This is a genomic window from Arthrobacter sp. Soil764 (assembly GCF_001428075.1).
GTDB lineage: Bacteria > Actinomycetota > Actinomycetes > Actinomycetales > Micrococcaceae > Arthrobacter.
Genome location: NZ_LMSI01000005.1, coordinates 56,522 through 141,805 on the forward strand (window position 1 = coordinate 56,522; position 85,284 = coordinate 141,805).

The window sequence follows — 85,284 nt, forward strand, 5'->3', positions numbered from 1 at the left end:
GGCAACCAAGAACCAAGCCTCCGGCGGCGTGAGCAGGCAGGTCCTCGCCGACCACGTTTACGAAGCGCTTCTTGTTGCCCTGATGGACGGCCGGCTCGAAGCAGGAACGCCCGTCAGCATCGACGGGATGGCCAGGGAACTGGACGTCTCCCCGACGCCGGTACGCGAGGCGCTCGCCCGGCTGGAAGCGACCGGGATGGTACGCAGAGCGGCCCTGCGCGGCTACCGCGTGGCCCCGCTGTTCTCCCCGGAGGAACTTGCCGATCTCATGGACGCCCGCCTGGTCATCGAACCGGCCAATGCATTCATGGCCTGCAAGCATGCTGACCCGCAGCTGCCGGGGCAGCTGGAGCAGGCCATCGAGGACCTGAAGGCGGCGCCGCGGGGGCCGTCCTTCGCGGAGTTCCGCGCCTACTGGGAAGCCGACGAACGCTTCCACCGGCTCATCGCCGAGTCCGCGGACAACCAGTTCCTGCTGTCCGCCTACAACGCGCTGGGCGGCCAAGTGCAACGCTTCCGCTTCTTCGGCGGCCTGGGCGTGACGGATGCCGACTATGCCATCTCCGAGCACACCGAAATCCTCAAGGCCTTCGTAGCCGGCAACGCCGAGCTGGCCCGGCAAAAAATGATCGACCACATTGAAGGCGCCAAGCAGCGCTCGCAGCACGACAGCGAAGTGCGCAGCTAGCGCGTCCCCTCAGGGCCACCGTAACGGCCCTTCCTTCACCAGCTTCCGAGAGGGAGCACCAAACAAGCCCTTGACAGGACCCAAGCTAAGCGTAGATCCTATAGGAAATGCGATTCTGAATCTGGAGTGACAATGCCGTACACCGCTGAAAACTGGCCCATCGCCGCTGCCCTGCTGCAGTTCCCCGGAACCAAACCGGACGGAACCTCCGTCCAGGACGCCCCCGCCAGCGACTGGCAGCAGGTCTTCGAAGAAGTGGCGGACGCCGGCTTCACCAACGCCGACCTCACCGACAGCTGGGTGCGCCCCGGCGATCTCTCAAGCGCCCGGCTGGACGAACTGAAGGACGCCGCCACCGCCGCCGGCCTGGGGCTTCCCTCCATCTCGGCCATCCGCCGCAGCGTGATCGAAGAAGGCAAGTGGGAGGAAAACCTGGCCTACACGCACCGGACCCTCGAAGCCGCCGCCCAGCTCGGCTGCGAAGTGGTCTCCATCGGCCTGCACCAGGCCATTACCCCGGAGCAGAAGAAGCAGCTCTGGTTCTGGACCGTTGAAGGCCACAAGGACCCGGCAGGGGATAAGGAAACCTGGAACAACGCGGTCACCCGCATCCGCGAAGTGGGCAAGCACGCCGCGGAACTGGGGCTCCTGGTCTCCCTGGAAATGTACGAGGACACGTACCTCGGCACCGCAGACTCCTCGGTCCAGCTGGTCCAGGACATCGACCTGCCCAACGTTGGCCTGAACCCGGACCTGGGGAACCTGATCCGCCTGCACCGCCCCATCGAGGACTGGCGTGAGCTGGTCCACAAGACGCTGCCCTACTCCAACTACTGGCACGTCAAGAACTACATCCGGGACGAGGACCAGGCCCGGGACCACTACGTTGCCATGCCGGCGCCCATGGAATCCGGCCTCATCAGCTACCGCGAAGCCTTCCAGTTCGCCATCTCGGTGGGCTTCCAGGGCATCATCTGCACCGAGCACTACGGCGGCGACGGCCTCAGCGTCACGGCCGCGAACCAGGACTACCTGCGCCGGCAGGTCCTCCCGAAGCGGGACAGCTACGCCCTGGGCACCAGCCTGGTGGCCCAGGGCCGGCAGGCACCTGCCGCGGTCCCTGCACGCTAGTCCCGCAGGCATCCCAACCGACCCAACCGGTTCAACGAGGAATCATGACAAAGATATTTGACGATCCCGCGCAGTTCGCCGACGACGCCCTCGACGGCTTCGTTGCAGCCAACCGCCAGTACGTGGCCCGCGTGGACGGCGGCGTTGTCCGCTCCACAGAATCACCTGAGGGCCAGGTGGCAGTGGTTATTGGCGGCGGTTCCGGCCACTATCCGGCCTTCGCCGGCCTGGTGGGTGCCGGGCTTGCCGCCGGAAGCGCCTGCGGCAACATGTTTGCTTCCCCCTCCGCCGGTCAGGTGTACCGCGTGGCCAAAGCCTCCCAGACCGGCGGCGGTGTCCTGCTCAGCTACGGCAACTATGCCGGCGACGTGCTCCACTTCGGCCAGGCACAGGAGAAGCTGAACACCGAGGGCATCGAAACCCGCACGGTGCTGGTGACCGATGACATCGCCAGCGCGCCCCTCGAAGAGATCGGCAAGCGCCGCGGCATCGCCGGTGACCTTACCGTCTTCAAGGTGGCCGGCGCGGCCGCAGAGGCCGGGCTGGACCTGGACGAGGTGGAGCGGCTCGCCATCAAGGCCAACCACCACACCCGCTCGCTGGGCGTTGCCTTTGCCGGCTGCACCCTCCCCGGCGCACCCGAGCCCCTCTTCACCGTGCCCGAAGGCATGATGTCGGTGGGACTGGGCATCCACGGCGAACCCGGGATCTCCGAACAGCCCCTGCCCAGCGCCAGCGAACTGGCCAGGCTGCTGGTGGACGGGCTGCTGAAGGACAAGCCGGACGCTGCAGGCCAACGCGTGGTACCCATCCTCAACGGACTGGGAACGGTCAAGTACGACGAACTCTTCCTGCTGTTCGGAAAAGTCGAGGCCTTGCTCACCGATGCCGGACTCGAGATCGTTGAGCCGGAGTGCGGTGAACTGGTGACCAGCCTGGACATGTCCGGCCTGTCCCTGACGCTGTTCTGGCTGGATGAGGAACTGGAGAAGTTCTGGGCCGCGCCGGCTGACACCCCTGCCTTCCGCAAGGGCAACCTGGCCCCGCGCCGGGCACGGTCCGTCGACGCCCTGGCTGAGGCTGCCACAGCGCCCGCGCTGTCAGCCACGGCAGCCTCCACTGCCCTGGCCGCCACGGCGGTGGGTGCGCTGAAGGAGGCGCGCGCCGTCGTCGTCGAACACGAGGAGGCACTCGGAAAGCTGGACGCCATCGCCGGGGACGGCGACCACGGCATCGGCATGCGGCGCGGCGTGGACGCGGCCGTTGCTGCTGCGGAGAAGTCCCATGCCGGCGGAGCCGGCCTGGAGGAAGTCCTCGCGGCGGCGGGGGAGCAGTGGGCCGAGCGCGCCGGCGGTACCTCCGGGGCCCTGTGGGGCGCGGCAGTCACGGCCGTCGGCAGGACCCTTGGCAGCAAGGACGCCTATACCGCGGCTGACGCAACGGCGGCCGTCAATGCCCTTCGCGACGCCATCATCACCCTGGGCAAGGCGGAAGCCGGAGACAAGACCATGGTGGACGCGCTGCTTCCGTTCGCTGACACCTTCGCCAAGGCAATTGACGACGGCGGCAGCCTGGCGGGCAGCCTTCGTGCGGCGGCGGAGGCGGCGGCAGAGGCCGCTGACGCAACTGCAGAGCTCAGCCCGAAGAAAGGCCGCGCCCGGCCTTTGGCGGAAAAGAGCCTGGGCCACCCTGATCCCGGGGCAGTGTCCTTCGGCCTCATCGCCCGCCGGGTGGCCGACTACGCCGCTTCGATTGAAAGCAACTAAGGAGACCCCATGACCGAGAACACCCAGCCAGGCTGGCGCATCGTCGTCGGCAACGACGAAGCCGGCGTGGAATACAAGAATGCCCTGCGCGAACTGCTGGAGGCGGACCCGCGCGTTGCGTCGGTGGAGGACGTAGGAGTCGGCGCCGACGACTCCACGGCCTACCCGCACCTGGCCGTCGCCGCAGCCCGCAAGGTGGCCGCCGGCGAAGCGGACCGCGCGCTGCTGATCTGCGGCACCGGCCTGGGCGTGGCCATTTCGGCCAACAAGGTACCGGGCATCCGGGCCGTCACCGCACACGACAGCTATTCCGTGGAACGCTCCGTGCTGTCCAACAACGCGCAGGTTCTGACCATGGGCCAGCGCGTCATCGGCCTGGAACTTGCCAAGAAGCTGGTGGGCGAGTGGCTCAACTACCGCTTCGATGAAAACTCCGCATCCGCGGCAAAAGTAGACGCCATCTGCTCCTATGAGGGCGCGTCGGAAGGACTTGAAACCAAATGAGCACCCGTAACATTGCCGTCGTCGGCTCCGGCTACATGGGCGGCGGCATCGCCCAGGTCCTGGCGCTCGCCGGAGCCCGCGTGGCACTGGCGGACGTCTCCGCCGAAATCGCCCAGGGCAACTACGAACGCCTGCTGAAGGAATCCAACGAATTCGTCGCGGCAGGCCTCTTCCCGGCCAATGCCACGGACCTCCTCAAGGAAAACCTCTGGGCCGCCAAGGACATCGAAGAAGCAGTAGCTGACGCCGAGTACATCGAGGAAGCAGTGCCCGAGGTCCTCGAGATCAAGCACGCCACCCTGGGACGGATCAGCGCCGCAGCCCGCCCCGATGCCATCATCGGCTCCAACACCTCCACCATCTCCATCGCCAAGCTGGCCGAGGTGGTGGACAACCCGGAGCGCTTCCTGGGCGTCCACTTCTCCAACCCGGCCCCGTTCATCCCCGGCGTGGAAGTCATCCCGCACGAAGGAACTTCCGAGGCAACGGTCCAGGCCGCCCGCACCATCGTCGGGGAGACCGGCAAGGAAACAGCCACCGTCAAGGACGTCACCGGCTTCGTGCTGAACCGGCTCCAGTACGCCCTCTTCCATGAGGCGGCACAGGTTGTGGAGGAAGGCATCGCCACCGCTGAGGACGTGGACACGCTGGTGCGCACCACCTTCGGTTTCCGGCTTCCTTTCTTCGGGCCGTTCGCGATCGCGGACATGGCGGGCCTGGACGTTTACGCCTTCTGCTACAAGTCGCTGCAGACCGGCTTCCCGGAGCGGTTCGCCACCCCGAAAATCCTGCAGGACAAGGTCGACGCCGGCCAGCTGGGCACCAAGACCGGCTCCGGGTTCCTCGACGTCCCCGCTGACCGCACCGCAGCCCTGGTTGCCTACCGGAACAAGGCGTACGTCGCCATGCAGAAGCTCATCGAGGAACTGGGCCCGGCCCCGCTGTCCTGAGCGCGCCGGCCCTCCACACAAAGGAACACTTCATGACAGCATTCCCCGCAGACCGCACCGTTATCGTTACCGGTGCGGTCTCCGAACGCGGCATCGGCCGCGCAACAGCCGACTACCTCGCCGAGCGCGGCTGGAACATCGGTGTGGTCGACCTCGATGATGCCGCCTGCAAGGCGGTGGCCAAGGAGCTGGCGGAAAAGCACGGCGTCAAAGCCCACGGTGCCGGCGCCAACATCGCCGACGAAGCATCGGTCCGGGCTGCCATCGACGAAATCGAGGCCGAACTTCCGCAGCTGGTGGCCCTGGCCAACATTGCGGGCGTCAGTTCCCCGGTGCCGTACCTGGACCTGGACGCCGCCGAATGGGACCGCGTCCTCAGCATCAACATGAACGGGGTCCACTACGCCACCCGCCGGGCCGCCGAATCGATGGCCAGGAACCGGCTGGGGCGGATCGTGAACATCTCCTCCGTCTCCGCCCAGCGCGGCGGCGGGACCTTCAGCAAGACGCCGTACTCCGTGGCCAAGGCGGGCGTCATCGGCCTGACCCGCGCCACCGCCCGCGAACTGGGGGAGTACGACATCACCGTCAACGCCATCTCTCCTGGCCCCATCGACACCGACATCATGGGCGGCACGCTGAGCGAGGAACGCAAGGATGAGCTGGTCAAGGACCTGGTGGTGAACCGCGTGGGCAGCCCCCGCGATGTGGCGGCCGCCATCCATTTCCTGATTGGCGAAGACGCCGGCTACATCTCGGGCCAGACGCTCAACGTCGACGGCGGACTGTACATGCACTGACTGGCACCCCGCCGGGGAGCCACCACTCAAAGCCTGCGGGCCGCCGGCCCGCAGGGAAATCATCAATGTCACCACTCGAAGGAGAGTGTTGTGTCCGAAACCACCGCAACATCCAAGGAACTTCTGGCCCGTCCGGTCCTGAAGTCCGCAATCTTCAAGGCGGCCCGCCGGCTCATGCCGATGCTGGTTATCCTGTACGTCGTTTCATTCCTGGACCGCACCAACGTCGGCTTTGCCGAGGCGGCACTGGGCGCGGACAAGGGGGTGTCCGCAGCGGCCTTCGCCCTCGGCGCAGGTATCTTCTTCATTGGCTACGCGATCTTCGAGATTCCCAGCAACCTGCTGCTCAAGAAGGTCGGCGCCAAGATCTGGCTGGCACGCATCGCCATCACCTGGGGCATCGTCTCCGCGTGCTTCGCCTTCGTCCAGGGCGAGACCTCGTTCGTGATCCTGCGGTTCCTCCTCGGCGTGACTGAGGCCGGCCTCTTCCCGGGCGTGATCATGTACCTGGCCGAATGGTTCCCGAACAAGGTGCGCGTCCAGATGTTCGCCATCTTCTACCTGGCCCAGCCGTTCTCGCAGATGATCGGCAACCCGCTGTCGGGCTGGCTGATCAACATCGGCGACCAGGTGCCGGGCCTGCGCGGCTGGCAGGTGATGTTCTTCGTTGAAGGCATGCTGGCCGTCCTGGCAGGCATCGCCGCGTTCTTCTTCCTCATCAACGGTCCTGAAAAGGCGAAGTTCCTCAACCGGGAGGAGAAGTACGCGCTGAAGGAAGTCATGGCACTTGAGGACAACATCAAGGACGAACACGGTCCCCGGGGCATCCTCGCCGCCATGCGCAACGGCCGCGTCTGGTATTTCACCGCCATCTACTTCTGCCTGCAGATCGCAGTCTACGGCGTGACGTTCTTCCTGCCGCAGCAGGTCTCCTCGCTGACAGGGCAGAAGGTGGGACTCGCCGTCGGCCTGCTGATCGCCGTGCCGTGGTTCTTCGGCATCTTCTCCTGCTACTTCATCGGCAAGGCCGCGGACACCGTGGCCAAGCGGCGGAAGTTCGGCACCATCCTGTTCCTCTCCACCGGCCTGTGCATCTTCGGCTCAGCCTGGGCGGGGACCAACCACCAGCCGGTCCTGGGCATGATCTTCATTACCCTGGCCGTGTGCAGCTTCCTGGCAGTGGGCCCTGTTGTCTGGTCCTATCCCACCGCTTTCCTGGCCGGCTCCGCGGCCGCGGCAGGTATCGGTTTGATCAACTCGCTGGGTAACCTGGGCGGATTTGTCGCACCCATCCTCCGGACGGCCGTCAACGAAGCCACACACTCACCCACCGGCTCCATGGGTGTTTACGCCCTGGGCGTCCTGCCCTTCGTGGCCGCAGCGATGATGTACGCCACCAAGCGGTTCAAGAACAAGGCCGACGACCTGCTCGACTGAGCACCAAAAGTAAGAGGAAACCCAATGCGCACCTCCGGCAGCAGCACAGGCAACGGCACCGTCTACGTCGGTGTCAGCACCAAAATGTACCTGGGATACCAGGCAAGCCTGCGCTGGCTGTCGGAGGTGCGCTCCGTTGTGGACGAAAGGCCCGGACTGGGCAAGGACTCCGCGGTCCGGGTCTTCGTCATCCCTTCCTTCCCGGTCCTGGAACCGGCCGGACGGATCCTGGCCGGCTCGCCCGTCCTGCTGGGCGCACAAAACTGCGCCTGGGGAGACGGGCCCCTGACCGGCGAAGTGAGCCCCGGCATGCTGGCCGAGCTCGGCGTCACGCTGGTCGAAATCGGCCACGCGGAACGCAGGCGGCTGTTCGCCGAAGATGACGCCGTGGTGGCGCGCAAGGTGCGCGCCGCCGCCGGCCATTCCCTCACCCCGCTGCTGTGCATCGGTGAGCCGGACATGCTCGACGCCGGTGCTGCCGCGGATTTCTGCGCCGGACAGGTCCATGCAGCCACCGGCGGGGACCCCGCGCTGCTGGACCGCCTGGTGCTGGCCTACGAACCCGTGTGGGCCATCGGCGCAGAGGCGCCCGCCCCGCCGCACCACGTCAACTCCGTGCTGGACCTGCTCCGTGCTGAGCTGGGTCCGGACTGCCCCCTGATCTACGGCGGCAGCGCCGGGCCCGGGCTGCTGCCGCAGCTCCCCGCCGCGGACGGGCTCTTCCTGGGCCGCTTTGCCCACGACGCCGGAAACCTGGGCCGCGTACTGGACGAGGCCCTTGCCTTAACTCAGACCCGCGCCCCGGCCAGCAATTCCTCAAGCCGCTCGTAACCTTCGCTTATGCCGCCCTCCATGCCGGACTGCGCCATGCCGTCGCGCGCCTCCTGGCTGGGGTAGACGGAGTGGCCCCGCAGCCGGGTCCGCCCGTTGCCCAGGTCCTCAAACGTCATGAAATCCAGGCTGACCACATCCGGGTACCCGCCGAACTCGAACGTCTGGATGGCGAATTCGTTGTCCCGGACCGTGTGGAAGATGCCCTTGAACTCGTAGGCCACCCCGTCCGGTCCCGTGTGCAGGTAGCTGTAGCTGCCGCCCGTGCGGAAGTCGTAGTGGCCGATTTCCATCTTCATGCCCCGCGGGCCCAGCCACTGGACAATGAGGTCCGGCTCTTTGTGCGCGCGGAACACGTCCGCGACCGGAAAATCGAACTCGCGCTCAAAATCGATGAAGGGGACGCCCTCGGGAACGCTGAGTTTCAGGGAATTGCTCATCATGACTCCTTGGAGGATTGATCGCCGCTGTCCGCGGTGTTTGATCTAAGCACGGCATCCAGGCTGCGGAACTGCCCTTCACGCACCAACCGGTAGCGGTCGATCCATGCGGTCAGCGCCTCAAGCCGCGCCGGGTTCAGGTGGACGGGCCTGCGCTGGGCGTCCCTGCTTCGGGTCACCAGTTCCGCCTGCTCGAGCACCTGGATATGTTTCGAAACCGCCTGCTTGGAGATTTCGAATGGTTCTGCCAATTCGTTCACTGTTGCCGGGCCCCGGCTGAGCCGGGCAATGATGCTCCTTCGCACGGGATCTGCCAAGGCCATGAAGGCCGAGTCCAAGGCCGCACTTTCTGAGTTCATTGTTATCCGTTTCTCTACAACCTTCTGGTTTATCAACCAGTTGGTTGTCTAAGCGTAGCCCCCTCCTCGTGCCGCTTCAAGGCCTGAAGCCCTTGCCTGCTGGATTCGCAGTTTGTTAGTATGTCAGTACAAACTATGTGAAGGAGAAGTTCCATGCCATTGGTCCGCATTGACGTAAATGAAGGGCGCACCGCCGAGGACCTGCAGCAGCTCAGCCGCGGAATCCACGATGCAATCCTTGCCGAGTACGGCATTCCGGAGCGGGACTACTTCCATATCCTGACCGAGCACCCGCAGGGCCAGATCTTCGCGCAGGATGCCGGACTGGGGTTCGAGCGCACCGGAGGTGTGGTCATGATCCAGATCTTCACCCAGGGCGGGCGTTCGCAGGAGGCCAAGCAGCGGCTCTTCGCTGCGGTGGCCGAAAAGCTTGCGGCAGTTGGCGTGGCGGGGGAGGACGTCTTCATTGGCTATGTCGAAAACACGGCCGGCGACTGGTCCTTTGGCTTTGGCCGCGCGCAGTACGTAACGGGCGAATTGGCTGTACCGAAGAAGTAGGAGAAGCGCCCATTCATTGGGGGATGGGCGGATCGCAAAACCTCGTTGTAAGTATGTCAGTACAAACCTTTGACAGGACATTCGATCTAGGGCAAAGTAGTGCCTGTGGCCCACACCACGGCCTGCCAGTCCCGGAACCCCTGCCCCTCAAAGGATTCGAGTTCCACACCAGAAAGGTCCACGATTCACGTGACCCACGAGCTTCTTACGATCGGGCGCATCAGCGTTGATATCTACCCGAACGACATCGGGGTTGGCCTGGAGGACGTTAATTCCTTCGGCAAATACCTTGGCGGTTCGCCATCCAACGTCGCCGTTGCAGCAGCCCGCCACGGACGCCGCACCGGCGTCATCACCCGCACCGGGGATGATCCGTTCGGCACCTACCTGCACCGCGAACTGCACAAGTTCAACGTCGATGACACTTACGTCACGCCGGTCAAGGACTGGCCCACCGCGGTGACCTTCTGCGCCATCAAGCCAGCCACGGACGAGTTTCCGCTGTACTTCTACGGCCGGTTCCCCACCGCGCCGGACCTGCAGATCGAGGCCGGGGAACTGGACCTCGACGCCATCCGCGGAGCCGGGATTTTCTGGTCCACCGTCACGGGCCTGTGCCAGGAACCCTCCCGCAGCGCCCACATCGCCGCCCACCAGGCCCGTCCCCGCACCGGCCTGGCCGAGGGGCAGTACACCATCCTGGACCTGGACTACCGGCCCATGTTCTGGGCATCGGAAGAGGAGGCCCGTGCCGAGGTCGCCAAGATCCTGCCGCATGTCACTGTCGCCATCGGCAACGACAAGGAATGCGCCGTGGCCGTGGGTAAAGGCACCCCGGATGAGCAGGCAGACCGGCTCCTGGCCGCCGGCGTGGAAATCGCCGTCGTCAAGCTTGGCGCGGAAGGCGTGATGGCCAAGACCCGCACCGAACGCGTGGTCTCCGCTCCCGTCCCGGTGGAAACCCTCAACGGCCTGGGTGCCGGCGACTCCTTCGGCGGCGCGTTCTGCCACGGGCTGCTGTCGGGCTGGCCCCTGGGGCAGGTCCTGGACTACGCCAACGCCGCCGGCGCCATTGTTGCTTCCCGCCTTTCCTGCGCCGATGCCATGCCGACGCCGGACGAGGTCACCTCGCTGCTGGCCGAACGCGGCCGCGCGGTTCCGGGCGCCTCAATTCCCGAAGGAGCAGCACTGTGACCCTCACGCCGTTAGCCTCGAACAACGCACTGGACGACGATCCGCGCCGCTATGAGCACCTGAGCACTATCCGGCTGGAAGACCCGGATGCCGTGGCGCGCGCCGCCAAGTCCCGCCGGCGCCATCCGGGCCTGAAGTCGGGCCGGCAGAACTTCATTGTTGCCGCAGACCACCCCGCCCGCGGCGCCCTGGCCGTCGGCAGCGATCCCGTGGCCATGGCTGACCGCCGCCAGCTGCTGGACCGGCTGCAGATCGCCCTGGCCAATCCCGCCGTCGACGGTGTCCTGGCGTCACCGGACATCATGGACGACCTGCTGCTGCTGGGTGCCCTGGACGGCAAGCTGGTGTTCGGTTCCATGAACCGCGGCGGCCTGTCCGGGCTGGTCAATGAGTTCGACGACCGCTTCACCGGCCACACGGCCGCTGCCCTGGAGGCCCTGGGAGCCGACGGCGGCAAGATGCTCACCCGCATCTGCCTGGGAGATCCGGACACCGTCGCAACCCTGGAAGCCACCGCCAAGGCCATCGATTCGCTGGCGGAGCGGAAGCTGATCGCCATGGTGGAACCGTTCCTGTCTGTCCGCGAGAACGGCAAAGTCCGCAACGACCTGTCCACCAACGCCGTGATCAAGTCCATCGCCATCGCCGAAGGCCTGGGCTCCACCAGCGCCTACACCTGGATGAAGCTTCCCGTGGTGGCCGAAATGGAACGCGTCATGGCCGCCACCACCATGCCCACCGTCCTGCTGGGCGGGGACCCGGACGGCACCCAGGACGAGGTCTTCGCGTCCTGGCAGGCCGCACTGGCGCTTCCCGGCGTCCAGGGCCTCACCGTTGGCCGGACCCTGCTCTACCCGGCAGACGGGGATGTCGCCGGCGCCGTCGCCAGCGCCGCCTCGCTGCTGCACCACACCACTGAAATCCCGGAGAACTAGCCATGGGCACAACAACAGGAACGCGCAGGATGACGGTGGCGCAGGCCGTCGTCGAATACCTTTCCAAGCAATACACAGTCGATTCCATCGGTGGTGTTGAGTACCGTGATCGCCTGATCCCGGGGACTTTCGGGATCTTCGGGCACGGCAACGTGGCCGGCGTGGGCCAGGCGCTGAAGCAGTACCAGCAGCTGGACCCGGCCATCATGCCGTATTACCAGGGCCGGAACGAACAAGCCCAGGTCCACCAGGCCGTGGGATACGCCCGGCACACCCGCCGGCGTCAGACGTACGCGGTCAGCACCTCGATCGGTCCGGGTTCTTCGAACCTGCTGACCGGTGCCGCGCTGGCCACCACCAACCGGCTGCCGGTCCTGTTGCTGCCCAGTGACACGTTTGCCACCCGCGCCGCGGATCCGGTCCTGCAGCAGCTTGAGCAGCCCTACGCCTACGACATCACGGTCAATGACGCGTTCCGGCCGCTGTCCAAGTTCTTTGACCGGGTCACCCGGCCCGAGCAGCTGTTCTCCGCGTTCCACCACGGCCTGCGCGTCCTGACGGACCCGGCCGAGACCGGCGCGGTGACCATCTCGCTGCCGCAGGACGTCCAGGCCGAGGCCTTCGACGTCCCGGCGGAGTTTCTGGCCGAGCGTGAGTGGCGAATCCGCCGCCCTGAGGCCGACGACGACGACATCGCCCGCGCCGCCGCTGCCATCCAGGCCGCGAAGCGCCCGCTGATCATCGCCGGCGGCGGCGTCCTCTACGCCTACGCCAACGATGAACTCGCGAAGTTCGCCGAGCTGACGGGCATCCCCGTGGGCAACACCCAGGCCGGCGTCGGCGTCCTGCCCTGGGACCACCAGCACTCCCTGGGCGCCATCGGCTCCACCGGCACGACGGCGGCCAACACCATCGCTGCCGAGGCGGACCTGATCATCGGCATCGGCACGCGCTACGAGGATTTCACCACCGCGTCCCGGACCGCGTTCCAGAACCCGGACGTGCGCTTCATCAACATCAACGTGGCCCCGATCGATGCCTATAAGCACGGGACCACGCTCCCGATCGTGGCCGATGCCCGCAAGGCGCTGGTGAAGCTCAACGCGGCACTGGGCGGCTACCGGGTCGGCGCCGACCTGGAGCGACGCGTCGCGGCCGAGAAGAAGCGCTGGAATGCCACCGTGGACGAGGCCTTCGACACCCGCTACACCCCGCTGCCCGCCCAGAATGAGATCATCGGCGCCACCAACCGGGCCATGGATCCCCGAGACGTGGTCATCTGCGCGGCAGGGTCCCTGCCCGGGGACCTGCACAAGATGTGGCGCGTCCGGGACCCGTTCGGCTACCACGTCGAATATGCCTACTCCTGCATGGGCTACGAGATCCCGGGCGGCCTCGGCGTCAAGCGTGCAGCGCTTGCAGAAGCGGCGGAAAGTACGACGGCGGGCGGCGAGGGCCGCGCGGACGTCCGGGACGTCGTCGTCATGGTGGGGGACGGCTCTTACCTGATGATGCACACCGAACTGGTCACCGCCGTCGCCGAACGCATCAAACTGATCGTGGTCCTGATCCAGAACCACGGCTACGCCTCCATCGGCTCCCTCTCCGAATCCCTCGGCTCCCAGCGGTTCGGCACCCAGTACCGGGCACTGAACGAGGAACAGCACAGCTTCGACGAAGGCGAGACCCTGCCGGTGGACCTGGCCCTGAACGCCGAGTCCCTGGGCGTGAAGGTCATCCGGATCGAACCGGGGGAGAAGGTCATCGCCGAACTCGAGCAGGCCATCCGCGATGCCAAGGCCGCTCCGGAGCGCAGCGGACCCATCCTGATCCACGTCGAATCCGATCCTCTCCTGGACGCACCGTCCTCCGAGTCCTGGTGGGACGTCCCCGTCTCCCAGGTCTCCGAACTCGACTCCACCAAGCAGGCCTTCCAGACCTACGTCGACCACAAGTCACGCCAGCGCAAACTGCTCGGCTGACGCCTGCTCCCTCCAAGACCCACCACTCAAGGAAGAGTCCCATGACTGCCACCACCACTGAAACCGTCATTAACCACTTCATCAACGGCGCGGAGACCGCCGGCGAGGGTGACCGCACCACTCCGGTATACAACCCCGCCACCGGTGCCGTGTCCGCCACGCTGCGCCTGGCCAACCGCGCCGACCTGGAGGCCACTGTCGCGGCCGCCCGCAAGGCCGCCGATACTTGGGGGGACATCTCCCTGGCCAAGCGCACCGCGGTGCTGTTCAAATTCCGCGAGCTGGTCGCCTCCCACATCGAGGAGCTGGCTCAGCTGGTCACGGCCGAGCATGGCAAGGTCATCTCCGACGCCAAGGGCGAAATCGGCCGCGGCCTGGAAGTCATCGAGTACGCCTGCGGCATCCCAACGCTGCTCAAGGGCGACTACTCAGACCAGGTCTCCACCGGCATCGATGTGTTCAACTTCCGCGAACCCCTCGGCGTAGTCGCCGGCATCACCCCGTTCAACTTCCCGGTGATGGTGCCGCTGTGGATGGCGCCGATGGCCATCGCCACCGGGAACGCGTTCATCCTCAAGCCCTCCGAACGCGACCCCTCCGCCTCGCTGCTGCTGGCCAAGCTCTGGAAGGAAGCCGGCCTGCCCGACGGCGTGTTCCAGGTCCTGCACGGCGACAAGGAAACCGTGGACGGACTCCTGACCCACCCGGACGTGGATGGCATCTCCTTCGTCGGTTCCACCCCGATCGCCCAGTACGTCCACGAGACCGCCACCAAGCACGGCAAGCGGGTCCAGGCACTGGGCGGGGCGAAGAACCACGCCATCGTGATGCCCGACGCCGACCTGGACAACGCCGCCGACCACCTCGCCGCCGCCGCCTTCGGTTCCGCCGGTGAACGCTGCATGGCCATCTCCGTCGCCGTGGCCGTCGGGGACGCAGCCGACCTCATCGTTAAGAAGGTCGAAGAACGCGCCTTGGCCGTCAAGGTCAAGAACGGTACCGAACCCGACGCCGAAATGGGCCCGGTCATCACCCCGGCTTCCAAGGAACGCATCGTCCGGATCGTCACCGAAGCCGAGGCTGCCGGCGCCGCCATGGTGGTGGACGGCCGCGACCTGGTGGTCCCCGGCCACGAAGACGGCTTCTGGGTAGGCCCCACCGTGATCGACCACGTCAAGACCGAAATGACCGCCTACCAGGAGGAAATCTTCGGACCTGTCCTCGTGGTGGTCCGCGTGGACACCCTCGAAGACGGCATCGCACTGATCAACGCCAACCCGTACGGCAACGGCACCGCCATCTTCACCTCCTCCGGCGCCGCCGCCCGCAAGTTCCAGCGCTCCGTCACCGTCGGCATGATCGGCATCAACGTGCCCCTGCCTGTCCCGGTGGCCTACCACTCCTTTGGCGGCTGGAAGGCATCCCTCTTCGGCGACAAGCACATCTACGGCCCCGAAGGCGTATCCTTCTACACCCGCGGGAAGGTGGTCACCTCCCGCTGGCCCGAAACCCACCACGCCTCCGGCGCCTCCTACAACTTCCCCTCCAACTAGAACCCACAACCCCCATCGATTGCTCCGTACATGTCGTTATGAGCGTCCAAAACGACACCTGGGCCCACGCCGGCAGGGTTCCCTGGCCGAGCTTGCGAGGCGAGGGAGCCGGTGGGGAGCAATCGATGCAAAGGAACAGACCATGACTGAGAACAAGCTGATCATCGGCACGGCACCGGACTCCTGGGGCGTCTGGTTCGCGGACGATCCCAAGCAGACCCCCTGGGAACGCTTCCTCGACGAAGTGGCCGAGTCCGGCTACAAGTGGATCGAGCTGGGCCCGTACGGCTACCTTCCCACCGACCCCGCCCGCCTGGCGGAAGAGCTCAAGCAGCGCGACCTCAAGGTCACGGCGGGCACCGTGTTCACCGCCTTCCACCGGGGCCTGGACCAGTGGGAAACCGCGTGGGAGCCGGCCCGCAAGGTGGCCGAACTCACCGCGGCCATGGGCGGCGAGCACATCGTAGTCATCCCGGCCATGTGGCGCGACGACGTCACCGGCGAAGCCGTGGAAAGCGGCACCCTGGGCGAGAAAGCCTGGAGCGACTTGTTTACCGGGCACAACCGCCTGGGCAGGACCCTGCTGGAGGACTTCGGCCTGAAGCAGCAGTTCCACTCGCACGCAGATTCCCACGTGGGTGCGCAGCAGGACATTGAGACGCTCCTGGGCGCCACGGACCCGCAGTACCTGAACCTCTGCCTGGACACGGGGCACGCCGAATACTGCGGCGCCTCCAGCCTGGACCTGATCAAGAACTACCCGGACCGGATCGGCTACCTGCACCTGAAGCAGATCAACCCGGACATCCTCAAGAAGGTTAACGAGGAGAACATGACGTGGGCCGCCGCCAACCTGGCCGGCGTCATGACCGAACCGCCCAACGGCCTGCCGGACCTGCGCGCGGTCATTGAAGCCGTGGAAGCCCTGAACCGGCCCATCTTCGGCATCGTGGAGCAGGACATGTACCCGGTGGCCTTCGACGTGCCTATGCCCATCGCCAAGCGCACCCGCAACTACCTGCTGTCCTGCGGCTCCCGCACCGCCGTCAGCTAACCTCCGCCACACACCAAAGGACGAAAACAATGACTGAAAACCTCCGCGTCGCCGTCATCGGCGCAGGCCGCATGGGCGCCGACCACATCCAGCGCCTCAACAAGCGCATCCACGGAGCTGAAGTTGCCGCCGTCGTCGACGTCGACCTCGCCCGCGCCCAGGCCGCCATCGAAGGCATCCCCGGCGCCGTGGCCCTGGCCGACGCCGAGGAAGCCCTCAACAATGGCGACGTCAACGCGGTCCTGATCGCTACCCCCGGCTTCCTACACGAGGACATCCTGCTCAAGGCGATCGCCAAGGACATCCCGATCCTTTGCGAAAAGCCGCTCACCCCGGACGCCGAGTCCTCCTGGAAGATCGTCCAGGCCGAGGTGGCGCTGGGCCACAAGCGGATCCAGGTCGGTTTCATGCGCCGCTTCGACGCCGAATACGCCTCGCTGGGCAAGATCATCCGCGACCACGAACTGGGCGAACTGCTGATGCTGCACCACCAGCACCGCAACCCGAGCACTCCTGAGGGCTTCACGAACGAGATGCTCATCAACGACTCCGTGGTCCACGAGTTCGACGCCATCCGGTTCTTCACCGGCGAGGAAATCACCAGCATCCAGGTCCGCCTGGGCAAGGCCACCCGGAACGCTCCGAATGGCCAGCACGACCCCCAGCACGTCCTGCTGGAGACCGAATCCGGCGTCCTGGCCGACGTCGAAATCTATGTCAATGCCAAGTTCGGCTACGAAGTTGCCACCCAGGCTTCCTTCGAAGACGGCATCGTCAGCATCGGCGGCGACAAGGGACCCTACACCCGCAGCTCCGGCCGTTGGGGCGGCAATGTCACCCCCGGCTTCGAAGAGCGTTTCGGCGCAGCGTACGACGTCGAAATCCAGTCGTGGGTGGACGCGGCACTCAAGGGCGAAATCGGCGGCCCCTCCGCCTGGGACGGGTACGCCACCGCTGCGTGCTGCGAGGCCGGCGTCGAAGCACAGAAGAACGGCGAAAAGGTCGCCGTGAAGCTGGCTGCGAAGCCCGACCTCTACAAGTAGGACAGGCGAAGGGGACGGAGCCATTTCCGTCCCCTTTCCGTTCCTTTGACTGATCCACAATGGAGTGTTTTTCGTGAAAATCGCACTTGACCCCACCCCGTTCCATCACTCGCACAGCCTGCTGGAGTTCCCCAAAGTGGTGGCGGACCTCGGCTACAAGTACATGCAGATGACCCCGCACGCGGACTTCATCCCCTTCTTCAACCACCCCAAAGCGGACGATGAACTGGTGGGCCAGCTGAAGAAGGCCTGCCGCGACGCCGGAATCGAGATCGCCTCGGTCCTTCCGGTCCTCCGCTGGTCCGGCCCCGACGAGGATGCCCGCGAGGCAGCCGTCCGCTACTGGAAGCGCGCCATCCAGATCACCGTGGACCTGGGCGTCAGCACCATGAACACCGAGTTCAGCGGCCGGCCCGAAAAGGCTGAAGAATCCGAGCGGGCGTTCTACCGTTCCATGGAGGAACTGCTGCCCATCATCGAACGCGAGGGCATCGACCTGCTGATCGACCCCCACCCCGACGACTTCGTGGAGGAAGGCCTTGCCGCCATCCGCGTGATCCGCGGCGTGAACTCGAAGAACGTGGGCATGGTCTACGTGGCCTCACACAGCTTCCACATGAAGAACTCCCCGCTGGACATCATGAGGGCCGCCGGGGACAAACTGCGCCTGGTCCACGTGGCCGACACCATGGACCACCACGCTTCCCACGGCCTGCGGTACATCACTAACCCGCCAGGCAACCCGGTCCGCGTGCACCAGCACCTGAAGATCGGCGACGGCGACGTGAACTGGGATGAGTTCTTCGGCGGGCTGAAGGAGATCGGCTTCCTGGACCGGGAGAATACTGTGATGGTCTCCAGCGTCTTTGCCGAAAATGAACATGCCGAGGAGGTCTCCCGCTACCAGCTGGAGACCATGAAGCAGCACGTCCAAAAGGTCAGCGTATGAGTTCGCCTGTTTCCGGCAAAGCAACCGTGAAGCAGCCCGGCAACCACCAGCGGGCGCTGCGGACCGTCACCATCATCTCCACGTTCGGCGGGCTCCTGTTCGGCTACGACACCGGCGTAATCAACGGCGCCCTGCCCTACATGCAGGAAGACCTGGGCCTCACCCCGCTGACCGAGGGCCTGGTCACCTCGTCCCTGCTGTTCGGAGCCGCCTTTGGCGCCCTGTTCGGCGGACGCCTGGCGGACCGCAACGGCCGGCGCAAGATGATCATGGTGCTGGCCATCATCTTCCTGCTGGGCACGCTGGGCTGCACGTTTGCGCCCAGTACCGAAGTGATGATCGCGGCCCGGTTCATCCTGGGGCTCGCGGTGGGCGGTGCGTCCGTCACGGTTCCCGTGTACCTGGCCGAGGTATCGCCGAGCAACCGGCGCGGCCGGATCGTCACCCAGAACGAGCTTATGATCGTCACCGGCCAGCTGCTCGCCTTCATCTTCAACGCCTACCTGGGCAATTCGTTCGGCGAGTCCCACGGCATCTGGCGCTGGATGCTGGTCATCGCCACCCTGCCGGCCATCGCCCTGTGGATCGGGATGAACTTCATGCCGGAGAGCCCCCGCTGGCTGGCCTCCATTGGCAGCTTCGGCGAGACGCTCAGCGTGCTGCAGCGGATCCGTTCACAGGAGCAAGCGCGCAGGGAGTTCGAAGAAGTCAAGGCCATGGCAGTGGAGGACTACAAGTCCAAGATGGGCTCCTGGAAGGACCTGGGCATCCCGTGGCTGCGCAGGATCTTCTTTGTGGGGCTGGGCCTTGCAGTGATCCAGCAAATCACCGGCGTGAACTCGATCATGTACTACGGAACGCAGATCCTGTCGCAGTCCGGCTTCGGCCGCGAAGCTGCGCTGACGGCCAACATCGCCAACGGCGCCATCTCGGTGCTCGCCACCTTCGTCGGGATTTGGCTGCTGGGCAAGGTGGGCCGGCGCAGGATGCTGATCACCGGCCAGGTGGGAACCACGACGGCGCTGCTGCTCATCGGCCTCTTCTCCCTGATCCTGCCCGAAGGCTCAGCCCGCGGTTTCGTCATCCTGTCCCTCACCGTGACGTTCCTGGCGTTCCAGCAGGGTGCCATCTCCCCGGTGACGTGGCTGATGCTCTCGGAAATCTTCCCGTTGAAGATCCGGGGCCTGGGCATGGGCGCGTCGGCCTTCCTGCTATGGATCGTGAACTTCCTGATCGGATTCGGCTTCCCGCAGCTGCTGGCCGCCATCGGGATCTCCAATACGTTCTTCGTCTTCGCAGCCCTTGGCGTAGGCGCCATCGCCTTTGCCGCAAGGTACGTGCCCGAGACCAAGGACAAGAGCCTGGAGGACCTGGAGCACTACTTCAAGAACGTTGCCGGCAGCAAAGCCGGTGCCACCGAAGCGAAGGTTCCCTGACCGGTCCAGCCACAGCCGTCCCAAGCAACGCCCCTTTGAGGATCCTCAAAGGGGCGTTGCCGTCCTGGACGTTTTTGTCGCGGGCGCTGCTGCCGCGGGCGCTGCTGCCGCGGGCGCTGCTGTCCCTATGCGTGCGCGTGCAGCCGCGGCAGGGCCTCCACCAGCGGCGCGAGTTCGGGGATTCCCATCGCCTCGTCCAGCGCGCGCTCCAGCGTTGCGTCGTGGACAGGCCGTGCGTCCGCCAGCAGCGTGCTTCCGCTGGGCGTGAGCTCGGTGTAGATGCCCCGGCGGTCGTCGTCGCACAGGATCCTGGTCAGGAGGCCGCGGTCCTCGAGCCGATTCACCAGCCGCGTTGTGGCGCTGGGGCTTAGCGCCGTGGCGCGGGCCAGCTGCTGCATCCGCATGTGCCACCCGTCCTGGCGGCTGAGGGCATCCAGCACCGTGTACTCCACCACGGAAAGCTTCGACTTTGCCTGGAGGGAGCGTTCCAGTTCGTTTTCGATCAGCCCGTGCAGGGCCGCCAGGGTGCGCCAGCCCTGGGCGCGGACCTCGACGGCGTCGTCCTTGATGCCCATGGTTTGCTCCTTACGGAATGGCCCGGCAGGAGGGCCATCAGTAGCTGTGGTCAGAGATAGTTGCTTGCGCGGCATATTTGCATGTGCAACAATAAATAACGCGCCTGCAACTATCTTAGGCGCCTTCCCCGAGGGGGAACAACCACACGTACAGCTCAAAGGAGCATTCGCATGCCTGTTGGCCTGATTGCACTCGCCCTTGGCGGGTTTGGCATAGGACTCACCGAATTCGTCATCGCGGGCCTCCTGCCGCAGGTGGCCGCCGACTTTGGCGTCACCGAAGCGGAGGCAGGCTGGTTCATTTCCGGCTACGCGCTCTCAGTGGTGGTGGGCGCGTTGGGCCTCACCGCCGCCGTGACGCGCTTCCAGCGCAAGCCCGTCCTGGCCGCCCTGCTGGTCCTCTTCATTGCCGGAAACCTGCTTTCCGCCACGGCGGACGGCTACTGGCCCATGATGCTGGGCCGCGTTGTTGCCGCCCTCTCGCACGGCGCCTTCTTCGGAATCGGAGCCGTGGTGGCTGCCGGCATGGTCCCGCCGAGCAAGAAGGCAGGAGCCATCGCACTCATGTTCACCGGGCTGACCGCAGCCAACGTCCTGGGCGTGCCGTTCGGGACGCTGCTGGGCCAGGCCGCCGGCTGGCGTGCCACCTTCTGGGCCATCACGGTCATTGGGGTGGCCGCGCTCGCCGGGATCCTGGCGCTGGTCCCCAGGTCAGCCGGTGCAACGGAAGAAAAGGCCAGCCTCCGCTCCGAGCTTCGCGCCTTCCGCTCCAGCCAGGTGTGGTTTTCCATCGTGGTGACCATCCTGGGCTTCGGCGGCATGTTCGGCGCGTTCACCTACATCGCGTACACCCTCACCGAAGTCTCCGGGTTCGCGGCGTCCACCGTGCCGTGGCTGCTCATCGTCTTCGGTGCGGGCCTCTTCGCCGGCAACGCCCTGGGAGGTAAGGCTGCAGACCGCAACGTGGACCGGACGCTCCTGGTGGTGCTCGCCGCGCTTGCCGTGGTCCTGGTGGCGTTCGCCCTGACAGCCGCCAACCCCGTCCTGACAGTCATGTCCCTGGTCCTGATGGGAGGCTTCGGCTTCGCCACCGTGCCGGGCCTGCAGATGCGGGTGATGAAGTACGCCTCCGGGGCTCCCACCCTGGCCTCCGGCGCCAACATCGGTGCCTTCAACGTGGGCAACGCCCTGGGCGCCTGGCTGGGCGGGGTCACCATTACCGCCGGGCTCGGCTACACCTCACCCATCTGGGCCGGCGCGGTCACCACCCTTGCAGGCCTGGCGGTTATGGCGTTTGCCGCCGCAGGCGCCAGGCGGAAGGAGCAGCGCCGGGAGGGCCAGGCGCCAGTGGCCGTGGAGGAGTTGGCCAGCCGCTAAGCCGCGGGGTCGGAGGAGCGGCGCACCATCAGTGCGGGTTCGAGTTTCCGGGTGGTGGCCGGTCCTGCCGTACCCGCAATCCGGTCCAGCATGGCCTGGGCCCCCAGCCGGCCCAGCTGGCCGGCGTGCTGGTCAATGGACGTCAGGCCGATGAGGGGAGAGGCCCCCACTTCGATGTTGTCGCAACCGACGATCGCCACGTCGCCCGGGACGGACAGTCCGCGCGACGCCAGGGCCTCCATGATGCCGATGGCAGTGAGGTCGTTGTGCGCAAAGACTGCCGTGGGGAGGGTGCCGCCGGAGTCCAGGAACTGCTCCATCACGGCCCGGCCGCCGCGTTCGGTCATGTCGCTGTGGACCAGCTGGGGCTCCAGGCCGAACTGCCGCATGGCGTGCAGGTAGCCTTCCCGCCTGGCGGTGTAGGGGAGCCAGTCGGAGATGTCCACGTGTGCGATTCGCCAGTGCCCCAGTCCATACAGGTGCTCCACGGCAAGTGCCCCGGAACGGAAGTCGTCCGTCAAAACGGAATCCACGCCGTCGACCTCCATCTCCCGGGTGATGACGACGGCGGGTGTCCCGCGCAGCGCGCCGGCCAGCTCCGCCGAGGTGCCGGTATAGCCGGCCAGCAGGACCCCGTCCACGCGCAGGTCCACGAAGGACCGGACAGCCTCCAGCTCGGTCGCCGGGTCAGCGGAGCCGACGGCGACCATCACCTGGTTGCCGCTTCCCGCCAGGCCCTCGGTGATGCCGTCATAGATATCGGCGAAGACAGAGTTGTGCAGGTCGAGGAAGAGGACTCCGATGGTGTTGGTGCGGTGGCTGGCCAACCGGCTGGCCAGCCTGTTGGGGGAGTAGCCCAACGCGGCGGCAGCTTCCAGGACGGCCGCCCGCTTGGCGGGGGATACGTTGGGGGAATCGCGCATCACCAGTGACACCAGGGCGCGGCTTACTCCGGCGTCCCGTGCCACGTCCTCCATGGTCACGGACCGCGCGGCGGATGGCTGTTTCACAAGACCCCACTATGCCAGTCGGCCGTCAACTGCCCAGGGTTCCTTATGAGGCGAACGGCAGCCGCGGGTCGATGTCCTGGCTGTCCCACGTTTGCCGCACCCAGCCGTGGTGCGGGTCGTCGCTGATCAGCCACTCCCGCACGGGGCCGGGGCCGGCCATGACGTTCAGGTAGTACATGTCATAGCCCGGGGCGGCCATGGCGGGACCGTGCCAGCCGTAAGGAACGAGGACGACGTCCCCGGTGCGGACTTCCGCCGAAACATCGATGGGGCGCTCGTCCGAGGCGTAGACGCGCTGGTAGCCGATGGCATCGGCGTCGGAGGGCGCCCCTGATCCTGCGGTCACCTGTGTCTCGAAGTAGTAGATCTCCTCCAGGGAGGTCTCGCCGTCCTTCTCCTCATCATGCTTGTGCGGAGGGTATGAGGACCAGTTCCCGGCAGGAGTGAGGACCTCGCAGACGATGAACCGGTCCGCCTCGAGTGCTGCCGGCGTGCCGAAGTTGTGGACCTGGCGTGAGCAGTTGCCGGCTCCGCGCAGCTCCACGGGGGTTTCGGCAGCAGATACCAGCCGGGTGGGATAGGACGCCTTCGCCGGTGCCGTGGCAACGGCAACGCGGCCGCCGTCGGCCGAGCTGATGCTGACGGCACGGCCGGTGCCGGAGTAGAGCACGTCGGTGGGTCCGGAGAAGACGGAGGGGCGGCCGTTCAGCGGGTACTCCGTGCCGTCAACGGTGACGGTGAAGGACCCGCTGAGGGGCACCACGATCCGTTCCTCGTCCGCGGCGGGGACTTCGACGGCGGCGCCGGCCGGCACTGTGGCCACCTTCAGTCCGGTGTGCGCCCACCCGTCCACGGTGAGGGAGGAGTCGGAGGTTCCGATCGAGACGTCCCATTTGCCGTCGGCGGCAGTGCCCAGGGGATAGACCCAGTTGGTCATGGAGTTGGCTCCTTGGATTATCGCTGTACGAGTGTCATTTCAACGCTGTAGGAATCGGCGCGGTACACATGGTGGCCCGTTTCAACGCGCCGACCGGTATCGTCCACTGCGGTGCGTTCCATGGTGACCAGCGCCGATCCCGCCGGGGTGTCCAGCATGGAGGCCTGGTAGTCATTGGCGGTCATGGCGCCGATGCGCTGCGTGGCCAGCCGGAAGTTCACCCCGCCGCGGCGGAGGATCGAGTACAGGCCCTCGGCACCCAGCATTGCCTCGTCCATTTCGGCGATGTCGTCGCGCACCCAGTTCTCCATGAGGGCCAGCGGTTTGCCGCCCACTTTCCGCAGCCGGGTGAAGTGGTACACCTTGGAGCCCGCGGGAAGCTGCAGCGTGGCCAGCGTAGGGTCGTCCGCCTCCAGGTGCGAGAAGCTCAGCACTTCGGTGGTGGGCTTCTTTCCGTTGTTGGTGAGGTCGTCGTAGAGGCTGGACAACTCGAGTGGCCGGCGAACCTGGCTGGAGACCACCTGCGTTCCCACTCCCCGTTTGCGCACCAGCAGGCCGGAGCGGACCAGCTCATCCATGGCCTTGCGCATGGTGGGCCGTGAAAGGTTCAGCTGGGCGGCAAGATCGATTTCATTGTCCAGCCGGCTGCCGGGTTCCAGTACGCCGCTGTAGATCGCAGCCTCGATGCCCTGGACCACCTGGTGGTACAAGGGCACGGGGGAGGAGCGGTCGATGCTGAGTCCCAGGTTGTTCGCCACGGTGCGTTCCCTCGTCTTCGGTGTCTGCGCCTCCATCCGATCCGGACAGCCGCGCCTTCGGCAGTATGCCGCTATATGTTCGCTTGATAGGACATAGTTTCTTCCTCGATCGTAGCAGGCGGCCACCGGGGGTCAAGAGTGCGGCCGTGCTGCGAGGGGCGAAGCGTGCGGCAAAACAATTGTGCTGACATTAAGACTTTCTATTGACGCTGAGGATTAGAGCGCTCTAAAGTCAGTGGCACGCATCACATTCCTGACCGGCCTTCCGGTCCCCGAGAGAATCTGAGAGGCAACAATGCTGTTGCAGAAACAAACCATGGGCGCACCCGGCACCCAGCGCCGCGGCTACTTGGCCCGGCTCACCGTCATCTCCACCCTGGGCGGCCTGCTCTTCGGGTACGACACCGGCGTCATCTCCGGCGCCCTGCTGTACATGAACGACTCCCTCAACATGAGCGCCGTGGAGGAAGCCACTGTGGTGAGCGCACTGCTGTTCCCGGGTGCCGCCGTCGGCGCCCTCACCGGCGGCCGCATGGCAGACAAACTGGGCCGCCGCGGCTCCCTGTTGGTCTGCGCACTGCTGTTCCTGCTCGGCGCCATCGGTTGCGCCATCGCTCCCAACGTGACCTTCATGATCGCCGCCCGCATCGTACTGGGGCTGGGCGTCGGTGCCGCCGCCGTGACCTGCCCGCTGTACCTGGCCGAAATGGCGCCGGCCCACCTGCGTGGCCGCATGGTGACCATCAATGAACTCATGATCGTGACCGGCCAGATGCTCGCCTTCGCCATCAACGCCCTCCTGGACGCCCTGATCCACGACAACGAGGTCTGGCGCACCATGCTGGGCATCGCCTCGATCCCCGCCCTTGCACTGCTGGCCGGCATGCTGATGCTGCCCGAATCGCCGCGCTGGTACGCCATCCGCGGCCGCCTGGAGGACAGCCGCCGGGTCCTGAACCTCAGCCGCAGCCCGCAGGAAGCTGCCGCGGAATTCGAGGAGATTGCCCGGGCTGCGCGCACCGCCAAGGAAGAACGCGGCCACGCGCTAAGGGACTTGAAGAACAACCCCTGGATGCGCCGGCTGCTGTGGATCGGCATTGGCCTGGCCACCGTCCAGCAGGCCACCGGCATCAACACCGTGAACTACTACGCCCCCACCATCCTGGAAAAGAGCGGGCTGGGCGTCAGCGCCTCGCTCGTGGCCACCATCGGTGTCGGCGTCACCTCCGTGCTGATGACCATCCTGGGCATCTGGCTGCTGGGCTTCGTGGGCCGCCGCAGGATGCTGGTGATCGGCTTCTCCGGCGTGGTTGCTTCCCAGGCCCTGCTGGCCATCGTCTTCCTCCTGCCGCAGTCGGACCTGGCCAGCTACACCATCCTGGCCGCCATGATGCTCTTCGTCGCCTTCGTCCAGTGCTTCATCGGCACGTGCGTCTGGCTCCTGCTCTCGGAAATGTTCCCGCTGGCCATCCGCGGCTTTGCGATGGGAATCGCGGTCTTCGCCCTGTGGACCGTGAACGCCGCCATCTCGTTCCTCTTCCCCATCGTGGTCAACGCCCTGGGCTCCACCGGCACCTTCGGCCTGTTTGTCCTGGTCAACGTCGCATCCCTGGCGTTCGTCATCAAGTTCGTTCCGGAAACCAAGGGCCACTCACTCGAGGACCTGGAAGCGCACTTCCGGGACGGCGCCGTGCCTGCCAGGCTCCCTGCCTAGGCGGGCAGCGCTTCCCAGCAGCCGTTGACCACCGCGGGGCCGGACCCGGCACTTTTCCGTCATTGACGAAAAGGGCAGGGGTCGGTCCCGCGTTTGCGTCCGGTGGCCTAGGCTGGCTCCATGATGTGGACTGTGGGGCAGCAGCGGTGAATTACGCCGGAAGCCTTGGTCCCCGTCCCCGCACCCTCGAAGTCCAGGACCTGGCCAGCTTTGACCGCCTGGTGGCCGGCGGTGCGGTCAACCTGCATGGCTGGCATGCGCAGTCCCTGGACTTGCGGGGCCGGTCTGCAGCGCTGAAAAGCGTCAGCGTCGAAGGCGCCATGTTCCTGGGCTGCCTCTTTGACGACGGCATGGAAGCCAACCTGCGCAGCCGCGGTGCCCTGATCTTTCCACGGCTTGATGGCGTCCCCTTCGACCCTTACCGGGCCTCGCTGTATTCACCGGCCGAGCTGTATTCCGGACTTGCAAAGTCACCGTACGAGGAACTGCCGGATGCCCGCATCTACCACTGGAGCATCCAGCCGGGGCAGCGGCACCGCGTGGACGCCACCCTGGCCTCTGCCCTGCACGACCATGCGATCGGCGACGCGCTGGAGGAATTGACGCGGTCAGCGGCGTGGACCCGCCGGTCCATCGTCGGCGTGATGGGCGGCCATGCGGCGCCGCGGGGAAGCCGGGAGTTTGCGGACGCGGCGCGGCTCGGGAAGCTGCTGGCCCTTGAGGGCTATTCGGTGGCCACCGGCGGCGGACCCGGCGCCATGGAGGCGGCAAACCTGGGTGCCTACCTGTGCCAGGCGTCCGACGCCGACCTGCAGGCAGCGCTTGCCACCCTCGCCGCGGTCCCGGGGTTCCGGCCGTCCGTGTCGGCATGGGCACGCGCGGCGGCTGCCGTCGTCGAACGCCATCCGGACGGGACGCCGTCGCTGGGGATCCCCACCTGGTTCTACGGGCACGAGCCGCCCAACTACTTCGCCACGCACATCGCCAAATACTTCGCCAACGCCATCCGCGAAGCCATCCTGCTGGAACTGTGCCACGGCGGAATCGTCTTCCTCCCGGGAGCCGCCGGCACCGTCCAGGAGATCTTCCAGGACGCCTGCGAGAACTACTACGGCGCCCGCGAAAAGGTGGCCCCCATGGTGTTGGTGGGTCGGCGCCACTGGGAGCAGGAGTACCCGGCGTGGCCCATGCTGCGCAGCCTTGCCGCGGGCCGGCCCATGGCGGACTACATCTTCCTGGTGGACACGGTGGACCAGGCCGTGGAAGTCCTCCGGGGCTGAGCGTTATCCGACTGCAGTGCCGAAGAGCAGGCCCAGCAGGTACGTGATGGCGGCGGCGCCCAGGCCGATGGCGAGCTGCCGCAGGCCGCGGGTCAGCGGGGAGGTGCCGGAGAGCAGGCCGACTGCGGCGCCGGTGGCCAGGAGGGCAACACCGACCAGGACCCCTGCCACCACCAGCGCGGCGACCCCGGTCAGGCCGAACAGGAACGGCAGGATGGGCACGATGGCGCCGGAGGCGAAGAAGCAGAAGCTGGACAGCGCCGCGCCCCAGGCCGTGCCCACGGCCTCGTGCTGGTCCTCTTCCTCCGGCAGGTCCGGCTGGAGCGACAGGCTGGGGTCGCAGTCGCAGGACAGCAGCCCCATGCGCTCGGCCACCCGGTGTTCCGCCGCTTCACGGGACATGCCGCGGGCCAGGTACACCAGGAGGAGTTCGTTGTGCTCAAGGTCCAGCTTGGGTGCTGCCGCCAGGGTGATCTGCGTGGGGCGGGTGGCGGCCAGCAGTTCGCGCTGGGAACGGACGGAGATGAATTCGCCGGCGCCCATGGACATGGCACCGGCCAGGAGCCCGGCGATGCCGCTCAGCAGCACCACAGTGCTGGCCACACCGGATGCCGCCATGCCCATCACCAGGGAGAGGTTGCTGACCAGGCCGTCGTTCGCGCCGAAGACCGCTGCGCGGAACGTGCCGGCCAAACGGTTGCGGCCGCGGGTGGCCAGGCCCCGGACCACTTCCTCATGGATCTGCTCATCGGCAGCCATGGCTGGTGTCGCGTTGGGGTCCTTGGCGTACGGGGAGCGGCCCTCGGCGCGCTGGGCGAGGGCCAGTACAAACACGGAGCCGAAGTGCCGCGCCAGGAAACCCAGGAAACGGCTTCGCGCGGAGGCCCTCTTTGGCTTGCCCGCGTGATCGCCCAGCAGGCCCAGCCAGTGGGCCTCGTGCCGGCCTTCAGCCTCCGCCAGGGCCAGGAGGATGGCCCGCTCTTCACCCTCGCGGTTCTGGGCGAGGTCCCGGTAGACCGCGGCTTCCGCGCGCTCATCGGCCAGGTACTGGCGCCACCTCTTGATGTTCGACGGCGAGGGCTGGCTTTGCGGCGTGTGCGCGGCCTCCGGCGGCGTGGCATGGGAATTGGAACGGGCGTGCTGCGACACTGGTAACTCCTGGGCTGGAAAGGGCATGTTTTCGCGCCTTTGCCCTGCCAGCGTACTGCGAAATTCCGCGGTTTTTTGGCTGGCAAACCTCGCTGGGAAGTTTCGGTTCGCCGTAAAACTTCGGCTTTTGCCGCCGCCGTTCACTGTCCTTGCAGGTGCCGCCGCGTCTATTGACCCGTCCGCCCGGCTGGTGCTGTGATGAAGGTGTGGCGCAGCCTGCGCCCTACCTGAAAGAGCACGTCAGGCGAACAACGGAGGTTGAATCATGAGCACCACCGGACAGCACCCGGACATGCCGCACCTGGACGCCGTAGAAGCGGACCCCGCCTACGATTACGCCGAGGATGCACCGGTAGACGATGCCGATTGGGACGCGGAGGACGAGTTCCTTGACGAGGAGGAGCCGGTGGTCCAGCCGCCGCCGGTGATCATCGACGCCGAGGACCGCGAGGTCCCGCTGGACGACGACGAGCCCCGCGACAGTGAAGGCTAGAAACACAGGGGAGTAGGACTTACGACGGCGGCGCCTCCTTTCGCTTCACGGTGAAAGGAGGCGCCGCCGTCGTACCTAATGCTTATTCCGCCTTAGTGCTTGTGCAGGGTCAGCGGCCGGCGAGGACGTCCTCGGGTGCTTCCTCTGCCTCCTGCCCTGCGACGCGGAGCTGCCAGGCGCGCATCACCGCGGGGTCGGTGGGGCGGGTGAGCAGCGACGCCGCGATATAGACAACCGCGGAGGCGATGAGGCCGTAGTAGATGGGCTCGTTGGCGTAGATGCCGTCCAGCGGGGCCTTGGCGTTCACTTCCAGGATGATCATGGTTCCCAGGGTCACCACGGAGCCGACGGCCATGGAGGCCGCGGCCGCCACGCCGGTGCCGCGCTTCCACACCAGGCCGCCGAGGATGGCCACCAGGAGGCCGCCCACCAGGATGTCGTAGGCGATGGTCAGGGCCGCCACCACGTCCTTGGTGATGATGGCGATGACGATGGCCACGATGCCCAGAGCCAGGACCCAGATGCGGTTGGCCTTGACGTCATGCTCCGGGTTCTCCGTGTCACCGGTGTTGATGTCCTTGCCGAACCAGCCGGCCACGAACGGCAGCACGTCGGCGCGGGCAACGGTGGCGGCGGCGATGAGGGCGCCGGATGCCGTGGACATCATGGCGGCCACCGCCGCGGCCAGGACCAGCCCGCCGATGCCGACGGGGAGCAGGTTCTGGGCCACTTCGGCGTAGACGTCGTCCTTGGCGGCAATCTTGACGTTGGACAGGGCCACGTTGGCCGCCATCCCGATCAGCGCGCCGGCCACACCGTAGAGGATGCAGTAGATGCCGGCGGTGGCGCCGCCCCAGCGGGCCACCTTGGGCGTCTTGGCCGTGAACACACGCTGCCAGATGTCCTGGCCGATCAGCAGGCCCAGGGTGTAGACCACGAAGTAGGTGATGATCGTCTGGACGCCGATGCCGTCCATCTGGAAGAAGCTGGCATCCACGCGGCTCCGGATGCCGTCCAGGCCGCCTGCGGCGTTCAGAGTGAACGGGAGCATGAGGAAGAAGATGCCCACCGTCTTGATGACGAACTGGACCTGGTCCGCAAGGGTGATGGACCACATGCCGCCAATGGTCGAGTACACCAGGACGATTGCGCCGCCGATGGCAATGGCCAGTGCCCGGTCCAGGCCGAACAGCACGACGAAGATGGTGGCGTAGGCACCCGTTGAGGTGGCACACAGCATCAGCGTGTAGGCGAGCATGACGATGCCGGAAGCTTCGGTGGCCTTGCTCCCGTAGCGGAGGGTGAGCATCTGGGACACCGTGTAGATCTTCAGCTTCTGGATGGTCCCGGCAAAGAGCAGGCTGAGCAGCAGTACGCCGGAGCCAATTGCCACCACCAGCCACATGCCGGAGATGCCGAACTTATAGCCAAGCCCTACGCCGCCCACTGTGGATGCCCCGCCCAGGACGACGGCGGCCATGGTTCCCGTGTAAAGGAACGGTCCCAGCCGGCGGCCGGCAACGAGGAAGTCGCTGTTGTTCCTGGTGCGGGACTTGCCCCACCAGCCGAAGGCCAGCATTGCGAGCAGATACACCACCACGATGGCGATGTTGATGGAACTTGCATCCATAGTTGGCTCCTTGGAGCTGTTTCGGGTGTGGTGCCGGGGCAAAGGGTGCCCGGCAACGCGGCGGACGAACGAAGAGGGGATCCTGCTTTTGACCTATAGGCAACAGGAGTTTCACAGATTAGAGTGTGACGGCGGCAACAGTCAAGGACGCGGACGCGGGTTGCCGTTCCCGTGTGGCAAGCGCGTGTCACAAAAGCGCTGCCGATTAGTATGGCTCGAGAGTGGAGCCGGACTGCCGGCCGTGAAAGGTTCGTACATGAAGGCACTGCCAGTTGAGCCCAGCAATGTCCCTGTTGCCATCGGCTCCAGGATTCGGGCCGCCCGGCAGTCCCAGCGGCTCACCATCGAGCAGGTTGCCGATGCCACGGGCCTGACCAAAGGCTTCCTCAGCCGGGTGGAGCGGGACCTGACGTCGCCGTCGGTCGCCTCCCTGGTGACGCTCTGCCAGGTGCTGTCGATTTCCATTGGTGATCTTTTCGCGGCGCCGGAAACCCACCTGACCAAGCGGAACGATGGCCCGCGGATTTCGCTCGGCGGCCAAGGCATCGTTGAGCGGCTCCTGACGGCACGCTCGGAACGCCGGGTCCAGATCATCCAGGCCGTGATCGAGCCGCATGGCCGCGGCGAGTCCGAACTCTATGCGGTGGACTGCGACGTGGATGTACTGCACGTGATCAAGGGGTCCATCAAGCTGATCCTCACCAACGAGGAATACGACCTCAATACCGGCGACACCGTGACCTTCCCCGGCCGCGAACCGCATACCTGGATCAACCCCACGGACAAGCCGGTCGAGGTGCTCTGGGTCCTGGTCCCTGCCGCCAGCCGGTAGTCCGGCCGCCAGCGGCAACCCTCTTCGCCCGGCTCTTGCGTCACGCGGAGCAGCTTTTGGATGGCTGCCAGCCGGCGCACCCTTGAAAACACGCGGTTCCTGTCGCTTCCCGCTGCCCAAAGCGTGCTGTGCGTGACGCGTTGCTGCCAAAGCGGAGAACCGCTGGTAAACAACTGATGCCCTGAGGAAAACAGGGGTGTATGATTGCAGTCACACCAGTCCCTCAACTCCTCGAAGGAGAGGCCTCCATTGGAAGAGCTGCGCATTGAAGCCAACGGCAACCTTGGCCCCATCGATTCATCCCGGATTCCCCGCTATGCCGGAGCTGCCACCTATGCCCGCCTGCCCCGCCTGGACCAGGTGGAAAAAGCCGATGTGACCGTGGTGGGCGTGCCCTTCGATTCAGGTGTTTCCTACCGCCCAGGAGCCCGCTTCGGCGCTAACCACGTCCGCGAGGCCAGCAGGCTGCTGCGCCCCTACAACCCGGCCTGGGACGTTAGCCCGTTCGAGAACATCCAGGTGGCCGACGCCGGGGACATGGCCGTCAACCCGTTCCACATCAACGAAGCCATCGAGACCATCCAGCAGAACGCGCTGGACCTCACCGCCGCCGGGAGCAAGCTGCTGACCCTGGGCGGGGACCACACCATCGCGCTGCCGCTGCTCCGGGCCGCCGCAGAGCGCGCCGGCGGACCCATCGCCATGCTCCACTTTGATGCCCACCTGGACACCTGGGACACCTACTTCGGCGCTGAATACACCCACGGCACGCCCTTCCGCCGCGCGGTGGAGGAAGGCATCCTGGACACCGAGGCCATCAGCCACATCGGCACCCGCGGCCCGCTCTATGGGAAGAAGGACCTCGACGACGACCACCGTTTTGGGTTCGGTATCGTCACCTCCGCGGACGTCTACTACCAGGGCGTGCTGGAAACCGTGGCCAAGGTCCGCGACCGGATCGGCAACCGCCCGCTGTACATCTCCGTGGACATCGACGTCCTGGACCCGGCCCATGCGCCCGGCACCGGCACCCCCGAAGCCGGCGGCATCACCAGCCGCGAACTTCTCGAGATCATCCGGGGCTTCCGCGGCATGAACCTGGTCGGCGCCGACGTCGTTGAGGTGGCTCCCGCCTACGACCATGCCGAAATCACCGGCGTTGCCGCCAGCCATGTCGCCTACGAACTGGTGACCCTCATGGCGGACAATGCCGTGCCGGGAAGCCGCTTCGGAGCCGAGACCGGCTACCAGGCGCAGGCCCTGGGCCAGGAAGCACGCCGCCCCGCAGGTTTCGCCGCCGCCGGCAAGGAGTAGGGGTCGTGACCGAGATGGGCGCACCTGTCCCGGGGCAGGGGAGCGGTGCCCGCAACGGCGGGGACCTCGTCGTCGAGACCCTTGAAGCACTGGGCGCGAAGACCGTGTTCGGCATCCCGGGCCAGCATGCCCTGGGACTGTTCGACGCGATGGGACGCGGCAACCTGCACTTCGTCTCCTCCAGGATCGAGAACAACAGCGCCTTTGCCGCTGACGGTTACTCCCGCGCCACCGGGGAAGTGGGCGTGCTGTTCCTGTCCACCGGCCCGGGCGCGCTGACGTCTCTTGCAGGCTTGCAGGAGGCCTACGCCACGGGTGTGCCCATGGTGGTGGTGGCAAGCCAGATTCCATTGGAGGGGCTGGGTGCCCGGCGCAAGGGCATGCTGCACCAGCTTGATGACCAGAAGGCGTCCGCGGCCAACGTGACCAAGAGCCAGCGCTTGATCCAGCATGCCTCGGGCATCCCGTCCGCCATCCAGGATGCCTGGACCGAGGCCATCTCCTCGCCCCAGGGCCCGGTCTGGCTGGAAATCCCGCAAAACGTGCTGCTGGACCCCATCATGGTGCCTCCGGTGGAGGATGCCCTGGCGGAGGCGGCGGACAACCCGCCGCGCATCGAACTGGTGCGGGAGGCCGTGAAGTGGCTGGAAGCCGCCAAGCGCCCAGCCATCATCGCCGGCGGCGGAACCCGCCGCGGCAAGGCCGAGAAGTCCCTGCTGTCGATCGCGGAGAAGCTGCGCGCCCCGGTGATCTGCACTCCGGGCGGCAATGGTGCATTCCCCTGGAACCACGAGCTGTCGCTGCAGGCCTGGATCGAGGACCGCTACATGACCGACGTCCTGGAGGACGCCGATGTACTGGTGGTGGTCGGCTCCTCCCTGGGCGAGGTGACCTCCAACTACTTCACCTTTGAACCGCGCGGGCGGATCATCCAGATCGACGCCGAGCCCCGGGTCCTCGAGTCCAACCGGCCCGGACTGGGCATCCGCGCCGACGCCGCCCAGGCGCTCGCCGCCCTGGATGAGGCACTGAAGTCCGAAAGGACCACCACTCCCGATTGGCACGGTGCCGCTCCCGAGGCGCTGGTGAAGGAGTCGCTCGCCAAAGTCCGTGCCCGGCTGGAGTCCCAGGACCTGGCCAAGGAGCTGAAGTTCATGGCCGATATCCGCGAGGCTGTGCCGGCGGACATGCAGACCTTCTGGGACATGACCATCGCCGCCTACTGGGGCTGGTCCTGCTGGGACGCGCGGCAGGGGCAGTTCCACTCCGCTCAGGGGGCCGGCGGCCTGGGCTTCGCGTTTCCCGGTGCCATCGGTGCGGCCGTGGGGCTGGAGACTACAGGCAGGCCCGGACGCGTCCTGGCCGTCTCCGGCGACGGCTCCTCGATGTATTCCATCGCCGAACTTGCCACCGCGAAACAGCACAACGTGCCGGTCACCTGGCTGATTGTGGACGACGGCGGCTACGGCATCCTGCGCGAATACATGGTGGGTGCATTCGGCAAGGCCACCGCCACCGAACTCGCGCGCCCGGACTTCGTCAGGCTTGCCGAGTCCTTCGGCGTCCCCGCCACCAGGGTTGCACCGGAGGATGTGGGGGACGCGCTCAAGGCGGGCTTCGCCGCGGACGGTCCCAACGTCGTCGTGGTTGAAACCCTCCTGAAGATGTTCAGCCCCACCCATTTGGACCGCTGAGCGGCTCCTGCTGCCGCTGGCGCTCCCTCACTTCCCGGGCTGCCCGGAGGAAGTGGGGGAGCGCATGCGTTTAAGGCCCCGGACAAGCAATTCGTTTCCCTAAGCAACCTTTTTCTGATACAGTTGCTTGCAGCAACTAATTCTTTAGGGAGCATCATGTCTGTCGCACCGGCCACTGCAGCCGACCTCGTCAGCACCATCTATGACCTCCAGCGTGCACTGCGCTGCGTCACCATGATCAACGTCAAAGGACAGGACACCGGCATCGCCCTTCAGGGCGTGCTCAGGTTCATCGGCGAAGGGGAGACCCGGGCCGCGCACCTGGCCGAGCGCCTGGGGGTCAGTCCTCCAGTGCTCAGCCGGCATGTGGCCGAGCTGGCGGATGCGGGCCTGGTGGTCCGTACTCCGGATCCGCACGACGGCAGGGCGCAGCTGCTGGCACTGTCCCCGCGCGGAGAGGAAAAGCTCGCAGAGGTGGTGCGGCACCGGACGGAGACGCTGCAGGCGTACCTCGCCGACTGGAACGAGGGCGACGCCGTGGCAACGGCCGCGATGCTGAGCAAGCTCACCGCATCCCTGAAGAATTCCATCCGGGCAAGGGCGGCCGGAACCACCACCGAACACGAAACGCAGGAGTCCATTAATGGCTAACGTCACCGCCGCCGCGGACCAGGAACAGGAGCGCCAGCGCCAACGCAGCGCCAAACAGGAGTCGCGGCAATCCAAGCGCCACGAACCCGGCGCTGTCATGAACCACCGGCAGATCATGGAGGCTCTGACAGGCCTCCTCGCCGCCTTCTTCACCGCAATCCTCAGCAGCACCATTGTGGCCAACGCGCTGCCCACCATCATGTCCGAGCTCAAGGGCACCCAGACGGACTTCGCGTGGGTCATCACCGCCGCGCTGCTGGCCAACGCCGCCACCACCCCCATCTGGGGCAAACTCGCCGACCTCTTCGACAAGAAGGTCCTGGTCCAGCTCAGCATCGTGATCTTCGTGGCCGGCTCGGTCATGGCCGGTTTCTCGGAGAACATCCCGTTCCTGCTCACCGCCCGCGTCATCCAGGGCATCGCCATGGGCGGGCTCACCGCGCTGGCGCAGGCGATCATCGGCTCCATCATCCCGCCGCGCGAACGCGGCAAGTACTCCGGCTACATGGGTGCCGTCATGGCTGTGGGCACTGCCGGCGGTCCGCTGCTCGGCGGCTTCATCGTGGACAGCTCGCTCGGGTGGCGCTGGACGTTCTTCGTCTGCGTGCCGCTCGCCGTCGTCGCCCTCATCCTGCTCCAGGTCACGCTCAAGGTTCCGCACGTCAAGCGCCCGGCCAGGATCGACTGGCTCGGTGCCATCCTGCTCACCTCCGGCGTCAGCTTGCTCCTGGTCTGGGTCTCCTTCGCCGGCAAGGCCGACTACTACGACTGGTGGTCCTGGCAGACCGCGCTGATGGTGGGCGGCGGCGTCCTGCTGCTGGCGCTGCTGGTGCTGGTTGAATCCAAGGTGTCGCAGCCGATCATCCCCCTGAAGATCATCTCCGAGCGCACCACCGCCCTGGCCATCGTGGCTTCCGTGGCCGTCGGCGTGGCCATGTTCGGCTCCTCCACCTTCCTGGGCCAGTACTACCAGGTGGCCCGCGGCGCCACGCCCACTGAGGCCGGCCTGCTGACCCTGCCCATGATCGCCGGAAACCTCGTTGGCTCGGTAGTGTCCGGCCAGCTGATCAGCCGCTACGGAAAGTGGAAGCGCTTCCTGATCGGCGGCACCATCCTGCTGATCGGCGGCCTGGCGCTCGCAGGGACCATGGACCACACCACCGAACTCTGGCTGACCGGCCTCTACACCGGCATCTTCGGCATCGGCCTGGGCATGCTGATGCAGAACCTGGTCCTGGCCGTCCAGAACACGGTCCGCGCCCAGGATATTGGCTCCGCGAGTGCCTCCGTTGCCTTCTTCCGCTCGGTGGGCGGCGCCATCGGCGTGTCCGTCCTGGGAGCCGTCATGGCCAACCACGTCAAGGACCTGGCTACCGACGGGCTGGCAAAGCTGGGCATCCAGGCCTCCGGGAACAGCGGTGCCACGCTGGACCTCAAGGACCTGCCCGCGCCGGTGGCGGACGTCATGCGCGCCGCCTACGGGGACGCCACCGCAGGGATCTTCATGATCTCCGCCATCGTGAGCGCCGTTGCCCTTCTCGCCGTGATCTTCATCAAGGAAGTGCCGCTGCGCAAGACCGTGGACATCACCCCCGAGGCCACGCTGCAGGCCAACGCCGCCGGTGAAGCGGGAATGACGGCCATGACCGGCCAGCTGCCCATGGTCTCTCCCGCCGCGAACGGGGATGCCCCCGCCGGGACCGGGATGCCTGCCAGGAGTGCCGCACGTGCAGGCACGGCCGGGGCACCGGCAAAAATGTACGACGGCGGTGCTGCCGCTGCCGCCGCGGCGTCCGGCCGGGTGGCCACGGACGACTTCGAGGAAGCCTTTGCCCGGAGCTTCCGATCCGAAGGGCTGGACCTGGGCTCCGTTGACGCGGCCTCCGTTGACACCGTCCCTGTTGACGCCCTCTCAGCCGGGACTGTGGGCAAGGCTGCCGACGCCGTGGCAAGCGCCGCCGCCACCCTGCAGAAACTGCAGGACACCCAGCACCTGCTGGCCCGCCAGCAGGCGGAACTGGGCGGCCTGGTGCTGGACATCCAGGAGCAGCTGCGCTCCCAGCAGGAAGTGGCGGCCCAACAGGCAGCCACCGCCGCGGAGCTGGGCAGGCTGCAGCGCAAGCTGCTGAAGGAGCGCAAGGTCCAGGCGGCCGCCGCGCTGTACCTTGCCGGGCGCGGCAAGCACAGTGCTGCAGCACCGTCCGCCGCCGCTCCGTCGGCCAATGCCCCGTCTGCCAATGCACCGTCCGCAGGCGCCGGTTCGGAGCAGGGCGCCGCGCAGTAGGCCCCACTTAATAGGGCCTCGTCCAGTATGGCTCCGCGCAACAGCCTGTCGCTGCCGGAGCCGCCAGGCCCCAGCGAAGGCATTACAAAAGCCGCAGCCCGCACCGGAAAACACTTCCCGGTGCGGGCTGCGGCTTTTACTGTCCGTTGCCGGTTTGCGGGCCCCGGCCCCCTTCCGCGCAGGAGTTCCGGTCGGAAAAGTGGCATCCACAGGGACCCAATGTCGGTGGGCGTCACTAGAGTTGAGTCCATGCTCCTCACGCTCATACGGCGCTACTCCAAACCGTATTTTCCCTACATCCTTGCTGTGGTTATTTTCCAGCTCGCATCCACCATCGCGGCCCTCTACCTGCCCAGCCTGAACGCGCAGATCATCGATGAAGGGGTGGCCCGTGGGGACACCGGTTTCATCTGGCGCACCGGCGCTGTGATGCTCCTGGTGGCGTTCGCCCAGGTGGCGGCGGCCATCGCCGGCGTCTACTTCGGCTCCAGGACGGCAATGGCGGTGGGCCGCGACCTGCGCCGCGCAGTATTCCGGAAAGTTACCAGTTTCTCCGCCAAGGACGTCAACACCTTCGGAGCCCCCACGCTGATAACCCGCGGCACCAATGATGTCCAGCAGGTGCAGATGCTCCTGCTGATGGGGCTGAACTTCATGGTTGCCACCCCCATCATGTGCATCGGCGGCATCATCATGGCGCTGCGGGAGGACATCAACCTGTCCTGGCTGGTGTGGGTGTCCGTCCCGCTGCTGGCCGTGGTGGTGGGATACCTGGTGGTCCGGCTCATGCCGCTGTTCCGCTCGATGCAGCGGAAGATCGATCGGATCAACGCCGTCCTGCGTGAACAGATCATCGGTATCCGGGTGGTCCGGGCCTTCGTCCGCGAACCCTATGAGACGGACCGGTTCGGCGGGGCCAACAAGGAACTCACGGACGTCTCGCTGCGCATCGGCGCCCTGTTCGTCCTGATGTTCCCGGCCATCAGCATGATCCTGCACCTGTCCACTGCCGCAGTGCTCTGGTTTGGCGGGCAGCGGGTGGACGCCGGTGCCATGCAGGTAGGGTCGCTGACCGCGTTCCTGCAGTACCTGCTGCAGATCCTGATGGCCGTCATGATGGGCACGTTCATGGCCATGATGATCCCGCGCGCCTCAGTCTGCGCGGACCGCATCGGTGAGGTGCTCGGCGTCGAACCTTCCATCCACGACCCCCTGCACCCGGTGGCGCCGGCCGCCCTGGAAGGCGTGGTCGAATACCGCAACGTCACTTTCGCGTACCCTGGCGCCGAATCACCGGTGCTCAGCAACATCAGCTTCACTGCACGTCCGGGGCAAACCATCGCGATCATCGGGTCAACGGGCGCCGGCAAGACGTCCCTGCTGTCCCTCCTGCCGCGGCTGTACGACCCCGCAGAAGGCCAGGTGCTGCTGGACGGCGTCCCGGTGGACAGGCTGGACCGGGCGGAGATCACCAAACGCGTCGCCCTGGTGCCGCAGCGTCCCTACCTGTTCTCCGGCACCATCGAGCACAACCTCCGGTTCGGCAAGACCGAGGCAACCGAGCAGGAACTGTGGGATGCGCTCAGGGTAGCCCAGGGTGAATCATTTGTCCGGGAAAAGAAGAACGGACTCGATTCCCGGATCTCCCAGGGCGGCACCAACGTCTCCGGTGGCCAGCGCCAGCGTCTGTGCATCGCCCGTGCGCTGGTGACCAAACCGCGTGTCTACCTGTTCGATGACTCCTTCTCCGCCCTGGATGTCGCCACTGACGCCCGGCTGCGTGCCGCCTTGAAGCGCATTACCTCGGACGCCACCGTGATCATCGTGGCCCAGCGGATCTCCACCATTACCGAGGCCGACCAAATCCTGGTCCTGGACAACGGACGGATCGTGGACCGCGGCACGCACGAGGAACTCCTGGAAACCTCGCCCACCTACCAGGAAATCGTCGAGTCCCAGCTGAGTGTGGAGGAAGTGGCATGAGCCCCCGGAAGAAAGGCTCCACCCCCGAGGAAGAAATGCCACTGTCAGCCCAGGCACCGGCAGGGGAGGCGCAGCCGGGCGCAGGGGCAGCGGAGGATGACGACTTCTTCGAGGAGGAGTTCACGCCCTCTGAAGCGGACGGGGATATGTTCGGCGGCATGCCTGCCAAGAAAGCCGAGCATTTCTGGCCTTCTGCAAAACGGCTCATGGGTCTGCTCAAGCCGGAAGCGTTGGGCATCTACGCCGTAGTGGGCCTGGTGGTCATATCCGTGGTGCTTAACGTCATCGCCCCCAAGATCCTGGGCCAGGCCATGGACGTCATCTTCGCAGGAGTAGTGGGCCGGCAGCTGCCCGCGGGAGCAAGCAAGGAACAGTTCGTATCCGGCCTGCGCCAGCAGGGGCAGGACAATTTCGCGGACATGGTGTCCCGCATGGAACTGGTGCCAGGTACCGGCATCAACTTCGACAAGCTCAGCATGCTCATCGCCATCGTCCTGCTCATGTACTTCGTGTCGAACATCTTCATGTGGCTGCAGGGGTACGTGCTGAACCGGATCGTCATGAAGGTCATCCGGCGGCTGCGTGACGATACCGAGAGCAAGCTGAACCGGCTGCCGCTGAACTACTTCGACACGCGGCAGCGCGGCGACGTGCTGTCCCGGGTGACCAACGACGTCGACAACATCCAGCAGGCGCTCCAACAGGCCTTTGCCCAGCTGGTCAACTCTGTGCTGACCGTAGTGGGCATTGTGATCATGATGTTCATCGTGTCCTGGCAGCTGGCGCTGATTGCGCTGGTCGCCCTTCCGCTGTCCGGCGTGGCCGCGGGCACGATCGGGGTCCGGAGCCAGAAGCTCTTCGCAGCCCAGTGGAAGAACACCGGCTCACTGAACGGCCAAATCGAGGAGTCCTTCTCCGGGCACGATCTTGTCCGCGTCTTTGGCCGTGATGCGGACATGCTGGCCCGTTTCGAGGAACGCAACGAGGCCCTGTACGAAGCAAGCTTTGGAGCACAGTTCGTGTCCGGGATCATCTTCCCGGTCATGCAGTTCGTGTCCTACCTCAGCTACGTGGGCATCGCCGTGGTGGGTGGCCTGCGCGTGGCATCCGGTGCCATGTCCCTGGGCGATGCCACCGCGTTCATCCAGTACTCGCGGGAGTTCACCCAGCCGTTGGGCCAGATGGCGGGCATGGCCAACATGCTCCAGTCCGGCGTTGCGTCCTCCGAGCGCGTGTTCGAGTTCCTGGACGCCGACGAACAGGATGCCGAAACAGCCACCGAACACTTGCCCGCAAAGACCGACGGGCACGTGGACTTCAAGAACGTCACGTTCAGCTACACGGAGGACAGGAAGCTCATCGAGAACCTGTCCTTCACGGCCGAACCGGGAAACACCGTGGCGATCGTGGGCCCCACCGGCGCCGGCAAGACCACGCTGGTGAACCTCGTCATGCGGTTCTACGAGCTCAACTCCGGCTCCATCAAGCTCGATGGGGTGGACATCACCCACCTCAGCCGCTCCGAGCTGCGTTCCAAGGTGGGTATGGTCCTGCAGGACGCGTGGCTGTTTGGCGGCTCCATTTACGACAACATCCGCTACGGCAACCTCGACGCCACCCACGAACAGGTGATGGCCGCCGCGAAGGCCACCTTCGTGGACCGCTTCGTCCGGGCGCTGCCCGAGGGCTACAACACCGTGATCGATGAAGAAGGCAACAACGTCAGTGCCGGGGAGAAGCAGCTGATCACCATTGCCCGGGCGTTCGTGGCAAATCCCTCGCTGCTGATCCTGGATGAGGCCACCAGCTCCGTGGATACCCGCACTGAACTCCTGGTGCAGAAGGCCATGGCGGCGCTGCGCTCGGACCGGACAAGCTTTGTGATCGCGCACCGGCTGTCAACCATCCGTGATGCCGATACCATCCTGGTCATGGAGAACGGAAGAATCGTGGAACAGGGTAACCATCAGGTGCTCCTTGAAGCCGGAGGCGCTTACCACCGCCTCTACATGTCGCAGTTCGCGGGGGCGGACGCCGGGGAAGTACCGGTGGATGATTCGACGGCGGTGCACAGCTGAGCGCGCAGCAGGCCCAGGCAGCCCAGCGGCTGCAGCGGCAGGACCACGCACACGAAACCGCGGACGGCTCGGGGGAGCATGGCGGCGGCCGGATCGAGGTCCTGGTGCCCATGCGCTGGGGCGACATGGACGCCTACGGCCATATCAACAATGTCCAGATCGTGAGGATGCTGGAGGAGGCGCGGATCGCCGCCTTCGGGCCGCCCCGGGGCGCGGGTCTTCCGGGAATTGAGCCTCCCGTATCACTGTTCAACGACGTCCCGGAGGGCACCCTGGCGCTGGTGGTTGACCACAAGATCCGCTACGTCAGGACGCTGGAGTACCGCAACATTCCGGCCGTGGTGCAGGTCTGGATTGGTGCCGTCAAGGGGGCCAGTTTCGACATCCACTACCTGCTCCAGGACCCGGTCACCCGTGAGGACTGTGTGAAGGCCAGCAGCCACCTGGCGTTCGTGGACGAAGCCACCGGCCGGGTGCAACGGCTCACCCAGGAACAGAAAGATCGGATGGCCCCCTTTAGGCAGTAAGCCTCTGGACAGGGCTGCACTGGACACACTGGACTGGAACAACCACCAACTGGAACAACCACCCACTCGAAAGGAAGCCCCGATGGCCAGGAACAAGATCAGTGCCGGCAGGAAGAAGAAGACTTGGAAGGAAATGTCCCCGTCCGGTAAGGCGGGAATCATCATCACGGCGGTCGTCCAGATGTCCCTGTTGGTTGCTGCCCAGCGGGACATCTCGCGCAGGCCCGCTGAGCTGATCAATGGGCCCAAGGCTGCGTGGCGGGCGGCGTCCTTCATCAATTTCATCGGCCCCATGGGGTACTTCGTCTTCGGCAGGAAGCGGCCTGGCACAGGCATGTAGCCCCTGCCTGGCAGAAGGGCGGCCGCGCCCTTTGGAGCGGCCGCCCAGCTAAACCCTGTAAATTTGAGGGCATGACCCCCACTGCCACTGTTGCCATGACCCGCGCCCTCGGCATCTCCAAGGAGATAGAGGATGCGGCATGGTTCGTGCTGGGGCCGGGTCTGCAGGGGAAGGCTTCACCCCTGGACGGCCGCACCAGGACGTGGTCGGTTCCGGCGGCGGCGGAGTTGCTCGACCGGCTGGACCGGGGCATCGCCGACTCCAAGGCCCCGATGATGACCAACCTCCGCGAAAACCTGGAGGGCGCCACCCGCGGGGCCAAGCAGCTGGCCGTGGAGCTGCTGTTCCTGCAGTCACTGCCGCTGGCCCACGAGGTGAAGTCCCTGAAGGTCAAGCGTGCCCGCGTGGCCGAGGCCGCCGGGTGGCTGGAGCCGCCGCTGGAGCTTCCGGATGAGCTGTATGCGGGCATGACGGACCACGGCGTGATCCGCGACCGGACCGCCGAATTCAACTGGACCATCTGGGACCACCTCAAGTGGCTGTGCCGGTTTGTGCAGAACGTGGCGCAGCGGCCTGCAAGCGTGGTGCAGGCCGCCATCAAGGACCCGCTCCAGTTCCACCTGCTCGCCGCCTCCACTCCGGACGATCAGCCGGCCATCCGCCGCAGCATCGAGTTCCTCGCCTGGCCCAGCTACTTCGAGCCGGTGGTGGCGGACGTGGAGCGGCAGGAGATCCGGGACGCGTTCGCCTCGCTGGTGGGCGGCGCCAAGGGCGACAGCGAAGAGGACATCACTGCGGACATCCACCGCATCCGGCTGCACCTGGACGAGCAGGCCGGCCAGCGCATCGACTGGTACTCCCGCCAGCTGGTCAGCCAGTGGCGCAAAGTGGGTGACCCCGGCCGGCGGGCCTGGCTGCTCCGTACGCACAGCGACCACGCCGAGCTCCTCACAGCCTGGCACGGAGAGGAGAAAGTGACCCTCGACGTCGAACATCTCCGCCACCTGGACCCCGGCGTCACCGCCGGCCTGGTCCAGCACGCCGTGGACGAGGACTACAAGCACCTTGGCTATGTGGAGCGCGAGGACACCAAGACCGCGGTTTTTGCCTTCCTGACCGTCATGAAGCCCGGCGACCTGGTGCTCTACCAGCATGCCGGGAGCGTCCGGCTGGGCGGCGTGCTGGGGGAGCCCGAGTACAACGATGACAACCGCCGGCTGCGGCGCAAGGTGCGCTGGTTCGACGACGGGCACACCACCACCAGCCTTCCCAGGCACGTCCAGCGCCAACTCGCCACCCCCGGCATCGTGGTGGACGTGACCCGGGTGGTGCAGGCGCTGCAGGCGCTGCTGCCTGCCGAGGCAGAAACCGAGCCCGACGGCGACACTGACGGTGCCGCCGTCGTCATTCCTGTACAGGAGGGCTTCCGCCCGCTGACGCAGGAATTCGCGGCGTCGCTGCATATGGAGCTGGAACCGCTCCAGGAGATCGCGGACCTGCTGGAGGAGAACCGCCAGTTGGTCCTGTACGGGCCTCCGGGCACCGGCAAGACCTACCTGGCCAAGCACCTGGCAGCGGAACTGGCGGACGACAGCACTGACGAGCGCGTCAAGCTGGTGCAGTTCCATCCGTCCTATGCCTATGAGGACTTTTTCGAGGGCTACCGGCCGGACAAGACGGACGAGGGCCAGGTGTCCTTCAAACTGGTGGCCGGCCCGCTGCGCCGGCTGGCAGAGGAGGCCGCCAAGCCGGGCAACGAGAAGAAGCCGTACTTCCTGATCATCGACGAGATGAACCGCGCCAACCTGGCCAAGGTGTTCGGCGAGCTGTACTTCCTGCTGGAGTACCGGGATGACCGGATCTATCTGCAGTACAGCCCCAACGAACCGTTCACGTTGCCGGACAACCTCTACATCATCGGCACCATGAACACCGCGGACCGCTCCATCGCCATGATGGATGCGGCCATCCGCCGGCGTTTCTCCTTCATCGAGCTGCACCCGCAGACTGAGCCGGTCAAGGGTTCCCTGCTCCGGTTCCTGCAGGCCAGGCAGCTGGACACCACCCCGGCGCTGCTGCTGGACGCGCTGAACGAGGCCATTGACGAGTGGGACCGCGACCTGATGATCGGCCCGTCCTACTTCATGAAGCCTGCGGCCCAGACCCCGGCCGGGCTGCGCCGGATCTGGAAGTACGAGCTGATGCCGCTGCTGGAGGAGCACTACCACGGCCAACTGACCCGGGCGCAGCTGGAGGAGCGCTTCGGGCTGGACCAGCTGCTGGGACGCGTTGCAGCGCGCTGACCCCCGGGCGTCCGTACGGCACCTGGTCCTGGATGAGCTCTCCGGCGGCCTGGTGGAACGGCTGGACGCGCCCAGCGCTTCCTTCCTAAACTCCAGCGGCCTGGCCAAGGCGTCCCCCATGGGCCTGGGGCTGTACCGGATTGAGCCGGTGGGCAAGGTGGGCTCCGTGCGGACACCCACAATCCAGCTGGACGTCCGGCCCAAGGACCGGCTGGGGCTCAGCCGGCTCCTGTTCCTGCTCAGCTATGCGGGGGAGCAGGGCTTCCGGCCAGACCTGGTGGCCGCTGACGAGGACCGGGACCTGTGGAGCGCCCTGGCCGAATCGCTGGCGCAGCTGGCCGAGCGCGCCCTGGGCCGCGGCGTGCTGCAGGGCTACCTGACCGTGGACGAGTCGCTGCGGACGGTCAAGGGCAGGATCCGGATTTCGGACCAGATCTCCCGCCGTCCCGGGATGCTTGTTCCCCTGGAGGTCTCCTACGACGAGTTCACCGAGGACATTGCGGAGAACAGGATCCTGCGCGCCGCGCTGGAGCGCATGGGGCAGGTGCCGGGGGTCAGGCCCCAAGTGCTGGGCCGGCTGCGGCAATTGAAGGGAAAGCTCGACGCCGTCACGCACCTTCCGTCCGGCGCCCCGGTGCCGCCGTGGAAGCCCACCAGGATGAACCTGCGGTACCACGCCGTGCTGCGCCTGGCAGAGCTGATCCTGCGGAACGCATCCGCCGAGGCCGGGGAGGGCAAGCATCAGACGGCCTCGTTCGCGGTGGACATGGCCCAGGTGTTCGAGGACTTCGTAGGGACGGCCCTGCGCGCGGCGATGGCCGCTTATCCGGGAGAACTGCGTCTCCGGTACAACGCCCTCCTCAGTGAGGCGGTGCGTGATTCGGACCGCCTGTCAGTGCGGCCGGATGCGGTCCACATGCTCGGTGGCCGGCCGGTGGTGGCCTACGACGCAAAGTACCGTGCGGCCTCGGATGCCGGTGCTTCCCTCACCGCCGACCACTACCAAATGCTGGCCCACTGCACCGCGCTTGCGGTACCCGCCGCCTGGCTCGTCTACGCAGGCAGGGGCGAAGTGAAACTCCGCCGCATTCTGAACACCGACATCGACATCGTGGAGTTCCCGCTGGATCTCAGCCAGCCGCCGTCGGCCATCCTGGCCTCCGTCGGCGAACTCGCCCGCCAATCCTGGGGCGAAGTGGTCCGTCAAGCCCGGAACGACTGACGCGTCCGGCTGCCCGTCGCCGTCGTCCTTTCACACCGGCACACGGAACGTAAACGTGGTTCCTTCGCCCAAGGTGCTGTCCACGCCGATGGTGCCGCCGTGTGCCTCGACGATTGCCTTGCTGATGGGCAGGCCCAACCCCACGCCCGGGATGGCCGTGCGACGGACGCTGCTGGTGCGGAAGAATTTGGCGAACACTTCGGAGGAGTCCTCCGGGCTCATGCCCATGCCGGTGTCGCTGACGCGGCAGGCGAGGTGCCCGTCCTCCTGTGCCAGGGACACCACCACTTCGCCGCCATCAGGCGAGTACTTGATGGCGTTGGACACCAGGTTGTCCAGGACCTGGGAGATCCGGGCGCTGTCCACGTGGGCCTCCAGGCGGTTGGGCGCTTCGGCCCGCAGCTCAACCCCGGCGGCGGCTGCCCGGGGGATCGCCGAGGACACGCTGCTGCGTACCAGTTCGGCCACATCCACTGCGTGGGGCGTGACGATCAACTGGCCGTTCCGGCTGGACAGGAGGTCCGAGACCAGGGTCAGGAGCCGCTCGGAATTCCGGCGGATGATCTCCAGCATGTCCCTCTGGGGCCCTTCCGGGTCCTCGGCCAGCAGGATCTCCACGTACCCCAGGATGGAGGTCAACGGTGTGCGGAATTCGTGGGAGACGCTCGAGACGAAGTCGTCCTTGGCGGTGAGCGCGTTCACCAGGTCCGTCACGTCGCTGAAGACGATTACGGAGCCGGCGAAGTTGCCGTCGGAATCCTTCATGGCGCGCGCCGTGGTCACCAGGGCCCGCTGGTCCTTTCCCTCACCCAGCCACACCAGGTAGTCAGTGAAGGTTTCGCCCAGTACGGCGCGGCGCACCGGCCGGTCCTCCACGGGAACCAGGGTCTTCCGGTCCGGGCCATAAACCAGCAGCTGTGACTCGTTGGGGTCGGCAATTTCCTTTGGCCGCGCCAGTTCGTGGTTGGCGCGCTGCTTCCGGTTCATCAGGACGTCATGGCCGTCGGCGTCAACGGCCAGCACGCCCAGGTGCACGGTCTCCAGCACGGTGTTCAGCAGTGACTCCTGGCGTTTACTCACGCGCAGGTTGGCCCGCAGCTGTTCGTCCTTTTCCTCCAGTTGGCTCTGCTGGCGCATCATGCTCAGGGTCAGGACGCTCACGGAGACGCCGATGCCCAGCATCATCACCGGCAGCAGGAGCGACCGGGCGAAGTCCTGCGGCGTGTAGTTCCCCTTCAGGAGCAACGGCACCCAGATGATGGCCAGCGGTCCCAGGAAGGAGAGCCACAACGCAGCCCGCGGGTAGTAACCGGACGCGCAGAGCCATATCACCGGGAACACGGCCAGCAGGCTGATGCCCGCTAGGCTTTCCTGGCCGCCTTCCCGGCCGGCCGCGATGGAGAAGAAATCCAGCAGCGGGATGGCCAGGAAGCTGGTGTAGGGCAGCCGCTCCCATGGGATGAGGTAGCAAAGCGCCATGATGGCCAGCTGAGAGATGAGGAAGGTGACGAACAGGGGGTTGTCCATGGTGCCCGGGAAGAAACCCCACACCAGCAGGGCAGTCAGGATGGTGGTCACGAACAACGGCATTTGGCTTAAGGCCACCCGGTCCGTCAACCGGTATTCATGAAAGGGGCGCTTGAAAAACCGCAGACGTCCGGAGGACCAGGCCGTGGGGTTGCTCATGGCGTGGTAGACGCGGATGTCGGGGTGTGCAGGGCCATAGCAGCAGGATATCGGCAGCCAGCTATACTTCTGACGTTGGCACTGAGGGGGCTCTATGAGTGAGGCACGTGTGGGTCTGGTCATCGAGGATGACCACGACATTCGGGAACTGGTTCGCACTGTGCTGACCCAGGCTGGCTTTGACGTGAGTGTCGCCAGCGGCGGCGCCGAGGGCGTCCTGATGGCCAAGAGCCTGAATCCTGACGTCATCACCCTGGACCTGGGGCTCCCGGACATCGACGGGTTCGAGGTTTCGCGGCAGATCCGGGAGTTTTCCGATGCCTACATCGTGATGCTTACGGCGCGCGCCGAGGAACTGGACACCCTGATCGGGCTTGAATCGGGTGCCGATGACTACCTCACCAAGCCGTTCCGGCCGCGGGAACTGCGCGCCCGGGTAGCAGCGATGATGCGGCGGCCGCGCTCCGTTCCCGACCCCGCTGAGGTTGCGGTGGACGCTTCTTCCCCGGACGGCACTGCCCACCCCGAACGCGGAAACTTCAGCCACAACGGCCTTGAGCTCAGCTACGCTTCCCGCACGGTGGCCGTCGACGGTAAAGAAATGAACCTGACCCGCACGGAGTTCGAGCTCCTGTACGCGCTCCTGGAAGCCGGCCGAACGGTCCGGACCAAGTCGGACCTGGTGCGGCGCCTCCGCGACGAGGATTACGACGTCGGCAGCTACATCAGCGAGGCCGACGAACGTTCCGTGGAGGTCCACATGGGAAACCTGCGCAAGAAGCTGGGTGACTCGCCGCAGCATCCGCGGTGGCTGCAGACTGTCCGTGGGGTGGGCTACCGCTTGGCGCCGGGGCAGCACTGAGCCTGCAGCCGGTGCGTGGTTTGCCTGCTGCACTGGGTGATGGGCCGCAGGTAGGTGGCCGCCAGCCTGGGCAGTGCCACCGACATGTCAGCGTGGCGCGCCTGGGCCCGGATCTCGTTCTCCAACTCCAGGGCAAGTCCGGCCAGCCGCTCGGCTCCCACCATTTGGCTTGACGTTTTCAAGCTGAGCACGGCGTCCATGGAGCCGTCGAGGTCTCCGGTGGTCAGCGCCAGCCGCAACTTGCCCAGCCGTTGTGGCAGGAGCTCAATGAAGTTCCCGACGAAGACCAGGGTGTACCCCTCTTCCTCCTCGAGTTCTTCCCGCAACCGGTCCAGGACGGACTGGTCAACCAGCGGTTTGGGCGCATCATCTGAAGTGCTCATGACACTCCTTTCTGCTGGAATTGCGGACCCGGGAAACACGGCGGCTATGCGGAGGTGCTTCGTCTTTTCAGGTTAGGACCGTTCCCCTGAGCCTGCAGAAGACCCGGCAAGAATTGCGGTTTTCTTGATGGGGCATCAGATTCCGCCCATGCAGCAGCAGTGGCTTCGCCGGGAAGCCTGCGTCATCCGCCGGTTTCGAGGAAGTCCACCAGCTGGGTTTCGAGGGCAGACCGGTCCTTCAGTTCGCACTCCCAGACCGTCAGTACGTCCCAGCCGGCGTCTTCGAGCTGGCGGCGCTGGCCTTCGTCGCGCTCGCGGGTCCTGGTGCGCTTTGCGGCCCAGAAGTCGGCATTGGCTTTGGGCGCGTGCAGGCCCACCCTGCAGTCATGGAAATGCCAGAAGCAGCCGTTCACAAAGATCACCTTGTGCCGGCCTGCGAAAACGAGGTCTGGATTGCCTGGCAGTTTGGTGCTGCCGGATCTGCCGTGCAGGCGGTAGCGGTAGCCCTTGGCGTGCAGGAGGCGGCGGACCAGCAACTCAGGTTTGGTGTTCTTGCCGCGGATCCGGGACATGTTCCAGCTGCGCTGCTCGGGGGTGAGCTTGTCTGCAGTGGGCCGGTCCGCCATCCTTCCAGTCTAGGAGGGCCTAGATCTCCCGTTCGGGCTGTTCGCCGAACACGAAGTGCCGGCCGCTGACGGACTTCGGTTCTATCTCCACGTAGAAGTCCTTGAGTGTTGGAACCCAGGTCTTCAATCCGAGTTGCTCAATGGCTGCGAGCTCATCCGAATTGCTGAGGACCCGTGCTGTCCCCCTGAGGACAACGGACCAGGCCTCCTGAGACAGGATGCCGTCCGTTTCGAACAGCACCTGGGCGTTGATGGTGAGCTGCGCGAGCTTGTTTCCCGGAGCCGTCCGAAGATAAACCTTTCGGTTCGAGGTCACATAGTTCACCGGGAAAATGTCCGGTTCCCCTGCAACAGAAACCACCAGCCGCCCATGCTGCGTTGCCGCCAACAGACGCCACGACTGCTCATCATCGAGTTCCAGGACGGGATTGCCGTCCGCGTGTTCAAACATCATGCGGTCATTCTTCTACTAGGGGTAGAAATGCGCCAGAGGCTTTGTACCCCCACCTCCGACTCTTTGTGACAGGTCCGTCAAGGCTTAACACTCCGGAAACAGGCTTGTGACCGTGCTGTCTTTCCTGCTGGATAGCGTCGCTCGCAGGGCCGTGACGGCATCATCCAAACGAAAGCGAGGCACCCAATGGGCAGCGACTTGGATTCAACGCAACTACTGGAGCCGGCGGCACCTGCCGGTGCCGCCGTCGTCGGACCTTCTCCGGCAAGCACGACGGCGGGCAACACCGCCGCGCTCAACGCCACCAAGGAAAGCCTGGAGGACTACACGCTGCGGTTTGCACCGCGCTCCTACCGCAAGTGGAGCGCCGGGGTGGTGGCCACCAGTGCGCTGGGCGGCATCGCCTACCTGGCGGACTTCTCGATCGGGGCCAACATCGGCATCTCGTACGGTACGGTCAATGCGATCCTGGGAATCCTGGTGGCCGCCGTCGTCATCTTCGCCACCGGATTCCCTCTGGCCTATTACGCTGCCCGGTACAACATCGACCTGGACCTGATCACCCGCGGATCCGGCTTCGGCTACTACGGGTCGGTGGTCACGAATGTCATTTTCGCGACCTTCACCTTCATCTTCTTCGCGCTGGAGGGCTCCATCATGGCGCAGGGGCTGGAGCTGGGGCTCGGCATCCCGCAGTGGCTGGGGTACGCAGCCTCCACCGTCATCATCATTCCGCTGGTGATTTACGGGATGAACACCCTGGCCAAGCTGCAGGTGTGGACCACCCCGCTGTGGCTGCTGCTCATGGTGGTTCCCGTGGGATACCTGCTGGTCTCGCACCCGGAGAGCATTGACAGCTTCTTCGCGTACACGGGTGCGTCCGGTGACGGTGGACCGAACCTGGCGTCCGTCATGCTGGCCGCCGGCGTGTGCCTGTCCCTCATGGCGCAGATCGCCGAGCAGATCGACTACCTCCGGTTCATGCCGCCCCGCACGGATGCCAATAAGGGTGCCTGGTGGCGTGCAGTGATCCTCGCAGGTCCGGGCTGGGTGATCTTTGGTGCGATCAAGCAGATTGTGGGCCTGTTTATCGCCATCTACCTGATCGCCACGCTGGATCCCGCCGCCTCAACTACCGCCAACGAGCCGGTGCACCAGTTCCTGGGCGTCTACCAGGAGATGATGCCGGCCTGGCTGGCCATGACGCTGGCCGTGGTGCTGGTGGTCATCTCGCAGATCAAGATCAACGTCACCAATGCCTATTCGGGCTCGCTGGCGTGGACCAACTCGTTCACGCGCATCACCAAGACGTACCCGGGCCGGATGGTGTTCGTCGTGGTGAACCTGCTGATCGCGCTGGTCCTGATGGAAGCGAACATGTTCGACTTCCTCAATACCATCCTCGGGTTCTACGCCAACTGCGCCATGGCATGGGTGGTCACGGTGGCGTCCGATATCGCAATCAACAAGTACCTGCTCAAGATCTCACCGAAGGTGCCGGAATTCCGCCGCGGCATGCTCTACGCGGTGAATCCTGTTGGGTTCGTGTCCATGCTGGTGTCCGCCGGGGTTTCCATCGCAGTGTTCTTTGGGGCGTTCGGTGCCGCGATCCAGCCGTATTCGCCCATTTTCGCAGTGGGCCTGGCGCTGGTGCTGCCGCCGGTGCTTGCCGTTTTGACGGGCGGGCTGTTCTACCTGCGGCGTTTTGACGACGGGATCGACCTGCCAATGTTCGACGCCGACGGGAACCCGAGTGACGCCAAGCTCCTGTGCCATGTGACGGGGCTGGAATTTGAACGGCCGGACATGGTGCGTTCCGGACAGGACGGGCCCGACGGCGCCATCCAGTACGTTTCGTCGCTCGCCTTGTCCACTGACAAGACGGGGGAGTTGGTGCTGCCGGCCCAGCCTTAGCTTCCACAGTTTTTGTTGAGAAGGCCAGCGCATCTGATGCGCTGGCCTTCTCTTTTGAGTTTTATGTGAGTCCGGCCGGCTGGTAGAACCAAGGGTGAAAGCCTGTGGATAACTCTTATCGCTGAAATGTGATGTGGGCTACCCTTAAGGCACTGTCCAGAGCAAGCCGTCTAAAACTACTGGGGGAATAGCGGCCCATGACATCGCATAACAGTCGTACGGCCGGGGATGGCATGCGGTTTGGCGCCATAGCCATTGTTGTTGCTGCCTCACTTTTGCTGGCCGGATGCTCCGGTGGAGCACCTGCGGATCCTGGGACGTCATCTCCCACGGCAGCGGCGTCCACTTCGCCCAGCGCCACGCCCACTCCGACGCCGACCCCCAGCGCCGTCTACAAACCCGCCGACGCGTCGGGCCCGGCCCAAAACGTGCCCGTTCCCGTGCTGCCCGATGTGGCCAAGACGGAGACGAAGGAAGGTGCAGAAGCTTTTACGAAGTATTGGTTCTCCGTTTTGAGCTACGCATATGAGACGGGTGACACTGTTGCTTTATCGAAGCTTTCCAAGGCTGAATGTATTTTCTGTCAAGGACTCGTTGACGATATCGAAGCTGCTTGGGCAGAAGGCAAGTGGATCTCTGGCGGCCAAATCGACATCCCGGTTGCGACGGCAAAGCCTTCCACTAGCGGCTCTATGCAGGTGATTCTTCAAGTGCTGCAGAAAGAATTGGTCATTCGCAACCAGGACGGAAGTCCGTATCAAGACAAGACGCCTGCAACAAATGCGGGCAGCGTCGCGATGGTGAAGTTTTCCGAAGCAGGATGGGTGGTTGACGATCTAGGGCTGATTCGGTAGCCATGGCTTACTTAGGCAAGGCGCTCGCAATTCTCGCCTGTTGCGCGGTGCTTTTGACGACATCGCCCCTGGATGTCCATGCCGAATCGGAGGGGAAGCCACGGATCGGTGGTGGCTTCATCGATACCGGAGTCCACGTCGGTGCCGATAATTGGGTGCCCAATCCAAATACTGGCGAATTTAGTCGTGCCGAACCCGGAACCGTAAGCTCCGATCCCAATGAGTACAAGTACGAGCTGCAATGCCACCTTGGCGGAGGGGACTTCGATACTCCTTGCCTTGCCCGCCAGCTCGACTGCAAGGACCGGGAAGACGGCGCCAAGGGCATTCCGGTCATGTGGCTGTCGCGGCCAAGAGGGGTACCAGGTGCGGTTTGGACGTACCACTCCGGTCCCACATGTTTTTACGATCCGAAGCCCGAGGATCTCCTGCCCCGGATCGCCGCCGATATCCAGCGGCAGTTCCAGAACCTGCCGGTCAGTGCCGGGAAGGTCACTGCGCAGCCCAGCCCCAATACCCTTCGAGGCGCCGAGACCAACTTTTACGCGGAAGCGGTTGAACAGCAGTTCGACATCACCATGTTCGGCCAACAGGTCCACGTGGTGGCAACCCCCGTCCAATACACCTGGAACTACGGCGACGGCACAGTCTTCGGCCCGCAACCGTCGATGGGCGGCGCTTTGCCCCAGGGCCGGTGGGGCGAGAAGACCCGGACCAGCCACGCCTACGCATCCACCGGAGACTTCCAGGTAGTGCTGACAACGTCATTCCAAGGCACCTATTCGGTCAACTCCGGCCCGCCCCTTCCGATCCCCGGCCAGGGCCAGTTCAACGCCCCGCCGCAAGGCATCAGCGTATGGCGCTCGCTCACCCGCAACTACGCAGACGACTGCAACGCCAATCCCCAGGGGCAGGGCTGTCCGGGTGCCGGAGCATCGCGCTAAGCGGGGAGGACGCGAGTAAAAGGACAGCGTTCTGTGATCTGCGTCGCACCAGACAAAGTCCGGAATAGTTGCACGCGCCCCACAGTTGGCATAGGCAGTACTTCTTCAGCTCTCGAAAGGAACTGCGCATGCTGTTTTCCCCACTCACCCTCGGCGAACTGGAACTTCCCAACCGGCTGGTGATGGCACCCCTCACCCGTCTTCGCGCAGGTGAGAAGGGCGTCCCGGGCCCGCTCGTCGTCGAGCACTACCGCCAGCGCGCGTCCCTTGGACTCATCGTCAGCGAGGGCATCTACCCCACACCCGCCGGCCAGGCTTACCCCGGACAGCCCGGGATCGTCACCCAGGAGCAGGTTGCCGGGTGGAGGAAGGTCACTGACGCCGTCCACGCCGAAGGCGGCCGCATGTTCGCCCAGATCATGCACGGTGGCAGGGTTTCGCGCCCAGACATCATCGGTGGCCTTCCCGTCGTCGGTCCCAGCGACGTAGCAATTGACGGCGTCGTGCGGACGCCTGCCGGCAAGCAGCCTTACCCGGTGCCGCATGCACTCACCACGGATGAACTCCCCATCGTCATCCAGGAAATCGTCAACGCCTCCCTGAATGCCATCGAGGCAGGGTTCGACGGCGTGGAACTGCACTCGGCCAACGGTTACCTGCTGCACGAATTCCTGGCGCCTAACTCCAACATCCGGACGGACAGCTACGGCGGATCGCCCGAGAACCGGGCCCGCTTTGTCATCGAAACCATCAATGCCGTGGTTGCAGCCCTCGGCGCCAACCGGGTGGGCCTGCGCATTTCCCCAGAGCACAACGTCCAGGGCATTGCCGAGACGGATGCCGCAGATGTTCGGGCCACTTACGAGGTCCTTGTGGACAGCATTGCGCCGCTCAACCTGGCATACCTGAGCATCCTGCACCACGAACCTTCCGGTGAACTCGTCCAGGACCTTCGTGCACGCTTCGGCGGCACCTTTCTGGTCAACACGGGCTTCGGCGTTGTCACCACAAGGGAAGAAGCCGTGAGCCTGGTGGCTGAGGGCCATGCCGACGCTGTTGTGGTGGGTCGCCCCGCAATCGCCAACCCCGACCTTGCCCGCCGGTGGAAGGAAAGCCTTCCGCTGAACGAGCCCGACGCCTCCACGTTCTACGCAGAGGGCGCCACCGGTTACACGGATTACCCGGTGTACCAAGGCTAAGAGGCTGACCAGCGACGCTGAACAAAACGACGACGGCGGCACCCATCATGGGTGCCGCCGTCGTTGGCTGTCTGGGGTGCTGGTCCCGGGCAGCGGCGCCGTGGGGCCATCCGACGGCCTCCCGGCTGAAGACTTATGTGGCCCGCCGGACTCCATTGGATGCCGGCGGTGATCAGATGCTACTCCATCGAATGGACTCTTACCAGAGCCATTTTTGCCGGGCGGAAATCGGGCTAAAGCACTGCTTCGCGGCCGGTGCCTTCCTTCATCACCAAGCGTCCGTCCTCGATGGACACCAGCACGCTTTTGGGCCTGCCGCTGACCTTGGTGATGGCTTTCAGGCCACGGTTGGTGACCTCGACTCCAACCTGTGCACCCTTGGCCGGCAGTTCTACGGAGACCTCTGATGCGATGCCGAGAAGCGGGTTCGTGGAGATTCCCAAATCCCTCCGCACTGCCTTCCCGTTCACGGTAACGGTGATGTTCGCCTCGTCGAACCCGTCCTGGAACACAACCAGCAATTCCCGCATGGTGGCCTCTTCCTCGAGCATGGGTGCCAGTGATGGCAAGTCCACTACAGCACTTTGCACGCCCCAGGGGAATACCTGTCTGTTCCCGGCAGCACCTCTGCCAGCACGGTGGCGGTGGAGCCCCGCAGGCCGGTAAGGCAAGATGTTCTGGTGACTCAACTGCCAGCACCTTCCCCCGCGTCCGCCCGCTCCAACGCCTTGGAGCCGGACGCCCTCTTTGCCCAGATCGCTGCCGAGCTGGGCGTCAAGGCCTGGCAGGTGAAGGCGGCGGTTGAATTGCTCGACGGCGGGTCAACGGTTCCATTCATCGCCCGGTACCGCAAGGAGGCCACCGGGACACTGGATGACACGCAACTGCGCGACCTCGACGAGAGGCTCCGCTACCTCCGCGAGCTGGCGGACCGCCGTCGTGCAGTCCTCGAAGCGATCGAGGCGCAGGGCCAGCTGACACCGGAACTGCGCAAGGCAATCCTCGCAGCGGACACCAAGTCGCGGCTGGAGGACATCTATCTGCCGTTCAAGTCCAAGCGGCGGACCAAGGCCCAGATTGCACGGGAAGCAGGCCTGGAGCCGCTCGCCGACACTCTCGTGAAGCGGCCGGACCTGGATCCGGAACGCGAGGCCGCGAAGTACCTCAACAGCGGGCATTCCATCGATGATGCAGTCACCGCGCTCGCAGGTGCCAGGGCCATCCTGGTGGAGCGGGTGGCGCAGGATCCGGACCTCGCCGCGAATCTGCGGGACCGGCTGTGGAGCCAAGGCCGGATGGTGTCCCGCGTCAAGAAGGGCAAGGAGTCGGAGGGCCAGAAGTTCGCGGATTACTTCGAGTTCGCCCAGGCGCCCGACAGGATGCCGTCCCACCGTATCCTTGCGCTGTTCCGCGGGGAGAAGGACGGCGTCCTTGAGCTGGACCTCGCCGAAGCTGACCCGTCAGACGACGCCGCCCTTACCGCCGCCCGCGCGCGCTACGAGTCCGCGGTGGCAAGGTTCCTCGGTGTCGCCGACCGCGGTCGACCCGCCGACGCCTGGCTGATACAGACCGTGCAGGTGGCCTGGCGCTCCCGCGTGCTGTCCCGCCTCACCTCTGACCTCCGCGCAAGGTTGTTCTCCGCGGCGGAGGACGAAGCCGTCCGGGTCTTCGCCGCCAACCTCCGCGACGTCCTGCTGGCCGCCCCCGCCGGAAACCGTGCCACACTGGGGCTCGATCCCGGGCTGCGGACCGGGGTCAAGGTCGCCGTCGTGGACGGCACCGGCAAGGTGGTGGCCACTGACACGGTCTATCCCCATGCCCCGGCGCGGAAGTGGGACGACGCCCTGGGCACCCTGGTGCGTTTGGCGCGGCAGCACGCCGTCGAACTCATAGCTATCGGCAACGGCACGGCGTCCCGCGAAACGGACAAACTGGCTGCCGAACTGATCAAGCTGCTGCCCGGCGTCAACCGGAAGCCGCAGAAACTTGTGGTGTCCGAGGCCGGCGCATCCGTCTACTCTGCCTCGGCGCTCGCCGCGGCGGAACTGCCGGGAATGGACGTCTCACTGCGGGGCGCCGTCTCCATTGCCCGGCGACTGCAGGATCCGCTTGCCGAACTCGTCAAAATTGATCCCAAGTCCATCGGTGTGGGCCAGTACCAGCACGACGTGACGGCGTCGAAGCTGGACCGCAGCCTCGACGCCGTGGTGGAAGACTGCGTTAACGCCGTCGGCGTCGACGTCAACACGGCGTCGCCCGCGCTGCTCAGCCGGGTTGCCGGCGTCGGCCCCTTGCTGAGCGAAAACATCGTGGCCTACCGGAACGAACACGGGCCCTTCAACAAACGGTCGGACCTCAAGAAGGTACCGCGGCTCGGCGCAAAGGCGTTTGAGCAGTGCGCCGGCTTCCTGCGGATCACCGGGGGAGCAGAGCCACTGGACGCGTCGAGCGTGCACCCGGAGGCGTACGCCGTGGCGCGGAAGATCCTGGTGGCCGCCGGTTCCGCACCCGCATCCTCCTTGGACCCGCAAAAGTTTGTTGACGATACCTTCGGTCTGCCGACGGTGAGGGACATCCTCGCCGAGCTGGACAAGCCCGGGCGCGACCCCCGGCCCGCCTTTGCCGCGGCTACCTTCTCGGAGGGGATCGAAAAGATCGCCGACCTGGTGCCGGGCATGATTCTCGAGGGAACCGTGACCAACGTTGCGGCATTCGGTGCGTTCGTGGACGTCGGGGTCCACCAGGACGGCCTGGTCCACGTCTCCGCCCTGGCCAACCACTTCGTGTCCGATCCGCGCGAGGTGGTGAAGTCCGGCCAGGTGGTCCGGGTCAAGGTCCTGGAGGCTGACCCGGAGCGGAAGCGGATTTCGCTGACGCTAAGGCTCGACGACGAACTGGCGGGCGGCGGTGCAGGTTCCGGACGGCGCGGTTCAGCCCAGCCCGGGTCCGGGAAGCTGGGCGGGAACGACAACCGCAGGGGAGCGGGCGGAGGAAAAGACGAGCGCAGAGGGCGCCCTGACCGGCAACAGCCCGGGAAGCAGGCCGCGGCCAGCACGGGCCGCAGTAGCCGCCCCACTCCTCCAGCCCAGCCGGCCAACACTGCAATGGCTGAGGCGCTCAGGAAGGCGGGGCTGGGCAAGTAGCCCTCCGGGTCCTTTGGCAGCGGCCGATTTTCTGCAAGGGTGGAGTATGACCTACTTCCTGGAATACACCGTTCCTACTGCCCCCGGTGATACCGAGTTCGAGTTCCCGCATGACGAGATCAACTCAGGCACCACGGTGCCGCTGACCCAGACGGACGCAGACGTGGTGCACACGCCCGACCTTCCGGCCCGCACCGGAATTATCGGGGCAACCGTGCCGGAGGCGAAGCTTGAAGCTGAGCAGCTGATTACCCACAGCCGCGCCTCGGAAGCGTCCCTGTACTTCGACCCGTCGAACTCCCTGCAGGCGGGCGTGGGCACGCTGGTGAGCACTTTCAGCGAAGGCCGCGGCTGGCAGGACGTCTAAACCCCGGGGTTCACCCTGGCTTCTGGCGGTTCAGGCGGCGCCGCTAATCAGGCGTGGCCGCCCGAATCGCGTGCGTACTCCCGGCGAAAAGAGGACTGACTCCGGCGGACCGCTAACGGTGATCCCTGCCGCTTTGATCAATCCGTCGCTGAGCTGATGGACCTCCGCTCCGAAGAGGGGCCACGCCTGGTGGCTGTTGGGTATGTAGGCGCTCCTGCCGTAGAAGCGGCCGTGCATGCCGAATCTGGCAGTCAGAAAGACGGACAGGGGATCACTGGCGGCCGTGCAAAGCCTGGGAACCACCGTGAAGTCGCTTCGTGCACCTGCGGGACCGAACCGGCGTACAGAATAGCCCACAGGGAATTTGTCCACTATGGAAGCGGCCTCGGCGCCGCCGTTCTTATGCCGCCGGCGGCTGCTGCCGGGAAAGGGCGGCCATTGCCGGATGCGCGACCATACGTAGGGGATTCCCACCGCCCGCGTTGCCAGAACGACCGGCAGCCGGTCCGCATCCAGGCTCAGGAACACCACGCCGCGGGTGCCGTTTGGTTCCCGTGAGTAAAGCCGAACGTTGACCTCATTGAAGCTTCCCAGATAGGGAATGCCGGGGCCGCGTCCAATTCCGGCCTGCTCCATGCGAAAACCGATCAGGCCCACCCATGAACTGCCATCGAAAACGTCCGGCTGGACCCCTTTAGGCATGAAAGCGGCTGCCTCTTCCGCCGGGATGCGCCAGTGGAGGAAGACGGCGTCAAGCCAACGCTGGTCGGAGAACACCGGCGCGGGAAGTTCCGGCGGCCGCGGCCACGCTGCTGCGGCACTCAAGTGTTCGCTCAAGGTCCCTCTGCTCCTTCGCTCGGCCCACCAAGCCTAGCTGGCGTTGCCACCATCAAAGCCGGTTGAGCGGCACCTGCTCCTTCGACGCGACCGTCTGTCCCTGCCCGGGGGACATCTGGCGCTTTCGAAGTCCGCTGGCGTTGCATCGTTCATCCGKTTCCGTGGGGTGGTGGGGGTGGTTTGAAGTAGTGGTTTTGTTGGGGTGTTTGGGTGGGGTCGATGTGGGGTGGGGGTATGAATGTGGGTGTGCCGTGGGTGGTGGTGATTGTCCATTGTTCTTTGTGGATGAGGTGGTGGTGGTGGCTGCAGAGCAGGACGCCGTTGYYGGTGGTGGTGGGTCCGTGGTGTGACCAGTAGGTGATGTGGTGKGCTTCGCACCAGGGKGCGGGGATGGTGCAGTTGGGGAAGGCGCAGCCTTGGTCGCGGGCGGTGAGGGCGGTTCGTTGAGCGGGGGTGAAGAGGCGGGTTTTGCGGCCGAGGTCGAGGATTTCGCCGTGGGTGCCCAGGAGTGCGGGGATGATGTCGGCGTCGCAGGCGATTTTGCGGAGGGTGGCTGCGGCGACGGGCCCGGTGAACGCGAAGGTCCCGGTGCCGGTTTCTGTGGCGGCCCCTGTCCCGGTCTCTGCGTTTGTGTCTGTCTTGAAGAGGTCCTGGTAGTGGATGGTGGCGATGATTTGGGGGCGGTTGCCGCCGGTGGTGGGCAGGGTGTTGGTGGCGAGGGCGGTTTTGGCGGCGGTGATGATGCCGTCGAGTTGTTTTTGGGCCCGGGTGCGCCGGTCCAGGTCTATCTGGCCGGGGTGTTCGGTTCTGTTGTTCGCCGTGGGGCTGTCCCCGGCGCCCATGCCTGTGCCTGCGGTACTGCCGTTTCCGGTGCTGGTGTCTAGGGCTGAGGTGGTTCCTCCGCTGGCGGCCGCGCCGGTGTCCCCGTTGGAGGTGTCGGGGGTATTTGAAGTGTCGGGGGTGGTGGTGCGGTGGTTGGTGGCGGTGTTCATAACGGTGAGGAGGTATTCGTATTGGTCTGTGGTGGCGAAGATTTCCACGTGGTGCAGGCCGTGGCGCGGTTTGCGGATGAAGGCGCCTTGGGTGTGGCGGAGGGCTTCTTCGGTGGGTTCGGTGCCGTCGGCGTCGATGGTGTCGGTCCAGCGTTGGGCCAGGCGNGGTTTGCGGATGAAGGCGCCTTGGGTGTGGCGGAGGGCTTCTTCGGTGGGTTCGGTGCCGTCGGCGTCGATGGTGTCGGTCCAGCGTTGGGCCAGGCGGGTGAGGAAGTCGGGGTCGGYGGTGGTGGCGGCGTGGGTGAGGTGGTGTTCGATCCGGTCCAGGGTGTCCGGGGTGGTGTGGTGCTGGAGCCGGTCCAGGGTGGCGGTGATGATGGTCGCNGGTGGTGGCGGCGTGGGTGAGGTGGTGTTCGATCCGGTCCAGGGTGTCCGGGGTGGTGTGGTGCTGGAGCCGGTCCAGGGTGGCGGTGATGATGGTCGCGGCGTGCGAGGACACCATCGGTGCCTGAGGGTTGGCGTCCGATTGCGTGCCCGGGGTGAGGGCGGTGGCGAGGTGTGGGCGGGTTGGTGGGAGTGGTTCGCCGGTGAGGGTGGTGCCGGGGAGGACCTGCCGGGCGAGGGTGAGGCGGCGGCGGGCTTCGCGGATGGGGATCCGCAGGCGGAGGCGGAGGAAGTCTGCGGTGTTCCGGCACCCGTCATCGGCCGGGGACGCCACCGGTTGGCCGGGTGCAGCAGCTGCCCCGGGCTGGGAGGGCAAGCCGGGCCAGTCGGCGTCTGTTTCACTCACAGCTGCAGGGCCGGTGTTCAGGGTTTCAATACCGTTGGCGTCCCACCCGGTGTCCCATCCGGTGATCCAGCCCCGGGACCGGCTGGCGCGGGTCTTGGCTGTGGCGGTGTCGTTGATGGCCTGGGTGCGGGTCCGGTCCACAGCGCCGGCCGAGAGGACCTGCAGGTATTCAGCGGTCCGGACCAGTTCCTCAACCCCGCCGGCGAAGTCGGCGGCCTCGACATAAGAGGCGGACGCCAGCACCTCCGGGGCGGCCAGGGCAGCGGCCGCGAGCTGCGCACCAAGCTGCCTGAGCCCATCCCGTGCAACAGCCGTTACCAAAGATAAGTGTTCCTGGGGCTGCTCTGAAGGCTGCCCACCCGGGACGGCCTGAAGGTGGGCCGGGCGCGGCAGCCAACTGCCGGCGTCGTCCGCCTGCCCCAGATCTTCCCCAATGGCCTCCATAACCCAACTCTGCCAGCCACCACCGACAACCAGGACCCCCCAAAACCCCTATGTGGAAAACCATGGCGGGCGTTGTTTCAAGCCTCGTTAAACGTTGCCGGCCGCCGCGTCCCCCAAGGATCGCGACGGCCGGCAAAGCGATTCAGTTGTAGCACAAAGCCTGCCTCTTTCCATGTCAACCGCGGACTGCGGCGTAATGATCAGGGCGAAAGCAATGATCAGGCCTTGGTGCCGGTCCCATCGGAGGTGCCAAGGTTGGTGGTCTCAGGGTGGGTGCTGTGTGCGGGGATGTGGTCCTCAGCCGCGCTGTTGGCGTCGCCCGCCACCGAAGTGCCGGTTGAAGGAGAGCCGGAGGTACCGGTGGCAGGCGTGCCACTGGAAGTACCGGCAGTCCCTGATCCCTGGCCTCCGCCGGAGCTGCCGTCCCGGTGCATCGCGGAGCCAATGACTGTGCCAGCCCGGCGTGCGGCTTCACTCAACTGGTCCGCCACCTCGGGAGCTTTTTCTTTGATGGCCTCCGTAGCTACGGATACCTTGTCCTGGACAGGCTTGCTGTCCCAGATGCCGGCTGCGCGGGCCTTCAGCTTGTCATAGGCCGCACGGCCTGAACGCGAGCCAAGGACATAGCCGACGGCAACGCCGACACCCAAAAGAAGCTTGTTTTTCACGATGAACTCCTGCTCTGCGAGAAGGTTGTCAGTTCCGGCCGGCGTAGCGGGCGCCCCTTGCCGGAGAAAATGAAGGCCGGCCTGGGGATGGTGTCCCCAGGCCGGCCTCCTGGCATGCCCGTACAGTTATCCGCGGGCGCTTCGCTTGGTGACCATGCCGTAGATGGCAAGGACGATCAGCGAGCCGACGATCGCCAGCAGCCACGTCTGGATGGAGAAGAACTCCTGCAGTCCACTGCCGAAGATCAACCCGCCCAGCCAGCCGCCGAGGAAAGCGCCAACGACGCCCAGGATCAGAGTGATGACCCAGCCGCCACCCTGCCTGCCCGGGAGGATCGCCTTAGCGATCGCACCAGCAATAAGTCCGAGAATCAGAAATGCAATAAATCCCATTTGTTGCTCTCTTCCTAAGTAAAGGAGGCCTCCAGGTTCCGGAGGCACTTCATCCTTCTGCCCCAATAGTAATCATGCTTACTATCTTTTTGCCAACCCCGTTTTGAGAAAAAAGCCCTGTTCAGGCAGGTTTCAGTGTCCCGTTTTGTCTGAATCGTTGCCCGCGCCGGGGCCCTCGTCCAGGACCGATAATTCCGCTAGATCCTGCGGGTCCAGGGCGAAATCGAACACGTCTAGGTTCTCCGCCATCCGCTCCGGTGAAGCCGTCTTGGGAATCGTTACCAATCCGTTTTGTATGTGCCACCGCAGGACCAGTTGCCCGGGTGTTTTCCCATGTTTTTCCGCCAACTGGGCAAGGAGGGGAGCACTTAATAAACCTGCACCGGAACCGCCCAGCGGGCTGTAGGATTCCGTGACAATTCCGTGCCTGGAATGGAATTCCCGCTCCGCCGTTCGGGTGATTGCAGGGCTGAGCTGGATCTGGTTCACGGCGGGAACCACATTGGTCTCCGCCATCAGCCGCTCCAGGTGCGCCGGCTTGAAGTTGGACACCCCAATGGACCGCACTTTTCCCTCTGCCTGCAGCCGTTCAAACGTCTGCCAGGTGGAGACGTACTGGCCCCGTCCCGGGAGCGGCCAGTGGATCAGGAGCAGGTCCACGTAATCCAGCCCCAGGCGCTTCAGCGAGCCCTCCAGGCCCGCCACTGCACGGTCGTTGCCTTGGAACTCGCCGTCCAGCTTGGTGGTGACGAAGAGCTCGCTCCGGTCCACGCCGCTGGCGCGGATGCCGTTCCCCACCCCGCGTTCGTTGCCGTACTTTACGGCGGTATCGATGTGCCGGTACCCGGCTTCCAGGGCCTGGACGACGGCGGCAGCCACCTGTTCGTCGTCCAGCGGCCAGGTGCCAAGCCCCAGCTGCGGAATCCTGTTGCCGTCATTGAGTTCGATGAGCGGTGCAAGTGTCATGCCATCAGTCTCCCCTTTATCGGCCGTCCGTGCCCTCACTGGCTTGGATTCGAGAAAGCCCGGAGGATATTGCCGGCGTTGTAGTCCAGCGCCACCCGGGCCGTACTTGATACCGTATCCGGCCCCTTCTGCTGGGCAAGGAAGTCCACGAACCTTTGCATGGCCTGGCCCGCCTTGGCCGGGTCGCCGTCCTGGACCGCCTTTGCGGCCTGCTGGATGCTGGCGCCGAGCTGGTCCGGCACCGGTCCGGCCACATCTCCGGAGTCCACTAGGTCCGCCAGGATGTCCTGCAGTGCCTTGACGCTGCCCGGCAGCCACGCGGCCCGCAGGGGTACGTTGCCGAAGGTCATGTCGGAGGCAAGGTAGAAGTCGGTGTAGGCAGGCTGGTTGTAGGCCGTGTTCTGGCGGGCAACCTCTGCGCGGTACTGCGGATCGTGCATCAGGGTGTAGAGCTTGTGGTTGGTGACCTCCGTGCTCAGGTAGACCCGGAGTGCTGAGCTGTCAGCCGTGCGGACCACCATCTCCTCGCGCCAGTCACCCAGGATGTCGGCTACCAGGCTGGGAGTGCCCTTGGTGCCGTTGTTGGTGCGGGTGCCGTCCGCCGTGAGCAGGCGTCCGCGCTTCCAGTCATCGATGCTGGGGGTCTGGTCGCCGGAGCCGTTGATGATCTGCGTGGTCATGTCCGCCCCCCACTTGATGCTCATGTTGGTTCCGGGGGCGCTGCTGGCGAGCTTGCGGCCGTCCGCCGACTGCATGCCGATGGCCCAGTTTTCGATGCCGGGGACGGCCGGATCCACGTCGCCGATCATGCCGCGGCCGGTGTCCTTGCCCGAGTAGGCGCCGAACAGTACTTCTCCGGTGGCGGCGTCCCGCATAGCGTAGCCGTACGGGGCATAGGAGGCCCCTTCATGCACGGTGAAGATCTCCTTGCCGGGGCGCGCCGGGTCGATGTCCGCCACGTGCATGGCATCGCCATGTCCCAGGCGCGCCTCTTCGCCGGGCGCGGCGCTGCCGGTTGGCAGGGTGTCGAACGACGTGTACAGGACTGCGCCGTCGTCGTCGAGCGTTGCCGATCCGTAGACGATCTCCTGCTTTCCGTCACCGTCCACGTCCGAGGCGCTCAGTGAGTGGAAGCCCTGGGTGGTGAGCTTGCCGTAGGTGGGGTCCGTGCCGTCGCGGCCGTGCGGGGAGTCGTTGAACGGATTGGTCATTGGTGTCCAGCCCGAGTCCACGTTCCAGACCGGCGACAGGTTGGTCCCGTCCCAGGTGTAGGTGGCCAGGGTGGTGCGGGTGTAGTAGCCGCGGGCAAAGACGGCCGCCGGCTTCCTGCCGTCGAGGTAGGCGACGCCTGCCAGGAATCTGTCCACGCGGTTGCCCGGTTCGATCCGCGCCATGGCGTAGTCGCCCCACATCAAGCCATCGTCCGTCCGGCCCGGCGCGTAGGCCACCGTCTTCAGCTCCTTGCCCGTGGCACCCTCGAACACTGTCAGGTACTCGGGCCCGGAAACGATGAAGCCTTCAAACGCACGCAGGTTGTTGCGGGCGCTGCGCGACGGGGCGTAGACGTCCATGAAGTAGTCGGTGAGCGCTTCGGCGTCGGCCTGGGACAGCGGGTACTTGTACTTCGGCGCGATGCCGAAGGCTTCCTCAAGGGTGGCCGGCCAGTGGCCTGCTTTGACTTCGGGGTGCTCGGTCCAGCCCTGGAAGGTCTTCACCATGTGCCGGTAGTAGTCGGCGGCGCTCATCCGGTAGTCGTCGGTGTTGGAGTACCCGGCGTCGATGTCGGACTGGAGCAGTGAGATGAAGGAGCTGGCCGCCACGCTGCCGTCGGCGTTGAAGCTGGTGCTCTTGGTCCCCGGGGCCGTCTTCATCATCATCTCGGCCCGGCCGTCGCCGTCGAAGTCGTTGACCAGCAACTGTGTGTAGTGGGCGCCGGCGCGGATGTTGACGCCCAGGTCGATCCGGCTGAGGAGGGTGCCGTCCGCCTTGTAGGTGTCCACGTAGGTGTTGCCCGTGTAGCCCACCTGTGAGACGTCCTTGGAGTTGTTGGGGTCCCATTTGACGATGAACTCGTACTGCCCGTCGCCGTCCACGTCGCCCACGGAGGTGTCGTTGGCGGAGTAGGTGTAGGCCTGCCCTGCGGGGGTTACGCCGTCCGCCGGCTTTTTGAGCGGGATGTCCTTGAAGTTGCTGCCCCAGGGGGTGGCTGCTGCGCTGCGGTCCACTTCAACGCCCCCGACGACGGCGCGCACCTGATAGGCCGAAGCTGCGGTTCCGCTGCGGTCCAGGAAGTTGGTGCTGTCGGTGACGGTGGCCAGCTTTTGCCCGTCGCGGTACACAGTAAAGTCGGTGCCGGTGAGGCCGGTGGCGGAGGACCCGGTGGCTTCATTGCCCAGCAGGCGCCAGCTGAGGAACACGCCCTCCGAGGTTCCGGCGGCCACCAGCCCCCGGTCCAGGTGGTCCAGCTGGATGCCAGGGTTTCCGGGCTTGGGGGAGGGGCCGACGGCGGAGGCGGGGGCTGCGAGGCACCCCACCGTCAGTGCCAGACCGGCAGCGCCGACCGAAAGAAGGCGTATGGGGGTAAGGCGGGGATTCATCAGTGAATCCTTTCAATTTTGAGACCGGAAAACGCTTCCCCAGCAATCTAGGCCGGGGGGAGCGGTCAAGGCAAGCCTTGTTTTCCTTGCTCAGGCAGGGTATTTAGAACGTTGTAAAAGCGGCAAGCCGATGCCCGCCAAGCATGCTTGGCGGGCATTGGCGGACATCGCTGCGGTGTCCTGCCCCGAGCGCCGGCCCTGCCCTGGGCGGCTTTGCCTTGACCGGTCTTGCTAAAGCCGGGCGACCCTAGGCGGGGTCGCCGGCCAGCTTGCGCTTCAGGATCTTTCCACTGGGACCGAGCGGTAGTTCGGAAAGGATCCTGACCACCCTCGGGTACTTGTAGGCCGCGAGCTGGCTGCTGGCGAAGTCCATCAACTCGCTTTCGCTGACGGTTGCGCCGGGATCCAGCACGATCGCGGCTGCGATTTCCTGCCCGTGGACCTCGTCGGGGATGCCGTAGACGGCGGCACTCACCACAGCCGGGTGGGTCAGCAGGACTTCCTCCACTTCCCGGGGGTAGACGTTGTAGCCGTTCCGGATGATCATGTCCTTCTTGCGGTCCACGATGGTGAGGTAGCCGTCGTCGTCCTTTGTTCCAAGGTCCCCGGTCCGGAACCAGCCGTCCACCACCGCCTCCGCGGTGGCCTCCGGCCGGTTGAGGTACCCCTTCATCAGCAAGTGCCCGCGGATGACCAGCTCACCGAGCTCACCGTTGGGCAACAGCTCGATGGCCTCCACCGTCTCCGGGCGGGCGATCTCGATGTCCACGCCCCAGATGGGGACCCCAATGGTGCCGGGCCGCGGCGCCGTGCCCACGTGGTTGAAGGAGGCCACCGGGGAGGTCTCGGTCAGGCCGTAGCCTTCGTGGATCTCCACGCCGAAGACGTCCCGGAACCTGTCCATGACGGCCAGGGGCAGGGATGCCCCGCCGGAGATGCCGTACCGCAGGGCCGTCGGACGGTCCGCCACGGTCTTGGCGGCTTCAAGGAGCGCCACATACATGGTGGGTACCCCAAGGAAGATGTTGACGTTGTGCCGCGCCAGCAGCTTCAGCGCCTCCTCGCCGCTGAAGCGCGGCATCAGGACGATGGTGGCTCCGGCACGCAGGCCCGTATTGAGGACCACGGTCTGGCCAAAGGTGTGGAAGAGCGGCAGGCCGCCGAACAGGACGTCGCCGGGCCGGAAGTCCATCACGCTGGTCAGCAGCACGCTGGTCTGTTCCACCAGGGCGAAGTGCGTGCCCAGTGCGCCCTTCGGTTTACCGGTGGTGCCCGAGGTGTACAGGATGGTGGCCGTATCCGAGGGGCGGCACGGTTCATACGTCCGGATGGGTTCGGCGGCGGCTGCTTCCGCTTCGAGCCGGGGCAACCCGCCGTCGTCGGGAGCCATTACCGTCAGGACGTCGGTTCCGTTGGCCGCAGCGCCGGCAGCCCCCTCCGGAAGCAGGGGAGCGGCGCAGACCAGCAGCCTGGCGCCGCTGTCCTGCAGGACGTATTCGATTTCGCGGGCCTTCAGCAGGGCATGCACGGGGACCACGATGGCGCCGAGCGACAGGATGGCGTAATACACCCGGGCGAAGTCCGGGACGTTGGGGATCAGGACGGCGACGGCGTCTCCCGGACCAATGCCGCGGGCCCGCAGCGCCCCGGCATAAGCGCGGGTCTGGTCCCAGAGGTCGGCGTAGCTGACCTGGTCCTCACCCACCACGAGGGCGATGCTGTTTGGAGTCCTTTTGGCTGATTCGGCCAGGACGGCTGCGACGGAGATGGTGGCGAAGCCGTCAGCGGAGGGGTTGTTGGTCATGGCCTGCTTCTTCGTTGGGATGGTCATGCTGTGAGGATGAGGGCGTCGCCTTGGCCGCCGCCCCCGCAGAGGGCCACGACGCCGGTGCCGCCGCCGCGGCGTTTCAGCGCGAGTGCCTGGTGCAGCACCAGGCGTGCGCCCGAGGCGCCCACGGGGTGCCCCAGGGCAATGGCGCCGCCGTCGGCGTTCACGGCTTCTGTATCGATGCCCAGGTCGTTGGCGGACTGGATGAGGACAGAGGCGAACGCTTCGTTGATTTCCACCAGGTCCAGGTCCTGCGCCGTGAGCCCCTGGTCCTTCAGCGCGCGCTCGATGGCACGGGCCGGCTGGGAATGGAGGGATCCGTCCGGTCCCGCCGTCTGCCCGTGGGCGCCGATCTCGGCGATCCACTCCAGCCCTGCCGCTTCGGCCGCCGCCTTGCTCGCGATGACCAGCGCCGCCGCGCCGTCGGAAAGGGGCGACGCCGAGCCGGCGGTGATGGTGGCCGTCTCCTCCTTGGAGAATGCCGGCCGGAGCTGCGCCAGGGATTCGGCCGTGGTTTCCGGGCGGATGCCCTCGTCGTGCTCAATGGTCACGGCCGCGCCCTTGCGCTGCGGCACCTGAATCGGCGCGATCTCCTCGGCCAGCACCCCGGACGCCCGGGCTGCCTCGGCGCGCTGGTGCGAGCGGGCCGCCACCGCATCCTGTTCGGCCCGGCTGATCCCGCGCTGGGCGTTCCCGGCGTCCGTGGCCTCGCCCATCAGCTTGCCGCTCACCGGGTCCTGGAGTCCGTCGTGGTTCAGGGAGTCCAGCATGGGAGCATCGCCGATGACGACGCCGGCGCGAAGCCCGGGGACCAGGTGCGGTGCGTTGGTCATCGACTCCTGGCCGGCGGCGACAATGAAATCCGCTTCCCCGGTGCGGATCATCCGGGCGGCGTCGATCACAGCAGTCAGCCCGGACAGGCAGAGCTTGTTGATGGTGATGGTGGGGACATCCCAGCCGATGCCGGCGGCCAGGCTGGCCTGGCGTGCGGGCCCTTGCCCGGCGCCGGCCTGGATGACCTGCCCCACGATGACGGCACCGATTTGTTCCGGCGCAACGCCGGTCCGTTCCAGGGCCGCCCGGATTGCATGGGCGCCGAGCTGGCTGGAGGAGAAGGGCGTAAGGCCGCCGCGGAACCGGCCGAACGGGGTGCGGGCGCCGCCCAGGATGACGGGGATGTTGGCGTTCTGGTTCAAGAACAGTCCTTTCAGTGATGACGGGCGGCGGAAGCCGGGCGGTAGGTTTCAGGCGAAGGCGGACATGCCGGTGATGCCCCGGCCGATGATCAGGGCCTGCATGGTCTCGGTGCCTTCATAGGTGTGGATGGCTTCGATGTCGGCCAGGTGCCGGGCCACACGGTTCTCCAGCAGGATGCCGTTGCCACCCAGCAGGTCGCGCCCATTGGACGCAATGCTGCGGGCGGTCCGGGTGCAGGTGTACTTGGCCAGCGACGCCTGCTCCGGGGCAAGCATTCCGGCTTCATCGAGCCGGGTCATCTGCACCACCATCAGTTGCATGGTGGCCAGTTCGCTGAGCATGCGGGCCAGCCGTTCCTGGACGATCTGGGAGGCGGCCAGGGGCCGGCCGAACTGCTTGCGCTGCCTGGCGTACTGGACGGCGGTTTCGTAGCAGGCGGTGGCATGGCCGACGGCGGACCAGGCCACCCCCAGTCGCGTCGCCAGCAGGACACGGGCGGTGTCCTTGAAGGTTCGGGCGCCCGGGAGGACGTTTGCTTCCGGGACAAAGACATCCTCCAGCCGGATGTGGGCCTGCCAGATGGCGCGCAGGGCCAGTTTGCCCTCGATCCTGGTGGCGGTGTAGCCGGGGGAGTCCTGCGGAACCAGGTAGCCGTGGACCTGGCCGTCGTCGCCCCGCGCCCACACAATGCTGACGCCGCCAACGGAGCCGTTGCCGATCCATTTCTTTTCGCCGTTCAGCAGGTAGCCGCCGTCAGTACGGGTTGCCGTGCTTTCCAGGGCCACCGAGTCTGAGCCGTGGGTGGGCTCCGTCAGGGCGAAGGCCGCGTACTCGGTGCCGCCGGCGATCGCGGGCAGCCAGCGCTCCCGCTGCTCAGCGGATCCGCATTCCGCCACGGAGCGCAGGGCCAGGCCGCCCTGGACCGCGATCATGGTTGCCACCGAGCCGTCGCCACGGCTGATTTCCATGTTCACCAGCCCGGCGGCCATGCTGCTCATCGGAGCGTAACCGTCCACCGGCACGCCATCGCGCAGCAGGTCCAGTTCGCCAAGGCGCCGGAGCAGATGCAGCGGGTACTCGCCACGCTCCCAGTAGCCGTCAATAACCGGGAGGACCTCGTCCTGGACGAAGCGGCGGGCGCGGTCCCAGTACGTGCGGTCCTCATCGCTGATGCCGGTCAGGACGGACGCGGGGTCGGTGCCGAGGGCCTCGGTCAGGAAGTAGTCCGGCTCCACGGTGCCGGCAGGAAAGCGCGCACTGCTTTCGGTGCGGGCCGGCATCCGGGTGGGCGACGTCGTCGTCATTTGTTTGCATCCTCTAAGTCAGCGGCGGTGGAACTGATGTGGCTTCCGCCACACCGACTAAGGATGCATTGAAACGCAGTTCCACGTCAAGAAACTGAGTATCAAACCCGATGGCAGGCTAGGGCAGGGCGTCCAAAACGGCTTGGGCGATCGCCTCCCTGCCTGCCTGGCCCGGGAGGACGGTCACGACGACGGTCGGCGCAGGTTGCGCGGTGGCGGCGGCACCAAGGAGCGCGGGCCGGAACGTTTCCGCCAGGGCCCGGAGTTCGGCTGCGAGGGCGGCAGCCCTTTTCCGGTCTCTGTCCCCGCCTTCCCCGGCGCCGGGCGCCCGCAGCCACTGCCGCAGGAAGGCGTTATGCACAGCCACCACGGCTGCGGCGAAAGCCACGGCCTTGTACCCGCCCGGCCCGTCCTGGGGCAGCTTGTCATTGAGGTACTGCAGGAAGGCCCGCTCGTACCGGTGGGACGTGACCAGTTCGCGGTCCCGAAGGGCCGGCACGGCCTGCAGCAGCCCGTACCGGGCCAGGGACGTTTCGCGGTTCCGCAGGTGGTGGTCGAAGACCAGCAGTGCTGCGTCCGCAACTGCCGCCAGGGGCTCCAGCCTGGATCCAGCAAGCCGGTCATTCACCTGGCGCAGGATCCGTTCATGGTCGGCGAAGACCACGTCCTCCTTTGACCCGAACCGCCGGAAGAACGTGCTGCGGCTCATGCCCGAGGCTTCGGCCAGCTCCTCAACGGATGTTGCATCGAAACCCTGCCTGGCCAGGAGCCCGATGGCGGCGGCCACAGGCTTATCGGCGGGCTGTTCGGAAGGGGGCAACGTCATGCGCCGAAATTAGCACAGCCGTCAGGTAGCGCCGGTCCGCCGCTTGCTGCGACAGGCCGGCGCTACCTGCTCAGGCTCCCTGGCGGGACCAGCTGGTGAGCTTGTCCGAGAGTTGCATGTAGGCCTCGTTCACCTGCTGCACCTCCGGGTGGCTGTCATACCACTCGACGATTTCCCTGGCGCCGTCCGCGAACGGGATGGTGGCGGTGTAGCCCGGGACCAGGGACTTGATCTTGGTGTTGTCAAAGACCACTGAATGGGACCTGTCGCCCAGGAGGTTGGAGCCCAGTTCCTGGTCGTGGGCGGCGATGGTCTCGGATGCCACGTGCACCAGTTCCGGCTCGCGGACCCCGGCTGCCCGGGCGAAGAGCCCGTAGATCTGGTTCCAGGGCAGGTACTCGTCGGAGGTGATGGTGTAGCTCTCGCCCACCGCCTGCGGCCTTCCCAGCACGCCGACGAATGCCTTGGCGAAGTCCCTGCTGTGGGTCAGGGTCCACAGCGAGGTGCCGTCGCCGTGGACCATGACCGGAAGACCGTTGCGCATGCGGTGGATGTCCGTCCAGCCGCCCACCATGGCAATCTTGGTGCGGTCATAAGTGTGCGACGGGCGGATGACGGTCAGGGGAAAGTCCTGCTCCCGGTAGGCCCGGAACAGCAGCTCCTCGCACGCGATCTTGTCCCGGGAGTACTGCCAGAACGGATTCTTCAGGGGGGTCGACTCCCGGATGGGAAGCCTGGTGGGCGGCTTCTGGTAGGCGGAGGCGGAACTGATGAAGACGAACTGCCCGGTCCGCTCCCGGAAGAGCTCCATGCTTGTTTGCGCCTGGTCCGGAGTGTAGGAGATGAAGTCCGCAACGGCGTCGAACTCCCTGCCGTCCAGGACCTCCCGCACCGACGCCGCATCCCGGACGTCCGCGTGCAGCACTTCCGCGCCTTCCGGGATGGGCCTGGTGGACTGGCCCCGGTTCAGGATGGTCAGCCGGTGGCCCAGCGCGACGGCGCGTTCGGCCGCCGCCGCGCTGATGACCCCGGTGCCGCCGATGAAGAGGATGCTCCGGGGCGCCACGCTATCGCCTGCGGGTGGGGTTACCACGCGTAGTCCTCCGGTGCGGTGCGGTGTCCCGGGAAGATGTCGTCGAGCCGCTTGAGCGCGTCGTCATCGAGGGAGACGTCCAGTGCACGGAGGGCGGCGTCCAGCTGTTCCTGCGTGCGCGGACCCACGATCGGGGCGGTCACGGCGGGCTGGTGCAGGAGCCAGGCCAGGGCAACGTCGCCGGGCTCGTGGCCCAGTTCGTCGGCGAAGTCCTCATACTGGCGGATCTGGTCCTCGTGCTTCTTCAGCGTCTCAGCGGCGCGGCCTTCGGTGCGCCGCACGCCTTCACGTTCCTTCTTCAGCACACCGCCCAGCAGCCCGCCCTGCAGCGGCGACCAGGGGATCAGGCCAAGGCCGTACTGCTGGGCCGCCGGGATGACTTCCAGCTCCACCTGGCGCATGAACAGGTTGTAGATGGACTGCTCGCTGACCAGACCGGTGTAGTTCCGCCGGCGGGCCGCCTCCTGGGCCTGGGCAATGTGCCAGCCCGCAAAGTTGCTGCTGCCCGAGTACAGGATCTTGCCCTGCTGTACCGCAACTTCGATGGCCTGCCAGATCTCGTCCCAGGGCGTATCCCTGTCGATGTGGTGGAACTGGTACACGTCGATGTAGTCGGTCTGCAGCCGCTTGAGGCTGGCGTCCAGTGCGCGGCGGATGTTCAGTGCCGAGAGCTTGGATTCATTGGGCCGGTCCGTCATGGTGCCGTAGAGCTTGGTGGCCAGCACCGTGTGTTCGCGGCGCTCGCCGCCCTTGGCGAACCAGCGCCCAATGATTTCCTCGGTCCAGCCGCGGTGGTCCACGCCGCCGTACACGTTGGCGGTGTCGAAGAAGTTGATGCCGGCCTCATGTGCGGAGTCCATGATGCTGTGGGCGTCCGCTTCCTCAGTCTGCGGCCCGAAGTTCATGGTGCCCAGGCAGAGCCGGGAGACTTTCAGGCCGGAGCGGCCCAGATGGGTGTACTGCATTGGAAATCCTTTCGGTGGTGGGCTTTCCGGCGGCTCGGTAGCCGGAGGCTACATCTGGGTGAAGGCAGCGACGGCGGGATCGGACCCGATGCGCGCGCCGGACTCCAGTGCGGTGATGGCGGCAAGTTCGTCCTGGGAAAGCTTCAGGGACGAGGCTGCGAAGTTTTCCCGGATCCGGTCCGGGTTGGCCGACTTGGGGATGACGATGTTTCCGGTGGCAAGGTGCCAGGCCAGCACCACCTGGGCGGTGGTGGCGTTGTGGGCGTTGGCGATTGAGGTGACGGCGTTTCCGTTCAGGTCCCCGCCCTGCCCCAGCGGGCTGTAGGCCTCCACGGCGATGCCCAGGTTCCGGCATTTCGCTGCGAGGTCCGCCTGCTGGTAGCTGGGGTGCAGCTCGATCTGGTTGACGGCGGGTACGGTTTCAGCCGATTCCAGCAGCGTGTCCAGGTGGTCGGAGAGGAAGTTGGAGACGCCAATGGCGCGGATTTCCTTGTTCTCGTACAGCCGCTCCATCTCCTTCCAGGCCTGGACGAAGAGCCCCTGCGAGGGGACCGGCCAGTGGATGAGGTAGAGGTCGATGAAGTCCAGGCCCAGGGCCTTGCGGCTGTTCTGGAATGCTTCCTGCGCGCGGCCCTGCTCGCCGTTCCGGAGCTTGGTGGTGATGAAGATTTCCTCGCGTGCTATTCCGGTGGCGGCCAGTGCTGCCCCCACGCCTGCCTCGTTGCGGTAGGCCGCGGCGGTGTCAATGTGGCGGTAGCCGGCTTCCAGGGCGTCCTCCACGGTCCGCTGGGTCTCTTCCGGCGGGACCTGGAAAACGCCGAAGCCAAGCTGCGGGATGGTGACGCCATTGTTCAGGGTCAGGTTCGGTGTCAGCTCTGACATGGTGTGCTCCTTGGAAGGTGTGGTGCTGGATATCGGGGCTGGCCGCCTGCGGGCTCGGCCATGGCCAGAAAGCGGTTTCCACCGGCTCATTCCTGAGCCTATGCACTTTTCACCACCAAGTCAGCAGCCAAGGCTGTTCCTGCTTTTCCTAGGACTGCCAGTCCTACCTTCGTTGTAGAGCAGGACACTCAGGGCAGGCAGAATGGTTCCCATGGGTCAAAGCGCAGAGTTTGGAAAATTCCTCAAGGCCATGCGGTCGCGCTTGAGCCCGGACGTCGCCGGAACAGGTCCCAGCACGGGGGCCCGCAGGGTTCCGGGGCTGCGCCGGGAGGAAGTGGCGCGGCTTGCCGGAGTCAGCACCGATTACTACGTCCGGCTTGAGCAAGGGCGGAACATCCACCCCTCGCGGACCGTGCTGGATGCTGTGGCCCGGGCGCTGCGGCTGGACAGCAGTGAACACGCGCACATGCTGGACCTGCTGGAGAACTGCGCCGGAGCTCCCCGGGACCCGGGCGCCAACACTGCACAGGGGGTCCGCCCTGCATTGCGCCAGCTCCTTGACGCGGTGGGGGAGGTGCCCGCCATGGTGCTGGGCCGGCGAAGCGACGTCCTGGCAGGGAACCGGATGGCCTTCCTGCTGTTCGCTGATTTCCCGGCGCTGCCGCCCGCGGAGCGGAACTTCACCCGCTGGACCATCCTGGATCCAGCGGCCCGGGAACTGTTCAGGGACTGGAAGACGGTGGCCGCGGAAGCTGCGGGATCCCTCCGGCTGGACGTGGGGCGGCACCCCAATGATCCACAGGCCAACCACCTGGTGGGTGAGCTCGCGGTCCACAGTGAACATTTCCGCCAATGGTGGGCAGGGCACCGGGTGGCCACCCGGTCGGCCGGCACCGTCCGGCTGCACCATCCCGCCGTAGGGGACCTGGAACTGAACTTTGAAAACCTCGTCCTGCCGGAGGACCCGGACCAGACGCTGAGGGTGTACTCCGCGCGGCCGGGATCGCCGTCGTCGGACGCCCTTGCCCTGCTGGGCAGCCTCGGCGCGGTGCCGGACGCCGGCCTGGAGCGCAGTGCCAGCGCGGCCGCCGAAGGGGCCGAAGCAGGCTGACGATGCCCTGCTTCTGTACATTCGTCCAGCGAAGGGCGTTGATTCTGGCCAGCCGCCCATTGGCCCCTGACCAGGCAATTCCTAGGGTGGGAGTACACGTTTTCCCTGCCCAGTCTTAATCACCAGGATGGTCTCAACGATGAAACGCATCGCCCTGCTGAAGGAGCGCCAGGCGTCAGCCGGCGCCGCCTCCACCGCCACCGGCTCGCACTGCCCGGCTTCCGGCCTCTGGAGCCCGGACCTCGATCCGCATACGGTCCTTTCCTTCTTCGAAGGGCACGTCTTCCCCGCGTTCGACGGCGTCCCCACCGTGTGGCGCCGGCGCAGCCCGGGTACGGCCAACTAGGGCAAACAGCCCTCCAAACAAAAAACAGGTCGTGAAGCCAAGGCTTCACGACCTGTTTCTTTAGCTGGCTTAGCCCTGCTCTTCCAAGCGGAAGCCGATCTTGATGGTGACCTGCCAGTCCGCAATCTTCCCGTCCTCCAGGTGGCCGCGGACCTCCTTGACCTCGAACCAGTCGAGGTTGCGCAGGGTCTGGGATGCCTTGGCAATGCCGTTGCGCACGGCGTCATCCACGCCCTGGGTGGAGGTGCCGACAATTTCAGAAATGCTGTACGTGTGGTTGGACAACTTCGCTCCTCGTGATCATCGTTGCTCCCGGTTGCGGGCCGTCCCTGAAGCCTAGTGGGACTGCACGAGCGTTGAACAGACCCAGTCCACACGCCTACTTGGTTTCGAGTACCAGCTGCTTAAGGTCGTCGAGGGTTTGCTGCATGTGCTCGTCCATGGCCTGGCGCGCCCGCGCGGCGTCGCGGGACTCCAGGGCCTCGGCAATGTTCTGGTGATGGCCGATGGCGTGCTCCTGGATTGCCGGAACGGCAGAAGTCTCAGCCCTGCGCTTTTCCAGCACGCGGTGCAGAGGCTCGAACAGGACCGAAACGAAGACGTTCCCGGATGCACGCAGGATGACGTCATGGAAAGCCAGGTCCGCCTCCACGAAAGCTGCGACGTCGTTGATGCTGTGCGCTGCCTTCATCGCCGCGACGTAATTGAAGAGGGCTTCGATGTCCTCCTCCGCGATCCGCCCGGCGGCAAGCTCACAGGCCCCCGTTTCCAGCATCCGGCGGAGCTCGATGAGCTGGATGGAGGCGTCTGCGTCGTTCTTTCCCTCAGCCGCTGCCCGGAGCACCGCTTCGAGCGAAGCCCAGCTGCTCAGCGGGTTGACGAAGGTCCCCCGGCCGCGCTCAACGCTCAGGATTCGCTGGGCCTGCAGCGTCTTCATGGCTTCGCGGACCGTCATGCGGCTGACCTCGTGGCGTGCACTCAGTTCATGCTCGCCCGGAACGGTGGAGCCGGGCGGGAACTCGCCTTCGATGATGCGGTCCAGCAACTCGTCGGCCACTACGCCTACCAGTGACTTCCTTGCCAATGTTGCCCCCGATCCCTGTTCCAGGCCGTCGCCCGGCGGATATGTCAGACAAGTCTACTTGCGCGTCCGTATGCCGTGTGCCACACTAACTCTCAAATGCAAGATGTCAGACATCTTACAGTTATCTACACATCAGGATCCGCACGCCCGGATCCATACACAACGGAGTGCACTGTGACGCTTGAAGCAGACGTTCTGGCCGCCTATCCGGCTGACTTGGAGATCCCCGCCGGGCTGGTTGCCGGCGCGATGGCCGCTTCCAACGCGGAGGTTCCCCGTGTCCTGGTAGTGCTCGACGACGACCCCACCGGCACGCAGTCAGTGGCAGACCTGCCCGTGCTCACCCGCTGGGACGTGGCGGACTTCGCCTGGGCCTTTGGCCAGGGCAAGCCGGCTGTCTATGTCCTCACCAACACCCGCAGCCTGGACCCCGCAGAGGCCGCCGCCCGCAATGAGGAAGTGGTCCGGAACGCCCTGGCCGCCGCAGGATCACCCGGGAAGCTCCGCCTGGGCTTCGTCAGCCGCAGCGACTCCACGCTCCGCGGCCACTTCCCGCTGGAACCGGATGTCATCGCAGCCACGGTTGCAGAGGTCAGCGGGGAAAAGACCGATGGCGTGGTCCTGGTTCCGGCATTCCCCGACGCCGGCCGCCTCACCATCGGCGGCGTGCACTACATGCGCGGCACCGGCGATGCCCAGGGCGCCCTGGTCCCCGTCTCCGAGACCGAGTTCGCCAAGGACGCTTCCTTCGGTTTCAGCACCTCCGTCATGGCAGACTACGTGGCAGAAAAATCCCAGGGCCGGTTCCCCGCCGACTCTGTGATCGTCCTGGACCTGGACATCATCCGGGCCGGGGCTTCCGCTCAGGATCCGGCCATCTCCGCCAAGGCCATTGCCGACGCCATCGAACCGGCCACCGACTCCACGCCCATCGTGGCCGACATCGTTACCGAGAACGACTTCCGCGCTCTGGCATTGGGCCTTGATGAAGCGGAACGCCGCGGCAAGAAACTCCTCTACCGGGTTGGCCCGCCGTTCGTCCGCGGCCGCATCGGCCAGGAAATCCGCACCGCCCTGACCGCCGAAGAAGCCTACGCCGGCAACACCCCGTCGGAGGCGGGCGGCCTGATCGTGGTGGGCTCGCACGTTGGCCTCACCACCCGCCAGCTCAACGTCCTCACCGCCGAGCACAGCTCCGCGCGCATCATCGAGATCGACGTCGAGAAGCTCCTCGCTGACGAGGCCGACGCCAAGGCGCACCTGGACCAGACGGTGGACGCCGTCGTCGACGCCCTCCACGGAGGCGACGTCATCGTCCACACCAGCCGCCTCCTCATCAAAACGGACGACCCCGCCGAAAGCCTGCGGATCGCACGGACCGTGTCTGCCGCCGTCGTGGACGTGGTCAACCGGACCCTGAAGACCTTCCCGCCGCGGTTCGTCATCGCCAAGGGCGGCATCACCTCCTCCGACGTGGCAGCCCACGGCCTGGAAATCCGCCACGCGATTGTCCGCGGTCCCATGCTGCCGGGCATCGTCAGCCTCTGGGAACCAGTGGACGGACCCGCCAAGGGCATCCCGTACATCGTGTTCGCCGGCAACGTTGGCGACGACGACTCCCTGGCCCAGGTCACCCGCAAGCTCAGCACGACTTTCTGATCACCCAGCATTCAACGGAGAACACCATGACCAGCAACTACACCGTCACCGTCCTGGGCCTTGGCGCCATGGGCCTGCCCATGGCCACCCGCCTGGCATCCCAGCTGACCGTCCACGGCTTCGACATTGCCGAGCCGCGCCTGGAACTTGCCCGGGAAGCCGGCATCGCCACCTTCACCACGGCACGCGAAGCCGCCAAGGGCGCCAACGCCGTCCTCCTGGCGGTCCGCAACGGCGAGCAGCTCAACGACGTCCTGTTCGGCGAGAACGGCGTGGCCCCGGTTCTCGAGCCGGGCGCCGTCGTCATCCTGGGCAGCACCGTGGGCACTGACGCCATTCCCGCCACCGTGGCCAAGCTGGCTGAATACGGCGTGGACCTGGTGGACGCCCCGCTGTCCGGCGGCCCCAAGCGCGCCGGCGAAGGTGACCTGCTGATCGTCGTCGGCGCTTCCCCGGAAGCGCGCGAAAAGGCGGCCCCCGCCCTGGAGCTCCTGGCTTCCACCCTGACTGTGGTGGGCGACAACCCCGGCGACGGCCAGGCCCTGAAGACCGTCAACCAGCTGTTGTGCGGCGTCCACATCGCCGCCGCGGCAGAGGCCCTGGCCCTGGCCGACGCGCTGGGGCTGGACCAGGCCAAGACCCTTGCCGCCCTGGAAGCCGGCGCGGCAGGTTCCTTCATGCTCTCCAACCGCGGCCCCCGCATCCTGGAGGCCTACGACGAGGAAGGCGCCGAGGTGCTCTCCCGCCTGGACATCTTCGTCAAGGACATGGGCATCGTAGGCAAGGCCGCCCGCGCCGCCGGCCTGGCAGCCCCCGTTGCCGCCGCCGCCGAGCAGCTCTACCTCCTGGGCCAGGCCCAGGGCCTCGCCGCCGCCGATGACTCCGCCGTCATCAAGGTGGTCGCGCCCACAAAGCGCACCAAGTAACCACCGCCAAGCAGGCCACCCCCAACCGGTGCGACGACGGCGGTCCCCCCTCCGCCGTCGTCGTACCTTCCAGCGTTGCCGGCTCCGTTCCCCAACGTTTGTTCCACCCCTCACCATTCCCTGATGCCGTCCTGCCCCGGGACCGGCACGTCAAAGGAGACACCTCCCCGTGAACCACCTGATTAGTCCGCTGATACAGCGGGCGGCCGACGCCCCGGCCATCAAACCTGCCGTTGAGCTGGGCACCCCGGTCCTGCTCACCATCGCAGCGGTGGGCATTGCCATCCTGCTGGTGATGATCATCCGCTTCAAGATCCAGGCCTTCGTGGCGCTGCTCACCGTCAGCATCCTGGTGGCCGTGGCTGCCACCATTCCGCTGCAGGACATCTTCACCGTGGTGTCCGGCGGCGTGGGCAGCACCATGGGCAAGGTGGCCATCCTGATTGCGCTCGGCGCCGTGCTGGGCCGGATGATCGAGGTGTCCGGCGGCGTCCAGTCCCTCGCGGACCACTTCACCCGCAAACTCGGGGCCAGGCGCGTGGCCGTGGCGCTCACCGCCGTCGGCTTCCTGGTGGCCATCCCCGTCTTCTTCGAGGTCGGCATCATCGTGCTGGTGCCCATCGTGTACGCCTTCGCCAAGATCGCCAAGGTCCACCCGATCAAGTTCGGCCTGCCCATGGCCGGCATCATGCTCGCCATCCACGTGGCCGTCCCTCCGCACCCCGGAATCGTTGCAGGCGCCGGCGTGCTGGGTGCCGACATTGGACTCATCGCCCTGATTTCCCTGCTGATCTGCATCCCGCTGGGCTTCCTGTCCTACTGGGTCGCCTCGATCATGAACCGCAAGGAATATGAGCTGCTGCCCGCCGTAAAGACCCAGGTGGAGGAGTTCGGCTCCGACTCACTGGTCAAGGTAGGCCATGACGGACCCGGCGCCGCCGCCATCGCACCGCCGCGGCCGGGCCTGATCATCTTCCTGATCGCCGCACCCATCGTGCAGATCCTCCTGGGTACCGCCGGCACCCTCATCCTCCCCAAGTCCCACCCGCTGTACGGCCTCGCAGCCTTCGTCGGCAACCCCTTCCTGGCCCTCCTGGTGGCCGTGGCACTGTCCTTCTTCCTGCTGGCCGTCCGCCGCGGATGGTCCTTCAGGGAAACCGGCGAAATCTTCGAAGGCTCGCTGCCTCCCATCGCCTCCATCCTGATGGTGGTGGCTGCCGGCGGCGTGTTCGGCAACGTCCTGCAGGTCTCCGGCATCGGTTCCGCGCTCTCCAAGACCCTGGACACGCTCGGCGTGCCCCTGCTGCTCCTTGGCTTCATCATCTCCCTGGCACTGCGCGCTGCCCAGGGCTCGGCCACCGTGGCCATTGTGACCACCACCGGCCTGCTCTCCGCAGCGGTCAGCGGCGGCGGCTACAGCCCCGCGCAGATTGCCGTGATCGTCATCGCCATCGGCTTCGGCGCACTGGGCCTGTCCCATGTGACGGACGCCGGCTTCTGGGTTGTGGTCCGCTACTACGGGCTCACCGTTTCCGACGGCCTGAAGACCTGGACCGTCCTGACCACCGTCCTGGGCCTGGCCGGCTTCGCGCTGACCTTCGTGGCCTGGATCCTGGTGGGAGGCCTGGGCGCCTGATGCGTACGCGACTGGACCACCTGGTCACCTCCGCCCTGCAGCAGGGGTCCGCGGTGCCCGCCTTCACCTGCTACGACTTCACCACCGCGCTGGCCGTGGTGGGCGCTGCCGAGGAATCCGGCCGGGGCGTGATCCTGCTGGTGGCACCCAAGACCGCCGCCAGCGCCAACGGCCTCCGGCTGATCGCGGCACTGCGCGGGCTCGCCGATGCTGCCACCGTGCCCGTCGCGGTGCAGCTCGACCACGCATCCGACCTCAACGTCATGGCCGCCGCCGTGGAGGCAGGGGCTGATTCCGTCCTGGCCGACGGTTCCTCGCTCCCTTACGAGGAGAACATCGAACTGGTCCAGGCGGCCAGGGCACTGCTGGGCGCCGACGTGGTGCTGGAAGCCGAACTGGGTGGCCTGGCAGGGGACGAGGACCGTGCCTTTTCCGCCGACCAGCCGGCCGGCCAGTCGGGCACGGACCTGGCCGGCCTGACGGACTCGGCGCAGGTGGAGGACTTCGTGTCCCGCACCGGCGCAGAACTGCTGGCAGTGGCCGTGGGCAACGTCCACGGCAAGTACAAGGGCGAGCCGCGGCTGCGCTGGGACGTGCTGCAGGACATTGCGGCGCGGGTGCACATTCCGCTGGTCCTGCACGGTGCCTCCGGCATCCCCGCAGCGGAACTCGTCAAAGCCGCGGCCATGAACGTTGGCAAGGTCAACTTCAATACGGAACTGCGGACCGGGGTGCTGGTCACCCTCCAGGACCAGCTTCCAGGCCACCGCGCGGATGGCGAGAACCTGCAGGGCTTGCTGGCCACCTGGAACCACTCCGCCAAGGGGTTTGCCGCCGCCACGCTGGCCACGCTGGCGCGTTAAGGTCTCAGGAAACACCACGGGAAGCGGGCCCGGAAGCCGCACAGAAGCCTCACAAACGGGAGGCCAGGATCAAGCAGCCGGTCCTGGCCTCCTTCCCGTTGACGGCGTTCCACAGCTTTTATGCATTTCCCGGAGGCTAGGATCAAGCAATGACCCTGGCCTCCCTTCTTTTTGCCTTCCTTGCCGGCGCGCTGCACGTCTTCATCTTCATTATGGAGTCGCTTACCTGGACCCGGCCCGCCACCTGGAAGCGCTTTGGGGTTGCCTCCCAGTCCGATGCCGAAACCACCCGGTCCCTGGCCTACAACCAGGGCTTCTACAACCTGTTCCTGGCCGTCGGTGCTTTCATCGGCGCAGGGCTCGTCGCGGTGGGCGGGGCCGGGTCCGCCCAGGCGGTTGCAGGCTGGACCCTCATTTTCAGCTGCTGCGGCTCCATGCTGCTGGCGGCCGCCGTCCTGGCCTTCACCGGACGAAAGTACCTCCGTGCCGCCATCACCCAGGGCACCACGCCCCTGATCGCCGTCGTGCTGGGACTGCTGGCAATACTGCGGTAGGAAGATCCGCAACCGGCAAAGTCCTTAATCCACGCCCGCGCCGGGGGCACAATGGTGCCATGGGCAGCGTCGAGCCTTTGTAGGTCCCCATGCGAAGCACCGGCACGCGGGCGGCAGGAACCGGGGCGGACACGGAAAGCCGTGATCCGGCGATCGACCTTGTCCGTTTCATCTGCCTGGTCCTGGTGGTGGTGGGCCACTCCACGATGGTCAGCCCGGTCCTGCACCCTGACGGCACCGTGACCACCGAGAACACCCTGGCCGAACAGGACTGGTTCGAACCCGTCATCTGGATCTTCATGGTCATGCCCCTGTTCTTCGTCACCGGCGGTATCACCGGCCTGCAGTCCTGGCGCCGTCTCAAGGCGGGCGGCGGGACAGCGGCCCAGTTCATCCGCGCGCGGCTCCTGCGCCTGGCCCGCCCGGCCACGGCGCTGCTGGCAGCCATGGTGGCCGGCCTGTCCGTGGCTGCAGCGCTCGGAGTGGACCGGCAGGTGGTCCAGCTCGTGGCAACCGGGGCGGGCATGCCACTGTGGTTCCTTGCGGCTTACCTCGCGGCGCAACTGAACATTCCGGTCCTGGCGGCGCTCCATGACCGCGCCCCTTGGCTGACCCTCGGCCTGCTGGTTGGCCTGGTGGTTGCCGTGGACTGTCTCCGGGGTGCCGTGCCGGACCTTGCCAACGCCAACCTGGTCTTTGTGTGGTGCGCAGTCCAGCAACTGGGTTTCCTTGCTGCGGACGGGCATCTTTCCCGGCTCTCCCGCTCCGGCCTGCTGGGCATCGTGGTGGCGGCACATCTGCTGCTGGGGCTCGTGACCGGGCTTGGCCTGTACCGCGGCAACATGCTGGTCAACCTCAACCCGCCCAACCTGACCCTGGTGCTCCTGGGCGTTTCCCAGTTGGCTGTGATGGAACTGGCGCGGCCGGTCCTGGCGCCGCTGGCCGGCATCCGCTGGATCAACCGGTTCCTGCAGGTGGCCGGCGCCAGGTCCCTGACGGTCTACCTGTGGCACCTGCCGCTGCTGGCGGCCATGTCCGGCTTGCTGCTCCTGGCACCAATCCCCAAACCGTCGTCCGGAACCGCTGAATGGTGGTGGTCCCGGCCGCTGGTGGTCCTTGCGCTGGTCCTGCTGCTCCTGCCGGTGGCCGCAGCCTTTGGCCGCCTGGAGGAACGGCCGACGGCGCTCCAGGCCTTCCGCTGCAGGCCCGCCGTGGCGGGTACCGCCGTCGTGGTGGTTTTCCTCCCGGTGGCGGACGCCGCGCTCAGCGGCCTGTCGGTGGGGCTGCTGGCAGCCGGAGTTGTGTGTTTTTCCGTGGCGATCCTCATGCTGGGCGGCCTGCCGCTCCCGCGGCGCGGTGCTGTGCGCAGGGGCCGGCGGCGGTGGCCGGGGAAGATGTGGCGAAGGGGCATTGCCAGCGGCGTGAAGTAGTGCCAGTGTCGAACCATGACCGAGAACACCACGTCCGCTGAGGACACGTTCACCGCTAATGTCTCGCTGCTGCGCAATGACGAACAGCAACGGTATGAGCTCCTGGTGGATGGCAGACTGGCTGTCCAGGCCTTCTTCCGCGACCTTCCCGGGCACATCGATTTCACGCACACCGAGACCGGTGACGATTTTGAAGGCCAGGGCCTGGGCAAGGTCCTGGCGCATTTTGCCTTGGACGATGTGGTGGCCACGGGAAAGCGGATCATCCCGCACTGCCCGTTTATTTCCAGCTACCTCCGCAAGCATGAGGGCTACGGCCAGTTCGTGGACTGGCCGGAGCGCTGACCCCATCCTGGCATCGTCCTGCGGTTATTCCCCGGCCCGCACCGGGTACAGCCTGCATACGTGCGCGTGTGGAAAAGGCATGTGCAGCTGGCCGGGAAGGGCAATGTGGCGGGAAACCAGGACACCATTTTCGACGTAGCGGTCATTGGCGGGGGACCGGCGGGTCTAAGCGCGGGGACCGCCTTGGCGCGGGCGTTGCGTTCGGTGGTGGTGATCGACGGCGGCGAGCAGCGGAACCTGGGGGCGGAAAGTGTCCACGGCTTCCTCAGCAGGGAGGGCATGCGTCCCCGGGACCTTCTCGCAGCAGGCAGGGAAGAACTGGCCCGTTACGGCGGGACAATGTCCTCCGGGTTTGTCCGGACGGCCAGCCGGGACGGGGACCGGTTCGTCCTGACCCTGGATGACGGCTCCAACCGGGTTGCCAGGCGCCTGTTGATCGCCTCAGGAATCATGGATGAGCTGCCGGAGCTTCCTGGCGTCGCCGACCGCTGGGGACGGGACGTGCTGTATTGCCCCTACTGCCACGGTTGGGAGGTCCAGAACCAACGAATCGGAGTCCTGGCGGCCGATTCCCACTCCGTGAGGCAGGCCCTGACGTTCCGGCAGTGGAGCCCGGACGTGACGCTCCTGCTCAACGATGCCCTGGAACTCACCCAGGGCCAGGAGGAACAACTCGCTGCCCGGTCTGTCCACGTGGTGGAGGGCAAGGTCCGGGCGCTGGAGGTCCGGGACGACCGGCTGGCCGGGGCCGCCCTTGACGCCGGTGAGACGGTGCCCCTGGATGTCCTGGTGGTCAGTCCCGCCACCACGAGTAAAGCCAACATGCTTCAACGGCTGGGACTGGAACCGGCCGCCCTGCAGGATGGTCCGGGCAGCCGCCTGGAGACCGACGAAAGCGGCAGGACGTCATGCCCGGGAGTGTGGGCCGCGGGCAATGCCACGGATGTTTCCGCCCAGGTCATGACGGCGGCCGCAGCGGGGCTTCGGGCGGCGGAGGCCATCAACGCGGACCTGGTCTTGGCCGACACTCGCCGGGCGGTCGAGGCGGCACGCGTACCTTCAAGGCAGTAGCGGCGTGGCCGAAAGTCCGGGGCTGGCGTGGTTGGCCAGCGCCTGTTGGCGCCGGCCCTGGCTACCGGGAAGAGCGGTAAGTTGGTTCAACGGCCGCCCAGTGAACGAGGGCCTGCTGAGCCGGCTGAAAGCTGCCTAGCTGTATTACCCACGGAGGTTGGTGACGCGGCTGGCGGGTGCCTGACCTCTGAGTGCTGTGTGGCCTCGATGGTGATTGTAGTGGTGGAGCCAAGCTAGGAAGGCCTGTGCCCGTTCGGTTTCGCTTTTGTAGGGGCGGGCGTAGG

The 85,284-nt window shown here is 66.0% G+C and carries 77 protein-coding genes and 1 pseudogene (1 of these 78 running past the window's edge); 49 read left to right on the top strand and 29 right to left on the bottom strand.

The genetic code is table 11. The features are described 5' to 3' along the window. The 8 genes from ASG86_RS05135 to ASG86_RS05170 all read left to right on the top strand — a co-directional run. On the top strand, nt 1–688 hold the 3' portion of the coding sequence (locus ASG86_RS05135; RefSeq protein ID WP_056331209.1) for a GntR family transcriptional regulator. Its footprint begins 2 nt before the window's first position; the window shows 688 of its 690 coding nt (coding positions 3–690); its start codon straddles the left edge of the window (only 1 of its three bases is visible, at nt 1); the stop codon is at nt 686–688. Nucleotides 689–820: 132 nt separating this feature from the next. After that, nucleotides 821–1,819: a sugar phosphate isomerase/epimerase family protein gene (locus ASG86_RS05140; protein ID WP_056331212.1), complete on the top strand. Its 999-nt coding sequence runs from the start codon at nt 821–823 to the stop codon at nt 1,817–1,819. A gap of 44 nt (nt 1,820–1,863) precedes the next feature. Further along, the gene (gene dhaL, locus ASG86_RS05145) at nt 1,864–3,585 is read left to right on the top strand and encodes a dihydroxyacetone kinase subunit DhaL (RefSeq protein ID WP_056331214.1); all 1,722 of its coding nucleotides are present in this window, start codon (nt 1,864–1,866) and stop codon (nt 3,583–3,585) included. Between the two features lie 9 nt (nt 3,586–3,594). Further along, nucleotides 3,595–4,089 carry a ribose-5-phosphate isomerase gene (locus tag ASG86_RS05150; protein WP_056331217.1) on the top strand — a complete coding sequence of 165 codons (495 nt, stop codon included), beginning with the start codon at nt 3,595–3,597 and terminating at the stop codon, nt 4,087–4,089. Next, nucleotides 4,086–5,039, top strand: coding sequence for a 3-hydroxyacyl-CoA dehydrogenase family protein (locus tag ASG86_RS05155; protein WP_056331220.1), 954 nt, complete (start codon nt 4,086–4,088; stop codon nt 5,037–5,039). The genes ASG86_RS05150 and ASG86_RS05155 overlap by 4 nt, the downstream gene beginning before the upstream one ends. A gap of 32 nt (nt 5,040–5,071) precedes the next feature. Beyond that, the gene (locus ASG86_RS05160) at nt 5,072–5,839 is read left to right on the top strand and encodes an SDR family NAD(P)-dependent oxidoreductase (protein WP_056331223.1); all 768 of its coding nucleotides are present in this window, start codon (nt 5,072–5,074) and stop codon (nt 5,837–5,839) included. 90 nt (nt 5,840–5,929) lie between these two features. Continuing rightward, entirely contained in the window at nt 5,930–7,276 is a 1,347-nt protein-coding gene (locus ASG86_RS05165; protein WP_056331228.1) for an MFS transporter, read from the top strand. Nucleotides 7,277–7,300: 24 nt separating this feature from the next. Then, a complete protein-coding gene (locus ASG86_RS05170; RefSeq protein WP_056331232.1) occupies nt 7,301–8,107 on the top strand; it encodes a triose-phosphate isomerase family protein in 807 nt (268 codons plus the stop codon). Here ASG86_RS05170 and ASG86_RS05175 read toward each other — a convergent pair. Together ASG86_RS05175 and ASG86_RS05180 are read right to left on the bottom strand one after the other, a co-directional pair. Further along, entirely contained in the window at nt 8,065–8,547 is a 483-nt protein-coding gene (locus tag ASG86_RS05175; RefSeq protein WP_056331235.1) for an SRPBCC family protein, read from the bottom strand. The genes ASG86_RS05170 and ASG86_RS05175 overlap by 43 nt on opposite strands. Continuing rightward, nucleotides 8,547–8,906, bottom strand: coding sequence for an ArsR/SmtB family transcription factor (locus tag ASG86_RS05180; RefSeq protein ID WP_056331239.1), 360 nt, complete (start codon nt 8,904–8,906; stop codon nt 8,547–8,549). Before ASG86_RS05180 ends, ASG86_RS05175 begins: the two co-directional genes overlap by 1 nt. Nucleotides 8,907–9,059: 153 nt before the next feature. Here ASG86_RS05180 and ASG86_RS05185 point away from each other — a divergent pair, with 153 nt between their 5' ends. The 9 genes from ASG86_RS05185 (at nt 9,060) to ASG86_RS05225 (ending at nt 19,610) form a co-directional block, all read left to right on the top strand. Next, nucleotides 9,060–9,464 carry a tautomerase family protein gene (locus tag ASG86_RS05185; RefSeq protein WP_056331242.1) on the top strand — a complete coding sequence of 135 codons (405 nt, stop codon included), beginning with the start codon at nt 9,060–9,062 and terminating at the stop codon, nt 9,462–9,464. 189 nt (nt 9,465–9,653) lie between these two features. Further along, nucleotides 9,654–10,658, top strand: a complete 1,005-nt coding sequence (gene iolC, locus ASG86_RS05190; protein ID WP_056331245.1) for a 5-dehydro-2-deoxygluconokinase — start codon at nt 9,654–9,656, stop codon at nt 10,656–10,658. Continuing rightward, entirely contained in the window at nt 10,655–11,593 is a 939-nt protein-coding gene (locus ASG86_RS05195; protein ID WP_056331248.1) for a Cgl0159 family (beta/alpha)8-fold protein, read from the top strand. The genes iolC and ASG86_RS05195 overlap by 4 nt, the downstream gene beginning before the upstream one ends. Before the next feature lie 29 nt (nt 11,594–11,622). Beyond that, entirely contained in the window at nt 11,623–13,575 is a 1,953-nt protein-coding gene (iolD, locus tag ASG86_RS05200; RefSeq protein WP_056331251.1) for a 3D-(3,5/4)-trihydroxycyclohexane-1,2-dione acylhydrolase (decyclizing), read from the top strand. Nucleotides 13,576–13,616: 41 nt separating this feature from the next. Then, complete coding sequence (locus tag ASG86_RS05205; protein WP_056331255.1) at nt 13,617–15,128, top strand: CoA-acylating methylmalonate-semialdehyde dehydrogenase; 1,512 nt, start codon at nt 13,617–13,619, stop codon at nt 15,126–15,128. Nucleotides 15,129–15,270: 142 nt separating this feature from the next. After that, on the top strand, nt 15,271–16,182 hold the full coding sequence (locus ASG86_RS05210; protein ID WP_056331257.1) for a sugar phosphate isomerase/epimerase family protein: 912 nt from the start codon (nt 15,271–15,273) through the stop codon (nt 16,180–16,182). A 29-nt stretch (nt 16,183–16,211) separates the two neighbouring features. Next, entirely contained in the window at nt 16,212–17,225 is a 1,014-nt protein-coding gene (locus ASG86_RS05215) for a Gfo/Idh/MocA family protein (protein ID WP_056331258.1), read from the top strand. A 73-nt stretch (nt 17,226–17,298) separates the two neighbouring features. Next, nucleotides 17,299–18,174 carry a sugar phosphate isomerase/epimerase family protein gene (locus ASG86_RS05220; protein WP_056331261.1) on the top strand — a complete coding sequence of 292 codons (876 nt, stop codon included), beginning with the start codon at nt 17,299–17,301 and terminating at the stop codon, nt 18,172–18,174. After that, nucleotides 18,171–19,610: a sugar porter family MFS transporter gene (locus ASG86_RS05225; protein WP_056331263.1), complete on the top strand. Its 1,440-nt coding sequence runs from the start codon at nt 18,171–18,173 to the stop codon at nt 19,608–19,610. Before ASG86_RS05220 ends, ASG86_RS05225 begins: the two co-directional genes overlap by 4 nt. Before the next feature lie 125 nt (nt 19,611–19,735). On the opposite strand, the gene ASG86_RS05230 is transcribed toward ASG86_RS05225, so the two are convergent. Then, a complete protein-coding gene (locus tag ASG86_RS05230; RefSeq protein WP_056331266.1) occupies nt 19,736–20,185 on the bottom strand; it encodes a MarR family winged helix-turn-helix transcriptional regulator in 450 nt (149 codons plus the stop codon). A gap of 171 nt (nt 20,186–20,356) precedes the next feature. Here ASG86_RS05230 and ASG86_RS05235 point away from each other — a divergent pair, with 171 nt between their 5' ends. Beyond that, nucleotides 20,357–21,562, top strand: a complete 1,206-nt coding sequence (locus tag ASG86_RS05235) for an MFS transporter (protein ID WP_056331269.1) — start codon at nt 20,357–20,359, stop codon at nt 21,560–21,562. Here the strand turns inward: ASG86_RS05235 and ASG86_RS05240 are convergent. Genes ASG86_RS05240 through ASG86_RS05250 form a run of 3 tightly spaced genes read right to left on the bottom strand, consistent with a single transcriptional unit; the run spans nt 21,559 to nt 24,267 of the window. Further along, nucleotides 21,559–22,572 (bottom strand): LacI family DNA-binding transcriptional regulator, encoded by a 1,014-nt coding sequence (locus tag ASG86_RS05240; RefSeq protein ID WP_056331274.1) that lies wholly within the window; start codon nt 22,570–22,572, stop codon nt 21,559–21,561. The two genes, ASG86_RS05235 and ASG86_RS05240, sit on opposite strands and share 4 nt — an antisense overlap. A 43-nt stretch (nt 22,573–22,615) precedes the next feature. Further along, nucleotides 22,616–23,509 carry a 5-deoxy-glucuronate isomerase gene (gene iolB, locus ASG86_RS05245; protein WP_056331275.1) on the bottom strand — a complete coding sequence of 298 codons (894 nt, stop codon included), beginning with the start codon at nt 23,507–23,509 and terminating at the stop codon, nt 22,616–22,618. 17 nt (nt 23,510–23,526) lie between these two features. Next, on the bottom strand, nt 23,527–24,267 hold the full coding sequence (locus tag ASG86_RS05250; RefSeq protein ID WP_056331277.1) for a GntR family transcriptional regulator: 741 nt from the start codon (nt 24,265–24,267) through the stop codon (nt 23,527–23,529). A gap of 316 nt (nt 24,268–24,583) precedes the next feature. Between ASG86_RS05250 and ASG86_RS05255 the strand changes: the two genes are divergently transcribed. Together ASG86_RS05255 and ASG86_RS05260 are read left to right on the top strand one after the other, a co-directional pair. Next, nucleotides 24,584–25,981, top strand: a complete 1,398-nt coding sequence (locus ASG86_RS05255; protein WP_235565104.1) for a sugar porter family MFS transporter — start codon at nt 24,584–24,586, stop codon at nt 25,979–25,981. Nucleotides 25,982–26,127: 146 nt separating this feature from the next. Then, a complete protein-coding gene (locus ASG86_RS05260; RefSeq protein WP_056331281.1) occupies nt 26,128–27,261 on the top strand; it encodes an LOG family protein in 1,134 nt (377 codons plus the stop codon). Nucleotides 27,262–27,264: 3 nt separating this feature from the next. Here ASG86_RS05260 and ASG86_RS05265 read toward each other — a convergent pair whose 3' ends face one another. After that, nucleotides 27,265–28,410, bottom strand: coding sequence for a VIT1/CCC1 transporter family protein (locus tag ASG86_RS05265; protein WP_056331283.1), 1,146 nt, complete (start codon nt 28,408–28,410; stop codon nt 27,265–27,267). 265 nt (nt 28,411–28,675) lie between these two features. On the opposite strand from ASG86_RS05265, the gene ASG86_RS05270 reads away from it, so the two are divergent. After that, nucleotides 28,676–28,903, top strand: coding sequence for a hypothetical protein (locus ASG86_RS05270; RefSeq protein ID WP_056331285.1), 228 nt, complete (start codon nt 28,676–28,678; stop codon nt 28,901–28,903). A 109-nt stretch (nt 28,904–29,012) separates the two neighbouring features. Here the strand turns inward: ASG86_RS05270 and ASG86_RS05275 are convergent, their stop codons facing one another. Continuing rightward, nucleotides 29,013–30,533 carry a sodium:solute symporter gene (locus ASG86_RS05275; RefSeq protein ID WP_056331287.1) on the bottom strand — a complete coding sequence of 507 codons (1,521 nt, stop codon included), beginning with the start codon at nt 30,531–30,533 and terminating at the stop codon, nt 29,013–29,015. Between the two features lie 256 nt (nt 30,534–30,789). On the opposite strand from ASG86_RS05275, the gene ASG86_RS05280 reads away from it, so the two are divergent. The 11 genes from ASG86_RS05280 (at nt 30,790) to ASG86_RS05330 (ending at nt 45,761) form a co-directional block, all read left to right on the top strand. After that, nucleotides 30,790–31,365 (top strand): helix-turn-helix domain-containing protein, encoded by a 576-nt coding sequence (locus ASG86_RS05280; protein ID WP_056331290.1) that lies wholly within the window; start codon nt 30,790–30,792, stop codon nt 31,363–31,365. A 249-nt stretch (nt 31,366–31,614) separates the two neighbouring features. Continuing rightward, complete coding sequence (gene speB, locus ASG86_RS05285) at nt 31,615–32,679, top strand: agmatinase (protein ID WP_056331292.1); 1,065 nt, start codon at nt 31,615–31,617, stop codon at nt 32,677–32,679. Nucleotides 32,680–32,693: 14 nt separating this feature from the next. Next, the gene (locus tag ASG86_RS05290) at nt 32,694–34,373 is read left to right on the top strand and encodes a thiamine pyrophosphate-binding protein (RefSeq protein WP_056331375.1); all 1,680 of its coding nucleotides are present in this window, start codon (nt 32,694–32,696) and stop codon (nt 34,371–34,373) included. Nucleotides 34,374–34,529: 156 nt separating this feature from the next. Next, complete coding sequence (locus ASG86_RS05295) at nt 34,530–35,024, top strand: MarR family winged helix-turn-helix transcriptional regulator (protein ID WP_056331294.1); 495 nt, start codon at nt 34,530–34,532, stop codon at nt 35,022–35,024. Further along, nucleotides 35,017–37,308: an MDR family MFS transporter gene (locus ASG86_RS05300; protein ID WP_082566677.1), complete on the top strand. Its 2,292-nt coding sequence runs from the start codon at nt 35,017–35,019 to the stop codon at nt 37,306–37,308. The genes ASG86_RS05295 and ASG86_RS05300 overlap by 8 nt, the downstream gene beginning before the upstream one ends. 249 nt (nt 37,309–37,557) lie before the next feature. After that, nucleotides 37,558–39,291: an ABC transporter ATP-binding protein gene (locus ASG86_RS05305; RefSeq protein ID WP_056331295.1), complete on the top strand. Its 1,734-nt coding sequence runs from the start codon at nt 37,558–37,560 to the stop codon at nt 39,289–39,291. Then, nucleotides 39,288–41,369, top strand: a complete 2,082-nt coding sequence (locus tag ASG86_RS05310; protein ID WP_056331297.1) for an ABC transporter ATP-binding protein — start codon at nt 39,288–39,290, stop codon at nt 41,367–41,369. The genes ASG86_RS05305 and ASG86_RS05310 overlap by 4 nt, the downstream gene beginning before the upstream one ends. 110 nt (nt 41,370–41,479) lie before the next feature. Beyond that, a complete protein-coding gene (locus ASG86_RS05315) occupies nt 41,480–41,896 on the top strand; it encodes an acyl-CoA thioesterase (RefSeq protein ID WP_056331299.1) in 417 nt (138 codons plus the stop codon). Between the two features lie 82 nt (nt 41,897–41,978). Continuing rightward, nucleotides 41,979–42,236, top strand: coding sequence for a hypothetical protein (locus ASG86_RS05320; protein ID WP_056331301.1), 258 nt, complete (start codon nt 41,979–41,981; stop codon nt 42,234–42,236). A 71-nt stretch (nt 42,237–42,307) separates the two neighbouring features. After that, nucleotides 42,308–44,539, top strand: a complete 2,232-nt coding sequence (locus ASG86_RS05325) for an McrB family protein (protein ID WP_056331303.1) — start codon at nt 42,308–42,310, stop codon at nt 44,537–44,539. Then, nucleotides 44,526–45,761, top strand: a complete 1,236-nt coding sequence (locus ASG86_RS05330; RefSeq protein ID WP_200946157.1) for a 5-methylcytosine restriction system specificity protein McrC — start codon at nt 44,526–44,528, stop codon at nt 45,759–45,761. The genes ASG86_RS05325 and ASG86_RS05330 overlap by 14 nt, the downstream gene beginning before the upstream one ends. 30 nt (nt 45,762–45,791) lie before the next feature. Here ASG86_RS05330 and ASG86_RS05335 read toward each other — a convergent pair whose 3' ends face one another. Beyond that, nucleotides 45,792–47,447, bottom strand: coding sequence for a sensor histidine kinase (locus ASG86_RS05335; RefSeq protein WP_056331305.1), 1,656 nt, complete (start codon nt 47,445–47,447; stop codon nt 45,792–45,794). Nucleotides 47,448–47,541: 94 nt separating this feature from the next. Here ASG86_RS05335 and ASG86_RS05340 point away from each other — a divergent pair, with 94 nt between their 5' ends. Continuing rightward, nucleotides 47,542–48,309: a response regulator transcription factor gene (locus ASG86_RS05340; RefSeq protein WP_200946159.1), complete on the top strand. Its 768-nt coding sequence runs from the start codon at nt 47,542–47,544 to the stop codon at nt 48,307–48,309. Here ASG86_RS05340 and ASG86_RS05345 read toward each other — a convergent pair. The 3 genes from ASG86_RS05345 to ASG86_RS05355 all read right to left on the bottom strand — a co-directional run bounded on the left by ASG86_RS05345 (nt 48,282) and on the right by ASG86_RS05355 (nt 49,772). Beyond that, a complete protein-coding gene (locus ASG86_RS05345) occupies nt 48,282–48,692 on the bottom strand; it encodes an Hpt domain-containing protein (RefSeq protein ID WP_056331308.1) in 411 nt (136 codons plus the stop codon). The two genes, ASG86_RS05340 and ASG86_RS05345, sit on opposite strands and share 28 nt — an antisense overlap. 182 nt (nt 48,693–48,874) lie before the next feature. Further along, entirely contained in the window at nt 48,875–49,318 is a 444-nt protein-coding gene (locus ASG86_RS05350) for a very short patch repair endonuclease (protein ID WP_056331310.1), read from the bottom strand. 19 nt (nt 49,319–49,337) lie between these two features. After that, on the bottom strand, nt 49,338–49,772 hold the full coding sequence (locus ASG86_RS05355; protein ID WP_056331313.1) for a pyridoxamine 5'-phosphate oxidase family protein: 435 nt from the start codon (nt 49,770–49,772) through the stop codon (nt 49,338–49,340). Nucleotides 49,773–49,958: 186 nt separating this feature from the next. On the opposite strand from ASG86_RS05355, the gene ASG86_RS05360 reads away from it, so the two are divergent. From ASG86_RS05360 to ASG86_RS05375, 4 genes are all read left to right on the top strand, one after another. Further along, nucleotides 49,959–51,686 (top strand): purine-cytosine permease family protein, encoded by a 1,728-nt coding sequence (locus tag ASG86_RS05360; protein WP_056331315.1) that lies wholly within the window; start codon nt 49,959–49,961, stop codon nt 51,684–51,686. A gap of 197 nt (nt 51,687–51,883) precedes the next feature. Beyond that, entirely contained in the window at nt 51,884–52,540 is a 657-nt protein-coding gene (locus tag ASG86_RS05365; RefSeq protein WP_056331316.1) for a DUF6318 family protein, read from the top strand. Between the two features lie 47 nt (nt 52,541–52,587). Continuing rightward, nucleotides 52,588–53,484 (top strand): hypothetical protein, encoded by an 897-nt coding sequence (locus tag ASG86_RS05370; protein ID WP_235565105.1) that lies wholly within the window; start codon nt 52,588–52,590, stop codon nt 53,482–53,484. 128 nt (nt 53,485–53,612) lie between these two features. Next, the gene (locus tag ASG86_RS05375) at nt 53,613–54,683 is read left to right on the top strand and encodes an alkene reductase (RefSeq protein ID WP_056331317.1); all 1,071 of its coding nucleotides are present in this window, start codon (nt 53,613–53,615) and stop codon (nt 54,681–54,683) included. 233 nt (nt 54,684–54,916) lie between these two features. Here the strand turns inward: ASG86_RS05375 and ASG86_RS05380 are convergent, their stop codons facing one another. After that, entirely contained in the window at nt 54,917–55,234 is a 318-nt protein-coding gene (locus tag ASG86_RS05380; protein WP_056331318.1) for a hypothetical protein, read from the bottom strand. A 129-nt stretch (nt 55,235–55,363) separates the two neighbouring features. Here ASG86_RS05380 and ASG86_RS05385 point away from each other — a divergent pair, with 129 nt between their 5' ends. Both ASG86_RS05385 and ASG86_RS05390 read left to right on the top strand, forming a co-directional pair. Next, a complete protein-coding gene (locus tag ASG86_RS05385; protein WP_056331320.1) occupies nt 55,364–57,826 on the top strand; it encodes a Tex family protein in 2,463 nt (820 codons plus the stop codon). A 46-nt stretch (nt 57,827–57,872) separates the two neighbouring features. Then, complete coding sequence (locus tag ASG86_RS05390; RefSeq protein WP_056331321.1) at nt 57,873–58,193, top strand: hypothetical protein; 321 nt, start codon at nt 57,873–57,875, stop codon at nt 58,191–58,193. A 30-nt stretch (nt 58,194–58,223) separates the two neighbouring features. Here ASG86_RS05390 and ASG86_RS05395 read toward each other — a convergent pair whose 3' ends face one another. The 13 genes from ASG86_RS05395 to ASG86_RS05455 form a co-directional block, all read right to left on the bottom strand. Beyond that, nucleotides 58,224–59,030, bottom strand: a complete 807-nt coding sequence (locus tag ASG86_RS05395) for a YqjF family protein (protein WP_056331323.1) — start codon at nt 59,028–59,030, stop codon at nt 58,224–58,226. Nucleotides 59,031–59,179: 149 nt separating this feature from the next. After that, on the bottom strand, nt 59,180–60,187 hold a 1,008-nt coding region (locus ASG86_RS05400), incomplete at its 5' end, for an HNH endonuclease signature motif containing protein (RefSeq protein ID WP_156386129.1). A gap of 1,287 nt (nt 60,188–61,474) precedes the next feature. Next, nucleotides 61,475–61,924: a hypothetical protein gene (locus tag ASG86_RS05405; protein ID WP_056331327.1), complete on the bottom strand. Its 450-nt coding sequence runs from the start codon at nt 61,922–61,924 to the stop codon at nt 61,475–61,477. 126 nt (nt 61,925–62,050) lie between these two features. Next, nucleotides 62,051–62,317, bottom strand: a complete 267-nt coding sequence (locus tag ASG86_RS05410) for a GlsB/YeaQ/YmgE family stress response membrane protein (protein ID WP_056331329.1) — start codon at nt 62,315–62,317, stop codon at nt 62,051–62,053. A gap of 132 nt (nt 62,318–62,449) precedes the next feature. Beyond that, nucleotides 62,450–63,283 carry an aldo/keto reductase gene (locus ASG86_RS05415; protein ID WP_056331331.1) on the bottom strand — a complete coding sequence of 278 codons (834 nt, stop codon included), beginning with the start codon at nt 63,281–63,283 and terminating at the stop codon, nt 62,450–62,452. 35 nt (nt 63,284–63,318) lie between these two features. Next, nucleotides 63,319–65,880 (bottom strand): rhamnogalacturonan lyase, encoded by a 2,562-nt coding sequence (locus ASG86_RS05420; protein ID WP_056331333.1) that lies wholly within the window; start codon nt 65,878–65,880, stop codon nt 63,319–63,321. A 247-nt stretch (nt 65,881–66,127) separates the two neighbouring features. Beyond that, nucleotides 66,128–67,684, bottom strand: coding sequence for a long-chain-fatty-acid--CoA ligase (locus ASG86_RS05425; protein WP_056331382.1), 1,557 nt, complete (start codon nt 67,682–67,684; stop codon nt 66,128–66,130). A 23-nt stretch (nt 67,685–67,707) separates the two neighbouring features. Then, nucleotides 67,708–68,904, bottom strand: coding sequence for an acetyl-CoA C-acetyltransferase (locus ASG86_RS05430; protein ID WP_056331335.1), 1,197 nt, complete (start codon nt 68,902–68,904; stop codon nt 67,708–67,710). Between the two features lie 48 nt (nt 68,905–68,952). Further along, complete coding sequence (locus ASG86_RS05435) at nt 68,953–70,209, bottom strand: acyl-CoA dehydrogenase family protein (RefSeq protein ID WP_056331337.1); 1,257 nt, start codon at nt 70,207–70,209, stop codon at nt 68,953–68,955. Nucleotides 70,210–70,327: 118 nt separating this feature from the next. Further along, nucleotides 70,328–71,035, bottom strand: a complete 708-nt coding sequence (locus ASG86_RS05440; protein WP_056331339.1) for a TetR/AcrR family transcriptional regulator — start codon at nt 71,033–71,035, stop codon at nt 70,328–70,330. 70 nt (nt 71,036–71,105) lie between these two features. Continuing rightward, on the bottom strand, nt 71,106–72,128 hold the full coding sequence (locus ASG86_RS05445) for an NAD-dependent epimerase/dehydratase family protein (protein ID WP_056331341.1): 1,023 nt from the start codon (nt 72,126–72,128) through the stop codon (nt 71,106–71,108). Then, nucleotides 72,122–73,093, bottom strand: a complete 972-nt coding sequence (locus tag ASG86_RS05450) for an aldo/keto reductase (protein ID WP_056331343.1) — start codon at nt 73,091–73,093, stop codon at nt 72,122–72,124. The genes ASG86_RS05445 and ASG86_RS05450 overlap by 7 nt, the downstream gene beginning before the upstream one ends. A 48-nt stretch (nt 73,094–73,141) precedes the next feature. Next, nucleotides 73,142–73,975 (bottom strand): aldo/keto reductase, encoded by an 834-nt coding sequence (locus ASG86_RS05455; RefSeq protein WP_056331345.1) that lies wholly within the window; start codon nt 73,973–73,975, stop codon nt 73,142–73,144. A 211-nt stretch (nt 73,976–74,186) separates the two neighbouring features. Here ASG86_RS05455 and ASG86_RS05460 point away from each other — a divergent pair, with 211 nt between their 5' ends. Then, nucleotides 74,187–75,086, top strand: coding sequence for a helix-turn-helix domain-containing protein (locus tag ASG86_RS05460; RefSeq protein WP_056331384.1), 900 nt, complete (start codon nt 74,187–74,189; stop codon nt 75,084–75,086). Between the two features lie 139 nt (nt 75,087–75,225). Beyond that, nucleotides 75,226–75,432: a hypothetical protein gene (locus ASG86_RS05465; protein WP_056331347.1), complete on the top strand. Its 207-nt coding sequence runs from the start codon at nt 75,226–75,228 to the stop codon at nt 75,430–75,432. A 69-nt stretch (nt 75,433–75,501) separates the two neighbouring features. Here the strand turns inward: ASG86_RS05465 and ASG86_RS05470 are convergent, their stop codons facing one another. After that, nucleotides 75,502–75,717 carry a dodecin gene (locus tag ASG86_RS05470; RefSeq protein WP_056331348.1) on the bottom strand — a complete coding sequence of 72 codons (216 nt, stop codon included), beginning with the start codon at nt 75,715–75,717 and terminating at the stop codon, nt 75,502–75,504. A gap of 94 nt (nt 75,718–75,811) precedes the next feature. Continuing rightward, nucleotides 75,812–76,516 carry a FadR/GntR family transcriptional regulator gene (locus ASG86_RS05475; protein ID WP_056331349.1) on the bottom strand — a complete coding sequence of 235 codons (705 nt, stop codon included), beginning with the start codon at nt 76,514–76,516 and terminating at the stop codon, nt 75,812–75,814. 174 nt (nt 76,517–76,690) lie between these two features. On the opposite strand from ASG86_RS05475, the gene ASG86_RS05480 reads away from it, so the two are divergent. From ASG86_RS05480 to ASG86_RS05515, 8 genes are all read left to right on the top strand, one after another. Beyond that, nucleotides 76,691–78,175, top strand: a complete 1,485-nt coding sequence (locus ASG86_RS05480; protein WP_056331350.1) for a four-carbon acid sugar kinase family protein — start codon at nt 76,691–76,693, stop codon at nt 78,173–78,175. Nucleotides 78,176–78,201: 26 nt separating this feature from the next. Beyond that, nucleotides 78,202–79,101 (top strand): NAD(P)-dependent oxidoreductase, encoded by a 900-nt coding sequence (locus tag ASG86_RS05485; RefSeq protein ID WP_056331352.1) that lies wholly within the window; start codon nt 78,202–78,204, stop codon nt 79,099–79,101. 169 nt (nt 79,102–79,270) lie between these two features. After that, the gene (locus tag ASG86_RS05490; RefSeq protein WP_056331354.1) at nt 79,271–80,737 is read left to right on the top strand and encodes a GntP family transporter; all 1,467 of its coding nucleotides are present in this window, start codon (nt 79,271–79,273) and stop codon (nt 80,735–80,737) included. After that, nucleotides 80,737–81,600 carry a class II fructose-bisphosphate aldolase gene (locus tag ASG86_RS05495; protein ID WP_056331356.1) on the top strand — a complete coding sequence of 288 codons (864 nt, stop codon included), beginning with the start codon at nt 80,737–80,739 and terminating at the stop codon, nt 81,598–81,600. The genes ASG86_RS05490 and ASG86_RS05495 overlap by 1 nt, the downstream gene beginning before the upstream one ends. Nucleotides 81,601–81,749: 149 nt before the next feature. Then, the gene (locus tag ASG86_RS05500; RefSeq protein WP_056331358.1) at nt 81,750–82,154 is read left to right on the top strand and encodes a DUF1304 domain-containing protein; all 405 of its coding nucleotides are present in this window, start codon (nt 81,750–81,752) and stop codon (nt 82,152–82,154) included. An 89-nt stretch (nt 82,155–82,243) separates the two neighbouring features. Beyond that, complete coding sequence (locus ASG86_RS05505) at nt 82,244–83,584, top strand: acyltransferase family protein (protein ID WP_056331360.1); 1,341 nt, start codon at nt 82,244–82,246, stop codon at nt 83,582–83,584. 15 nt (nt 83,585–83,599) lie between these two features. Next, entirely contained in the window at nt 83,600–83,929 is a 330-nt protein-coding gene (locus ASG86_RS05510; RefSeq protein WP_056331362.1) for a GNAT family N-acetyltransferase, read from the top strand. Between the two features lie 60 nt (nt 83,930–83,989). Next, nucleotides 83,990–85,000 (top strand): NAD(P)/FAD-dependent oxidoreductase, encoded by a 1,011-nt coding sequence (locus tag ASG86_RS05515; RefSeq protein ID WP_235565106.1) that lies wholly within the window; start codon nt 83,990–83,992, stop codon nt 84,998–85,000. Nucleotides 85,001–85,144: 144 nt separating this feature from the next. On the opposite strand, the pseudogene ASG86_RS20445 reads toward ASG86_RS05515, so the two are convergent. Further along, nucleotides 85,145–85,284: pseudogene (locus ASG86_RS20445) on the bottom strand (integrase core domain-containing protein); the annotation flags it as partial.

What these genes read in the sequence shown, in the direction of transcription:
- ASG86_RS05415 (WP_056331331.1), bottom strand. Translation starts at nt 63,283, where the DNA reads ATGACACTTGCACCGCTCATCGAACTCAATGACGGCAACAGGATTCCG.
- ASG86_RS05460 (WP_056331384.1), top strand. Translation starts at nt 74,187, where the DNA reads ATGGGTCAAAGCGCAGAGTTTGGAAAATTCCTCAAGGCCATGCGGTCG.
- ASG86_RS05425 (WP_056331382.1), bottom strand. Translation starts at nt 67,684, where the DNA reads ATGACCAACAACCCCTCCGCTGACGGCTTCGCCACCATCTCCGTCGCA.
- ASG86_RS05375 (WP_056331317.1), top strand. Translation starts at nt 53,613, where the DNA reads ATGCTGTTTTCCCCACTCACCCTCGGCGAACTGGAACTTCCCAACCGG.
- ASG86_RS05315 (WP_056331299.1), top strand. Translation starts at nt 41,480, where the DNA reads ATGCGCTGGGGCGACATGGACGCCTACGGCCATATCAACAATGTCCAG.
- ASG86_RS05215 (WP_056331258.1), top strand. Translation starts at nt 16,212, where the DNA reads ATGACTGAAAACCTCCGCGTCGCCGTCATCGGCGCAGGCCGCATGGGC.
- ASG86_RS05255 (WP_235565104.1), top strand. Translation starts at nt 24,584, where the DNA reads ATGGGCGCACCCGGCACCCAGCGCCGCGGCTACTTGGCCCGGCTCACC.
- ASG86_RS05210 (WP_056331257.1), top strand. Translation starts at nt 15,271, where the DNA reads ATGACTGAGAACAAGCTGATCATCGGCACGGCACCGGACTCCTGGGGC.
- ASG86_RS05290 (WP_056331375.1), top strand. Translation starts at nt 32,694, where the DNA reads ATGGGCGCACCTGTCCCGGGGCAGGGGAGCGGTGCCCGCAACGGCGGG.
- ASG86_RS05435 (WP_056331337.1), bottom strand. Translation starts at nt 70,209, where the DNA reads ATGACGACGACGTCGCCCACCCGGATGCCGGCCCGCACCGAAAGCAGT.
- ASG86_RS05465 (WP_056331347.1), top strand. Translation starts at nt 75,226, where the DNA reads ATGAAACGCATCGCCCTGCTGAAGGAGCGCCAGGCGTCAGCCGGCGCC.
- ASG86_RS05450 (WP_056331343.1), bottom strand. Translation starts at nt 73,093, where the DNA reads ATGCAGTACACCCATCTGGGCCGCTCCGGCCTGAAAGTCTCCCGGCTC.
- iolB (WP_056331275.1), bottom strand. Translation starts at nt 23,509, where the DNA reads ATGACCAACTGGGTCTATCCCCTGGGCACTGCCGCCGACGGCAAATGG.
- ASG86_RS05455 (WP_056331345.1), bottom strand. Translation starts at nt 73,975, where the DNA reads ATGTCAGAGCTGACACCGAACCTGACCCTGAACAATGGCGTCACCATC.
- ASG86_RS05280 (WP_056331290.1), top strand. Translation starts at nt 30,790, where the DNA reads ATGAAGGCACTGCCAGTTGAGCCCAGCAATGTCCCTGTTGCCATCGGC.
- ASG86_RS05275 (WP_056331287.1), bottom strand. Translation starts at nt 30,533, where the DNA reads ATGGATGCAAGTTCCATCAACATCGCCATCGTGGTGGTGTATCTGCTC.
- ASG86_RS05300 (WP_082566677.1), top strand. Translation starts at nt 35,017, where the DNA reads ATGGCTAACGTCACCGCCGCCGCGGACCAGGAACAGGAGCGCCAGCGC.
- ASG86_RS05150 (WP_056331217.1), top strand. Translation starts at nt 3,595, where the DNA reads ATGACCGAGAACACCCAGCCAGGCTGGCGCATCGTCGTCGGCAACGAC.
- ASG86_RS05360 (WP_056331315.1), top strand. Translation starts at nt 49,959, where the DNA reads ATGGGCAGCGACTTGGATTCAACGCAACTACTGGAGCCGGCGGCACCT.
- ASG86_RS05345 (WP_056331308.1), bottom strand. Translation starts at nt 48,692, where the DNA reads ATGAGCACTTCAGATGATGCGCCCAAACCGCTGGTTGACCAGTCCGTC.
- ASG86_RS05510 (WP_056331362.1), top strand. Translation starts at nt 83,600, where the DNA reads ATGACCGAGAACACCACGTCCGCTGAGGACACGTTCACCGCTAATGTC.
- ASG86_RS05270 (WP_056331285.1), top strand. Translation starts at nt 28,676, where the DNA reads ATGAGCACCACCGGACAGCACCCGGACATGCCGCACCTGGACGCCGTA.
- ASG86_RS05225 (WP_056331263.1), top strand. Translation starts at nt 18,171, where the DNA reads ATGAGTTCGCCTGTTTCCGGCAAAGCAACCGTGAAGCAGCCCGGCAAC.
- ASG86_RS05180 (WP_056331239.1), bottom strand. Translation starts at nt 8,906, where the DNA reads ATGAACTCAGAAAGTGCGGCCTTGGACTCGGCCTTCATGGCCTTGGCA.
- ASG86_RS05485 (WP_056331352.1), top strand. Translation starts at nt 78,202, where the DNA reads ATGACCAGCAACTACACCGTCACCGTCCTGGGCCTTGGCGCCATGGGC.
- ASG86_RS05155 (WP_056331220.1), top strand. Translation starts at nt 4,086, where the DNA reads ATGAGCACCCGTAACATTGCCGTCGTCGGCTCCGGCTACATGGGCGGC.
- ASG86_RS05390 (WP_056331321.1), top strand. Translation starts at nt 57,873, where the DNA reads ATGACCTACTTCCTGGAATACACCGTTCCTACTGCCCCCGGTGATACC.
- iolD (WP_056331251.1), top strand. Translation starts at nt 11,623, where the DNA reads ATGACGGTGGCGCAGGCCGTCGTCGAATACCTTTCCAAGCAATACACA.
- ASG86_RS05205 (WP_056331255.1), top strand. Translation starts at nt 13,617, where the DNA reads ATGACTGCCACCACCACTGAAACCGTCATTAACCACTTCATCAACGGC.
- ASG86_RS05175 (WP_056331235.1), bottom strand. Translation starts at nt 8,547, where the DNA reads ATGAGCAATTCCCTGAAACTCAGCGTTCCCGAGGGCGTCCCCTTCATC.
- ASG86_RS05380 (WP_056331318.1), bottom strand. Translation starts at nt 55,234, where the DNA reads ATGCTCGAGGAAGAGGCCACCATGCGGGAATTGCTGGTTGTGTTCCAG.
- ASG86_RS05320 (WP_056331301.1), top strand. Translation starts at nt 41,979, where the DNA reads ATGGCCAGGAACAAGATCAGTGCCGGCAGGAAGAAGAAGACTTGGAAG.
- ASG86_RS05495 (WP_056331356.1), top strand. Translation starts at nt 80,737, where the DNA reads ATGCGTACGCGACTGGACCACCTGGTCACCTCCGCCCTGCAGCAGGGG.
- ASG86_RS05295 (WP_056331294.1), top strand. Translation starts at nt 34,530, where the DNA reads ATGTCTGTCGCACCGGCCACTGCAGCCGACCTCGTCAGCACCATCTAT.
- ASG86_RS05505 (WP_056331360.1), top strand. Translation starts at nt 82,244, where the DNA reads ATGCGAAGCACCGGCACGCGGGCGGCAGGAACCGGGGCGGACACGGAA.
- ASG86_RS05235 (WP_056331269.1), top strand. Translation starts at nt 20,357, where the DNA reads ATGCCTGTTGGCCTGATTGCACTCGCCCTTGGCGGGTTTGGCATAGGA.
- ASG86_RS05160 (WP_056331223.1), top strand. Translation starts at nt 5,072, where the DNA reads ATGACAGCATTCCCCGCAGACCGCACCGTTATCGTTACCGGTGCGGTC.
- ASG86_RS05185 (WP_056331242.1), top strand. Translation starts at nt 9,060, where the DNA reads ATGCCATTGGTCCGCATTGACGTAAATGAAGGGCGCACCGCCGAGGAC.
- ASG86_RS05310 (WP_056331297.1), top strand. Translation starts at nt 39,288, where the DNA reads ATGAGCCCCCGGAAGAAAGGCTCCACCCCCGAGGAAGAAATGCCACTG.
- ASG86_RS05440 (WP_056331339.1), bottom strand. Translation starts at nt 71,035, where the DNA reads ATGACGTTGCCCCCTTCCGAACAGCCCGCCGATAAGCCTGTGGCCGCC.
- ASG86_RS05365 (WP_056331316.1), top strand. Translation starts at nt 51,884, where the DNA reads ATGACATCGCATAACAGTCGTACGGCCGGGGATGGCATGCGGTTTGGC.
- ASG86_RS05170 (WP_056331232.1), top strand. Translation starts at nt 7,301, where the DNA reads ATGCGCACCTCCGGCAGCAGCACAGGCAACGGCACCGTCTACGTCGGT.
- ASG86_RS05340 (WP_200946159.1), top strand. Translation starts at nt 47,542, where the DNA reads ATGAGTGAGGCACGTGTGGGTCTGGTCATCGAGGATGACCACGACATT.
- ASG86_RS05420 (WP_056331333.1), bottom strand. Translation starts at nt 65,880, where the DNA reads ATGAATCCCCGCCTTACCCCCATACGCCTTCTTTCGGTCGGCGCTGCC.
- ASG86_RS05140 (WP_056331212.1), top strand. Translation starts at nt 821, where the DNA reads ATGCCGTACACCGCTGAAAACTGGCCCATCGCCGCTGCCCTGCTGCAG.
- ASG86_RS05355 (WP_056331313.1), bottom strand. Translation starts at nt 49,772, where the DNA reads ATGATGTTTGAACACGCGGACGGCAATCCCGTCCTGGAACTCGATGAT.
- ASG86_RS05410 (WP_056331329.1), bottom strand. Translation starts at nt 62,317, where the DNA reads ATGGGATTTATTGCATTTCTGATTCTCGGACTTATTGCTGGTGCGATC.
- ASG86_RS05500 (WP_056331358.1), top strand. Translation starts at nt 81,750, where the DNA reads ATGACCCTGGCCTCCCTTCTTTTTGCCTTCCTTGCCGGCGCGCTGCAC.
- ASG86_RS05305 (WP_056331295.1), top strand. Translation starts at nt 37,558, where the DNA reads ATGCTCCTCACGCTCATACGGCGCTACTCCAAACCGTATTTTCCCTAC.
- ASG86_RS05230 (WP_056331266.1), bottom strand. Translation starts at nt 20,185, where the DNA reads ATGGGCATCAAGGACGACGCCGTCGAGGTCCGCGCCCAGGGCTGGCGC.
- ASG86_RS05350 (WP_056331310.1), bottom strand. Translation starts at nt 49,318, where the DNA reads ATGGCGGACCGGCCCACTGCAGACAAGCTCACCCCCGAGCAGCGCAGC.
- ASG86_RS05325 (WP_056331303.1), top strand. Translation starts at nt 42,308, where the DNA reads ATGACCCCCACTGCCACTGTTGCCATGACCCGCGCCCTCGGCATCTCC.
- dhaL (WP_056331214.1), top strand. Translation starts at nt 1,864, where the DNA reads ATGACAAAGATATTTGACGATCCCGCGCAGTTCGCCGACGACGCCCTC.
- ASG86_RS05335 (WP_056331305.1), bottom strand. Translation starts at nt 47,447, where the DNA reads ATGAGCAACCCCACGGCCTGGTCCTCCGGACGTCTGCGGTTTTTCAAG.